The sequence below is a fragment of the Actinomadura rudentiformis genome, assembly GCF_008923185.1.
GTDB lineage: Bacteria > Actinomycetota > Actinomycetes > Streptosporangiales > Streptosporangiaceae > Spirillospora > Spirillospora rudentiformis.
Genome location: NZ_WBMT01000014.1, coordinates 1 through 115,343 on the forward strand (window position 1 = coordinate 1; position 115,343 = coordinate 115,343).

Below are 115,343 nucleotides of genomic sequence, written 5' to 3' on the forward strand. Positions count from 1 at the left end.
ACGTAGACCCGCAGGTCGGGAATCCCCGTGCCGATGATGCTGCCAGGCGCGGTCGCGGCATAGGCACGGTCGAGCGCGACGTACGACACGTGCACGGTCGTCTCAGTGATCCCGTACATGTTGACCAGAGTCGGCGCGTCATCCGCGTGGCGGCCGTACCAGTCTTCGAGACGGCCCAACTCCAGCGCCTCACCACCGAAGACGACGTAACGCAACGCCAAGTCGGCACCGGGATTGTCCCTATCGGCCACCATGAGCTGATAGAACGCCGACGGCGTCTGATTAAGGACCGTGACCCTCTCAGCCACGAGCAGCTTCAAGAAGTCGTCCGGCGAACGCGAAACCATGAAGGGAACGACGACCAAGCGGCCGCCATACAGCAGCGAGCCCCACAGCTCCCACACTGTGAAGTCGAACGCATACGAATGGAACAACGTCCACACATCATCCGGGCCAAAGTCGAACCACGGCTCGGTCGAACGCAGCAACCGCACCACGTTCTGATGCGGAACCACAACCCCCTTGGGCCGACCCGTGGAGCCCGACGTGTAGATGACGTACGCCGGATTGTCCGGTGAGACGGCCACACCCAGGTTGGAGTCGGCATACTCGCCCGGCACTTCGACCGAGTCGAGTGTCAGGACGGGTCGGGCGTCTTCAAGCATGTAGGCGATGCGGTCGGCCGGGTAGTCCGGATCGATCGGCACATACGCCGCACCCGACTTGAGCACCGCCAACACCGCGATCACCAGATCAGCCGAGCGCGGCAACTTCAACGCCACAAACTGCTCCGGCCCGACGCCCTGCGCCACCAGATGACGCGCCAAACGGTTGGCCCGCGCGTTCACCTCGCCATACGACAGCGTCACACCCTCGAACGACACCGCCGCAGCATCCGGCCGCAACGCCACCTGCGCCTCGAACAACTCCGGAATCGTCGTCCGCCCCACCGACCCCGCCGCGCCACCCGCCCACTTGCGCAGGATGGTTCGGCGTTCTGCCCGGTCGAGGATCTCGGCGGTGCTGATCGGCTCGTCGGGGGCGTCGAGCAGCTCTCGCACCAGCCGTTCGAAGCGGGCCGCGATCGACTCGGCGGTGGCCGGGTCGAAGAGGTCGAGCGCGTACTCCAGTCCGGCTTCGATACCGGCGGGAGCACCGTCGTCGCCGTGCCGTTCCTCCACGTAGAGGCACAAGTCGTACTTGGCTGCGCCTGACGGAAGCGGCTCGGTTCCGCCGCTCAGCCCTTCCAGTTCAAGCCTGGCCTCGGGGTTGTTCTGGAACGACAGCGCGACCTGGAACAGCGGGTGCCGGGACATCGACCGCGCCGGGTTGAGCACCTCGACGAGCCGCTCGAACGGCAGGTCCTGATGCGCGTACGCGGCGAGGTCGGTCTCCTTGACCCGCCCGATCAGTTCACGGAACGACGGGTCGCCGGACGTGTCGGTGCGCAGCACGAGCATGTTGACGAACATGCCGACCAGGTCGTCCAGCGCCTCGTCCGTACGGCCCGCGATCGGCGAGCCGATCGGCACGTCCGTCCCGGCACCGAGACGCGTCAGCAGCGCCGCGTACGCCGCCTGCATCACCATGAACAGGCTGGCGCCGCTCTCCCGAGCGACCTTCAGCAGCCGCGCGTGCAGGTCGGCGTCGAGCTCGAAGGCGAACGTGGCGCCCCGGTGGCTGGCCTCGGCCGGACGGGGCCGGTCGGCCGGAAGCTCCAGCTGGTCCGGGATCCCGGCAAGGGCCTGGGTCCAGTACGCGATCTGCCGTGAGATGAGGCTTTCCGGGTCGTCCTCCGACCCGAACAGCTCCTGCTGCCACAGCGTGTAGTCCGCATACTGCACCGGCAACGGCGCCCAGTCCGGCGCCTTGCCCTCCCTGCGCGCCGCGTACGCCACGATCACATCCCGGGCCAGCGGCGCCATCGACCAGCCGTCAGCCGCGATGTGGTGCAGGACCAGCATCAGAACGTGGACGTCGCCGCCGAGCGAGAACAGCCGGACGCGCAGCGGCGGCTCGATCGACAGGTCGAAGCCCTGCCCGACGACGGCGGCCAGCTCGGCGGACAGCCGCGCCTCGTCCGTCTCGGTCACGGTGAGCCGGGGCCGCGCAACGGCCGGGTCGAGCACGAGCTGCCGCGCGGTGCCGGAGCCGTCCGGGAAGATCGTGCGGAGCGACTCGTGCCGTGTCACCACGTCGCCGAGGGCGGCCTGCAGCGCCGCGTGGTCGATGTCCCCCACGAGCCGCAGAGCTGCGGGCATGTTGAACGTGGCCGAGCGCCCCTCGAAGCGGTTGAGGAACCACAACCGCTGCTGCGCGTACGACAGCGGGACGATGTCCGGGCGCCGTTCGGCACGGGCGAGCGCGGGCCTGACCTCGCCGGATGCCTCGGCGAGCCGCTCGGCAAGACCGGCCACCGTCGGCGCCTCGAAGAGGGCCCGGAGCGGCAGCTCCACACCGAGCGCCGACCGGATCCTGCCGACCAGGCGCGTCGCGATCAGCGAGTCGCCGCCGAGCGCGAAGAACCCGTCGTCCACGCCGACCCGCGCGACGCCGAGCACCTCGGCGAACAGCCCGGCGAGGATCTCCTCGCGCGGCGACCGCGGTGCCCGGCTGACCGAGGCCCCCGTGTCGGGAGCGGGCAGGGCCCGCCGGTCCAGCTTCCCGTGCACGGTCAGCGGCAGCGCCTCCAGCACGGTGAACGAGGGGACCATGTAGCCGGGGAGGTTCGCGGCGACATGCCGCCGCAGCGCCGCGACGTCCACCTCTCCGGCGACATAGGCGGCCAGGCGCTTGTCCCCCGGCGTGTCCTCGCGGACGACGACGGCGGCCTGCGTGACACCCGGGTACGCGCCGACGACGCTCTCGATCTCGCCGAGCTCGACCCGGTAGCCGCGGATCTTCACCTGGTCGTCGACCCGGCCGAGGTATTCGACGGTGCCCTCAGCCGTCCAGCGCGCAAGGTCACCGGTCCGGTACATCCGATCGCCCGGGTCTCCGAACGGGTCGGCGACGAACCGTTCGGCGGTCATGCCGGGACGGTCGAAATAACCGCGCGCCAGCTGGACACCGGCGAGGTAGAGCTCACCGGGGATGCCGGGCGGCACGGGCTGCAAGGCCGCGTCGAGCACGTACGAGCGGGTGTTGCGGTAGGGGCCGCCGACCGTGGGACGTTCGCTGAGGCCGACGACCTGGTTCATCGTGTCGATCGTCGACTCGGTCGGCCCGTAGAAGTTGCGGGTCGTCACGCCGGGCAGCGCACGCAGCTCGTCCCACAGCGCCGCGCTGATCGCCTCTCCACCGAGCAGCAGTTGAGACGGCCGGTGCCGCCCGTCATCGGCGAGCAGCCCGGCCTCCCGCAGCGACTGGAAGTGCGACGGCGTGGTGTTGACCAGGTCGATGCGCGCCTTGGCGACGTACGCCGTGTAGGCCTCCACGTCACGGCGTGTCTCGTCGTCGATGAGGTGCAGCTCGTGGCCGTACATCATCCACAGCAGGCCCATCCACGACGTGTCGAACGAGAACGACGACAGGTGCGCGAACCGCATCCGCCGGCCGCCGGCCGCCTCGATCGCCGGGTCGAAGAACGCGGCGCGGTGCGCCTCGAAGTAGTTGAGGACGCCCGCGTGCGGCACGACCACGCCCTTGGGGCGTCCGGTCGAGCCCGAGGTGTAGATGACATAGGCGCTGTTGCGCGCCGAAGCCCTGCGTTCAGGGTCATGCGAAGGACGACCCGTGACGTCGAGGTTCTCCCTGATCGTCAGCGCGGGCCGGCAGTCGTCGAGCATGTGGGCGATGCGGTCCGCCGGGTACTCGGGATCGATCGGCACGTACGCCGCGCCCGCCTTCAGCACCCCGAGGATCGACACGACGATCTCGGGGATGCGCGGCAGCACCAGCGCGACCCGGTCCTCGGGCCCCACCCCACGAGCGATCAGCTCGTGCGCGAGGCGGTTGGCCCGCGCGTTCAGCTCCGCATACGTGAGGGAAAGATCTCCCCACACCAGCGCGACATCGTCCGGCGTCCGCGCGGCCTGTGCTTCGAAGAGCTCCGGCAGCGTGCCCGGGCGCAGCTCCGCCGCCGTGTCGTTCCAGGCCGCGAGCCGTGCGCGCTCGTCCTCCCCCGCCAGCTCCACGGCCCCGATCGCCTGCCCGGAGTCGGCGGCGAACGCCTCCAGAAAACGCCGGATGCGGGCCAGCAGCGCCTCGACGACGTCCTTCTCGTAGACGTCCGGCCGGTAGTGCAGCCGCAGCGACAGTCCGGGGCCGGGCACGGCGACGAACGACAGCGGGAAATGCGTCGCGTCGTACGACTCGGCGCCGGAGATCCGCACACCGTTCAGGGATCCGTCCATCGAGGCCGGGTCGAACGGATAGTTCTCCAGCACGGTCATCGTGTCGAAGAGCTGGCCGTGGCCCGCCACCCGCTGGATGTCGGTGAGGCCGAGGTGGTGGTGCGGCAGCAGGTCGGCCTGCTCGTCCTGGAGGCGCTCCATGAGCGCGGAGAGGGGTTCGTCGGGCCGGTACCGCACGCGGACGGGCAGGGTGTTGATGAAGAGCCCGATCATCTGCTCGACGCCGGGGAGCTCCGCCGGCCGACCCGACACGGTGGAGCCGAAGACCACGTCGTTGGTTCCGAGCAGGCGTCCGAGCACCAGGCCCCACGCGCCCTGCAGCACGGTGCTGAGCGTGACGCCGTGCCGCCGGGCGGCACGCTGGAGCTTCTTGGTCAGCCGCTCGTCCAGCTCGGTGATGGTCCGTTCGGGCAGCACGGGCGGGCGGCCCGCCGCGTCGGGCGCCACAAGACTCGGCTCGGTCACGCCGTCGAGCGCGGCCTGCCAGGCCTTTTCGGCGGCGCCACGGTCCTGCTGGGAGAGCCAGGCCAGATAGTTCTTGTACGGGGTGACGCGCGGGAAGCCCGAGTCGTGGCCACCCTGCACGTACAACGTGAACAGCTCGGTCGCCAGGATCGGCGTGGACCAGCCGTCCAGCAGGATGTGGTGATTGGTGAACACCAGCCGGTGCCGTTCGGCGCCCAGCCTGACCAGGACGAACCGCAGCAGGGGCGGCGCGGTCACGTCGAAACGGCGCGTCCGTTCCCGCGCCACGACCGCGTCCGCCTCGGCCTCGTCCGCGACGTCGAGCTCCTCCCAGGGCAGCTCGACGCCGCGCGGAATGACCTGCACCGGCTTGGAGAGGTCCTCGTGCCAGAACGCGGCGCGCAGGTTGGAGTGGCGCCGCAGCAGCGTGTCCGCGGCGGTGCGCAGCGCGGCGGCGTCCAGCGGCCCGTCGAGATCGAGAACGATCTGCGCCGTGTAGACGTCCCTGCCACCCGAGCCGGTGTCCGCGTCGTACAGCGCATGGAAGAAGAATCCCTGCTGCAGCGGCGACAGCGGCAGGATGTCCTCAAGGTCACCACGGTTCAACGGCGCTTCCTCCAGGTGTCCTGCAGCTGGTCGATCTCGGACTGGTCGAGGTCCACCAGGAGGTCGGACGGGGTGAACCCGCCGGCCGCCTCGGTGCCGTCGCCGCTGACGTGCGCGACCAGACCGCGCAGCGCCTCGAACCAGCCTTCGGCGAGCTCTCGTACGTCGTCCTCGGCGAGCAGCCCGTCCGGCCACGTCCAGGTGGCGCTGAGCTCGGGCCCGCCCGCCAGCTCCCGGGTGATCGCGTTGATCTCCAGGACGTGCGCCATGGGCATCCGCGGGTCCTCGCCACCGGGCAGTTCCTCGGCGGCCAGGCTCCAGTCACCGTCGCCGCCCGGGTCCACCCGGCCGAGGTAGTTGAACGCGATCTGCGCGGGCGCGAGATCGGCCAGCTCCTCAGCCGCCTCGGCGTTGAGGTAACGGAGAAGTCCGTAGCCGACGCCGTCGTCGGGGATCTCGCGGAGCTGCTCCTTGATCTTCTTGATCGCGGTGCCGACGGTCTGGCCGCCGTCGCGTACCTCCGCCCAGTCGATCGTGCCCGCGTCCAGCCGGACCGGGTGGATCGAGGTGAACCAGCCCGCGGTGCGCGACAGGTCCACGCCCGGCACGACATCCGCGCGGCCGTGGCCTTCGAGGTCGATGAGCACGCCGGTGCCGCGGCCGCCGCGGTTCTTGCGCCAGTGCGCCACGGCGAGCGACAGCCCGGTGAGCAGCACGTCGTTGGCGCGGCCGTGGAACGCGGCGGGAACGTCGGTGAGCAGCGGCCCGGTCACGTCCGCGGGCAGGTCCAGCCGGACCGTCCGCGCACGGGCGGCGATGTCCACGCGCGGGTCGATGGCGCGGCTCGCAAGCCGCTGGTCGGGGCCGTCCACGATGTCGAGCCAGGTCTCCAGCTCGGCCTCGGCGCGGGCCGGATCGGTCGCGGCGGCGGTGAGCCGTTGCGCCCAGCGCCGGAACGAGGTGGGGACCGGCTGGAGCTCTCCGCCCGCCCACGCGGTGACCAGGTCGGGGAGGAGGATGCGCCAGGAGACGCCGTCCACGACGAGGTGGTGCAGGACCACCAGCAGGCGGCCCTGTGCCTGGCCTGCGTCGAACCACACGAGCTGCCCGGTGATTCCGGCGGCGGGATCGAGGCGGTCGCGCGCGGCGGCGGCGTGCTCGGCGACGACCTGGGCGAGCTTGTCGGCGTCCAGGGCGGCGGCGTCCACGCGGGTGACGAGGCCTTCCGCGTCGACGGTACCCGCCGGCCGGACCACGGGCTGCCAGTGGTCGCCGTCCACGTCGAGCCGCAGCCGGAGCACGTCATGGTGGTCGATGAGCGTCTGGAACGCGGCGGTGAGGCGGTCCATGCCGAGAGCCGGAGGCGTGCGGAGCAGCGTCGACTGGTGGAAGCCGCGGATCAGCTCGGCGTCGCCGCCGGCCCGCTCGCGCAGCCAGGCCACGACGGGCGTGATCGGCACGGGCCCGGTGCCGGTGCCGGGCGCCTCGACCTCGATCTCCTCGCCCTCGCCGACCGGGCGGGCGACCGCGGCGAGCTGTTCGACGGTCTGGTGCTGGAAGACATCACGGGGAGAGATGACCAGCCCGGACTGGCGGGCCCGCGACACCAACTGGATCGCGATGATCGAGTCACCGCCCAGATCGAAGAAGCCGTCATCGACGCCGACCCGCTCCAGGCCCAGCACCTCAGCAAAGAGCCCGGCAAGAGCCTCCTCGTCGGCCGTGCGAGGCGCGCGTGCGGAGACCTTGGCCGCGAAGTCGGGGACGGGCAGCGCGTCGCGGTCCAGCTTGCCGTTCACCGTGAGCGGCAGCGCGTCCAGGGCCACGACGGCCGACGGGACCATGTAGTCCGGCAAGTCCTGGGCGAGGAGGCGCCGAAGGGCGGCGGAGTCGATGTCCGCACCGACCACGTAGGCGACCAGACGGTCGTCTCGGACGATGACCGCCACGTCGGCCACGGAGGCATGCCTGGCCAGGGCCGATTCGATCTCGCCGAGCTCGATGCGGAAGCCGCGCAGCTGCACCTGCTGGTCGGACCGGCCGAGGTATTCGAGGCTGCCGTCGCCACGCCAGCGGCCCACGTCACCCGTGCGGTACATGCGCGTGCCCGGCTCGCCGTAGGGATCCGCGACGAAGCGCTCAGCGGTCAGGGCCTGGCGGTTGAGATAACCGCGCGCCAGACCGGCGCCCGCCACGTACAACTCACCTGCCACTCCAGGCGCGACCGGCTGGAGATGGTCGTCGAGAACGTAGACCCGCAGGTCGGGAATCCCCGTGCCGATGATGCTGCCAGGCGCGGTCGCGGCATAGGCACGGTCGAGCGCGACGTACGACACGTGCACGGTCGTCTCAGTGATCCCGTACATGTTGACCAGAGTCGGCGCGTCATCCGCGTGGCGGCCGTACCAGTCTTCGAGACGGCCCAACTCCAGCGCCTCACCACCGAAGACGACGTAACGCAACGCCAAGTCGGCACCGGGATTGTCCCTATCGGCCACCATGAGCTGATAGAACGCCGACGGCGTCTGATTAAGGACCGTGACCCTCTCAGCCACGAGCAGCTTCAAGAAGTCGTCCGGCGAACGCGAAACCATGAAGGGAACGACGACCAAGCGGCCGCCATACAGCAGCGAGCCCCACAGCTCCCACACTGTGAAGTCGAACGCATACGAATGGAACAACGTCCACACATCATCCGGGCCAAAGTCGAACCACGGCTCGGTCGAACGCAGCAACCGCACCACGTTCTGATGCGGAACCACAACCCCCTTGGGGCGCCCGGTCGACCCGGACGTGTAAATCACATACGCCGGATTGTCCGGCGACACCGCGACACCGAGATCGCTGTCGTCGTAGCCCTCGGGGATCTCGACGCTCTCCAGCGTCAGGGCAGGTTGGGCGTCCTCGAGCATGTAGGCGATGCGGTCGGCCGGGTAGTCCGGATCTATCGGCACATACGCCGCACCCGCCTTGAGCACAGCGAGCACCGCGATGACGAGATCCGCTGAGCGCGGCAACTTCAGCGCCACGAACTGCTCAGGCCCGACACCTTGGGCGACCAGATGACGCGCAAGGCGGTTGGCGCGGGCGTTCACCTCGCCGTACGTCAGCGTCGAGCTCCCGAACGTCACCGCCGCAGCATCCGGCCGCAACGCCGCCTGCGCCTCGAACAGCGCCGGGATCGTGGTCCGCTCCGCCGAGCCCGCCGAGCCCGCCGCGCCACCCGCCCATTCGGTGAGGATGGTCTCGCGCTCGGCCGGGTCGAGGACGTCGATGTCGCTGATCCGCGCCTCGGGGTCGGCGAGAAGCGCGGTCAGGTATCGCTCGAAGCGCTCGATGAGCCGCCGCGCCGTGGACGGGTCGTAGAGGTCGAGTGCGTACTCCAACTCGCCGTCGAGCCCGTCCTCGCGCTCGGTGAGAACCATGAGGATGTCGAAGCGGGCGACACCGGCGTGCAGCGGCTCGACCTCCGCGCTGAAACCGGGCAGCTCCAGCTTGGCCTCGGGGTTGTTCTGGAAGGTCAGGCCCACCTGGAAGAGCGGGTGACGGCCGAGGTGGCGCGGCGGGTTGAGGACCTCGACGAGCCGCTCGAACGGGACGTCCTGGTGGGCGTACGCGGCGAGGTCGGTCTCCCGCACCCGCGCGACGAGGTCCCGGAACGTCGGGTCGCCGGAGGTGTCGGTCCGGAAGACCAGCATGTTGACGAACATGCCGACCAGATCGTCCAGCGCCTCGTCCGTACGGCCCGCGATCGGCGAGCCGATCGGCACGTCCGTCCCGGCGCCGAGACGCGTCAGCAGCGCGGCGAAGGCCGCCTGCGCGACCATGAACGGGCTGGTGCCGGTCTCCCGTGTGACCTTCAGCAGCGCCGTGCGCACGTCGGGGCCCAGCCGGAAGCGCGCCGTGCCGCCCCGGTAGGACGCCTGGGCCGGGCGCGGCCGGTCCGCAGGCAGCTCCAGCTCTTCGGGAAGCCCGGCGAGGGCGTCCTTCCAGTAGGCGATCTGCCGTGAGATGAGGCTCTCCGGGTCGTCCTCCGACCCGAACAACTCCTGCTGCCACAGGGTGTAGTCCGCGTACTGCACCGGCAGCGGCGCCCAGTCCGGGGCCTGGCCGCCCGCCCGCGCCGCGTACGCCGAGATCAGATCCCTGGCGAGCGGCGCCAGGGACCAGCCGTCACCTGCGATGTGGTGCATGAGCAGCAGCGCGACGTGCTCGTCCGGCGCGACCTTGTAGAGATGGGCGCGCAGCGGCGGCTCGGCGGAGATGTCGAACGCGTAGCCGGCCGCCATCCCGAGCCGCGAGGGCAACTCGGCCGCCGTGGTCTCGGTGATCTGGAGCTCGGGGCGCGCCACAGCCGGATCCAGGACGAGCTGCCGTGGCACGCCGCCGCTGTCGGGCAGGATCGTCCGCAGCGTCTCGTGCCGCTCGACCAGGTCACCGAGGGCGGCCTGCAGCGCCTCGTGGTCGAGGGCGCCGCGGATGCGCAGCGCGGTCGGCACGTTGTAGGTGGCGGACGGTCCCTCGAACCGGTTGAGGAACCACAACCGCTGCTGCGCGTACGACAGCGGGACCGTCTCGGGCCGCTCGCGCCGTTCCAGCGCCGGGCGCCCGGCTTCGCCCGCCGTCAGCTCTTCCAGCCGCGCGGACAGCCGGGCGACGGTCGGCGCCTCGAACAGCGCGCGCACGGGCAGCTCGACGTCGAGCGCCCGGCGGACCCGGCTGACGACCCGCATCGCGATGAGCGAGTTGCCGCCCAGCTCGAAGAAGTCGTCGTCGATGCCGACCCGGGCGACGCCCAGCAGGTCGGCGACGACGGCGGCGATCGTCTCCTCGCGGGCGTCCCGCGGGGCACGGTAGGCGGTCGCGGTCCCGGCCACGGTGATGTCGGGCCGGGGAAGCGCCTTGGTGTCGACCTTGCCATTGGGGGTCAGCGGCAACTGATCCAGGACGACCACGGCGGAGGGCACCATCGACTCGGGCAAGTGACGGCGAACGTGGGCGCGCAGTTCTTCTGGGTCGAGGGTCTGTCCAGGAGCCGCGACGACGTACGCGACGAGGCGCTTGGCCGTGGGCTCATCGGTGGGCTGGTCCGCGACCGATGCCGCCCGGAGTTCGTCGGCGCCCGGCAGGTCCAGGCCGGAGACGGCGACGGACGCGTCGGCGACGACGGCTTCGAGCACCTGCCGGTACCAGGCCGCGAGCCGTTCGACGGTCGCGCGGTCGAACAGGTCCAGCGCGTACTCGATCGTCCCGACCATGCCCGCGCCCTCAGCGCCGGTGATCGGCTCTTCTATCAGGAACTCCAGGTCGAACTTGGCCACACCGGCGTCCACCGGTTCGACGCCCACGGTCAGCCCCGGCAGCTCGACCGACGGTGCCGGATTGTTCTGGAGGGTGAGCATGACCTGGAAGAGCGGGTGCCGGGACAGGGACCGCGCCGGGTTGAGGGTCTCGACGAGGCGCTCGAACGGCACGTCCTGGTGGGCGTACGCGGCGAGGTCGGTCTCCCGTACCCGGGCGAGCAGCTCGGCGAACGCCGGGTCGCCGGAGGTGTCGGTGCGCAGCACGAGCGTGTTGACGAAGACGCCGACCAGTTCGTCGAGCGCCTCGTCCGTACGGCCCGCGATCGGCGAGCCGATCGGGACGTCGGTCCCCGCGCCGAGCCGTGTAAGGAGCGCGGCGAGCGCTGCCTGCAGCACCATGAAGAGGCTGACCTGGTGGTCGCGGGCCAAAGCGGACAGGCCGTCCGACAACTCCTGCGGCACCTCGAACGTGACTTGCCCGCCGCGGTAGGACGCCCGCTCGGGCCGGGGCCTGTCGGTGGGGAGGGCCAGCTGGTCCGGGAGGCCCGCCAGGGCGCCCTTCCAGTAGTCGAGCTGGCGGGCGGCGAGGCTCCCGGGTCCGGTGCCGAGGAGCTCCCGCTGCCAGAGCGCGTAGTCCGCGTACTGCACCGGCAGCGGTTTCCAGTCCGGTGCGGAGCCGTCGCGGCGGGCGAGATAGGCGGTGATGACGTCCCTCGCCAGCGGCGCCAGGGACCAGCCGTCACCTGCGACGTGGTGCATGACGAGCAGCAGGACGTGCTCGTCGGCGGCGAGCCGGTAGAGGAAGGCGCGCAGCGGGAGCTCGCCGGCCAGGTCGAAGCCGCGCGTGGCGTCCATGAAGAGCCGCGCGTGCAGGTCTCCGGGCAGGTCTCCGTCCGGCACCTCGACGATGGTCAGCTCCGGCTCGGCCTCGTCCGGGTCGAGGATCCGCTGGTACGGCTCGCCGTCGGACTCGCCGAACAACGTTCGCAGCGACTCGTGCCGTGCGATCACGTCGCGCAGCGCGGCTCGCACGGCCGCGTGGTCGATCTCGCCCGTCAGACGCAGCGGGATCGGCATGTTGTAGGTGGCGGTCGGGCCTTCGAGCCGGTTCAGGAACCACAGGCGTTCCTGCGCGTACGAGACCGGCAGCGGGTCCGGGCGCGCCGCCGGGATGAGCGCCGGCCGCACCTCGCCTTCCGGACCGGCCGTCGCGGCGGCGATGTGGGCCGCGATCCCGGCGACGGTCGGCGACTCGAACAGCACCCGGATCGGCAGCTCGGTGTTCAGCGCCGCGCGGGCGCGCGAGACCACCCGGGTCGCCTTGAGCGAGTCCCCGCCGAGGTCGAAGAAGCCGTCGTCGATGCCGACGCCCGGCAGCCCGAGCACCTCGGCGAAGATCCCGCACAGGATCTCCTCGCGGGCGTCGCGCGGGCCCCGTCCGGTCACCGCCGCCGTGAAGTCGGGGGCCGGGAGGGCTGCACGGTCGAGCTTCCCGGCCGGGTTGAGCGGCAGCTCGGCGAGTTGCACGACGGCCGCCGGCAGCATGTACTCCGGCAGCGTGCGGGCCACGAACCCGCGCAGCGCCGCCGGGTCAAGCGGCATGCCGGGCTCGATCGGGACGACGTAGGCGACCAGCACGGTGTCGCCCACGTCGTCCGTGCGGGCGACGACGACGCTCTGCCGCACGCCGGGGTGGGCGACGAGGGCGGTCTCGATCTCGCCCAGCTCGATCCGGAAGCCGCGCACCTTGACCTGGTGGTCGGCGCGCCCCAGGTACTCGAGATTCCCGTCGGGCGCCCAGCGCGCCAGGTCGCCGGTGCGGTACATGCGTGCGCCGGGCTCGCCGAACGGGTCGGCCACGAACCGGTCGGCGGTCAGTCCCGGACGGCGCAGGTAACCGCGGACCACGCCCGGGCCGCCGAGGTAGAGCTCGCCCGGCACGCCCGGCGGGACGAGCCGCAGCGCCGCGTCCAGCACGTAGGCGCGCACGTTGGCCATGGGCCGGCCGATCGGCGCCCGCCCCTCAGGATTGCCGTCGTCGTACCAGCCGGTCACCACAACGGTCGCCTCGGTGGGCCCGTAGATGTTGGAGATCCGGGCGTCCGGCGCCTGCCGCCGGACCTCGCGGAGCATCGGCGGGGGCAGCGCCTCGCCGCCCAGCGTGATGTGGTCGGCCTCGATCCGCACGTCCTCGCGGCCGAGCACCGCCGAGGCCGCCGAGGGGACGCCGCCGATGAACGTGCCGGACCAGCCGCCGCGTTCGCCGACCTCCAGCAGGTCCCGCATGACCTCGATCTCGCCGCCGAGCGTCAGCGGCAGCAGCCACTCCTGGACCGACAGGTCGAAGTTGAGCGAGGTGGCGAACGCCACGCGCCGCAGGGCGTCGGCGCCGAAGAACTCGACCACGCGGGCGCGGAACGCGTTCATGTCGGCGTGGTTGACGGCGACGCCCTTGGGCCGGCCGGTCGAGCCCGAGGTGTAGATGACGTACGAGAGGTTGCCGGGCAGGAGCGGCCGGACCCGGTCGGCGTCCGTGACGTCGGTATCGGCGAGCTCCGCGTCCTCCTCCAGGAGGTCGAGCTCGATGCGGGTGACGCCGGCGGGCAGCGCGGCGTCGCTGGTGGTGATGACGCAGGCCGGAGCGGCGTCCGCCAGCATGTAGGCGATCCGGTCGGGCGGGTAGGCGAGGTCGATCGGCAGGTACGCGGCACCCGCCTTGAGCACGGCGGTCAGCGCCCCGACCATGGCGGCGTCGCGCGGCAGGGCGATGCCGACCAGGTCCTCGGGCCCGACGCCGAGCGCGATCAGCCGCCGGGCGAGGCGGTTGGCCCGGGAGTTGAGCTCCCGATAGGTGAACGTCCTGGCGCCGTGGCGGACGGCCGGGGCGTCGGGCGTCGCGGCCACCTGGCGTTCGAACAGCTCGGGCCACACCTGCGTGGGGCGCGGCACCACGGCCCCCCTGCTGGTCTCCAGGACCTGGCGCCGTTCGGTCTCGTCCAGGAACTCCACGTCGCGCAGCGGTGTGGACGGGACGACGTCGCCGAGCGCCGTCAGGAACCGCATGAAACGTTCCTGGTGGGCGGCGACCTCGGCCTCGGTGTACAGGTCGGGGTGCGCCTCGAAGTCGACCCGCAGGCCGTTGCCGTCGAAGTTGTCGTAGATGTTGATCGACAGGTCGTCGACCGGCCCGGTGGTGATGGCGTGCATGCGGCCGCGCGTCCCGGCGAAGTCGAGCCGGTAGTCGAAGGCCATGATGTTGACCGTCGGCCCGTAGAGCCTGCGCCGCTCCCCCAGCAGCTTCAGGTCGCGCACCAGGTCCTCGCGGCGGTAGCGCTGGTGGCGCAGCGCCCGCGCGGTGGCCCGGGTGACCGAGCGGACCAGTTCCTCGACCGACATGTCCGGCCGGACCTCCACCCGCAGCGGCAGGATGTTGGAGGTCATCGCGGCCGTCTCCTGCGCCAGCGGCGTGGTGCGGCCGGTGACGGCCAGGCCGATGATGACGTCCTCGGTACCGGTCATGCGCCCGACGTACGCGGCGGTCGCGGCGATCGCCAGCGCCTGGGTGGCGGTGCGGAGCCGCCGCGCACCGGCGGCGAGGTCGGCGGTGGTGTCCGGCGGCAGCGTGGTGATGCGGCTGATCGGCCACGGGGTCGGGGCGGCCATGTCGTCGGTCAGGCTGACGGCGACCGGCTTGTCGGCGAAGCGCTCGGTCCAGTAGGCGCGGTCGCGCTCGTACTTCTGCGAGGTGCGGTAGGCGGCGTCCTCGGCCAGCAGCCCGCGGTACGAGCCGTGCTCGACCTCCTCGTACTCGCCGCCGTTGGCCAGGGCCGTGTAGACCTCGGCGGCCCGGCGGCTGACCATCGAGCCGCTGAAGGCGTCCGCGACGATGTGGTGGCAGCGGATGAACCACCAGTGCAGCTCCGGCGCCAAGCGCAGCCAGCCGGTGACGTAAAGGCGCTCGCCGTCCAATGGCAGGGGCTCGGCCATGCGCTCGTGAATCCACGCGCGCGCGGCGGCCCGGGGATCCTTTTCGCCACTGAGGTCGATGAGCGGAACCGTCGCCGTCGCCGTGCGATCCAGGATCTGGAAAGGAATGCCGTCCCGCTCGACGATCCGGGCGTTCATTGCTTCGCCCTCGTGCGCCGCGATGTTCGCCACCCGGTCGAAAACGGCGTGATCTATCGGGCCCTCGATTTCGATGTACTGCGCAATATGAATCGGCGTTTCGGGTGCCAGTTGCTGCGCGTACCAGACACTCTGCTGAGCGGCAGAAAGAGGAACGTACTCAGTAGACGACATCAGGAGGCACTTTCCCGGTCTGAGGGGTTTTGTGTGACGCGAAGAGTGACGACGAAACTTCGGGCTGTACCCCGTCCCCTTTCCCCGAATCCCTGCCGGTCTCGCGTCGCTCACGCGCGACCCCATCGCGCCGAGCCAGCTCCCAACCAGTGCAGAGCGCCGCTGCTTTCCCGCCCCCCGGTCAGGGCAAGCCCTCGACCACGTCTGTACTGAGGAGTAGCGGTGCCACAGTTAACCAGCCTGTCACATGCCTCGCAATCCCCCCGTATGTAGAACTTAGCCGCAGGAATTGCTCACGACCGTGACAAAAAAGCCTGTTGGCGGCGCATGGGACGCTCGACAAGTGACAAGGGTTGACGACCGAACTCGGCCAATGTCATCACGGAGAGTGAACGACGCCCTCAGCGGTCCGCGACGGACGCTGGGCTGACCGGGGACGCCGGGCTGACCGGGGACGCCGGGCTGACCGGGGACGCCGGGCTGACCGGGGACGCTGGGTTGACCGGGTACTCGTGCACCACCACCGCGGCGGCCCCGACGCCCGGGTGCCGCTGCAGCACGGCCTCGATCTCGCCGAGTTCCATCCGGACGCCCGCGATCTTGACCTGGCGGTCGACGCGGCCCAGGTACTGCAGGGTGGGCACGCCCGCACCGGATGCCGAGGGTGACAGCAGCCGGACGGCGTCCCCGGTCCGGTAGAGACGGCCGGACGGCGTCCGCTCGAACGGGTCGGAGTAGAAGGCCTCGCGGGTGCGCTCGTGGTCGCCGAGATAGCCGCGCCCCACGCAGACGCCGCCGACGAAGAGCTCACCGGTCTCGCCGATGTCGCAGGCGCTCCAGGTGCCGTCGTCCTCGTTCCGCAGCACGTAGAGCTGGGTGTTGACGATGGGGGTGCCGATCGGCAGCCGAAGAAGCTCCAGGTCCTTGGCGGTCACCGTGTGGTGGGTGACGTCGTCGGAGCACTCCGTAGGGCCGTAGGCGTTGAGCAGCCGGGCGTGCGGCATGGCCTCCAGCCAGCGGCGCGACAGCTCGGCCGGCAGCTCCTCCCCGGTCGCGATCATCCACCGCAACCCGCCGAGAGAATGCGCGGGAGCCCCTGTGAGGTCATCGAGAAGGTGCCTGACCATGGTCGGGACCAGCTCGACGATGGTGATGCCCTGCTCGTCGACGGCCCGTGCGAAGGCCATCGGGTCGTGCCCGACGTCGTCGCCGATGACGTCCACCCGGCCGCCCAGGAGCAGCGGGCAGAGCATCTGCCAGACCGAGATGTCGAAGCCCAGCGGGGCGGTCTGGGCCAGCACGTCGGCGGGCGTCATCTCCAGGTCGACGATCTTGGCGTAGAGGTGGTTGATCATCCCTTGGTGCTCGACCACGGCGCCCTTGGGCGTGCCGGTCGAGCCCGAGGTGAAGAGCACGTACCGGGGCTGGTCGAGGGCGTGCAGGCGCGGCTCGCCCGGCCATGGCTCGCAGGTGTCCGCGCGTTCGGCCCGGATGATCTCGCAGCCCGCCTCGGCCGCGCCGGCCAGGAGCGCCGGTGCCGGCTCCCCCTGGTCGACGGTCACCAGCACGCGCGCGCCGGCCTGGGTGAGCACGTCCCGGACCCGCGCGGCCGGCCAGGTCTCGTCGGCGGGGACATAGAGCGCGCCGATCAGCTCGATGGCGAGGAACGCGGAGATCACGGTGGCACAGCGCGCGCCGCCCACGCCGACGACCGTGCCAGGCTCGACGCCCGCGCGTTCCAGCACAGTGGCCAGGCGGCGGGCCTCGGCGGCGAGCCCGGCATAGGAGAGCGAACGCGTCGCGTCGGTGACGGCGGGCCGATCGCCCTCGGCGGCGAAACGCTCGACCCGGGTGATGACCGGATCGGTGAGGTCGACCGGGTGCTCGCGGGTCATGCCGTGGCGGACGGCCAGCTCACGGGCCCGCGCGACCTCCGCCGGGGACACGTTCAGTGCGGGCAGCCCGGCCGGCGCGAGCAACCGTTCAGCGACCTGTCCGCGAGCATTCATCTTAACTCTCCGTGATGTAGGAATTCTCCACCGTCATCGGTAAATCATGTCGGCCCAACAGCTTATGACCGACCCCGGCCGAATCTGCACCAGAATCGACTCATAGGAGACTACCGGCGAGTAAGTAGGGGGTTGCGGGCACACAACCCCGAAGGTACGGTTATGCTCCGCCACGGTTCGGTCCAGAACCTCGTGGCGCGCTTCGGGGGGCAGATGGGGGACACCCGAAATTGCTTTTTGGGTATTCGATTCACGGGACGGCGCGGGATCACCAATCCAAGTCCCTCGGCAGGAAAGTAACAATTTCACCGGACCTGTTGATCGTCGTTTCCGCAAGGGTGGCAGCGTGCCCATCATCACCTCGCCGCAGGACTTCAATGTCGAGGATCTCTATGTGGATCTCCGGCCGGTCCTCGACTGTCCGCTCTATCTCAAATGCGAGGGATTCAATTTCGCCGGGTCGGTGAAGCTCAAGGCCGCCGCCGAGATGGTCGAGGCGGCCGAGCGGGACGGTGCCCTGACCCCCGAATCGATCATCGTCGAGTCGTCCTCGGGCAACCTCGGCATCGCGCTCAGCATCATCGCGGCGAGCAAGGGATACCGCTTCATCTGCGTCACCGACCCCCGCTGCAACCCGGCGTCGATGCGGCTCATGCGCGCCCTCGGCGCCGAGGTCCGGGTCATCTCGCGGCAGGACGCCAACGGGGGCTTCCTGGAGAGCCGGATCAAGTACGTGCGGGAACTCTGTGAGACCGAACGCGACGGCACCGAACGAAACGGCGGGGCGGAGTACGTCTGGCTCAACCAGTACGCCAACCACAACAACTGGCTGGCGCACTACCGCGGTACCGCACCGGCCATCGACCGGCACTTCCCCGAACTGGAGGTGCTCTTCGTCGGCGCCGGCACCACGGGGACGCTGATGGGCTGCGCGCGGTACTTCCGGGAGCGCCGCCGTCCGGTCACCATCGTCGCCGTCGACGCGGTCGGCTCGGTCACCTTCGGCGGCATCCCCGAGCGCCGGATGGTGCCCGGCCTCGGCACCAGCAGCCGCCCCGAGCTCGTCGACGAGTCGTTCATCGACGACGTCGTGCACGTGCCGGAGACCGACACCATCCGCACGGTGCACCGGCTGTCGTCGCGGGGCTTCCTCTTCGGCGGGTCGACCGGGACCGTCGTCAGCGGCGCGGAGCGCTGGCTCGCCGAGAAGTACCCCGGTGAGTCCCCCGTGGCCGTCGCGATAGCCCCCGACCTGGGCGAACGCTATCTCGACTCCATCTACGAGGAGAGCTGGCTCCGCGACAACTTCGGCCACATCCTCGCCGACCTGAACCTCCCCAACGCCGATATTCTCGGCATCTGATCGCCTTCCACCCGCCCTTTCACGTTCTCGGAGTTCGACGGACCATGACGCAGCCCCCCTCCTTCGCCGTGATCTCAGGCGCCCAGGTACACGAGGCGATCACCGGCCGGGAAGACCAGGTCACCCGGATGATCGAGGCCGCCTACCGGCTGCACGGCGAGGGCGCGACCGTCAACCCGGACTCCTACTTCCTGCGCTTCCCCGACCGCCCGTCGTCGCGGATCATCGCGCTGCCCGCCTCGGTCAAGGGCGACGTGGACGTGCACGGCATCAAGTGGATCTCCAGCTTCCCCGAGAACGTGCAGGCGGGGATCCCACGCGCGTCCGCCGTGCTGATCCTCAACGACACCGGGACGGGCTACCCGTTCGCCTGCCTGGAGAGCTCCATCATCAGCGCCGCCCGGACGGCCGCCTCCGCGGCGCTCGCCGCCGCCGAGCTCAGCTCCCGCCGGGGCGTGCGCCCGGGCAGGGTCGGGTTCTTCGGCGTCGGCCTGATCGCCCGCTACATCCACACCTATCTCGCGGGCAACGGCTTCACCTTCGACGAGCTGGGCGTCCATGACCTGTCACGCGAGCACGCGGAGGGCTTCAAGGGCTACCTCGAACGTTCGGAGAAGGGCACGATCACGATCCACGAGTCGGCCGAGGACCTCGTCCGGTCGTCCGATCTGATCGTCTTCGCCACCGTGGCCGGCGAGCCGCACGTCACCGACCCGGCCTGGTTCGGGCACAACCCGCTCGTGCTCCACGTCTCGCTGCGGGACCTCTCCCCCGAGATCATCCTGTCGTCCTACAACGTGGTGGACGACGTCGAGCACTGCATGAAGGCCAACACCTCCCCGCACCTGGCCGAGCAGCGGGTGGGCCACCGCGACTTCGTCGCCGGGACGCTCTACGACGTCCTCACCGGAGCGATCACGCCGCCGGCCGGCACGCCGGTGGTGTTCTCCCCGTTCGGCCTCGGCGTCCTCGACCTCGCCGTCGCCCGCTACGTCTACGACCAGGTCACCGCCGCCGGGGACCTGCAGACCGTGCCCGGCTTCTTCCACGAGCTCAAGCGCTACGGCTGAACGCGGCGCCCGGCGGATGGGCTGATGCCCGTGATGGACCGATGCCCGGCGGATGGACTCCCGTAGAAACGGGAAGGTGTCGGGCATGGAAGACAAACGGGCCGACGTTCAGGAGCTCTCCGACTTCGAGCTCTACGTCTACGAAACGGTCGCCGAGATCGACAAGGCCGGCGGCGCGGCCAACATCGAGACGCTGCGGAACCTCATCGACCGCCCGGAGGAGGACATCTGGGCGGCGTTGAGCCACCTGGTCTCCGCCAACCACGTGCACTCCACCGCCAAGGGCTTCACCCTCGGCCCGCACGACTGGGCACCCTGACGCTGGCCCCGGGCCACCCCGTACGGCACAATCAACCAAGCAAGCGTCAGGTTGGCTACAGGGGAGGCCTGGATGAGGCTCGTCGTCACCGAGGAGCAGGAGGAGCTGCGCGGCGCGCTGCGCAGGTTCTTCGCGGACAAGTCACCGGGCGCCGAGGTCCGCCGTCTCATGGAGAGCACCACGGGGTACGACCCGGCGGTCTGGGTGCAGATGGCCGAGCAGCTGGGCCTGCAGGGCCTGGCGATCCCCGAGGAGCACGGCGGGTCCGGGTTCGGCGTCCGTGAGCTCGTCATCGTCCTGGAGGAGATGGGCCGTGCGCTCGTGTGCGCGCCCTACTTCTCCACGGTCGTGCTGGCGGCGACCGCGCTCCAGGCGTCCGGCGACGAGAGCGCCCAGCGCGACCTCCTCCCGGGCATCGCCGACGGGGCCACCATCGCGACGCTCGCGTGGACCGAGAACGACCGCTGGGACCTGGAATCGATCACGATGACGGCCCGGCGATCCGGAGACGGCTGGATCCTGGACGGCACGAAGACCTACGTGCTCGACGGCCATATCGCCGGTCTCGTGCTCGTCGCGGCCCGTACCCCCCTCGGCCTGTCCCTCTTCGCCGTGGACGGTGATGCCCCCGGGCTCAGCCGCACACCGCTCCCCGTCCTCGACCAGACCCGCAAACTCGCCCGGCTGGACTTCGCCGCCGTGCCCGCCCGGCTCGCCGGCACCGAGGGCGGTGCGGAGGCGGTTCTCGCGCGCACCCTCGACATCGCGGCCGTGGGCCTGGCGGCCGAGCAGCTCGGCGGCGCGCAGGTCTCCCTCGACATGACCGTGGAGTACGCGAAGGTCCGGCACCAGTTCGGCCGTCCCATCGGGAGCTTCCAGGCGATCAAGCACCGCTGCGCGGACATGTTCGTCCAGGTCGAGTCGGCCCGTTCCGCGGTGCTCCAGGCCGCCGCCACCGCCGACGAGGACCCCGGCGAACTGCCGGTCGCGGCCGCCCTGGCGAAGGCGTTCTGCTCCGACGCGTACTTCCACACCGCGGGCGAGAGCATCCAGATCCACGGTGGCATCGGCTTCACCTGGGAGCACGACGCCCATCTGTACTTCAAGCGCGCCAAGTCGTCACAGGAGCTCTTCGGCCCGCCCGCCCATCACCGCAGCCGTCTCGCCGACCTCGTGGGTCTCTGACGCCCCGACGATCGGCGCTCCTACGATGGCGGGATGAAACGGGCGAGCGGAAGCATCTTCGGTCTGGCGTACGGCGACGCGCTCGGTGCCCCCACCGAGTTCCTGACCATGCGCCAGATCCATGAACGCCACGGCCTGGACGGCCCTCGCGATCTCCCCGGCAAGGCGTTGGTCACCGACGACACCCAGATGGCGCTGGCGGTGGCCAGCGGCATGCTGGACGCGCTCGACGACCCCCCGTTCACTCCCGACCAGATCACCCCGATCTGGCGGCGCCGCTTCATCGACTGGTTGCACGACCCCGACAACAATCGCGCGCCGGGCAACACGTGCCTCCGCGCGTGCCGGGGCATGGACGCCGGGCTTCCCTGGGTGGAGGCCACCCAGCACGAGTCCAAGGGTTGTGGCGCCAACATGCGCGTCACCCCGATCGGGCTCGTCCCGGGCTTCACCGACGAGACCCGTTCCGCTGTCGCACAGCTCCAGGCGGCGCTCACCCACGGCCACCCGACCGGCCTCGCCGCGAGCGAGCTGACCGCGTTCGCCACATGGTGGCTCCGTGAGGGCATGTCGCCCGCGGACCTGCCCGCGGCGCTCCGCGCGCACTGCCACGCACAGCGCGCCACGTACCACGAACGCTGGCTCGGTGACCTGTGGAAGCGTTCCAGCGCCTCCTCACCCGCCGAGTTCATCGCCCTCGGCTGGGACGAGTGCCTCCAGGCCCTGGACCGGCTCGACGCGGCCCTCCTGCGCGGCAGCCGCGACTCGGACCCCTGCGAGATCACCGGCGCGGGCTGGATCGCCGAAGAGGCCCTCGCGACCGCGCTCCTCTGCTTCCTGTTGTTCCCCGAAGACCCCGTCTCCGCCATCTCGCGCGGCGCCGCCAGCTCCGGCGACTCCGACTCCATCGCCTGCCTGGCCGGCGCCTTCGCGGGCGCTCACCTAGGCATGGACGCATGGCCCCGGGAATGGCAGAGCCGCATCGAGTACGCGGACCAGCTGACCCGTGTAGGCCAGGCTTGGGACTAGGAACGACCAGGTACGCCTAGGTCGTCTCGGGGGTGGCGGACCAGCCGGTCCAGCGGTCGATGACGACGGCGATGACGGGCCCTTCTGGGCGGTGCTCCCGGTACTGGGGGTAGCGGGCGGCCAGCAGGTCGATCGGCTCGGCCATCCGGGCGGCGTCATCGATGATGTGGGCGTGCCCGTCCACCCGGACCCACCAGAGGCGAGCCCAGTCGTCGTCGTAGTGGTCGGCGAGCAGGGCGACGTGCGGGTTGGCGCGGATGTTGGCCAGGCGCCTGAGGTCGCGGCCGCTCTTGGGCTTGTGGTCGACCGCGGTGTAGACCGTGCCGCGCTCGGCGGCGAAGGTGACCGGGACGAGGTGCGGCAGGCCGTTCTCGTCCACGGTCGCGAGGCGGACGACGGGGACCGTCATCAGCCGCCGCCGGGCGACGTCCTGAGCGAGGCTGGGCACAGCGGCAGCCTGCCACGAATCCTCCCCCGGCGTCAGGCTTGAACACGCGTCGGTCTTCGAACGTGCGTCGGTCTTCGAACGCGCGTCAGTCTTCGAACGCGCGTCAGTCTTTGAATTCCGGCGGGCGGTTCTCTTTCCGGGCCTGGATCGCCTCCTCGAAGTTGCGGGTCGTGAGGCGGACGAACAGCTGCGCGAGGCCCTCATGGTCCATGTGGGAGGTCAGGCTCGCCGCGTCCAGGCTCGACCACAACATCCGCTTCGTCAGCTCGACTCCCGGGCGGCTGAACGCGGCGATGCGTTCGGCCAGCTCATAGCACTCGTCCAGCAGCTTGTCGCCGGGCACGGCACGCGAGACCAGGCCGATCCGCTCGGCCTCCGCCGCGTCCACGTCCCGGCCCGACAACATGATCTCGAACGCGCGGGAGGAGCCGATCGCGCGCGGCAACAGGTAGCTCAACCCCAGCTCGCTCGCGGTCAGCCCGTTGTTGATCCCCGCCGCGCGGAAGTAGGCCCCCTCGGCGGCGATCCGGATGTCGGTGGCGAGGGCGAGGCAGAGCCCACCGCCGATCGCCGGCCCGTTGACCGCGCCGATCACCGGCTGGTGCATGCGCCGCATCGCCCGGATGACGTCGTCCAGCAACTCCATCGAACGCAGCGCGATGGCCGAGACCGTCAGCCCCTCGATGCCCGGGATGCGGCCCGGCGACTCCAGGTCCGCGCCGGAGCAGAAGCCGCGGCCCGCGCCGGTCACGACCACCACCCGGGTGCCGTTGTCGGCGCTGACCTTCTCCAGGGCCTCCTTGAACGGCACCATCACGTCGAACGCCATCGCGTTCATCCGTTCGGGCCGGTTGAGTGTGATCAGCGTGATGTGCGGGCGCGGCTTGTCGATCAGCACGAAGGACATCGGGCTCCCTCCCGGTAACCTAGCAAGCGCTAGGTTACCGTTCGTCCCGGCGCGGGTACACGGGCGGGGTGAGGCTGCGCTCGATGACCTGGACCAGCTCGTCCTCGGTGAGGATCCTGGGCTCGCCGACCGCCTTGGCGCGGACGTACACGCCGCAGAGCCATTCCAGCAGCCGGGCGTTCTCGTACGCGTCGTCCAGGTCCTTCCCGATGGCCACGCCGCCGTGGTTGGCCATCAGGGCCGCGCGCTTGCCCCCCTCCATCGCGGCCCGCACGCTGGCGGCCAGTTCCGGGGTGCCGTACGTGGCGTACTCGGCGACCTTGATCACCCCGCCGAGCAGCAGCGTGTTGTAGTGGATCGGCGGCAGCTCCGTCATCGTCGTGGCGACCACCGTGCCGTACGTCGAATGCGTGTGCACGATCGCGGCCGCGTCGGTGCAGCCATAGAGGGCCAGATGCATGGGAGTCTCCGAGGAGGGTGCCCGCTCCCCCTCGACCAGCCGGCCCTCGAGGTCGACGACCGGGCAGTCCTCGGGGGTCATGCGGTCGAGCATCACACCGCCCGGAGTGACCGCGACCAGGTCGCCGACCCGGACGCTGATGTTGCCCGACGCGCCGCTCACGAGTCCGGTCCCGGCCATCTTCCGGCCGATGTCGCACAGCGCCCGCCGCTCCTCGGCACATTTCATTTGCGAATCCCTCTCACGTTCAACCATGTTCAGGCCGTACGCTACGGCCCTGACGATCACAAGGGAGAACCGTCATGGCCGTCGTCACGCTCGGCGTGCACATCGTGGACGTCCTCGCCCGCCCGGTCGAGGCCATCCCGCCGGGACAGGGCACCGTCGTCGTCGACCAGGTCCGGCTGACCGCGGCCGGCTCGGCGGCCGGAACGGCCGTCGCCCTGGCCAAACTCGGCAACGACGTCGTCTCGGTGGGCGCCATCGGCGACGACGATCTGGGCGACATCCTGGTCACGATGATGACCCGCCACGGCGTGGACGTCACCGGCCTCGTACGCCGGACCGCCGACCAGACCAGCGCCTCGATCCTGCCCATCCGCCCGGACGGCGGCCGGCCCTCGTTCCACGTGCCGGGCGCCAACCTGACGCTGACCACGAGCGCGGTCGAGCCCGGCCTGCTGGCGGCGGCCGACGTGGTGCACCTCGGCGGGACGGACGTCACGTTCGGGCTGAACGACCCCGCCTTCTTCGAGATGCTGGCGGCGGCCCGGTCCGGCGGGACGATCGTCACCATGGACCTGCTGTCGAACATGCCCGACCTGATCACCGGCGCTGGTGCGTTCCTTCCGTACGTCGACTACTTCCTGCCGAACGAGGAGCAGGCGATGGCGATGGCCGGCAGCGACGACGTCGTGCGGGCGGCGCGCAAGCTGCTCGGTGAGGGCCCCCGCGCGGTGCTGGTCACGCTGGGCGAGCACGGCAGCCTCATCGCCTCGGCCGACGGTGTCGAACGCCTCCCGGCGCTGGAGGTCGACGTGGTGGACACGACCGGCTGCGGCGACGCGTACTGCGCCGGGTTCATCACCGCCCTCCAGCACGGCAAGGAGCTGCTGGAGGCCGCCCGCTGGGGCACGGCCGCGGCCGCCACGGTCGCGCAGGGACTGGGCTCCGACGCCTGCCTGACCGACCTCGACGGCGTCCTCGCCCTCCTGTGAACGTCAGATCCGCTGGCCGCGTCCCTGCCAATAGGGGTCGCGGAGCAGGCGCTTGTAGAGCTTGCCGGTCGGCGTCCGCGGCATCTCCTCGATGAAGTCGACCGTCCGGGGCGCCTTGTACCCGGCCAGCGAGGCACGGCAGTGCGCGATCAGCTCGGTGGCCAGGCCCTCGGACGGATTGACCTCCTCGGCCAGCTCGACCGCCGCCTTGACCTGCTCGCCGAACTCATCGTCCGGCACGCCGAAGACCGCCACGTCGCGGACCGCCGGATGGGTGATCAGCACGCCCTCGACCTCGGCGGGGTAGATGTTCACCCCGCCACTGATGATCATGTCGATGGCGCGGTCGGCGAGGAAGAGATACCCCTCCTCGTCGAAGTAGCCGATGTCGCCGGTGGTGAAGAGCCCGTCGGGCCGGTGCACGGACCTGGTCTTGGCCTCGTCGCCCCAGTACTCGACGTCGTCGCCGCTGGTGTAGCGGAACCAGATCTGGCCCGGCTCCCCCGGCTTGGCCGGCTCGCCGTCCTCGCGCAGGACATGCACCTCGGTGGTGGGCAGCGGGCGGCCGACACTGCCGGGCCGGGCCAGCCACTCGGACGCGGTGATGATCGTGTTGACCGAGGCCTCGGTGGAGCCGTAGTACTCGTGCACGATCGGGCCGAGCCACTCGATCATCTGCCGCTTGACCGTGGGCGAGCAGGGCGCGGCGCCGTGCCACACCGCGGCCAGGCTGGAGCCGTCGAACGCGGCTCGCACCTTCTCCTCCAGCCGCAGCAGGCGGACGAACTGCGTCGGCACGAGATGGATCTGGGTGATGGCGTGCTCGTCGATGAGCCGCAGCGTCTCGGCCGCGTCGAACGACCGGCGCATCACCACGGGCCGCCCGGTGAGCAGGAAGACCTGCGACCACAACCACTGCGCCGAGTGGTAGACGGGCCCGACCAGCAACGACCGGCCGCGTTCGGGGATCAGCAGGATCTCGGCGAAGGTGTCGCCGACGAGCTTGGCAACCTCGATCGGCGCGCCCGCCGCGAGCAGCTTGCGGTTGACGCCCTTCGGCCGCCCGGTGGTGCCCGAGGTATAGATCATCGGAATGCCCATGCTCTGCCCGGCCGGTTCGCCCTCCGGCCCGCTCGCCACGAACTCCTCGTACGGCGTGAAGCCCGGGATCGCCCCGCCGATCGCCACGCGGGCGCGCAGGTCCAGGCCGTCGGCGGCCGTGGCTGCGATCTCGGCGAAGTCCGCCTCGGAGAACAACGCCTTGGCTCCGGCGTCCTCCAGCACGTACCGCAGCTCGTCGGCCGTCCAGTGCCAGTTGACCAGGACATAGCGCAGCCCGATGTGCCCGGCCGCGCACATGAGCTCGAAGTGTTCGCGGCGGTTTCCGGAATGGATCGCGATCGCGTCTCCGACGTCCAGCCCGAGGCCGCGCAGGGCACCCGCAAGCCGGTCGGTCGTCGCGTTCAGCTCCCGCCAGGAGGAGGCGCCGCGTTCGTCGATGATCGCTGGCTCGTCGGGGTGGGCTTGGGCGAACGGACGGAGCAGTTCGGCCACGATGACCTCCAGAGGACCGGCACGAATCCTAGAATTGGACTCTAAGACTCGGGATGGCCGAAGGGACAGGTCAGAGCACCGATCAATATGGTCCCGGCGCGACCGCGCCGCCGCGCCGGGTGCCATGTCCGCCAAAGTAGACGCTTGAGGCGTCTCGCCGGTTTCGTCCCCGTTAAGAACTCTGTACCAGGTCCGCCGCGAGCTCGCCGTTCTCGGGCGGCCGCCGCACCCCCAGCACGGCCTCGGCGGCGCCGACGAGCTGCGCCAGCCGGAAGACCTCCGTCCGGTGGAACTGCGGCGCGCCCGTCCGGGCCACCAGCATCACCAGCTCGGCGCCCTCCGCGTCGACGATCGGGGTCAGCGCGTACTGGGTGCCGTCGTGCGCGGTGAACGCCCGGGGCCGGACCGGCTCCAGCTCCGGCAAGTCGACCATCGAGCCGTGGCCCAGGCTGGCGTGCACGAGCACGGGCCCCTCCGGGCCCTGCGCGACGAGGCCGGCCCAGTCGGCGCTCAGAATCGCCGGCACCGCGTCCACCAGGGTCACCGGACCCCGGCGCGGGTCGGCGGCGAGCTGGCCGATGAGCGCCGCGTCCGGAAACGCGCCCTGCGGCTCGGCGGTGGGCCAGATGCCGATGATGTCCACACCCGGGATCGACGCCAGCCCGTCACAGAGCCGGTCGATGCCGACCCCCGTGGCCCAGACGACCGTGAAGTCGTCGAGGGCGCGGCCGCTGTCACGTTCCAGGACCGCCATCTGCACCACGTCGGCCCCGGCGACGCCGAGAACCCGCGCCACCTTCCCCAGCGAGCCCGGCCGGTCCGGCAACCGGACGCGAATCCGCAGCATCTTCGCCACCTCCTGTGTTAGCCCGACTCCCCCAGACTGTTGGAGCAGCATTTCCATGGTGTTACCCAAGCGTGTCAGCGTCGAGAAGTCGCGCGAGGAACTGCTCGTCATGTCCTCGGAAGCCCAAACGGAAGGTCACGCGCGGGGGGCTATCCCGGCGGGTTGCATCCCGTTAAGGTAACTGCACGTGTCGACCGCTCGGGATGAGCCTGCCAGCCGGGACGCGGGGGAGGACGCCGGGGGTATCTCCGGCGGCGACCCCGCGCCGGATTTCCAGGCCGAGATCAGGGACGCCCTCGCCGGGCTGGCCGCCCGGTTCGACCGCGAACTCGCCCGCGAGCACGAGCGCGCCGCGCACCGGGAGGCGGTCATCGACCGGCTCCACGAAGAGAACCAGCGGCTGCGCCGGGGCGAGCTCCAGGCCACCCTCGAACCGCTGCGTTCCGCGCTCTACCGCCTGCACGACCTGGCCCGCGGCGGCTCTGAACGGTGGGCGGCGCCCGAGCCGCCCAAGCCCGCGGACGCCGCCTCGCTGCTGGCCGCCGTGGCCGACGAGGTCGCCGACGCCCTGGCGCGTACCGGCGTCGAACGTTTCACCGTCGAGCCGGGCGAGGCGTACGACGCCACCCGGCACCGCCCGGTCGCCGTCGAGCCCGTGACCGACCCCGCGCTGGCCGGCACGGTGGTCGCGGTCCGGACCGACGGCTTCGAGCAGGACGGCCGTGTGGTCCGCAAGGCCGAGGTGTCCGTCGGCAAAGCCGTCCCAGAGGGCCCTCCAGCCCCATCCCCACCCATCCGGACAAAGGCGAATTCTGCCGCCAAGCCCACGGTGGTGGAGACCGCCGCCAAACCCACGGTCGCGGAGGCCGCAGCCAGAGCGGCGGTCAAAGCCACGGCAAAATCCGCGGCGGATTCGGCGCCCGAATCCGCCAAGTCCGGCACGGCCGGACGTGGCGCTTGCGAACCGCTGCGCGAAACCGAGGTGGAGCGAGACGATGAGCGCGGGCCGGATGGACGTCCGCCCGCCGGTCACGGACCATGAACACCACGCCCCCGGTATCGATTGGTGAGAGGGACATGGCTGTCTACGGGATCGACCTGGGAACGACCTACTCCTGCATTGCCTCGATCGACGATGTGGGACGGCCCGCGGTCCTGCGCAATCTCGAGGGCACCGACACCACCCCGTCCGTCGTCTACTTCGAGAGCGGCGACAACGTGGTCGTCGGCGCCACCGCCAAGGACACCGCGGTGCTCGCGCCCGACAACGTGGTCAGCCTGATCAAGCGGGACATGGGCCGCGACGTGACGCGCAGGATCCACGGGTTCGACTACACGCCCGAGGAGCTGTCGGCGTTCATCCTGCTCAAGCTGGCCACCGACGCGCGCACCACCACGGGCGAGGAGGCGCGCGACGTGGTGGTCACGGTGCCCGCCTACTTCGGCGCGGCCGAGCGCGACGCCACCCGCAAGGCGGGCCGGATCGCCGGCCTCAACGTCATCGACATCGTGTCGGAGCCGATCGCCGCCGCGATCACCTACGGCGTGCTCAACCCCGAACAGGACCGGACGATCCTGGTGTACGACCTGGGCGGCGGCACGTTCGACACGACGGTCATCGCGCTGCGCTCCGGGCACATCGAGGTGGTCTGCACCGACGGCGACCACGAGCTGGGCGGCGCCGACTGGGACGCCCGGCTCGTGGAATACCTCGCCGAGCGGTTCCGCACCGAGCATCCCGAGGCCGGGGACCCGCTCGACGACAAGCAGACCGAGCAGCAGCTGCGCCGCGACGCCGAGGACGCCAAGAAGGCGCTCACCACCCGTACCGCGCACACCGTCCGGGTGATGCACGACGGCCGGGTCGCCACGATCGAGATCACCCGCGAGAAGCTGGAGGAGCTGACCAAGGATCTCCTCGACCGCACGATAGAGATCACCGGCCGTACCCTGTCCACCGCCGCCGACAAGGGCGTCGACGACTACGACGACCTGGTGCTGGTCGGCGGGTCCACGAAGATGCCGGTGGTGGCGGCGCGGCTGGAGACCGAGCTGGGGCTGGCGCCGCGGTTGCAGGACCCCGACCTCGCGGTGGCCAAGGGCGCCGCGCTGTACGCGTTCGAGGAGACCTACCGGCGGCTGCTGGCGGCGGGCGAGCAGGACCGCGCCGAGGAGATGGCGGGCCGCGCGGGGCTGTCGGCCGAGCAGCAGCGGCAGATCGCCGGGCGCCAGATCAAGACGGTCGCGTCGCACGCGTTCGGCATCGTCGTGGTCGACCGCGAGACCTCCGCCGAGAACGTCGCGCACCTCGTGCACGCCAATGACGAGCTCCCGGCCGCCAAGACCGAGGACTTCTTCACCGTCTACGACGACCAGACCTCGGCCGACATCCGGGTGATGGAGCAGGCGGGCAACGTCGAGTCCCCCGAGCTCATCGACAACACCGAGATCGCCACGGGCGTCGTCCGCATCCCGCAGGGCAAGAAGGCCGGCTGGCCGATCGAGGTGACCTTCACCCTCGACTCCTCCGGGTTGCTGCACGTCACCGCCGTGGAGAAGGAGACCGGCGAACGGCTGGAGCTCAAGATCGACGTCGGCGGGATGTCGGAGGAGGAGGTCGAGAAGTCCCGGACGGCGCTGTCGAGGGTGCGGGTCAGCTGAGGTCCCTTGGAATCTTTTTAGGGGGGTCGCGGTGACCTTCGACGACGACTACAAGCGGGCGGTCCTCGAACCCGCCCGTGCGGCCGGCGACCAGCCGCCCGAGGACCTGCGGATCCGCTACGCGCTGACCGAGCCGCTGGCGGCCGCCACCGTGGCGTCGCAGGTCAAGCTCGTCCGCCAGTGCTGGCGGCGAGCCCGCGGGCAGCTGAAGTACCGCAAGCTCATCGACCGGCTCGAGGCCGAGCACCGCGAGCTGGCGCCGATCTTCGCCGCCGCCGACCGCGGTGACCTGCGGCCGCTGGCCGAACGGCTGCGCGGCGGGCAGGAGCGGACGCGGCACCGGATGTCGCAGGCCCGCGCCCGGCTCGCTGACGCGGCGGGGATGTTGCGGATGGTCACCCCCGGCGAGGTCGAGGGCATCGCACGTGCCGGCGGGGTGAGGCGCGACGAGCTGGAGACGGTGGCCGCCACCGACCGGATCGAGATCCGCGAGCCCGACGTGCTGCCCGCCACGCCGCCGTACGCCGCGTACCGGAAGGTGCGCGAGTCGCTCGACGTGCTCGGCCGCCGCCACCTGCCCGACTTCCTGTTCGGGGCACGGCTGGCCGGTCCGATGCGGGTGCTGGACGGCTTCTCCGCACCGGTCTCGGAAGGCGGCCCGCTGCGCCTGGACGGCTCGGCCGTCACCGCGGTCGCCGCGCAGTGGGCACGCCGAAGCCGCGACAGCAGCCTCACCCACGCCGACACCGTCCTCGCTTCGCTGCGCTCAGATGTGGATCTGGCCGAGCTGACGCTTTACGACCTGGCCGAACGGCTCCGGGAACGGCTACGCCAGCGGGCGTCCGAGCGGGCGTTGCTGCGGTACGCGCTCGAAGATCTGGGCATCGAGCCGGGCGACGCGCGCCGGCTGGTGTTCGCCGTGCTGCGCGAGAGCGGACCGGGCGGCGGCCTGGCCGGGCGGCTGCGCGCCCTGCTCGACGCCGGCGAGGTCTACGCGGCCGCCGAAATGGCCGACGCGGCCGCCGAGGACGACGAGGAGGCCACCATGCTGGCGGCGGAGGCGCGGCACCGGGTCGCCACCGCCGTCCGCCTGCGCGAGGCCGCCGTGCACGAACGGGACCCCGACACGGCCTGGCGGCTCCTCGCGGACGCCCTCCGGCTCGTCGGCGACCTGCCGGGGGCGGCGGACCACCAGCGGCGCCTCCCTCCGCGCCAGGTGCCCGCGCTGAGCGCCGACGTGGACGGCGAGACCGGCGATGACATCCGCGTACGGCTGTCGTGGCCGGACTCCCCGTCCACCGCCGGAGAGGTGATCTACCACCTGGTGCGGCGCCGTGACCGGCCGCCGCGCAACGCCGCCGACGGCGAGGCGCTGCCCGGTCCGCACGACGACCGTCCGCCGGTCAACGTACCGCTCTACTACGGGGTGGTGGCGGTCCGGGGCGAGGCCGCCGCGGCGCCCGCCGTGGCCGGACCGGTGATCGTTCGGCCGGAGCCCCGCGACGTCGAGCTGATCTCTGGCGACGGCGTGGTGACCGGCCGGTGGCGGTGCCCTCCGGAAGCCGCGCGAGCCCTCGTCGTCCGGGACGGGAAGGCGATCGCGGCCGGGCGTGAGGGCTTCCAGGAGCGGGTGCCGAACGGCGTCACCCATCACTACCGGATCTCCGCCGTTTACCTGGACGCGGACGGCCGGGAGGCGGTGACGCCCGGCGTCCGGACGTCGGTCACGCCGAGCGCCCCGCCGGAGCCGGTGTACGAGCTCACCGCCGAGCCGGACCCGGCCGATCCGGAGTCGTTGCTGGTGCGCTTCGACCCGCCGCGGCACGGCACGGTCGAACTGGTGCTCACCACGGGACCGCCGCCGTGGCCGCGCAGCGCCCTGGTCCCGGTCGAGGAGGTACGGCAGGCCGGCCGCCGCGTACCGGGCACGCCGGTGAAGGGCGGGCTCGCGGTGCGGCCCGGCACGGGCGGCTGGCTGGTCGCGGTGAGCGTCGCCGAGGACATGGCCGCGATCGGCGCGTACCACCGGCACGTCAACCTGCCGCCGCCGCGCCGCGTGGTCACCGAGCGGCGCGGCGCGTTCGTGCACGTCGGATTCGACTGGCCGGCGGACGTCGCGGAGGTCGAGCTGACCTACCTGATCGGCGCAGATCGGGTCGGCGCAGAGCGGGTCGGCGCAGATCGGGTCGGCACCGCCCCCGAGCGCGAGATCGTCACGCGCGCCGCGTACGACACCCAGGGCGGCATCAGGCTGCCGGTGCCCGAGGACGAGCCGGTCGAGCTCCAGGTGGCGGCGACCGGCACGGTCGGCGGCTCCCGGGTCACCGGCCCGGCGGTGAGCGCCGAGGTCACCGCGCACACCGTCGTCGCCTACGACCTCGAACGCGGCGGCCCGCCATGGCGGCGCTCGCTCACGATCAGGCTGTCCGCCGGCCGTCCGTTGCGGGTCGCCCGGCTGGCGCTCGTCCTGCGCACCGGACGGGTCATGCCGCATCGCGCGGGTGACGGCGAGACCATCGGCGCGTGGGAAGAGATACCGGTTCCAGGGGAGGTGTCCCTTCCCCTGCCGCAGGTGTCCGGGCCATATTGGCTGCGCTGCTTCACCGATGATGATGTCATCGAACTCAGCGATCCCCCGGTCCGCCGCCTCCAGGTCACGAGGTGACGATGCTCGACAAGGCCCGCCTCCCCGGTGTGCACGCCAGGGACGACGTCACGTGCCCGTACTGCTTCGCCGTCGTGCCGTTGCAGCGGGTGCGGTTCCGCTGCCGGGGGCAGGCGGGACGCCGGCCCGGTTGTGCGCCCGTTCTGGACCAGCGGCTTGCCGACTACACGGGGTCGACGGCGGGCGCGTCGCTGCCGCCGGTCTTCTCCGCCTCCGGGCGCCGCAGCCGCGCCGCCTGCCCGGACTGCGGCCAGGAGACCGGGAGCCGCGTCTGCCCGGAGTGCCACAACCCGCTGCCGTCCGCATACTGCGACTCCCCCGGCCGGATCGTGGCCCTGGTCGGCGCCAAGAACGCGGGCAAGAGCACCTACATCGCGGTGCTCCTCCACGAGCTCATGAACCGCGTCGGCACCGAGCTCGACGCGTCCCTGGTGGCGTGCGACGACCGGACGATCGAACGCTACAAGCGCGACTTCGCCCGGCCCCTGCTGGAGGAGCGGCGGCTCCTGCCGACCACGACGAGCGCGGCGACCAGCCCGCGCGAGCCGCTGGTCTACCTGCTGACGCGGAGCCGCGGCGGCGGCCGGTTCGCGCGCAGCCGCAACGACTCGCTCGCGCTGGTGCTGTTCGACACCGCGGGCGAGGACCTGCGCAGCCGGGAGGTCCGGGACCTGCATCTGCGGTACCTGGAGGCGGCCGACGCGATCATCTTCCTGGTCGATCCGCTGGAGCTGCCCGGCGCGCGGGCCGAGGTCGCCGACGGGCTGCCGCCGCCCACGACGTCCGAGGACCCCGACAGCGAGCCCATCAACATCATCGCGCGGGTGACCGAGGCGCTGCGGGAACGGAACGGGACGAAGCCGGGCGACCGGCTGCGCGTGCCGGTCGCGGTCGCGCTGACGAAGATCGACGCGTTGCGGCCGGGGTTGCTGAAGCAGTCGGCGCTGCGACGGACGCGCGACGGCGTGGGCGTGCTGGACCTCGACGACCGGGAGGCGGTGGACGAGCAGGTCCGCGCGATGCTGCACGACTGGCAGGCGGGACGGCTCGACCTCTACCTGCGGCAGCAGTACGCGGAGTACGCGCTGTTCGGGCTGTCGGCGCTCGGCGGGATACCGCACGACGGCAAGGTCGGCGCGGGCGGCGTGCGTCCGTACCGGGCCGAGGATCCGCTGTTGTGGCTCCTCTACCGATTCGGGATGCTGGACGGCGCCCGTCCCGGCTCTGGGCGCTTCGGGCGCCGGGCCGCCGGGATGTGAGCACCCGTGGCCTGGCAGCTGCACTACACCTCGGCACGCAGTGGGCCGACCGGCCGGGCCGGATTCCAGTTCGTCGCCGAGACTCCGGGCCTGCCCGAGGGTCTGCGCGCCGCCGTCACCCCGCACCTGTCCTACCGGCCGCCGCCCAGCGCTCCGCTCAATCCGGACGACGGTGAGCTCGGCCGCTTTCCCGTCACGTTCCTGTACGACCGGGCAGGAGAACGGGCGCTGCTGCTGTGGTGCCGCTATCTGGGCCAGGACTACTCGGGGCGATACGGCAACTTCTTCGCCCACGCCGTGGTGGCCGATCCTGATGAGCTGGAGGGACTGCGGCCCGCCGAGCTGTGGCGCGCGCCGCTGTGGTCTCCGCACCCCGAGGACGCCGGAGAGCTGCCCGATCTCGACGAACTGATCCCGGGCGCCGCGTTCGAGCCGGAGATGCTCGCCGAATGGCTCGCCGAGGCCTGCCCTGGCGACGACAAGGACGCCCCGTACGGCCTCCTGGCCCGGCTGATGGACGCCGTGGTCGCGGTGCTGGGGCAGGGCCACGGCCGGGTCGTCCTGGTCGCGGACGACGTCGAGCAGGTCGCGCGCTGGATCGCAGTGGTGTCCTACTCGCTGCCAGTCGCGGCGGCGGCCCGGATGTCGTTCGTCACCTACAGCGCCGATCCCGGCGGCGCGGCCCAGCGCCTGGTGGGCACGACGCCGGATGTGTGGGCAAGCGCGCAGCACCACACCACAGCCCTGCTGTCGATCGACCTCCGCCACGCGGCCGGCGGGGCGGGGACGAGTGCGGAGGCGGGGGCGGGGCGGTTCGGGTGGACGGTGGCGCGGTGCTGGCAGGCACAGGACTTCGCGGGGCTGGACGCGCTGGGCGAGCTCGCCCTGCTGGAGCCGGACCGGGTCGATCCCGGCGTGCTCGACCAGGCGGCGGGGTTGCTCGCGCTGTGCCGGGGCGATGCGGCCATCTCGGCGGAGGAGGAGGCCGCTGTCGCGGGGATCCTGACCCGGCATGGCCGTGCGGTGCCCGAATGGGTCTGGCGTGATCTCGTACGCGGCGTACCGTCGATCGGGTTCGACCTCGCGCTGGCCATCCACGACTGGGCCAGGGACGCCGGGGCCCGCGATGTCGCCGGGCAGTGCGCGCTGCGGGCCACCGTGATCGCCCTGTCGGACCCGTCCGTACGGGATCGGTTGCCCGCGTACGCGCTCCCGGCCGGATCGCACGACGGCCTGGCCCCGCAGGTCTCCGCCGCGCTGGCGGCGGCACCCGATCTGACCGAGGCCGTGCGGGTGGTCGCGGTGGCGGCCGGGGCGGGAGCCGTGCCGTCCCCGGCCGAGGTGACGGCGGTCGCGGCCGAACGAGCCGAAACCGGGGCCGCGGATCTCCCGACCGCGCTGTCGGCCTGCCCGCCCGGGGCCCGGGAACCCCTGCTGACGGGGGTGCTGGCGGGCCTCGCCGCCGCCGATGAGAAGACGCGGCACGCGGTGCTCACGAACACGGCGTGCGATCTGCTGTTCGAGCAGGAGCCCGACCGGCTGGCCACGACCCCGGCCGTCGGGCTCACGGTGCTCGCCTCGGTCGGCCACCGGCGCCGGGATCGGCGCCTCGAGGTCACCGGGGAGCTCCTGCGGATCGGGCGTGGCGCCGGGGAGCTCGACCCGCCGTTGAGCCGGGTCTGGGCCAGGCCGCCGACCGTCGCCGAGTGCCTCGAACTGCTGGAGGCCCATTCCGGGGCGATGCTCGAACACCCGGCGTTGAGCGTGCTGCCGTCCCGCACGTTCGCCCGTTCGGCCACCTCCGGCGACGCGGCGGCGCTGGCTGAGGCGGCGACCCTGCGGCTGGCGGCGCGGACGCGCACGCTGCTGCCGGGGACGGGTGCCGAACGTGACGGCGCCGCGGTCCAGGCGTACGCCGACGCGGTGACCGCGGAACGGCCGGAGCGCGCGGCGGCCGCGTTCGGCTCGATGATCGGCGCGGGTGCCTCGCCTCGGCTGGCCGAGGCCGCGTTCGACGGAGCGGCGCGGCGGGTGGCCCGGCGGGATCCGCGGTTCCGGGCTGCGCTGCTGGCCGCCGCGTCCGGGACCGTGCGTGCCCGGCTGGCCGCCGCGTGGACGGCGGATCCGGTCTCCAGCCGCCGGGCCCTGGCGCGCCCCTCCTTGCGATCGGCGGAGAACGCGCGGCGCAACGAGCTGGTGGAGATCGTCCTGCGGCTGCGCATGCGCGGGATCACGGAGCCCTCTCTGGAAGCGTGGGCGCGTACGGCGCTGTCGCGCTTCCTGCCGTCCCGGCAGCTGGAGGCGCACTTCTCCGGTGACCGCGAGCTGCGCGGCGCGCTGAGGGACCTGATCGCCGAGACGCGCGGCGCCGGGCGGGGTGACTGACCGTGCAGATGATCGCCGTCCTGCTGCTCGCCGCCGTCTGGGTCGCGATCATGTACGTCGGGTTCGTGGTCGTGTTCCCGTACCTCTTCACGGTCACGCTGATCGGGGCCGCGATCGGCGCCCTCGGCTACTACTACGTGCACGCCTTCCAGACGCTCGCCCGCATCGCGGTGGACGGCCCGTCACCGGTCTCGGCACCGGAGGTGTCCTACCGGCACTATCTGCTGGCCCAGGTATGGCGGGACTGGTGGGCGATCGCCCGCAAGGTGGTCCCCGGGATCTGGAATCGTGCGCTCGGCGCCCTCACGCTGCTGACCCAGACCTTCCTGCTCGGGGGGTTGTGGGGGTTCTTCACGCTCCCGTTCTGGCTGGCGCTGTGCGCGGGGATCGTGGCGGCGGCCGTGCCGGCGGTGGTCCTGGGTGTCGCCCTGACCGTGCTGTACGGGGTGGTCGCCGCCATCGGGCTCGCGGGCTGGCTGGTGTGCGTCCTCGTCCTCGCGGCGGTCGAGCGGCTCTTCATGGCCTACGGGCGGATCCTGCAGACCTGCCCGCATCCCTTCTGCTACGAGAAGGTCGGGCTTCCGGTCTACGAGTGCCCGGGATGCGGCGCTCGCCATCCGAGGCTGACGCCGGGGTCCGGCGGGGCGTTCCGGCATGTGTGCCGGTGCGGGGCGCGGCTGCCGACGACCGTTCCGCTGGGGCGTTTCCGGCTCGCCGCGTACTGCCCCCACTGCGGCGGGAGGCTGCCCGAACGCATCGGTCGGGTGCGGGTCGAGCCCTTGCCGTTCGTGGGCGGGCCCGCGGCAGGGAAGACCACGTTCATGTTCCTGGGGATCAGGGCCTTGCACGCCCGTGCGAGCGCTGTCGACGGCAGGCTCGCGTTCGTCGAACAGCGGCACGCGCAGGCGTACGCGGGGGCCATCCGGGAGTTCCAGCGGGGCGGGCAACTGGCCAAAACAGGGCCCGAGCTGCCCCTGGCCACGATGGTGGACGTGGAGCTGCCTGGGCGCGCGCGCCGGATCCTTTACCTCTTCGACCCCGCGGGCGAGCACTACACCGGGGCGACCGAGGTCGAGTCGCTGCGCTATCTCGATCACGGCGAGGCCCTGCTCTTCGTCGTCGACCCGTTCGCGCTCCCGCAGGTCAGGCGGTCGCTGACCGACGACGAGCGGGGGGTCGTGGAGGGATCCGCCGCCTCGTCGGAGGAGGACCCCGCCGACACGTTGCAGCGCGTGCTCAACGAGCTGCGCTCCCGCCCCGACCGCGGCAGGCAGCGGCGGGTGGCGGTCGTCGTCACCAAGACCGACCTGCTGGAGCGCACCGAGATCGGACGGCCGCTGCTCAACGGCGCCGACCTGCGCGGGTGGCTCGGCGAGGTCGGGCTCGGCAACACCGTGCGCACGCTCGACCAGGTCGCCGGCCACGTGCGGTATCTCGGCTCCGGGCTGGCGACCGATCCGGCCGACGTCGCCGGTCTGCTGGGATGGGTGTCGGGCCTGCCGGTGAACGGGGCGTCCGCGGACCGTCCGGCCACGCCGGCGGCCGGCGAGGTGCCCGGGACGGCTCCGCTTCGTTCCCCCTGGCCGGTCCGGGGACGGGACGCCTCGCGGGTGCCGCTGGGATACCAGCTGGGCCGCTGGGCCGTGCTCGCCGGCCTCTCGGTGCTCATGATCGCTGCCCTGACGGCGTCGGTGGTCGTCGCGGCCGCGAAACTCCCGTGGGGATGACCGGCCCCCGAGGTTGATCGGCTCCTGAGGTTGATCGGCTTGGCCGGGTATATGCCTAAACGGGGGTGGGGCGAACTCCGGCCCGTGAGCGGGCGTCCCATCGAACAAGAGGGGGTTCAGACCCCGCCAGAGGATGGGGGCAGCATATGCCCGAGCAAAGGCCTGGCGGGCCGGCGCAGGCCCCGGACGTGCCCGTCGCCGGTTCCCGAGTGAGTCCCGCCGTCACGGCGGAGCCGCCACCGGACCACACCGAGCCCGAAATGTCGGTGCGTGCCATGGTCCTCATGGCCGGCATCATGAGCGTCGCCGTGGCGTGCGTCTTCGGGCTCACCCTTCTCCTGGGCGGCACGTCGCCGAGCGCCTCCAGGCCCCCGGCCGGTGGCCAGGCGCAGGCCACCCCGGGCGGGCAGGAGCCGCCCCCGAGCCCCGCCCCGACCGGCACCTCCACTGCCCCGCCGGTCACTCTCCCGGCCGTGACCGGCCTCAGCACCACCTCCGCCATCGGCCAGCTCGCGGCGCGCAAGATCCCGCTCGGCGCGGTCATCCGCGTGCCGTCCTCGCAGTCGGCGGGACTGGTCGTACGCAGCTACCCCGCAGGCGGAACCACCGTGCGGTCCGACGCCCCGGTCACCCTCTACGTCTCCGCGGGCCAGGGCGGCTCGATCACCGGCAAAGAGGTCGCCGTACCGTACTTCATCGGGGTGAGCGAGCAGCAGGCGCGCAGCACCGCGGCCATGCTGGGCTTCCAGATCACCCTGGCCAACACGGGCACCGTCGTGGCCGGCCAGCAACCACGTCCCGGCGCCGTCTACCTGCGCGGCTCCACCATCACGCTCACCATGCGATGAGGACCGTGGCGAGCGCTGTGACGCATCACACTTCCTGACGCGGCAGATAACTGTCGGTCACCTCGTTACCTCTCGTGGAAGCCGACCACGAAGAGGTGACGAGACACCATGACCCAGGTGGTGCACACGACCGCCCCGGCCCCCGCGGACCACCGCCGACTGCGTCTGATCGTCATCCTGGGCGCGCTCACCGCCATCGCGCCGCTGTCGATCGACATGTACCTCCCGGCGCTGCCCAGGATCGCCGCCGACCTGTCGACCGGCGCGGTCCAGGCACAGCTCACGCTGACGGCCTGCGTGGCCGGCCTCGCCGCCGGGCAGGCGATCGCGGGTCCGCTGAGCGACCGGTGGGGCCGCCGCCGCCCGCTCCTGATCGGCTTGCTCGCCTACGCGGCCGCCTCGCTGCTGTGCGTCGTGGCGCCCACCGTCGAGACGTTCATCGCGTTCCGCCTGATCCAGGGCGCGGCCGGCGCCGCCGGCATCGTGATCGCCCGTGCGATCGTCCGCGACCTGTACGACGGTGCGGAGGCGGCCAGGTTCTTCTCGATGCTGATGCTGGTGAACGGCCTCGCGCCGATCCTCGCACCGGTGCTCGGCGGCCAGATCCTCCGCGTGATGCCCTGGCCGGGCGTCTTCGCGGTCCTCTCGGGGATCGGCGTGGCGATGTTCCTGGCGGCGCTCCTCGGCATGCGCGAGACGCTGCCGCCCGACCGCCGCGCCACGGCCACCGCCACCCTCCCGGCGTTCCGGACGTTGCTGGCCGACCGCCCGTTCGTCGCGTACGCGGTGTCCGGCGGATTGGCCTTCGCGGCGATGTTCACCTACATCTCCGGCTCGCCGTTCGTCCTCCAGGACATCTACGGGATGTCGCCTCAGGCGTTCAGCGTCGTGTTCGGCGTCAACGCGCTCGGCATCGTCCTCGCCGGCCAGGTCAGCGGCCGCCTGGCAGGCCGGGTGTCACTCACCGGGCTCCTGGCCACCGGCCTCGCCGTCATCTCGATCGGCGGCGCGACCCTCCTGATCGCCGTCCTCACCGACCTTGGCCTGCCCGCCGTCCTCCCTGCGCTCTTCCTCGTGGTCTCCGGCCAGGGCCTCGTCCTGCCGAACGCCACCGCGCTGGCCCTCTCCGGCCGACCGGCCAATGTAGCGGGCAGCGCCTCCGCTCTCCTCGGGCTCGCCCAGTTCGGCATCGGCGGCGCCGCGGCTCCGCTGGCCGGGGTCCTCGGCCCGGGCACCGCGGTCCCCATGGCCGTCACGATCGCCGCGACCGCGCTGGCCGCCGCCCTCGCCGCAAGGGTTGCGTCACAGAACTAACCGAACGTACGGTCGGGATGTGATCGTCAGAATCGGCTACAACGCCCCCGCGACGACCGACCTCCGCGCCCTGGTCCTCGGCCTCGAACGCGAGGGCTTCGACTCCCTCTGGGTCTCCGAGCGCGCGACCGGCCCGTCCCCCGACCCCGTCGTCGCCCTCACCTACGCCGCCGCGCTCACCTCCCGCATCAAACTCGGCACCTCGGTGATGACGTTGCCCGGCCGGCAGCCCGCCCTGGTCGCCCAGGAGATGGCCTCGCTCGACAACCTCTCCGATGGCCGCCTGCTCCCCGCGTTCGGCCTGGGCCTGCGCAACGTGGGCGAGCAGCAGGCCTTCGGCGTCCGCCGCGAGGAACGAGCCGCCATCTTCGAGGAGGTGCTTCCCCTCCTCCGCCGCTTCTGGGCCGAGGACGAGGTCACCCACCACGGCACGCATTTCCACTACGAGAATCTCCGTGTCCTGCCCAAGCCCGTCAAACGGGGCTTCGACGTCTGGATGGGCGGCGCCTCCGACGCCGAGCTCCGCCGTACGGGCCGCCTCTCGGACGGCTGGCTCGCCGCGTTCACGACCCCCGCCGAAGGCGAACGAGGCCGCGTCCTCATCCAGCAGGCCGCCGCCGAGGCAGGCCGCGAGATCGAGGAAGAACACTTCGGCGCCGTCGTCCCGTACCGCCGGGGCCCCGTCGACCCGCAGGTCGAAGCCCGTTTCACCCGAGCCCGGGCCGTCCGGGGGCCCGCCCCGCTGGACGACGTGGTCCCCACCCTCGACAGCCTGGAGACCCACCTCAAACACCTGATCGAGGCAGGCCTCTCCAAGTTCGTCCTGGCGCCCCTGATCCCCCCGCCCGACTGGGACAGCGAACTGGCCGACGTCCGCGACGCCGCCCTCCCCCTCCAGACCCGCCGCTGACGGTCCCGTCGCCGACGGCCACGATCACGCCGAGCGACTCGCCGCCCTGTTGCGTCGACTCTGCCGGGCGCGGTGACCGGAATGCGCATACTGTACTGACCATGACGGACGAGAGCTCCCCCGAGCTGAGGGCGTCCCACGCGGATCGGGACCGGGTCGTCGAGCAGCTGAGGATCGCCGCCGGGGACGGCCGCCTGACGCTCGACGAGCTGGACGAACGCCTGGAGAAGGCACTCGCCGCCCGCACCGCGGGCGAGCTCGTCGAACTCGTCAATGACCTCCCCCTGAGCGGCCCGCCCGCCCCCAAGGACCTGGTCCAGATCGACGTCCAGGCTGCCACCTCCAGGCGTGAGGGCCGATGGGTCGTCCCACGCGTCCTGGAAGTCACGGTGGACAGCGGCAGCGTGGTGCTGGACCTGTCCACAGCCGTGATCACCAACCCGACGCTGCGAATCAAGGCGACCGTCACCAGCGGCAGCCTGAGACTCGTGACCAGGCCCGGCATCGAGGTGGACGCCGATCAGGTCAAGGTCCGGAGCGGCTCCGTCCAGGTGCGCACGCCCCCGGGCGGGGACCCGGCGACATTCCTCCGTGTCGAGGTGGCGGGATCCGTCGACAGCGGCAGCATCGTCGCCCGCCCGCCCCGCCGCAGCCTCCTGGCCTGGCTCCTCCGCCGCCCACCCGGCTACGGCACCATCGGGCCGGGGGTCTAGGGCTTCTAGCGAGGCTCTAGGGCTTCTAGCGGGGGTCCAGGGCGGCCAATACGAAGGCCGTCACCTCGTCGGCGAGTTCGGCGGCGGATTTGGGCCCGTCGGCGCGGAACCATGAGGGCATCTGGTTCACCATGCCGAGTGCGACGATGGTGACCGTGTCGGCCGAGGCCGCGGTCGAGAAGACCCCCTCCTTCTGCGCCGCGGCCACGATACGGCGGAACGTCACGTGGTAGCGGCGGCGGTCGGCGCGGAGCACGTGCATGTAGTCCTCGTCCAGCCGGTGCGACTCGCGGGAGAACACCTTCGCCTCGTCGATGTGCTCGGCGGTGCTCTGGATCAGCTCGGTGAGGATGGCGCGGATCGTCTCGCGCGGGGGACGCCCGGCCGCCACCACCCGGTCGAGATCGGCCAGCTGGCGGGCGATCAGCGTGTGGTAGATCTCGTAGAGGAGATCGTCCTTGGAGTCGAAGTAGTGGTAGAGCGCGCCCTTGGTGACGGCGGCCGCCATGACGATCTCCTGGACCGACGTCCCGTCGAAGCCGCGCTCGGCGAACAGCCGTACCGCCGCGTCCAGGATCCGCCGCTCCACCGGGCTGGACCGCGGGGTCGCCGCCCTCCGGCGATCTGGCATCGTGCGGCCCCTCCCCTCGGCGTGTGCCCATTGACGTGTGACCGGGCTGGTCATAGCTTGCCAGAAACCGACCAGTCGGTATGCAGCCGGAGGAGACCCCGATGCCCGCAGTCGAGACCGCCCGTGGCCCCGTCGACCTCACCGCGCTGGGCCGGACGTTCATGCACGAACACGTGTTCGTCCTGTCGACCGAGCATGTCCAGAACTACGGCACCGGAGCCTGGTGGGACGAGGAGGAACGGGTCACGGACGCGGTGACCAAGCTCCGCCAGCTCGTGGACCGCGGCATCACCACCATCGCCGACCCGACCGTGTGGGGGCTCGGCCGCTACATCCCGCGCATCAAGCGCATCGCCGAACTCGTGCCCGAGCTCAACATCATCGTCGCCACCGGCATCTACTCCTACGACGACGTGCCGTTCCAGTTCCACTACCGCGGCCCGGGGACGCTGCTGGGCGGGCCGGAGCCGATGATCGCCGACTTCACCCGGGACATCACCGAGGGCATCGCCGACACCGGGATCAAGGCCGCCTTCCTCAAGTGCGCGATCCACACGGCCGGGCTCACGCCGGGCGTCGAGCGCATCCTGCGCGCCGTCGCCGCGACCCATCGCGAGACGGGCGCGCCGATCACCGTGCACACCGACAGCTCGATCAACGCCGGCCGGATCGTGGTCGAGCTGCTCGGCAAGGAGGGCGTCGACCTGACCAAGGTCGTCATCGGGCACGCCGGTGACAGCAACGACCTCGACTACCTGATGGAGCTCGCCGACACGGGCGCGATCCTCGGCATGGACCGCTTCGGGCTGGACCTGCTCAATCCCACCGCCAACCGCGTCAGCACGATCGCCGCCCTGTGCGAACGCGGCTACGCCGACCGCATGGTGCTCAGCCACGACGCCAGCTGCTACATGGACTGGTTCGGACCCGACCCCGAGATGCTGCGCGGCATGGCGCCCAACTGGAACTACCGGCACATCAGCGACGACGTCCTGCCGTCCCTGCGCGCTCTGAACGTCTCCGAGGCCCAGATCGACCAGATGCTCGTCGAGAACCCCCAGCGCTACTTCAATCCGCGCTGACCGAGGTGACCGTTTCCGGACGGGACCGACCGGCAGGTGGGAGGATAAATTCTCCTGCCAGGAGGTGCCGTTGATGCCGGAGTTGTCAGTGGTCATGCGCGGCTACGACCGGCGGCAGGTGGACGAGCTCGTCGCCCGGGTCGAAGGCACGCTGGGCCGCGCGCCGCTCCCCGGCAAGCCGATCACCCTGAAGGAGTTCGGCTGGATCGAGTTCGACATCGCGGTCCGCGGCTACGACCGCTTCGAGGTCGACGGCATGATGCGCACCTACCGGCGGGAGCTGGCGGCCTTGGAGGGCGTCGAGCTGCCCGACGACCTCGACGAGCCCGACGCGGGACTCGGGCTCATCCTGGGCTCGGCGGACGAGGACACCCCCGACACCCCGCTGTTCAGCGAGATCCGCGGCGAGCACTCCTTCCCCGTCCGGTTCCGCGGCTATGACCGCGCTCAGGTCAACGCGCTCATCGCCCGCATCTGGGGCACGCTCGGCCGCGCCCCGCTCAACGGCCTCCCGGTGACCCGCGAGGAGCTCAACAACCCGCGGCTGGACGTCGTCCTGCGCGGTTATGACCGCCCCACCGTCGAGGAGGCGCTGGGCCGGTATCTTCGCGAGCTTCTCGAACGCCGCTGACTCTCCGCGCGTATATGGGTGTAGATCGCCCGTTTTCTGGGCAACGCTCGCCTGAGGAGGCACGTCTTGCACGAGAGTCGGAGCGGTCGCGGAGCCGGTACCGCGGGCGGTTGCGTCGTCGTCGCGGCCCTGGTCGTCGCGGCCGCCTTCGCGCTGGTCTCCGTCCTGCTCGGCCGTCCGATCCCCGGACTCCAGCAGCAGGGCGATACCGTGGCCGCGCCCCAGAGCACGGCCGAGGCCCCCCGCAGCACGAAGCCGAGCGGACGCAGGCCCGGCGTCGTCAACATCTTCACCGAGCAGGGCCTGCGCAACTCGGGCGCGGCCGGGACCGGCATCGTCATCGACCCCTCGGGCCTGGTGCTCACCAACAACCACGTGATCCAGGGCGCGACCGAGATCAGGGGCACCAACACCGACAACCGCCGCACCTACCGGGCCGAGGTGCTCGGCTACCAGAAGGCCGGTGACATCGCCCTGATCAGGCTGACCGGGGCCGCCGGCCTGAAGCCCGCCGTGTTCGACACCTCTGGCGACACCCGCCGGGGCGACGTCGTCACCGCGGTCGGCAACGCGGGCGGCAAGGGCGGCAACCCCGAGGTCGTCACCGGCACGATCACCGCGCTCGACCGGGAGATCACCGCGACCGACCAGTCCGACGGCAGTTCCGAGCGCCTGAGCGGGCTCATCGAGACCAACGCCCCGATCAAGCCAGGCGACTCCGGCGGCCCCCTGCTCAACACCAAGGGCCGGGTCATCGGCATGAACACGGCCGCCTCCGCCAACTACAGCATGAAGCTGGAGGGCGGTTCCCGGGGCTACGCCATCACCTCCCGCCAGGCAATGGCCATCGTCCGGCAGATCCAGCGCGGCGACACCTCCAACGGCGTGCACATCGGCCGCACGGCGCTTCTCGGCGTGCAGGTCCGCACTCCCACCACCGAGTCGGGCGGTCAGGGCAACGGCGCGTTCATCACCGGTCTGATCCCCGGCACCCCGGCCGAACGGGACGGGCTGCGCCGCTCGACGACCATCGTCGCCCTGGACGACGAGCCGGTCGACTCCCCCGGCGGCCTCACCGACCTCCTGCTCCAGCACCAGCCGGGCGACACCGTCCGGGTCATCTGGATGGACAGGGCAGGCAACCGCTTCGCCACCCCCGTGACCCTCGGCAACGGCCCCCCGCAGTAAAGCCGCCCTTCAGCACGCCATTCACGCGTGCGTGGCGGGCTTGGTGGCTTGTGCCGTCCAGTTGCGGAGGGCGTGTTCGGGGCGGTGGGCGGTGGTGCCCGAGTCGATCACGATGGTCTGGCCGGTGATGCAGCGCGCCTCGGAGGAGGCCAGGAAGGCTACGAGGGCTGCCACGTCCTCGGGCTCGGCCGGGTCCGGGAGGATGCGTTCGGCGGCCTTCTCGGCGAGGCGTTCGGGTGACATCACACGGCGGGCGGCCTCGGTCAGGACCAGGCCGGGTGCGACGGCGTTGCAGCGGATGCCGCGGTCGCCGTACATCGTGGCCACATAGCGGGTGAACGAGACGAGCGCGGCCTTCGCGGACCCGTAGGCGGCGTGGTCGGTGTCGCCGACGAGCGCCGAGACCGAGGACGTGTTGATGATCGCCGATCCCGGGGGCAGGTGCGGCACGGCGTGCTTCACGCACAACATCGGGCCCCGCAGGTTGACCGCGAGCGTACGGTCCCAGACGTCGACGTCCATCTCGGTGAGCCCGAGGTCGCGGCCATAGACCTCGCGCGACAGCACGGCGGCGTTGTTGTGCAGGACGTCGAGGCGGCCGTGGGCTTCGAGGACGGCGGCGATCATGGCGCGGACGTCGTCCTCGCTGCTCACGTCGGCGGTGAACGGGTAGGCGGTGCCCTCGTTCTTGGCGATCAGGCGGGCGGTCTCGGCGGCCGTGGAGGGGTTGATGTCGGCGACCGCGACACTGGCTCCTTCGGCGGCCAGGCGCATGGCGCAGGCACGGCCGATGCCGGAGCCCGCGCCGGTGACGAGGGCGACCCTGCCGGTGAATCTCACCGTTCGTCCCACTCGACCGGGAGTGCCGCCAGGCCGCGGCCGACCAGGCTTCTGCGGTAGGTGGGGTTGGCGCCTGGAGCGAGGCGGAGGGAGGGCATGCGGGTGGTCAGCTGCTCGAACGCGATCTGCATCTTGAGCCGGCTCAGCGCCGCCCCGACGCAGTGGTGGACGCCGTAGCCGAAGACAAGATGGTCGCGGGCGTTGGGACGCCGGATGTCGAAGCGTTCGGGGTCGGGGAAGACCGTCTCGTCGTGCCCCGCCGAGTCGGCGTGCAGCAGAACCTGGACGCCCTCGGGGATGGTCACGCCGTGCAGGCCCACCGGAGTGGTCGTGGTGCGGAAGCTGCCCAGGCTGGCGCCGTCGATGCGGAAGCTCTCCTCGATCATTCCCGGGATGAGCTCGGGCTCGGCGACCATCTCCTCCCAGTTCGCGCGTTCGCGCATCAGGCGATAGACGGCGTTGGAGAGGCCGTTCGGCACGGTGTCGTTGCCGCCGAGGAGCAGCGCGCTGATCGTCTCCACGACCTCGCGGTGCGACAGGCCCTCCGGGCCGGTGTCGATGAGCTCGGCCATGAGCGACACGAAGTCGGCGCGCGGCTCGGCACGGCGCTCGGTGACCAGGCGGTCCACGTAGTCGAGGTACTTGAGGAAGTCCTGGGCGAGCTCGTGCTGGCGTTCCTCCGGCTGGGGCGACAGGAAGAGCTGGAACCAGGAGTAGACCCAGTGCTTGACCTGCTCCTCGTCCTCCGGCGGCACCCCGATGAAGACCGCTGCCAGCCGCGCGGACGGCAGGTGCGCGATCTCAGCCACGAAGTCGGCCTGGCCGCGCGGGATCACCTGGTCCAGGACGGCGTCCACCTTCGTGCGGAAGTCGTCACCGAGGCGGGAGACGGCGCGCGGCGTGAAGGCCCGGGAGATCGCGCGGCGCATGCGGGTGTGCTTGGGCGGATCAACGTTGGCCGCGAAGTCGTCCAGGAACGAACGGTGCTCGCCGAGGGTCTCCTTCACGCGCTCGGTGAGCGTCCGGGAGATGGTGAGGGAGCCGACGCTGGAGAACGTCGTGTGGTCGCGATAGGCGCCCCGGACGTCGTCGTAGCGGGTCAGCACCCACATCTGGAGATGATCGCTCCAGAAGACCGGCTTCTCGTGCCGCAGATGGCGCAGGAACGGATAGGGATCGGCGACATGCCAGTCGGCACTGACGTCGAAGTCCGCGGGGATCATGGGCGGCGGCCTCCGGTGAGGATCGTGCGGGGGTTGTCGACGAGCATCTGCGTGATCTGCTCCTCGGTGACGCCGGCGGCGCGCAGCGCGGGCAGCACGTCGCGGGAGATGTGCAGCAGGTGGTAGTTGGGATGGCGCTCCCTGACCACCTCGGGCTCGAAGCGGTCGTTGAAGCAGTACGAGTCGTGCGACAGGACCATCCGGGAGGCGTGGCCGCGCTCGCACATCGCGACGACCGTGGCGACGCGGTCCTCGAACGAGGTGAACTCGATCCCGAACCGGTCCATCCCGAGGTACGACCCGTTCGCGACGAGCTCCTCCAGGTAGGCGAGGTCGGTGGAGTCACCCGCGTGCCCGATGACGACGCGGGAGAGGTCCACGCCCTCCTCGGCGAGAAGTTTCTGCTGGTCGAGGCCGTTGCGGGTTGACGACTCGCTGTGGGTGGTGATCGGTACGCCGGTCTCGCGGTGGGCCTGCGCGACCGCGCGGATGACCCGTTCCACCCCGGGTGTGATCCCCTGCCGGCCGGTGGCGCACTTGAGCATGCCCGCCTTGACCCCCGTACGGCCGATGCCCTCGGTGATGTCGCGCACGAAGAACTCGGCCAGCCGGTCCGGCCCGCCGAACAGCGAGCCCGGACCGCGGTTGCCGAAGTAGGGCGGCAGGGCGTCGTAGGTGTAGAGGCCGGTGGCCGCGACGATGTTGACGCCGGTGAGCTCGGCCACGCGCTGGACGGCGGGAACGTAGCGGCCGAGGCCGATCACCGTCAGGTCGACGACGGTGTCGATCCCGGCGGCCTTGAGGTCGTTCAGCTTGCCTGCCGCCTCCTGCGCGCGTTCCTCCAGGTCCCAGCCCTCGGGGATGTCCGGCCAGTTCCAGAGGATCTCGGGGCTCAGCCCGAAGATGTGCTCGTGCATGAGCGTCGCGCCCGGCTCGGCGACGGGGCCGCGAAAGGTCTCGACACTCGCGTCGGCTCCCTCGGTGCCCGTTCCCTCGGTGCTCATGGGCGCGGCACCACCGGGAACATGGGGTGGTCGAACGGCTTGTTGACCTCCAGGCCGAGGCCGTCGGTCTGCCCGTACGCGGCGCCGGTGTAGAGGGCGTTGGCGTCGAAGTAGGTCGCGGTGAACGACAGCCGCGGGCTGTCCCGCCGGTTGGCCGGTGCGCCGTGGATCACCAGGGAGCTGTGCATGGTCGCGTCGCCCGCCTCCAGGTCGATCGGCTCGGAGAGCTCCAGCGTCTCCAGCCACGGATGCTGGCTGAGCGCGTCGTCGTCCTCCCGGACGAAGCTGCGCCCGAGCGACCCGTACAGGTGCGAGCCGTTGTAGAAGCGCAGCGCGCCCATGTCGGCCGGGATGTCGGCCAGCGCCAGCCAGACGGTGAGCATCGCGGACCGGTCCATGGGCATCCACGGGAAGTCCTGGTGGAAGACGGTCGCGCCGTGGCCGTCGCCGTTGGCGGGTTCCTTGATCAGGAGGTTGGTCACCTGGAGCCGGACCGCGTCAACGCCGACCAGCAGCCGGGTGACGTTGTGGGCCAGCTGAGGTGAGAGTGCGAGCGCGGCGTACGCCTCGTCGTGCCGGGCGATGTCGCGGTCCTGCCCGAACGCCTGGTCCACGAAGCTGTTGCGGAACCGTTCGCGCCGTTCGGCGAGCCGTTCCAGCGCCCGTTCCTTGAGGTCCGCGACGAACTCCGGCGCCACCAGGCCGGGCAGCCGCGCCCAGCCGTTCGCACGGAAGTCGGCGATCTCCTGCTCCGTCACCTCGCGTACCGGAGCCCGCAGTACGGAAAGACCCATCGGCGCCGCCCTTCGCTACCGGCCGAGACTGTCCCTTCCCCCGCGACGTTAGCGCCGCATATGTTGGCGAGCAAGCGCTTGGTATATGGAGGTCCGATGTTCCGCTTCGCCGCAGTGATCCGGATGGCCGAGTCGGCCAAGGCCTGGGCGGAGAAGGCCCGCCGCCTGGAGGACTCCGGATTCGACGCGCTCCTCGTGCCCGACCACCTCGTCGGCCCGCGCTTCGCGCCCGTCGCCGCGATGACGGCGGCCGCCTGCGCGACGTCCCGGCTCACGGTCGGCACGCTCGTCTTCGCGAACGACTTCCGCCATCCCGCCGTGCTCGCCAAGGAGGCGGCGACGATCGACGTGCTCTCGGACGGACGGCTGGAGCTCGGGATCGGCACCGGCTGGATGGCCCACGACTACCACCGCGCGGGCCTGACCCTGGATCCGCCGGGAGAACGCGTCGACCGGCTCACCGAGGCCATCGACGTCCTCAAGGGACTGTGGCGCGGCGGGCCGTTCTCGTACGATGGCCGCCATTACCGGCTCGACGGCCTGGAACAGGAACCGGTCCCGATCCAGCGCCCCGGACCGCGGCTCATGCTCGGCGGCGGCGGGCCGCGCATGTTGCGGCTGGCGGCCCGCGAGGCCGACATCGTCAACCTGACCATGCGGGTCCGGGCGGACGGCGCCGGACCGGACACCACCGACGGCGGCCCCGACGCGTTCCGCCGCAAGATCGACGTCATCCGCGCCGAGGCGGGCGGGCGCGACATCGAGCTCGGCACCTCGATCCTGAGCATCGGCCGCGACGCCGGCCCGAACGGCACGGCCGCCTGGAGCGCCGCCGCCCCCGAAGCGCAGACCGACACGCCGCAGGTCCTCACCGGCGACACCGCGAAGATCTGCGACGACCTGCGCCGCTGGCGGGAGGAACTCGGGCTGACCTACTTCGTGCTCCACCACGAAGCCGACTTGGGAACGTTCACCCCCGTGGTCTCAGCACTCGCCGGGACCTGAGCGAACGAGCGAAACGACTAGGACCCGCGGACTCTGAGCTCCTGGAGGCCGTGGAAGGTGGTCGAGTCACGCCAGAGAGGTTCGCCGGACGCCAAGGCAAGGCCGGGATACCGGGCGAACAGCCGCGGCAGCGCCTCGGCCGCCTCCATCCGGGCCAGGCCCGCGCCCAGGCAGAAGTGGTGACCGGCCCCGAACGCCAGGTGCGGCCCCGGCTCGCGCGCGAGGTCGAGCCGGTCCGGGTCAGGGAACCGGCGCGGATCCCGGTGGGCCTCGTCGATGGCCACGACCACCTGGCGGCCCGCCTCGATCCGGTGCCCGCCCAGCTCGTGGTCGGTCAGGGCAAGCCGTACGGCCAGCTTGACCGGTGACACGGCGCGCAGCAGTTCCTCGACGGCGCGTGCCGGATCCGCGTGGAGGTACGGCACCTGGTCGGGATGCCGCAACAGCGCGAGGGTGCCGTTGCCGATGAGGTTGGCGGTCGTCTCGTGTCCCGCGGCGAGCAGCAGAACGCAGGTCCCCAGCACCTCGTCAAGGGTCAGCTCGCCTTCGGCGAGGAGCCCGCTGATGAAGTCGTCGCCGGGATGCCGCCGGCGCTCGGTGAGCACGGGCAGCAGGAACATCGCGAGCTCCTGCGAGGCGGCCAGGCTCCGTTCGAGATCATCGTCGCTCATGCCGATCTCCAGCATGCGGACCAGCGCCGGCGTCTCGGCCCGGAACACCTCGGCGCCCTCCACCCCCACGTCGAGCAGCTCCGCGATCACGGCCAGCGGGATCAGGTAGGCGGCCTCCGCCATCAGATCGATCTCGTCGCCCTCGTCGAAGAGCCCGTCCAGCACGGCGTCGATCACGGCGACGACCCGTGGCCGGAGCCGTTCCACCGCGCGCGGCGTGAACGCGGGCGCGACCAGGCGCCGCAGCCGCGTGTGGTCCGGCGGGTCCATGAAGAGCAGGATTCCGGGCGGAAGTGCCCTCAGGATGACCGGCGCGATCGGGTTGCGGTGGGGATCGTTGCTCCAGCCCTGCCCGCGCAGCACTTCCGACGCCTCGTTGAATCCGGCGACGACGAAGGATCCGAGCTCATCCGCCCACCGAACCGGCTCGGTGAAGGTTCCCGTTGGCACGATGCTCCTTCCAGAATTCCTGGTCCTGCTCGCCGAGCGGGGTGGCGGGCGGCCCCCCGCGGTCCCACTCCCGGCAGATGCCGTCCCAGTGGCCGGTGGCGCGCAGGTCGCCCAGGACGGCCGTCATGCCCATGTCGATGCGCATGAGGAACAGGTAGGCGGGCCCCGTGGTCAGCTGCCGGACCACCGAACGGTGGGGTCCGAACGGCGAGAACGCGTTCTGGACGATCTCCGCCGCCTCCTCGGGGCTGTAGGTGTAGGGCTGCGGCTCGATCATGGACCGCAGTGACGACCCGAACCAGCCCGTCAGCTCCTCGGGCGCGGGCGGATCGTCACTCGCCGGGTCAATGAAACCGATGGCCCTCACCGCGGCGGCCAGCGCGTCGGCGTCCCCGTCCACCGTGGCGGTGACGAAGTCGGCGATCCGGCGGACCTGCCCCGGCGTGAACCGGGTGACACAGCCGAAGTCGACGAAGGTCACCGTGCCGTCAGGGTTGAAGAGGTAGTTGCCGGGGTGGGGGTCGGCGTTGAAGAGCCCGAGCCTGCGCATGCTGCCGATCGTGAAGCGGTAGATCACCTCGCCCCAGCGGTCCTTCAGCTCCTGGTCCGCCTGGAGCGCCTCCTGCCAGCGCATCCCGTCCGCGAGGTCCTGGGTGAAGACGCGGCCGGTGCACAGCTCCGGCACGACCTCGGGGACGCGGATGAACGGGTGACCCCGGTAGGCATCGGCGAACTCGCTCTGGTTGGCGGCCTCGGCCCGGTAGTCGAGCTCACCGCCGATGCGTTCGGTCACCTCGCGGGCCAGCGCCTTGACGTCGAGCCGGGTCATGGTGCCGGTCAGCGGGCGGCCGAGCTGGAGGAACGTGGCCAGCAGCTCGGTGTTCTGCAGGTCGGAGCGCATCGCCTCCGCCACCCCCGGGTACTGGATCTTCATGGCCACCCGCCTGCCGTCGTGCAGCCGGGCGGCGTGCACCTGCCCGATCGACGCCGCCGCGAGCGGCCGGCGGTCGAACTCGGCGAACAGCTCCTCCGGAGGCGCGCCCAGCTCGGAGATGATCACGCCGCGCGCCACCTCGTACGGCATGGGCGGCGCGTCGTCCTGCAGCCGCTGGAGCGCCGCCCGGTAGATCCGCTGGTAGTCGCCGTCCACCGCCGGGGTGAAGTTGACGAACGAGAGGATCTGACCGGCCTTCATCAGCACGCCCTTGGACCGGCCGAGCCGCTGGGCGTAACGCTCTGCGGCCCGGGCGTGGAAGTCGGCTCCGTCGTCCTTGCCCGTCACCCGCTTGCGCAGGGACGCGACCACCGCCTCCCCGGCGGTGCGGCTCGCCGTGCCGAGCAGCGGAGCCGCGCGGACGACGCGGCCACGGCGGATGGCATGTGGTTCCTCAGCCATGAACACGTCCCCGTAAGTAGACACTGCCGTCGCCTAAGTGTTTACTTAGGACCGTGAGCCAGTCAACCCCGACCCGGGAGCGGATCATCGACGCCGCGATGCGGCTGTTCGGCGAGAACGGCTATCGCGGCACGAGCGTCGCCCAGATTGAGAAGGCCGCCGGGCTGACCCCCGGGGCGGGCGGGCTCTACCACCACTTCCGCACGAAGGAGGCGGTGCTGCGGGCGGGCATCGAGCGGCACCTGGCCCGGCTGGACGCGCTGCGCGACATCCGCCGCCTGCTGGGTGACCTCGGCGACCTGCGCGCCGAGCTCACGGTGTCGGCCCGCTACATCCTGGCCGAGCTGGACGGCGAGGAGGAGCTGCTGCGGATCCTGGTCTCCGAGGCCCGCAGCCGGCCCGAGCTCGTCGAGGTCGCGGTCGAGCAGCTGGTGAGCACCACCTACACCGAGTTCGCCGCCTGGTTGCGCGACCGCGCCGAACTCCCGGCCGGGCGCGCGACGGCCATGGCGGCCGTCGGCCTGGGCTCCCTGCTGTCCTCGCGGATGCTCCGCAGCGTGCTCGGTGTGACCTCGGTCGGGGTCGACGACGAGACGTTCGTCGCCACCTGGGTCGAGATGATGCACGCCATGCTGGCGGAATGAGCGGCTTCGCGACCCGCTGAACCGCCCGGATCACATGTGACAACTCTGTTTCACCCCTTGCGCCGCACAACTCGTCCGTGTTCGGATTAGTTGCGCCAGATCGTCCGTGTCCGGACTAACTGCGGAGGGGCCGATGGATCAGAACCTGCTGAACGAGATCTGCGTACGGCAGCTCACCCTGAGCGGGGTGCACGAGGGCGAGACCGTCGCCGTGCTCTCCCAGGGCGACGAGCGGCTCGACTACGCCGACGCGTTCCTGTACGCGGCGAGCCGCCTGGGCGCGAGCTCGTACCACCTGCGGCTGCCCAACTCCCTCGACCTCTCCGGGGCCTGGGCGGTGGGTGACTCCGGCCTGGGCGGCAACCCGGAGGCCGTCGAGGCGCTCAAGCGGGCCGACATGCTGGTCGACTTGAAGTTCCTGCTGTTCTCCAAGGAGCAGTTCGCGATCCAGGACGCGGGCACCCGCATCCTGACCTGCGTCGAGCCCGCTCCCCTGCTCGCCCGCCTGATGCCCACCCCCGAGCTGCGAGAACGCGTGGAGGTCGGCGCCGAGCTCCTCGCCAAGGCGAGCACCATGCGGATCACGAGCCCGGCCGGGACGGACGTCACGTACCGCCTGGGGGTCTACCCGACGATGAGCGAGTACGGCTACACCGACACCCCGGGCCGCTGGGACCACTGGCCCGCCGCGTTCGTCTTCACCGGCGGCGCCGACGACGGCGTGGACGGCACCATCGTGCTGTCCCCCGGCGACGTCCTGCTCCCGTTCAACACCTATGTGCAGACTCCGGTCACGCTCACCGTCGAGCAGGGCTTCATCACCGACATCCGGGGCGGGCTCGACGCCGACCTGCTCTCCTCCTACATCACGTCCTTCGACGACCCGCGCGGCTACGGGATGTCGCACGTCGGCTGGGGTCTCGACGAGCGCGCGCAGTGGCACGGCCTGACGCAGTTCCCCGGCGGCATGGGCATGGAGCTGCGGTCGTTCTACGGGAACGTCATGTTCTCGATCGGGCCCAACAACGAGCTCGGTGGCCCGAACGACACCCCATGCCACTTCGACATCCCCATGCGCGGTTGCAGCCTCTTCCTGGACGACGAGCCGATCGTCCGCGACGGCGACATCGTCGTCCCCGAGATGCGCCCGGCCACCCGGAGGACCCAGTGACCGACCACCACATCGGCCTGATCGTGCCGAGCTCCAACCTGACCATGGAGACCGAGCTCCCGCGCATGCTCCGGGCCCGCGAGGAGGCGGACCCCGCCGACCGCTTCGTCTTCCACAGCGCCCGCGCCCGGATGCAGCACGTGACGCCCGAGCAGCTGCGCGCCATGAACGCCCAGGCCGAACGTGCCGCAGCCGAGCTCGCGGACGCCCGCCCCGACGTCGTCACCACGGCCTGCCTGGTGGCGATCATGGCGCAGGGCCCGCGTTTCCACTGCACGGCCGAGGACTCCATCCGCGAGGCCCTCCGCGCCGAAGGCTCCCAGGCCCCCGTCGTGTCCAGCGCCGGAGCCCTCCTCACCGGCCTGGCCGCCCTCAAAGCACAACGCATAGCCGTCATCACCCCGTACATGAAGCCGCTCACCCAGAAGGTCGTGGACTACATCGAGAACGAGAACATCGAGGTGGTCGACGCCCTGAGCCTGGAAGTCCCCGACAACCTCGCCGTAGGCCGCCTGGACCCCGCCGACCTCCGCGACCACTGGCGCAAACTCTCCCTGGCCAACGCCGACGCGCTGGTCCTCTCAGCCTGCGTCCAGATGCCGTCCTCCCGTCCATCCAGGCCGTCCAGGACGAGGCGGGCCTCCCCGTCCTCTCCGCCGCGACCGCCACCACCTACAGCGTCCTGTCCACGCTCGGCCTCACCACCACGGTCCCGAACGCGGGCAGCCTCCTGGACGGCACGCGCTGAGCTAAGGGCGCAAGGCACCGGACACGGCCCGCTGATCAACGGCGTTGGCGCTGAACGGATTGCGGGGGCTGTGTTCGCCATCGCAGGTCGTGATGCCGTCGGGCGTCGTCTGCCAGGTCGATGGTTTCCACCGCGCGTGGTCGCCCACCAAGGCGGCCGCCAGGGCGTCGGCCCCGGGGCCCGCCCCGGCGCCCTGGAGTGCGGCGGTGACCATTTCGACGGCGTGGCCGGGCACATGGAGATCGCCCAGCATCGGGAGCGCGAGCAGCATCCGCTGGTCGGGGTCGAGGACGCCGAAGTCGGCCTCCGGCGCGCGGCGCAGGCCCTCCAGCTCCGGCCAGCTCAGCCCCGGCCCGCACGCGCATCCAGCGATCCAGGCGACCGCGGCCTGCCCGTCGATCACCAACACCCTGGAGTATTCGGGGATCTGGCCGGTGTCAAGCATGTTCTCGTAGATGACGAACGCGACGCCGCCGCCGTTCAACGGAACCTCGAAGTAGGGCCAGCGGGCGGGATCCGCCAGACGCGATCGCCCGGTGGCAGCCGGCAAGCCGAACGCCTCCTCGACGAGCCCGTCCTCCGTGGCCATCGACAGATGAGCCGCCCAGAACCACGGCCGATCAAGCAGCGGAGTCCCGTCGACCAGAGGGGCGGACTCGTCCAGCATGATCGACATCGTCGCACGAGTGATCCGGTAATATCGCTGTTCCGTGCACGCCCCGAGGAGGTGAGTCCCGTCAACGCCACTTCATGGCCGGGTGCTCACCCCCGCGACTAGAGAGCACCCTCCACACACCCGAGAGGCTCTCTTGTCGATCGTCACCAGGCTCCGCGCCGCAGGCTGCGTCTTCGCCGAGGACGAGGCCGAACTCCTCATCTCCACGGCCCGCAGCACCATCGAACTGGACGCCATGGTGGAACGCCGCGTCGCCGGCCTTCCCCTCGAACACGTCCTCGGCTGGGCGGAGTTCTACGGCCTGCGCATCCACGTCTCCCCCGGCGTCTTCGTCCCCCGCCGCCGCACCGAATTCCTCATCGACCAGGCGGTCGCCCTGACCGCTCCCCCGGCCACCGTGGTCGACCTCTGCTGCGGCACCGGCGCCCTGGGCGCCGCCCTCGCCGCCACGCTCCCCGGCATCGACGTGCACGCCGCCGACATCGACCCCGCCGCCGTGCGCTGCGCCCGCCGCAACCTCAGCCAGGTGTACGAAGGCGACCTCTTCGAGCCCCTCCCCGCCCACCTCAAAGGCCGGATCGACATCCTGCTCGCCAACACCCCCTACGTCCCCACGGACGAGGTTCCCCTGCTCCCCTCCGAGGCCCGCGACCACGAACCCAAGGTCGCCCTCGACGGCGGCTCGGACGGCCTGGACATCCTCCGCCGCGTCACCGCCGCCGCCCCCGAATGGCTGGCCCCCGGCGGCCACCTCTTCATCGAGACCAGCAAACGCCAAGCCGAAACCGCCCACGAGGCCTTCACCCAAGCAGGCCTCCACACCCGGACAGCCCACTCCGACGACCTCAACGCCACCGTCATCATCGGTCAGCGGGCTCCGTAGATCGCGATGACCACCCCGGTGGCGGTGGTCACCGAATCGACGAGCCGCAACGAGGCGGTCGTACTGTCCTCGAACAGCCGGCGCCCCGCCCCCAGCACGAGCGGGTGGATCTGGAGAACGAACTCGTCGACCAGATCCGCCCGCATCAGGGCTTGGACGAGCACACCACTCCCGAACACCACGAGATTCTCGTCGACCCCGCCCTTGAGCCCCTCGATCGCCGTCACCGGATCGCCCTTGAGCAACACGGAGTTGACCCACTCAAGAGGCTCTTCCAGCGTTGCCGACACCACGTACTTCTGGACACGGTTAAGCGCGTCGGTGAACGGATTGGGCTCCTGCTTCGGCCAGAACGACGCGAAGTCCACGTAGGTCCGCCGCCCGGCCAGCAACGCCCAGGACTCCCCCATGCGCTCGCCCATCGCGGCCGCCATGGCCGGGTCATTGCGCTCCTGCGCCCACCCACCGTGCTCGAAGCCGCCCCGCGTGTCCTCATCAGGCCGCCCCGGAGCCTGCATCACACCGTCGAGCGTCAGATGCTCGATCACCACGATCTTCCCCATCCCCACGCTCCCTCCTTCTGCCTTCACCCTCTACACGAACGGCCCCTCCCCAAATCGACACTCCGCTTCACACGCCCCTCGTTCACGCGGTTGGCTCCCCCACGCGTCCGCGATGGAGGCCACGAGATTCATCCCCGACCGTTCTCTAGGTCAACGCGGTCGGAAAGGCGCCGCCGCGTGCACGATCCACACCTCGACAAGCAAGCAGTGCCGCTCTCGAGTGAGCCTCAAAGGAAAGCCGGACGATGATCCCTCCGGCGTTCACGTGCAAGACCGCGTCCGTGATCAGCGCCGGGCCGTGATGGGCGAGCCACTCGAACATGGCCCGCAGCCGGGTCTGGCCGTTGCCGGGTCCATCGACGCCGCCAGGCCGGGTGACAACACCCTCAGATCATCAATGACAATGGCAATCAGTCACGCCCGGCCCGGCGACCGTGATCCCGTGCACCAGGGACGCGAAGAAGGAAACGGGCATGCCTGTAGGCCCGGTGCAGGAAGGCGCCGGGCCGCAGGGTCATGGGGTGATCAGGCCGCGAGGTGGTCGTCGTGCCAGGGATTGGCGGCCTGATCGATGGGCCTGTCGCGTCTGGATCTGGCGATCCCGTCGGGTGGCAGTGCCCGGTACCGGTAGCGCCCCTCATCGGTTTTGGTGATCTGTATTTGGTCGGGGTGGGTGTGTTTCCACCGGTTGTGCCAGCCGCAGCACAAGGCCAGCTTGTCGATGTCAGTGGGGCTGTTGCCCAAGGCCCAGCCGTCGACGTGGTCGACCTCGCACAACAACCCCGGCACTTCGCAGCCCTGCACCGCGCACGTGTCATACAACGTCTCCAGGACACGACGTTGCCCCGAGCTGGCGATCCGGACAGCGTGGCCGAGGTAGAGCGGCACGTGGTCGGGGCCCAGGATCAGCGGGGAGACACCGGCATTGAGCGCGATGCGGCGGACCTGCGCCGCGGGGATCGGGGTGCCGTCGCGCAGCCGGCCGGGTGTGTCTCCGCCGGTCAAGGTGTCCAGGTCGGCGATGACGGTGATGCGAGTGTCCTTGTGCCCGCCTGACAGCACGGTGGACAATGCGGCGGCGGTGCGTTCGGCCAGGTCGCGTCGGTCGTCGCTGCCGGCGGGCTTGGCCAGCGGCGCCAAGGTGCCGTCCAGGAGGGCGGTGTCTTCGGGGTTGAGCCAGCCTTTGACGTAGCAGCCGCCATCCAGCGACCGACTCACGGCCAGCCATGACCGCTGATAACCCCGCCGCACATCCTCGGGCGGCTTGTCATCCCCGTTCCGCTCAACGACCAGATCATGAATCTTGGCGCCGAGCCGCGCGACCTTCCCCGCCGACAACCCCTCACCCGCAGCCGCCAGAAAAATGTCTTCAGCCCTCGCACAATCCTCATCGCTCAGCCGGTGGACCGCGTCGGCGACGGTCGCGGCATACCCATACGACAAGTCCCCGGTAGCCATCTGCGCATTCACCCGGTGCAGCCGCGGGAGTTGGCGGGCCAGGGTGATGCGTTCTTTGGCGCGGCCTTCGCGCATGCCCATGCGGCACCGCAACCACGCCTGCGTGGACGACAAACCCCAATGCTTGGGTTCACCGCTCCGGTCCACCACCGCGATCAAACCCGCCAGCGCGTATTCGGCTTGGTCGATGGCGGTGGCCAATTCCTCGGCCAACTCCATGCACACCGACCCCGAATCAGGCGCGGCACGTTGCGCAAGGTGAGTGGCGATCACGGCTGCCGCTTCCACCAATTGCGCGGTGGAAGCGGCAGAAAGATCCGCGATCGAATTCATGCTGTTATTGTATCGTCACGTTCGGTCATATGGCAAGGTGTCGGGTGGCTATTGGCGACCGTATCTGGCCACCGATGCGCTGATGTCGATTTGGGGGGATTTGTGCATCGTTCTTGGTTGCTCAATGACGGGCGAATCGGAGGTCGAGCCGACATCATTACCCCCGGATCGGTGTGTCCGTCGTTATTGATGGGGTCGGTGGATTGTCATCCCCCGGCTTGTCGAGTGGCTATTTGCGACTGTTTCTGGTCATGGATTTTCTGGTGTCGATTTGGGGGTTTTATGTACTGGCCTTCGTGGCTGGACGACGGGTGAGTTAGAGGCCGAGTCGACATTGCCTTCCGTGATCAGCGTCTTGTTTGTGGCCGTCGTTGATGGGCGCTCGGCTGGGTGGCCATCCTCCGGTTGGCGCGTGGTTGGGGGCGAGTGAGTCGGAGGTTAAGTCGGCTGATCTAGGTGGGTGGTTGAGCGGTGCCGAAGTGACCGTTTGTGAGTCCGTGCGGCTTACTGCGTGTTGCTGTCACATTGGTTGCGATTGCGGAAGTCCAGCCAGGCGCCAAGAGGGAGGACGGGTGGCGGCCTGGGGTTGCGCTAAACCCGCGCTCCGCGCGGCTCAAGGTTGGAACATCAGCCACCACCAGACCCGCGCCATCCGAACACGCCTCGCCCGCCCACCTCCCTTCTTGTCGCTGCCGCTTTTTGGCCTCCGCCCCCATCCCTGCCGGTAGCCGGGCGGGATGCCGAGCCAAAGGGGAGACCGCCGCCGCCAACCGCGAAGCGGCACAGCAGTAACCCGCAGATGCGCAAACCAGCGAACGGGCGCAAAACTCAATACCCAGGAAATCTTCGTTCTTCGTCGCCGATATTTGAAGCTAAGCCGTGCTGATCCGCAACCGGGTGCCTGCACCAGCAAAGGGGACGAACGTAGCGCGACTGCCCAACCACACCTTGGAGCGCGTCTCTTCCGGCACGGCCTCCCGGGGACAAAGCAATCAAAGTCCTGCTGTTCCCCTCCGGGGCCGTGACCACGAACCGGAGAACACCCTCGACGGCGGCATGGGCAGTCGGACAGCCACCACCATCTCACCACTGGGGCGCGCCAATGGTTGGCCATTGGCGGCCCACCTCCTGATCGGGGCCAGCAAAGCGCCAATCCCGATCGGGTTGCTCCGGACCGTCAGGCGCGACGGTCGGCACGATGAGCTGAGTGTCTGGTCGTTGGCGGCCAGGAAGATGCTCCAGCCGTGGGCGCCTTCGTTTCCTGAGCGGGGGTTCGGCGACGGGAGGCGCGATGGTGCAGGCGGCGGAGCGGGAGTTGGGAGTATTCGTGCATCGCTTCGAGACCGACGACGACTCCCGGCGGGGCGCGGGTGGGTGTGATCTCCTTGCTCGTGGGTCTGGTGGCCGGATTGGTGTCGGTCCCCGTGCTGATGTTCGCCGACGAGCAAGTCCGCAGGGTCGCTGGGCTACCGCTCGCGGTCGCGCTCGCCGGGCTGTTTCGCGTCGTCCCCTGGGATCACATCAGCCGGATCTCTACTCGAAGCCAGAACCACTGGGTCGCCAGAAGCTTGGCTGGGACGTCTACGCCGTCGTCAAGATCAAGCGTGGCGGCGTCCGCAAGGGTGGACGCCTGCTCATCACGGGCTTCACCAGCGACGCGGTGAAGCTTGTCGGCACCGTCCGGCACGGCTTGGAGCACGGCGAGGTGCCGCCGAGAGCCTGAGGGAAATCATGTGGATTAGCTCGCTGCGTGCGTGCGAGCATCGCGGCGTGGACGTGGCAGTGCAATGGGTGCGGGTCTACTGGACTCGGCGAACGCGTGGCGGCTCTGGGGCGGCGAAGCGCAGTGCCCTTCCTGAAGCCTTCCCGCTGCCCAATGCCGAACCGCCGTTCGTCCACGAAGTCTGGATGTCCGAGGGCAGGGACTTCGAGCCCGTGTCGGAGCTCAGGGACGGGCCGCCCAGCGCTGACCAGGTGGAGCTGACCGAGTCGGACGGCAGGTTGTACGTCAGGCTCGTGCCGGAGATCTCAAGGTACAAGCTGCGCGGGCTTGAGCCGGGTTGGGCTCGGACGGGGGTGCCGCTCAAGCGGCGGCACACGTTGCGCTGGCAGATCAACTATCTGATCACCATGAACGAGCGGGGTTGGTACTACCGGCTCGACACACTCAATGTCGCCTACGGGGTCCACTCCGCCGAGGTTTTCGTTCATCCGCCCGTCCGGACGATCGATGGACGCACGCATCTCTATTGGCACTAGGCGCTGAGGAGCCAGAAGTTTCTCGGATGGTGGTCAGGGGCCGGCTTGTGAGTTGTCCCAGAAGACCATGTGGCCGGAGGCGGGGATCTTGACCAGGTGGGCTTCGGGCTCGACGGCCGGCACGATGAGCTCGGCTGACAGCGGGTGCGTGTCTGGCCGTTTACGGTCAGGGAGCGTGATCCGGTCGTGGGCGCCGTCGTTTGCGTGATCCTGAGCGAAGATGCGACGACGGGAGGCGCGATGGTGCGGGCGGCGGAGCAGGAGTTGGGGGCGTTCGTACGGCGCTTCGAGACCGACGACTCCCGGCGGGGCGCGGTGGGGGTGACCTCGTTGCTCGTGGGCCTGGTGGCCGGGGCGGCGTCGGTGCCCGTGCTGATCGCGATATTCGCCGACGGGCAGCGGGGCCAGCTGGTGGCCGGGCTGCTGCTCGGGGTCGCGCTGGTCGGGCTGTGGTGGGGCGGCTCATGCCTGCGGCGCTATTTCATGACGCCCGGCGAGGTGTTCAGGGTGCGGACCGGAGGTCTGGCGTACGAACACGCCACCCAGTTCCGGGTAGTCCCCTGGGATCACATCAGCCGGATCTCTAACCGGGGGCAGAACCACTGGGTGGGCCAGATGCTGGGCTGGGACGTCTACACCGTCGTCAAGATCAAGAGTGGCGACGGCCGCAAGGGTGGACGCCTGCTCATCACGGGCTTCACCAGCGACGCGGCAGCACTGGTCGGTGCCATCCGCCAGGGCCTCGAGCACGGCGAGGTGCCGCCGCGAGCCTGACGGAGATCGTGCGGCTTGGCCCGACAGGCGCAGGCCACTAGACGAGGGCGCGGAGGATCTCCCGGGTGGTCTTGAGGGCGGCCTGGGGATTGTCCCAGAAGACCATGTGACCTGCGGCGGGGACTTCGAGGAGTTGGGCGGCGGGGTTGGCGCGGGCGGCCTCGGCGGCGCCGGCGGCGGTGACCACGGGGCTCTCGGCGCCGTAGATCAGGGTCGTGGGGGCCGGGACGGCGGGCCAGATGTCGAAGAAGTCCTCGGTCTCGAAGCCCCGGTGGGTGGCGGCGATCGCGTCGGCGCCGCAGCTGGACAGCCAGCGGGCGCGGAGCTCCTGTTCGCGGCGGGGCCAGCGGGGCCAGGAGCGGGCGACCTCGTCGGCGGTGGTGCCGCGTTGTGCCTGGGAGAGCTGGTTCTGGAACGCGTCGAGGGTCGTCGGGTAGGTGCCTCGGCCAGGGCCGCTCATGGGAGGGTCGACAAGGATCGTGCCGCGAAGGGCTGTCTTGGTGGCGACCAGGGCGGCGATCCGGGCGCCCATGGAGTGGCCCAGGAGGATCGGGGCATCGAGGCCGGCGAGCTGTGCTTCGGTGTCGGCGGCGTAGTCCTGGAGGGTGTACGAGGGACCGTCGTCGGAGAAGCCCCGGCCTCGTACGTCGAGGACGATGGGGCGGACGAGGTCAGTGAGTTCGCGGGCCACGAAGTCCAGGGCGATCGCCGGGCTGGTGATGCCGGGGATGATGACCAGTGGCGTTCCGGGGCCTCCGTAGTCGAGGGCGTGGAGGCGGAGTCCGTTCGAGGTCGTCCAACGGCTCTGGGCCCGGATGTCGGCCAGGTCCGCCAGGGCGGATTGGGTGAGGGTGCGTTCAGGCATGGGCTCCCGCCAGGTAGTCGCAGGCGTCGGCGAGGCTGATCACGTCGCCGTACTTGGCCTGGATGTCGAAGAGGTTCGCGTCGTGCGGGCCGGTGGCGCGGTCGCCGACGCACTCGCGGGGCACCAGGACCGAGAAGCCGGACTGGACGGCGTCGACGGCGGTGGCGCGGACGCAGCCGCTGGTGGTGGCGCCGCAGACCAGGACGGTGTCGCAGCGCAGCGCGGTCAGGGTTGCGGCGAGGGTCGTGCCGAAGAACGCGGAGGCGCCCTTCTTAGTGATCAGGATGTCGCCAGGGCTGCGGGGCAGGCGAGGGTCGATCTCCACGGCCGGGGTGCCCTCGCGCATCGCCCGCATCCCGGGTGCCTTGTGCAGCCAGGTCACGGTGTCGAGTTCGGCCGGGGTGTACGCGATCGTGGTGAAGATGACCGGTGCGGGGCCGCTCTCGATCAGGGTGGAGGTGGCCTTGACGACGTCGGACAGGTCCGCACCGGAGGGGTACGCAGGGTCGGTGAAGCCGTTCGTGAGGTCAACGATGATCAGCGCTGGGCGTTCGCCGCGGCGGACTGGGTTGCCGAAGCCCGCAGTGGAATAGGTGTCGTCGGTCTCCTGGCCGTACATCCCGTCAGCCACGGCGCAGCTCCTTTAGCTGCTTGGACTGCGCGCTCAGCTTGCCCAGCAGCCAGCCCTGGAAGAGACCGACGGCGAACGCGGCGGCGATCGGCGCGTATTTGGCGGCGGATGGCGGGACCAGCGCCGATATCGTGGCGGGCTCCTGGGCAGCGGGCCTTGGGACAGCGGACTTCTGGGCGGGCACGCCGGTGCGGTCGGCCTCGATCAGGGCGGCGAGGTTCGTGGCGAACTGCTGAAGGAGGCGGTTCGAGACCGTGACGATCGCGCCCTTCCCGAACTGGACGAGCTTCCCGCGGATCAGCAGGTCCGTCTTGATGCGGAGGACCGAGCCTTCGGGGGCCTCATCGACGGTCAGGCTCACCTCGGCTTCGGCGTCGCCGCTGCCGTGCGTGTCGGCGCCCCGGCCCTGGAGGCGCAGGTGGCGGCGGGCCTCGTCCACCTCCAGGAACCTCACGGTCCCCGCGTACGCGGCGGTGATGGGGCCGACCTTGACCTTGACGCCGCCGCTGTAGGTGTCGCCGTCGCGGCCCTCGAGGGCGGCGCCGGGCAGGCACGTCACGACGCGTTCGACGTCGTTGATGAGAGTGAAGAGCTCGTCTGGGGCGGCCGCCACGGCGATCTCGTTCTCCAGGATCATCGGGACTCCTCCCGGGCGCGGGCGCAGTCCTCGATCGCGTCGACGATGGTCTGGTAGCCGGTGCACCGGCAGAGGTTGCTGGACACGACCTCGCGGATCTCCTCTCGGGTGGCGTCGGGGCGTTCGGCGAGGAACCCCTCGGCGAGCATCAGGAAACCGGGTGTGCAGAAGCCGCACTGCAGCCCGTGGTGGGCGGAGAACGCCCGCTGCAGGTCGTTCATCTCGCCGTCGGAGGCGAGCGACTCGACCGTGCGGACGTCACGGCCCTCGGCCTGGGCGGCGAAGACCAGGCAGGCGCGGACCGGGGCGCCGTCGAGCAGGACGGTGCAGGCACCGCAGACGCCGTGCTCGCAGCCGACGTGGGTGCCGGTGAGGCCGATCTGATGCCGCAGCACGTCCACGAGCGTGTGCCGCGACTCGATCACGAGGTCGTCGTGCGTGCGCCCGTTGACGGTCAGGCTGATCAGCAGTTTCTCGGTCATGGCGCCGCCTTGTCTGGACTGAGGAGGGAGGAACGACCGACGAGGGAAGACAAGGCGTCAAAGCGCCATGACCCGGAGCGGCGGAGCCGCGACCATGAACACGTCATGGCGCCGCCTTGTCTGAACTCGTCATGCGAACACTCCGATCGTGGCCAGCGCCCGTTGGACGGTCTCGGGACGGATGGGGGTGTCGTCGAGCTCGACCCCGGTGGGGCGCAGCGCGTCGTTCACGGCGTTGAGCACGGCGGCGGGGGCGCCGATCGTGCCGCCCTCGCCCGCGCCCTTGGCGCCGCTCTCGGTGAACGCGCAGGGCGTCTCCAGGTGGTGGACCGAGATGTCGGGGATCTCGCCCGCCGTCGGGACCTTGTAGTCGATGAAGCTGGCACAGGAGGGCTCGCCCTGCTCGTCGTAGGTGATCTCTTCGAAGAGGGCGCCCGCGATCCCCTGGGCGATGCCGCCGCGCGCCTGCCCCTCGACGACCTGCGGGTTGATCGCGACGCCGCAGTCCTCGACGCACACGTAGCGCAGGATCTCGATCTGGCCGGTGCCCGGGTGCAGCTCGACGACCGCTCCGTGGGCGGCGTTGCTGAACGTGCCGTCGCCGTGGACGTCGAACGTCGCGCTCGCGGTGAGCCCGGGCTCGGCGTCCTTCGGCAGCAGGTGGGCCTTCAGATAGGCGACGTCGGCCAGTTCCTCGAACGAGAGGGCACGGCCGTCGTCGCGGCGGCGGACCCGGCGGGCGTCCAGCTCGACGTTGTCGTACGTCGTTTCCAGGAGGTGCGCGCCCAGGGCCAGGAGTCGTTCGCCCAAGGCGGTCGCGGCGCGGGCCACGGCGCTGCCGCCGATGGTGGCGGATCTACTGGCGAACGTGCCGAATCCGTACGTGATGCGGTCGGTGTCGCCCTGATGGATTTTGACCTCGGCGATGTCGAGGCCGAGCCGGTCGGCGACGATCTGGGCGAGCGTCGTCTCGTGGCTCTGCCCATGGCTCATCGTCCCGGTGGTGACCGTGACGCCGCCGCTGAGGTCCATCCGGATCTCGGCCATGTCGAAGCCGGGCACCACAGCCATCTTGCGCTTGGCGAACGCCGCCGAGCCGTAGCCGGTCCGTTCGCTGAAGCAGGAGTAGCCGATCCCGATGAAACGGCCACTGGAACGGGCGGCGCCGCGCCGCTCGTACCAGCCCTCGTCCTTGAGCACCCGCTCGCACAGGTCGAGCGACTCCAGGTACGAGCCGGGGTCGTAGGTGACGTCGTTGATCCCGGTGTACGGGAACTCGGTGATCAGGTTGCGGCGGCGGATCTCCACGGGGTCCATGTCCAGCTCGCGGGCGGCCCGTTCGAAAAGCCGCTCCATCACCATGACGATCTGCGGGCGGCTCACTCCCCGGTACGGGGCGGTCGGCGCCTTGTTGGTCGTGACGGCACGGCCTCGGACCCGGTAGGCGGGCACCTTGTAGACGCCGGGCAGTTCGGCCGACGCCATCAGCGGCTCGATGCCGGCCGTGAACGGGTAGCAGGAGTACGCGCCCATGTCGCACACGATGTCGGCGTCCAGCGCGAGGAGGCGCCCGTCGCCGTCGAACGCGGCGCGCACGTCGTACCGCTGCTCACGAGCCAGGAACGAGGCGGTCAGTGCGTCCCGGCGATCCTCGATCCACTTCACCGGCCGCCCCGCCTTCAGGCAGGCCGCGCCGACCGCGATCTCCTCCCGGCCGACCACGCACTTCAGGCCGAAGCCGCCGCCCATGTCGGGCACCAGCACGCGCACCGATCGTTCGGCCAGGCCGAGGCAGCCGGCCATCACCGTACGGACCTGGTGGGGCACCTGCGTACAGGTCTGGACGAGCAGTTGCTCGTCCCGCGCGTCCCAACTCGCGACCACGCCCCTTGTCTCCAGCGGCAGCGCGTTCTGGCGCCCGGTCTTGGCACGGACGCGCACCACGCACGGCGCCTCGTCGATGATCCGGTCGATGCCCTCCGTCGCGAACATCGACACGTCCACGAGGACGTTCCCCGTCGCCGCCTCGTGGACGAGCGGCGCGCCGGGCGCCATCGCGACCTCGTCCGACACCACGGGGGCATCCGCGTCATAGGTCACGCGGGCCGCTTCGAGACCGTCCTCGACCGCGTAGGGATCTTCGGCGAGCACGATGGCGAGCGGCTCGCCCACGTACCGCACCCGATCCCGCGCCAGCACGGGCATGTCCGTCTGCACGAACTCCGAGGCCGGCCGGTCCAGGATGGCAGTGATGTCGCCCATGTCCAGATCGGCGGCCGTGTACGCGGCGACGACGCCCGGCACGGCCAGCGTCGCGGACAGGTCGATCGAGACCACGGTCCCCGCCGCGATCGTGCTGCGCACGAACTGGGCGTGCAGCATCTGCGGCAGGTGGATATCGTCCACGAACCGGCCCTGCCCGGTCAGCAGCCGCGGGTCCTCGCGGCGGCCCACCGACGAGCCGACCCACGTCCCTCGTCGCTCGGTCATGGCTGAGTGCCCTTCATGACTGGGCCTCCTCGCAGGCTCGGGCCACCAGGGTCCGGGTGAGGACCCTGCGGTATTCGGCGCTCCCGTTGGCGTCACCCGGCGGATCGATCGCCGCTGCGGCGGCCTCGGCGCAGTCGGCGAACGATCCGCCCGAGGCCAGCACGGCCTCGGCCTCGGGAACGCGGACGGGCGCGGGCGCGACACCGCCCAGCACCACGGCGGACGTCTCCAGGTCCACGGCGGCGACGACCGTGGCGAAGTCGCCGCGCCGTTCGGCGAACTCGGTGAGCGCGGCCCGGCGGCCGGAACGCGGGAAGACGATCTCGAGGATGATCTCCTCCGGCTCCAGCGTGGTGGTGAAGAAGCCGAGGAACAGCTCGGCCGCCGGGATCGTGCGGCGCCCCTCCGGTCCCTGCACGATGATCTCCGCGTCCAGGAGCAGCGCGAGCAGGCACCACTCGGCGGTGGCGTCGCCGTGGGCGAGGCTGCCGCCGGCCGTTCCCCGGGTACGGATGGGCAGGTGGCCGATCCACTCCATCGCCTCGCTGAGGAGCCCGAGGCCCGCCGTCTCGACCTCATGGTGCGTGGTGAGGGCGCCGATCCGGACGGAGTCGCCGTCCCGCCGTACATGGGCGAGCTCGCTCCACAGGCCGCCGAGGTCGACCAGGTGGGACGGCCGGGCCAGCCGGAAGTTCATCATCGCGACCAGGCTCTGGCCTCCGGCGATGTACTTCGCGTCCGGGCCCAGCTCGGCCACCAGGTCGATGGCCCCGGCGACGTCGCGGGCGCGATGGTAGGTGAAGGGCGCGGGCTTCATGTGCGCGTCACGCCCTCACGGGGACGGGGTCGGGCTCCTCGCCGGGCTTCGGCGCGGGCTCGGTGACGTGGTCGAGTTCCCGGCCCTTGGTCTCCGGCGCGCCGGCCGCCATCCACAGGACCACCACGACGGTCACGCCGCCCAGGACGGCGAACGTCCAGGTGAGGCCGAGCGCGGGCCAAAGCAGGGTGCCGAAGATGAACGGGATGAAGCCCGACACCACCCGGCTGGCCGACGACGCCCAGCCGAACCCGCTGGCCCGGATCTGGGTGGGGTAGAGCTCCGCCACGTACGCGTACAGCACCGGGATGGTGACCTGGATCATGAACCCGAAGACGCCGAGCCACACCAGCGCCGTGGTCTGCAGGTTGAGAGAGGCCGCGAAGGCGACCAGGGCCGCCGCCGACACCGGCGCCGAGACACCGATGACCCACTTGCGGCCGACGACCTCGACCAGCCAGGCCGACAGGAGCACGCCGACGATGCCGACGCCCGTCATCAGGGTGGTCTTGGCGAACGCGGCGGCGTCGGTGTAGCCCTCCTCCTTGAGGATCGTGGGCATCCAGCTCAGCGCGACGTAGTAGACGGTCATGACCGTGACGAACAGCGTCCACGCCACCGACGTTATGCGCGGGCTGAAGCTCCACACCAGGCGGAGCTGGTAAAGAGCGGCGCGCAGACCTCGCGGCCCGCCCGTCTCCTCGGGCGGTGCGGTGATGACGTAGGGCTCGGCGGGGGTGCCGGTCCGCGCCACCAGATCGTCGATGATCTCGCGTGCCTCGGCCTCGCGGCCCGCCTTGGCGAGGTACATCGGTGACTCGGGGATGCCGCGCCGCACCCAGAACAGCAGCAGCGCAGGCATGATCATCACGGCGAGCATCCAGCGCCAGTTGCCCTGGACGGGCTCCAGCAGGGTGGCTGCCACCCCGCAGAAGGTGGCGCCGATCGGCCACCAGACGTCCATCGCCGAGAGGATCTTGCCGCGCAGCCGACTCGGTGAGAACTCCCCGACCAGTGCGTAGTCGACCGGGATGCAGCCGCCCAGGCCGACGCCCGCCAGGAAGCGGAACAGGAGGAAGACCTCGTAGCTCGGCGACAGCGCGCCGAGGACCGAGAACAGCGCGAAGATCAGCAGTGTGAGGCTGAAGGCCTTCTTGCGGCCCATCCGGTCGGCGATCGTGCCCCAGGCGACGGCGCCGACCGCCATGCCGATGAGGTTCGCCGTGGCGATCAGGCCCTTCTCGCCGACCGACAGTTCGAAGTGCTTGGCGAGCAGGGGGGTGAGGAATCCGTTGAGCGCCACGTCCCAGGCGTCGAACATGTAGCCGAGACCGCCGATGATGAAGATCTTTCCTTGGACGCCCCACTTCCAGGGCAGTTCCTGGACGATCTGGTTTCCTGTCTTCATGGAGGCTCCCGCCAGGTGCGGTGAAAGGGTGCTGCGGTGAATGGTCGAGCCGGGAATGGTCGAGCCGTGGACGGTTCAGCCGCGGATGGCTCAGCCGTGGAACTGGTAGGCGAAGGACTCCTGGTCGGGGTCGTTGAGCGGCGTGCCGCTCCAGAGCCACTCGTAGGAGACATCGGACTCGCCACCGAAGTTCTTGAGCTTGGCGTCGCGTTCGCGCTGCTCAGGCCCGTCCGGCAGGTGGTAGAAACGCATGTTGCGCCAGGCCGCGTCCTGGACCATCCCGGCGTGTTTGGCGCGCCGCGCCACATAACGGGCGAGGGCCCCCGCCACGCCCGTCACCGGGACCGAGCCGAGCTCCTCGGCGAGCACGGCCGCGTCCTCCATCGCCTGTGACGCGCCCTGTGCCTGGTAGGGCAGCATCGCGTGGCAGGCGTCGCCGAGCAGGGCCACGTGCCCGTCCACCCATACCGGATCTCGGCGGCGGTGGTACATGGCCCAGGCGGAGATCTCGCCCTCCGCCTTGGAGAGCATCGCGGCCACCCGGTCGTCCCAGCCCGGAAAGGCCTCGACGAGCTCGTCCACGGTGGCCGAGACGGTCCACCGCTCCTCCACTTCGGGGGAGCAGGGGACGATCGCGACGACGTTGAGGTACTGGCCGCCGCGGATCATGTAGTGCACCAGATGCCGGTCGGGCCCGTACCAGATGGTGCTCTGGAACCGGTCCACCAGCCAGCGGGTCGCCGGATCGGCGGCGATCTTGTCTCCGGGGATGAGCACGCGGTAGGCCATCTCCCCGGAGAAGAGCAGTGTGTCGGGCATGCCGAGGGCGTCGCGGACGCCGGACCGGATGCCGTCGGCGCCGACCAGCACGTCGGACTCGTGCCGCTTTCCCGCCGCCGTCACGGCGACCGGCCGGGCGGGGTCGCCCTGGTCGATCGAGACCACCTTGCTGCCGGTGTGCACCTCGACCATGGGGCCGGGGGTGTCCGGCGACAGGCAGGCGTCCAGCAGCACCTTGTGCAGGTCGGCGCGGTGGTAGTGCCAGTACGGAGCGTTGTGCGTGCGCTTGCAGAAGTCACCGAGCGGGGTCACCGCGATGACGCTGCCGTCCTCCCACCGGCGCCGCACCTGGTCGAGCGGCTCGGTGTGGATGGCCTCCAGTTGCGAGCGGAGTCCGAGCGCCATCAGGACGCGGCTGGCGTTCGGCGCGGTCTGGATGCCCGCGCCGACCTCGCCGAGCTGCTCGGCCTGCTCCAGGACCGTGACGCGCAGCCCTCGCTGCCGGAGCGCGAGCGCGGCGGTCAGCCCGCCGAGGCCACCTCCGACGATCGTGACGCTGTACGACTGGCTCGCAGTCAAAGCTCCTCCTAGCGATCGGAAACGCGGCACAGACAACCGATCCACGAAGGATTCGAAGATGCTCCGTGTTCGGACTAACTAATCCGAACACGGACGATCTCAAAAAAGCAAGGCCTGAGCTCCGATATAACCGGGCCGAAACGAAGTGGAACGCGGACGTTACTCGGCGAGCAGGCTCTCCCAGTGGGCGGCGAGCGAGGTCATCTCCCGCAGCCAGCGGTCCCGGTCAGCGGCCGAGTGACCGCGCATCAGGTCCTCGTCGAGCCGCCTCGCCCGGCGGTTGACCTCGTCCAGCCGCCGCTCCCCCTCGTCGGTGAGGTAGAGCAGCTTGCGGCGCCCGTCGTGCGTCGCCGTGTGCCGGACGATCAGGCCGTTGTCCTCCAGCCGCCGCACGATGTCGGCCATCGTGGAACGGTCGAGCGCGACCGAGGCGGCCAGCGACCCCTGGTCGACGCCGGGGTACTTGTTCACCGCGGTCAGCACGGCGAACTGCGGGCCGGTGAGGACCGGGTCCACCAGGCGGGTCCAGAGCGCCACGTACGACTGGTAGAGGCGGCGGGCCACGTATCCGGGGGCGGCGAGCAGCTCGGGTGGGGTGGTGACCTCCGTGCCCCGATCCGCCTTCGCCATAGCCGATTTCGCCGTCTCGCCCGCCATACGACCACCTAATCACGATCAGCGTGTGACCGGGCACTGCCCCCCGGCATGCGACAGTGGGACTATATGAGCCAGGACCAGCGTCAATGAGCCAGGACCAGCATCGATGAGCCAGGATCGGCACCAATGAGCCAGGATCAGTCGCGATGAGCCGCAGAGCACCCGTTGAGGACACCGGTGACGAGGGCCTGACGGTCTCGGCGCCCAAGGACACAGCCGCCGGGATCCCCGGCGTGACGCACGCGCTGCGCCAGTCGTTCGACCAGATGGGCGCCAAGCGCACGGCGCTGACGCTGCTCCGGGTCAACCAGAAGCAGGGGTTCGACTGCCCTGGCTGCGCGTGGCCTGAGGGCGACAAGCGGCACGTCGCCGAGTTCTGCGAGAACGGCGCGAAGGCGGTCGCGGAGGAGGCCACGACGCGGCGCGTCACCCGCGAGTTCTTCGCCCGCCACACCGTGGCGGAGCTGGCGGAACGCTCCGATCACTGGCTGGGGCAGCAGGGCCGGCTGACCGAGCCGATGATCAAGCGGGCGGGCGCCGAGCACTACGAGCCGGTGTCGTGGGACGAGGCGTTCGGCCTGCTCGCCACCGAGCTGAACGCGCTGGACTCCCCCGACGAGGCGCTGTTCTACACCTCGGGCCGGACCAGCAACGAGGCGGCGTTCGCCTACCAGCTCTTCGCCCGCGCGTTCGGCACCAACAACCTCCCTGACTGCAGCAACATGTGCCACGAGTCGTCCGGCTCGGCGCTCAACGAGACGATCGGCATCGGCAAGGGCTCGGTGCTCCTGGAGGACATCCACCAGGCCGACCTGATCTTCGTCGTGGGGCAGAACCCGGGCACCAACCACCCGCGCATGTTGTCGGCGCTGGAGGAGGCGAAGCGGTCCGGGGCCCGGATCATCGCGGTCAACCCGCTGCCCGAGGCGGGGCTGATGAGGTTCAAGAACCCGCAGCGCCCGTCCGGCATCGCGGGGCGCGGGACCTCTCTCGCCGACCGGTTCCTGCAGATCCGGCTGAACGGTGACCTCGCGCTCTTCCAGGCCCTCAACCGGCTGCTTCTGGAGTCGGAGGCGCCCGACGCGATCGACCGGGAGTTCCTCACCGCCCACACCGCGGGGTTCGAGGCGTTCGAACGCCACGTTCGGGCGCTGGACTGGGACGACGTCCTGGAGGCCACGGGCCTGACCAGAGGGGAGATCGCGGCGACGCTCGGGGACGTGCTGGCCGCCGACCGGATCGTGGTCTGCTGGGCGATGGGCCTGACGCAGCACCGCAATGCGGTGCCGACCATCCGCGAGGTGGTCAACTTCCTGCTGCTGCGCGGCAACATCGGACGGCCGGGCGCGGGCGTGTGCCCTGTGCGCGGGCATTCCAACGTGCAGGGCGACCGGACGATGGGCATCTTCGAGCGGCCGCCCGCCGCGTTCCTCGACGCACTGGCCAAGGAATTCGGTTTCGAGCCGCCGCGCGAGCACGGCTTCGACACGGTGGACGCGATCCGCGCGATGCGGGACGGCAGGGCCAAGGTGTTCCTCGGGATGGGCGGCAACTTCGTGCGCGCCACCCCCGACTCGGCGGTCACGGAGGCGGCGATGCGCTCGTGCCGCCTGACCGCTCAGGTCTCGACCAAGCTCAACCGCTCGCACGCCGTGACCGGTGAGCAGGCACTGATCCTGCCGACGCTCGGCCGTACGGAACGCGACACTCAGGCGAGCGGAGAGCAGTTCGTCTCCGTCGAGGACTCGATGGGCATGGTCCACGCCTCGCGCGGCCGCCTGGCTCCCGCGTCACCGCAGCTCAAGTCCGAGGTCGCCATCGTGTGCGGGCTGGCCCGCGCCACCCTGCACGCCGCCCTGCCCGCCACGGAGATCGACTGGGACGCGATGGAGCGCGACTACGACGTGATCCGCGACCATGTCTCCCGCGTCGTGCCGGGCTTCGAGGCCTTCAACGACCGGGTCCGCGAGCCGGGCGGCTTCACCCTCCCGCACGGTCCGCGCGACGACCGCCGTTTCGCCACCGACACCGGCAAGGCCAACCTGACGGTCAACACCCTGGACGTGCTGCGCGTGCCGGAGGGACGGCTGCTGCTGCAGACCGTGCGGAGCCACGACCAGTACAACACCACGATCTACGGGCTGGACGACCGTTACCGCGGCGTCAAGGCGGGCCGGCGCGTGGTGTTCGTGCACGAGGACGACCTGGCCGAGCTCGGCTTCGCGGACGGCGCCATGGTCGACCTGGTCTCGGAGTGGTCCGACGGGGTGGAACGGCGCGCGCCCGGCTTCCGGATCGTGGCCTACCCGACGGCGCGGGGGTGCGCCGCCGCGTACTTCCCCGAGACCAACGTCCTGGTGCCGCTGGACAGCACGGCCGAAATCAGCAACACACCGACGTCCAAGTCCATCGTCATCCGCCTCGAACCGGCTTAGTCTCTGGGACATGAACCTCCCTGAGCGCTCCCCCGGCCCACCGGAGATGCGGGCGTCGGACGCCGATCGCGACCAGGTCGCGCAGATCCTGCGCGAAGCCGCGGGCGAAGGGCGGCTGGGCCTGGACGAGCTGGATGATCGGCTCACCGCGGTCTACGCCGCCAAGACCTACGCCGAACTGGAGCCGATCACCAGGGATCTCCCGGTCACCGGCTCCGCGCCGCATCCGTCCGGCCCACCGGTCTTCGGCGCGCCGATCATCGACGCCCCCTCGTGGCGGAGGGGCTTCGCGTTCTGCAGCGAGTTCAAGCGCCAGGGCGTGTGGAACGTCCCGGCCAAGTTCACCGGGTTCGCCTTCTGGGGCGGCGGCAAGGTCGACCTGCGCGAGGCCCGGTTCGTTCCCGGCCAGGAGGTGCGCATCCGGGCGTTCGCCATCATGGGCGGCATCGACGTCATCGCGCCCGATGACCTCACCGTGCACGTCAAGGGCATCGGGATCATGGGCGGGTTCGACCACTCGGCGAGCGGCCCGGGCGTTCCGGGCGCGCCGCGCGTCGTCGTCAGCGGGCTGGCGTTCTGGGGCGCGGTCGACGTCAAGCGCAAGGCCCGCAAGGAGGAGCGGCGGCGGCGCAAGGAGCTGACGGATTAGTTCCGTTAATCCCGGGGGGCCAGCTTGCTGCCGGGATAGGGGCTGAGCAGGTTCTCCCGCCACGGCCCGGACAGGAACTCGCGGGCCCGTTTGCGCCAGGAGACGAGCCGGTGGTCGGCCTCGACCTCGTCGTCCATGCCCAGCGCGGCGTCACGGGCACGCTGCAGGCCCAGGTGCGCGTCGATGTCGGTCCCCCAGAGGGTGACCACCTCGGTGTCGCAGAACTGGACCTCGTACAAGCCGACCAGCCGGTGCCCGTGGTCGGCCAGCATCGGGGCACGCTCCTCGCGCACGGCCTCCAGGTAGTCGAGCGCGGCGCCCGGCCGGACCTCGGCGCTCTCGAAGAGGTAGAGCGGCGCGGCGTATCCCTCGGCCAGCACGTCCGCCAGCGCGGGGCTGCCGGGCGCCGCCCCGAGCGGCCGGGAGAACGCGGAGAACCGCAGGTCGTCGATGTCGGAGAGGAACAGGTTCTCCTTGACGTCGTCGTAGATCTCCAGCATCTGCCGCCAGCCGCCGTCCCAGCCGCCGTGGCAGTCCCAGAGGGTCACCACCTTGAACTGCGGGTGCCCGGTGATGCCGACGGCGTAGAACGCGCCGACGAGGTCGATCTCACGGGAACGGATCGACATGCCCTCGGTGAGCTCGTGCGCGCCCTCGGCGAGCCGGTCGTCCTCCCGCTTGTAGTCGGTCAGCCAGCGCAGGTACTCCAGCGGCCGGCGGGAGTTCATCGGGTGGAACTCGACCTCTTCGAGCAGGTGGACACCGCGGCGCATGGAACCTCCTGAAACCGAGCATGTGCTTGCTTGGGACACTAGCGCCTCCAGCGCCCCGCGACCATAGCCACCCGGCGACCATGGGAACCCACCGTCCATGGCCACCCGCGGTCCATGGCTAACCGGCGAGCCGGTCCAGCCACTCGCGGAGCAGGCCGGCCTCGGCGGCGCTGAGCGGCGCGGCACCGCCGGCGTCAAGCGCGGCACGCAGGGCGATGGCGCGGACAGCCACCCCTCCTTCGAGGCCCGTGGCCCCGTCGGCATCCGCAACCCCCTCGGCATCCGCGGCATCCGCGGCCGTGGCGGCACCCGCGGGCGTGGCTATCGCGGCCAGCACGGCCTCGCGGGTGCGGGCGGACAGATCACCGGCGCCGGGGTCGGCGATCAGCGTCAACGTGACGCCGGCGCCGGCGGCATGGACCATGCGCGCCGCCGTCTCGACCGGCACCCGCAGGCGCCCGGCGTGCGCCACCCGTTCCAGCAGGCCGAGCAGGATGGCCTGGGCCTCCTTGGCGGCGGCGGGCGTGCGGGTGCCGCCGTACATCAGGACGTAGATCGCCGGATGGGTGACGCCGAACTCCACGTGCAGGTCCCAGCCGCGCCGCAGGTCGTCCACCGGGTCGCCCGTGCTCGGCTGCGCGCGCTTCTCCGCCAGGTACTCCTCGAAGCCACGGCTCGCCACGGCGTCGAAGAGGCCTTCCTTGTCCCCGAAGTGGTGATACAGGGTCGGCGCCCCCACCCCCGCCGCGGCGCAGACGGCGCGGGTGGACACGGGCTCGCCGTTCGCCTCGGCGAGCAGCTGCGACGCGGCCCGCAGGATGCGTTCCCTGGCGTCGTCCTGAGTACTCATGACATCAATGCTACAAAACTTTGCCAACCACCGCTACATTGATATACCGTCGATAAGCAGCACCGTATATCGTCGCTACATCGGAGGAAGTCCCATGCACAGCGCCGTCCTCAACGCCCCACACAAGCCGCTTGAGCTGGTCGAACGTGACGTGCCCGAGCCCGGTCCCGGCGAGATCCTGGTGAAGGTGACCGCCTGCGGCATGTGCTACTCGGAGGTCAACCAGTTCCACGGCCACTACCCGTTCGGTCACTTCCCGGTCGTCCCCGGCCACGAGATCAGCGGTGTCGTCGCCGCGCTGGGCCAGGGCGTCGACTGGCCGGACGTCGGCACCCCCGTCGGGGCGCAGTTCCTGTACACCTCCTGCGGCCGCTGCGACTACTGCGTGCGTGGCGACCAGATGCTCTGCGCCGGCCCCAAGCACGTCACCGGCGTCAACCACGACGGCGGCTACGCCGAGTACTTCATCGCCCGCGCGGGCTTCGTGACTCCTCTGCCCAAGAGCCTGGACCCGGTCGCGGCCGCGCCGCTGATGTGCGCCGGGATCACCGCGTTCAACGGCCTGCGCCAGGGCGGCGCGGTCGCCGGGTCGAAGGTCGCCGTGCTCGGCACCGGCGGCGTGGGCACGATGGCCGTGCGCTTCGCCGTCGCCATGGGCGCCCGGGTCGCCGTGGTCTCCCGCTCGCGCCGCACCGAGAACGAGATGCGCGAGCTCGGCGCCGAGCTCTTCGTCGCCACGGAGGAGCAGGACCCGGCCGAGGCCCTGCTCGCCTGGGACGGTGGCGCGGACGGCGGTGCGGACCTGGCCATGAACACCGCGCCCGACACCGCCACCGGCCTGGCCGCGTTCGGCGGCCTGCGCCCGGACGGCACCCTGCTCTACCTCGGATACGGCCCAGAGCCGATCACGCTCGCCCCGATCGGCCTCGTGCTGGGCCGCCGCCGCGTGATGGGCTCGCCGTCGGGGTCCCCGAAGGACATGCGCGACACCCTCGACTTCGCCGCCGCGCACGACATCGTCCCGGAGGTCGCCCAGGTCCAGCTGGAAGACGCACCGGGCATCCTGGCCGCGATGGCCGAGGGCACCGCCACGGGCCGCTCCGTCATCACCTTCGACTGACCATCACGCTCAGGTGATGTCGATGGTGGGCCGATGGGCGTGCCAGGGGTTTGCCCGTTCGTACGCCGCGCAGGTGCTGAGCACCAGGGCGTCGGCATGGCGGGGACCGACCACCTGCAGGCCGACCGGGAGGCCGGCGGCGGTGAATCCGCAGGGGACGCTCGCCGCCGGCTGCTGGGTCATGTTGAACGGGTAGGTGAACGGCGTCCAGCCGGTCCAGCGGGCACGGGCGCCCTGCGGCGCCTCACGTCCGGCCTCGAAGGCGGTGATCGGGAGGGTCGGGGTGAGCAGGAGGTCGTACTCCTCGTGGAAGGTTCCCATGATCCGGCCAAGCCGCACCCGGGTGGCGGTGGCCTCCAGGTAGTCGAGCGCCGACAGCCGCGCCCCCTCCTCAACGACCTCGCGCAGCCCGGGATCGAGCTCGGCGCGGCGGGCCGGGGAGAGACTCTCGACGACCTTGGCGGCGCCCGCGAACCAGAGGGCCTCGAAGTCGCGCACCGGGTCGTCGAAGCCGGGATCGACCTGCTCCACCTTGGCGCCCAGCTCGGCGAACACGCCGACGGCGGCCGTGACCAGCGCCGCGACCTCCGGCTCGACCGAGGCGTAGCCGAGGGTCGGGCTGTAGGCCACGCGCAGCCCGCCGAGGTCGTCCGGGGGCCGGGCCTCCGCGAACGGCGTGACGGGCGGCGGGAGCGCCGACCAGTCGCGGCCGTCGGGTCCGGTGATGACGTCGAGCATGAGCGCCGCGTCGGCCACGGTCCAGGTGATCGGGCCGACGTGGGCGAGGGTGCCGAACGGGCTCGCCGGATGGTGCGGGACGCGGCCGTAGGTGGGCTTGAGGGTGAACGTGCCGGTGAACGCCGCCGGGATGCGGACCGAGCCGCCGCCGTCAGTGCCCACGGCGAGCGGCGCGAGGCCTGCCGCCACAGCGGCGGCCGCGCCACCGCTGGAACCGCCGGGGGTGAGGGAGAGGTCCCAGGGGTTCCGGCTGACCCCGGTGAGCGGGCTGTCGGTGACGCCCTTCCACCCGAACTCCGGCGTCGTCGTCTTGCCGACCATCACCGCGCCGTGCTCGCGCAGCCGGGCCGTGGCCGGCGAGTCCTCGGGCCACGGGCCGTCCGGGGAGACCGTCCGGGAGCCGCGGCGGGTCGGGTGGCCGCGGGTCAGGAGGATGTCCTTGATCGAGACCGGTACGCCGTCGAGGAGGCCGCACGGTTCGCCCCGCCGCCACCGGTCCTGCGACTCGCGGGCCCGTGTGAGGGCCTCGTCTGCGGTGACCAGGCAGAAGGCGTTGAGCCGGGGATCGAGCTCCGCGATGCGCGCCAGCACGGCCTCGGTGGCCTCGACCGGCGAGATCGTCCCGTCGCGGTAGCCCGCCAGCAGCTCGGTCGCGGTCAGCGCGGTCAGCGCGGTCGGGCTCATCGGGCCCTCCCTTTCTGCTGGGTCGGAACGTAGCCGAGCCGCTTGTCGACCACGTTGCGGAGCGGGCGGCCGGCGGCGCGCCGTCCGAGGTTGTCGGCGAACAGGTCGACGAGCTCCTGGCGCCAGCCGATCGTGTCGCCGGACATGTGCGGGGACACGATGACGTTCGGCAGGCCCCACAGGGGTGAGGTCTCGTCGAGCGGCTCGGTCTCGAAGACGTCCAGCGCCGCGCCGGCGATCCGGCCTTCACGCAAGGCGTCGATCAGGTCGTCCTCGACCACCAGCTGGCCGCGCGCCACGTTGATGAGCCGGGCGGTGGGACGCATCGCCGTGAGGGCCGCCTTGTCGATCATGCCCCGGGTGAGCTCGGTGAGCGGCGCGGCGAGCACCACGTAGTCGGCCTGCCCGAGCGTCTCGTCCAACCGGTCCATCGAACGGATCTCGCCGAGATCGGGATCGCCGGGATCCGCGGTCCGGCCGATGCCGCTGACCCGCAGCCCTGCGGCGGTGAGCTTGCGGCCGATCGCCCGGCCGATGGGACCGGTGCCGACGACGACCGCGTGGGCGCCGCCGATCCGTTCGGTCTCCCGGTGCCGCCACCGCGCCTGCGCCTGCAGGCCGAGCGTCGTGTGCAGGCCCTTGGCGAAGCAGAGCACGAGGCCCAGCACGTACTCGGCGATCGGCTCGTCGAAGACGCCCCGCGAGTTGGTCACGACGACGTCCCCGGCCACCAGCCGGGGGAAGAGGAGCCGGTCGACGCCCGCGCTCGCGATGTGCACCCAGTCCGGCCCTCCCCGCTCCGGCCAGGCCGCGGCCAGGGCGTCCGACCAGAAGTCCCACATGAACAGGACATCGGCGCCCGGAAGGGCCTCCGCGAGCTCCGGTTCCCGTACGTAACGGACGTCGGCCAGGCGTTCGACCTCGGCCATGCCGGGCGGCGCGTCGTCGCCCCGCAGCACCACCACTGAGTCCACGTGACGCTCCGCCTTCCCACCATGACAGCAGAAGCTTCGCTCGACGCTATTTACGCTGGTCAGGAGTTAACGAGAATGCAACTGATCGAGGCATTGACACGCTATGAACGCTTCGTAGGATTGTCAACAATCAGCGCGACTACTCAGGCCAGGGTGGGAATGCCAAGGAAGATCAGCATCACGCTGGAGCGCCGCGGCGTCTCCTGCGTCGCGGAACTGCTCGACAAGGACGCACCTCGGACGTGCGAGGCGGTGTGGCAGGCGCTCCCGCTGGGCGGCGACGCCTACCACGCGAAGTACGCCCGCAACGAGGTCTACACGATGGTGGAGCGGTTCGGCGAGGAGATAGGCCTCGAGAACCCGACCGTGACACCGATCCCGGGTGACGTCGTCTACTTCTCGTTCGCCGGCGGCATGCTCGACCGGGCGTTCAAGGAGGAGAAGGGCATCGCGGCGCTGCCCGGCGTGATCGATCTCGCCATCTTCTACGGGCGCAACAACCTGCTGCTCAACGGCGATGTCGGCTGGGTGCCGGGCAACGTCTACGCGACCATCACCGAGGGTCTCGATCGCATGGCCGAGGCGTGCAACGACGTCTGGAGGTCGGGAGCCGTCGGCGAACGCCTGGTTTACCAGCGGCACGGGCAATAGCGGTCCCGGCGATGGCACTCGACCCCGCCCTCGTCGTCACCCCGGCGCTTCTCGCACAGCAGGGGATCGGAGTCGTCGCGCCGTTCGACTTCGCCCTCGACCGCGAGCTGTGGCGCTGGATGCCTGACGACGTCTCGCTCTACATGACGCGGCTGCCGTACGTCCCGGTCCCGGTGACCGTGGAGATGGCGTCCGCGCTCTCCGACCACTCGATCGTCCGGCAGGCGACCCGCGACGTGCTGACACCCGAACCGCGGGTGGTCGCCTACGCGTGCGCCTCGGGCAGCTTCGTCCGCGGCGCCACCGGCGAGAGCCGGCTCACCGAGACGATGCTGTCGGCGGGCGCGCCGGCGGCGGTGACGACGTCCGGCGGCCTCGCCGAGTCGCTGCGCCTGCTGGACGCGCGCCGGATCGCGGTGGTCACCCCGTACATCGACAGCGTGACCGACCGGCTCGTGCACTTCCTGCGGGCGCATGACGTCCAGGTGGTGTCCCGGGTCGGGCTCGGCCTGCTGAGCCATATCTGGAAGGTGGGGTACGGGGAGATCGTCGAGGCGGTCGCCCGGGTGGACCGGCCGGAGGCGGAGGCGGTGTTCATCAGCTGCACGAACGTGCCGACGTACGACATCATCGCGCCGCTGGAACGCATGCTGGGCAAGCCGGTGCTCACCGCCAACCAGGTGACGATGTGCTCGGCGCTGCGCGCGATGGGCTGGACCGCGGCGGGTGAGGGCCAGTCGCTCGTACGGCTCAGCGGCACGACCGCCGTCTGAACCGTCGCGCCGGACGATCGGCCGGAACACCCGTACCACCCGATGGTAATATTGTCGACAATCTACGGCCACGGAGCCGGACGGAGGATCGATGGGCAACGGTGTCGGACGTGCCGGTGTCGGTTTCCTCTATCCGGGTTTCAGCGCCGAGGACGACTATCCGGCGATCGAGCGGATGCTGGGCGAGGTCCGCCTGCCGGTCGTGCACACGACCATGCGGGAGGACGCCCACCGGGTCGACGCGCTCCTCGACATCGGCGGCCCCGACGTGCTCGCCGAAGGCGCCCGTGAGCTGCGTGCGCTGGGCGTCGAGGCGGCGGTCTGGGCCTGCACGAGCGGCAGCTTCGTGTTCGGCTGGGACGGCGCCGCCGCGCAGGTGGCGGGCGTCCAGGAGGCCGCCGGGGTGCCCGCGTCCAGCACCTCCTTCGCGTTCGTGAACGCGGCGCGCCGGCTGAGCCTTCAGCGGGTCGCGGTCGCGGCCACCTATCCCGCGGACGTGGCCGAACGGTTCGTCGCGTTCCTGGCGCACGCCGGGATCGAGGTCGTCGCGCTGTCATGCCGGGGCATCGTCACGGCCGCCGAGGTCGGCACGCTGGGCCGCGCCGAGGTGCTGGACTTCGTCGCCGCCAACGACCACCCTGCCGCAGAGGCGGTGCTGGTGCCCGACACCGCCCTGCACACCGTGTCCTGGCTCGGCGAGCTGGAGGACAGGGTCGGCAAACCCGTGCTCACCGCCAACCAGGTGAGCGTCTGGGAAGGGCTGCGCCTGGCCGGCCGCACGCCCTCGCATCCCGGGCTGGGCACACTCTTCACCACGAAGGAGGGCCCTCAGCATGGGCCGATTGGGTGAGCTGGAACCGGTCCCCCGCAAGTCCACGGTCGAGATCGTCTACGACGAGCTGCGATCCGCGATCCTCTACGGCTCGCTGGCGCCCGGCGACCAGCTCGGTGAGGCGGAGCTCGCCGCCCGGCTCGGCATCAGCCGCGGACCGCTGCGCGAGGCCATGCAGCGCCTGGTCCAGGAGGGGCTGCTGCACAGCGAACCCCACCGCGGGCTGTTCGTGATCACGTTGGACGAGAACGACGTCGAGGACGTCTACATGGCCCGTCTGGCCATCGAGCGCGCCGCCTGCGTCCTGCTCATGCAGCGCAACCGCGGCGAGGCCGTCGTGCAGCTGAACGAGGCGCTCCAGCAGCTCGTGGAGGCCGCGCGGGAACGCGACCCGGTCAAGATGAGCGATGCCGACCAGGCGTTCCACGAGGCGCTGGTGCGCGCGTCCGGCAGCCCCCGGCTGGAGCGGATGGCGCAGACGCTGCTGGTCGAGACCCGGATGTGCCTGAACGCGTTGCAGTCCACGTATCCCGAGCCCGAGGAGCTCGTCGAGGAGCACCGCCGCCTCGTCGACGCGATCGCCGACGGTGAGGAGGAGCGCCTGCTCCGCCTCATCGAGGAGCACATGGTCGACTCGATCGCCCGGCTGTGCGGCTGAACGGCTGTGCGACTGAACGGCTGTGCGGCTGAACGGCGGGCTGGACGCCAGGGTCAGGAGCAGAGCGAGGTGACCTTGAAAGGCGCCGGCGAGGTGGCCGGCCCGGAGTCGGGGAGGCGCGCGGAGGGCAGCGCCGAGTTGCCCGGCCGCCTGAACGTCCCGTACAGCCGGACCTCGCTGTGCTGGACGGCGGCGGTCTCGAACGCGACCCACCTCAGCACCGCCCGGTTGCCGAAGCGGTCGGTGACGCGCACCCGGTAGGGACCGTCTCCGGGGGCGGAGATCACCCAGTGGTTGTCCACGCCGCGCCGCATGGCCCGCCAGTCCCGGCCCGCCGCGCGCAACTCGACGCGGCTGATCGGATTGCCGTGTCCGAGGACGAGCAGGGCGAGCCAGATCCGTGTGGAGCCGGGCTTGACCCGGACGGCCAGGCGAGGCACGGGCCGGGGATCGTGGACCAGGCGGTAGCGGACCTGGACGACGCCCTCGCGCCGGTCGCCGATGCGGCTGAACGCGCGTTCGCTGAGGTCGAGGCGTCCGGGCGCGCAGGCGCGGCACCGGTCGACGACCTGGACGCGCACGACGCCCTCGGGGCCGGCGACCTCCAGATACGAGCCGCACAGGGACGCCCGGCCGAACTCCTCCTCCGAGAGCGAGACGTAGTAGCCGCTGGGCGACAGGTCGCCCAGCGAGCACAACACCTCTGACCAGTCGCGGTGATAGGCGGCGGTGCCCCAACGGGCCGACAGCGGCGCCGGGCCCGTGTCCGGTGCCGGCGGCGCGGCGACTGCGGCGCAGGCGGTCTCCTGCAGCCTGATGACGCCGACGGTTAATGAGAACACCACGATCCCCACCAGGGGTGCCCAGATCCAGCGGAACCCAGGTCTGCGCGGCGGTCTCGCGTGCATCGCCTTCCCCCAAAGGTGTGCGGCGACCCTCTGACTCCATTAGGTAATCAGACGAACACAGAGAGTGCCATAGGAAAGCATGCTTTTGGTGAAGCCACCCACGCCTGGCTACACGCGCGAGGCGGAGGTCGAGCGCCTCTAGGCCTCTGACCTGGCGGTCCACCAGGCGTCCAGGCGTTCGATCGCCTGCGGCGCGAACGCGGAGACCCCCATGGCCGCCCCGGCCGAGACGATCACCTGGGACCAGGCGATCGGCCCCAGCGGGACGCAGCCGAAGAACCGGCTGACCCCCGGTGTCTCGATCACGGCGGCGAGCACCAGGACCGAGGCGGCACAGGTGGCCAGGACGGCCGGGCTCCGCCACCCCGTCTGCAGGGTCTGCGCGAGCTGGGTCATGACGAGCGCGGCCAGGCCCATCGTCCCGGCCCGGGCGCGGCGTCCGGTGAACCTGCCGCCCTGCCACGCCAGGATGGCGCCCACGGCGGTCACGACGCCGCGTACGGCGATCGCCTCGTTCATCGGGTCGCCGAGCGGGCCGCCGCGCGCCGGGCGTTCGCCGTAGCCGTCGCCGTTGGGCGGCGCGAGCGCCACAGCGAGCGCGGGCATCATGTCGGTGAGCGTGTTGACGAGCAGCAGCTGCCGGGTGGTGAGCGGAGCCCTGCCGCCGAGCGCGGTGCCGTAGACGGTGAACGCGATCTCGCCCGCGTTCCCGCCGACGAGGATGGACACGGCGTTGCGCACGCTCTCCCAGAGCGTGCGGCCCTCCATCAGCGCGGCGACGATGCCGGGCAGGTCCCCGCCGCGCAGGATCAGGTCGGCGGCCGACTGGGCCGCCCGGGAGTCCCCGGCGGTGAGGCCGATGCCGACGTCGGCGAGCCGGATCGCGGCGGCGTCGTTGGCGCCGTCACCGGTCATCGCCACGGTCCGCCCGGCCTTCTGGAGCGCCTGGACGATCCGCACCTTGTGCTCGGGACTGACCCGGGCGAAGACGGCGGTCTCCGTGATCCGCGCGGAACGTTCACGGTCGCTGAGCCGGTCCAGCTCGGCACCGGTCAGCACGTTGCCGGGGTCGGGGATGCCGAGGTCGGCCGCCACCGCCTGGGCGGTGTCGGGATGGTCACCGGTGATCATCGCGACCCGGATGCCCGCCTCGCTGAGGGTGCTGATCGCCTCGCCCGCGTCCGCGCGTGGGGTGTCGGCGATGCCGAGGAAGCCGACCAGGACCAGATCGAAGGTCTCCCCCAGCTTCTCGCCGTCCGCCAGCTCGTCCTCGGAAGGCCTGGCCTCGGCGACGGCGAGGACGCGCAACCCGCGCGAGGCGAGCCGGCGTTCGACGGCATGTGCCTGGTCCCGGCGCTCGCCGGTCATGGAACGCACGGTGTTGCCGGACAAGATCTGGTCGCAGCGCGGCAGGACGACCTCCGGGGCGCCCTTGACCGCGACGTACGGCTTGCCCTTGGCACGCCCTGTGGCGGCGGCGTAACCCCGGCTCGGCTCGAACGGGGTCTCATGGAGGAGCTCCCACTGGGAGTCCTCACCCAGTTTCGATTCGGCCGCTTCGAGAACGGCTCGGTCCGTGGCGTGCCGTACGTCTCCGTTCTCCGGCTGCGGGCAGGCCCGGAGTGCGGCGGTGAGCAGGCGGCGCGCGAGCCGGTCGCCCGCCTCGTCCGCCGAGGTCGCGCTGCTGATCCGGGTGACGCGGAGGCGTCCCTCGGTGAGCGTGCCGGTCTTGTCGAAGCACAGCGTGTCGACACGGCCCATCGTGCCGAGCGTGCGGGAGCTGCGTACCAGGACGTTGCGGCGGGTCAGGCGGCGCGCCGCGGCGAGCTGGGCGACCGTCGCCACGAGCGGCAGCCCCTCGGGCACGGCGGCGACCGCGACGGCCACGCCGGACTCGACCGCCTGCCGCACGGGCACGCCGCGCAGCAGCGACAAGGCGCTGACCAGGGCCCCGCTGATCCCGGTGACGGGCAGGGACACGCGGGTCAGCTCGTTCAGCTGCGCCTGGACACCGGACGGCGCGGCACCGCGACCGGCCAGCGCGGCGGCACGGCCCGCCTGGGTGGCGGCTCCGGTGGCGACCACGACGGCGTACGCGCGGCCGGCGAGGACGGTGGTGTCCTCGTACAACATGCAGGAACGTTCGGCCAGGTCGGCGCCCGGCACCGCCTCCAGCGTCTTGGTGACCGGCTGCGACTCGCCGGTGAGCGTCGCCTCGTCCACCTCCAGGTCGTCGACCGCGAGGAGGCGGGCGTCTGCCGGCACGACGTCGGACGGCCCGATCGCGATGACATCTCCCAAACGCAGCTCGGCGGCCGGGATGGAGTCGTACGGCGCCCATCCCTGCTGCGCCTGCAACTCCGGTGCGGTGCCCTCCTCGCCCTCGCCGCGCCGTACGCGGCGGGCGGGGGCGCGCTGGCCGAGCAGGAGCCCGCGGAGGACGTGCTCCGCGCGGGCCCGCTGCACACCGCTGATCAACGCGTTCCCCGTCATGACACCGCCGACGAGCGCGGCGTCCACGCCGGAGCCGACGACGGCGGACGCGGCGGCGCCCAGCACCAGGACCGGGGTGAGCGGATCGCGCAGCTCATGCCCGACGGCCTGCGCCACCTCGGTGACCGCCCGTACCGGCCGGGACGGGTGGCGAGTCCGCTTGCGCGGCACGGCGTCCTCGTCCGGACGGAGCCGGAACGCGCGTTCGGCGGCCTGCTCGGGATCGAGTGCGTGCCACGGGACGCGCGGCAGCGGATCGGGCGGTCTGCGGGCCGCGAGCCGGCGCGCCGAGACCACGCCGCCGACCATCGCCATCACGGCGGCGCTGTGCACCGGCGCCAGGTCGAGGGGCGAGGTGGCCCGGCGGCCGGTCACCACCAGGAGCGTGCCGAGGGACGAGCCGCCCACGGCGAGGCGGACCGAACGCCTGCTCGCCTCGTGCGCGGCGCCGACCGCGCTGAGCAGGCGCCAGACCTGGTCGAGCCCGCCGGTGCAGATCAGATCGGCGCCCCAGCAGGCCCGTTCACCGGGCCGTCGCACCCCGATGCCGACGTCGGCGGCGAGGGCCGCGTCATCATCGCAGGTGGTCACCACGAGGACGCCGTGGCCGTCGTCGCGCTGCAGCTCGCGTACGTGCTCGGACAGCGGAACCCCCGCGCCGAGCACGTCGTCGACCAGCGGGGCGAACTCGGCCGTCGATGCGTGCTCGGTCAGCAGGACCCGGGCGCCGCTGTCGCGCACGGCGGACGGAAGCGCCTCGGCGAGCGGATCGAGCCCGGGTCCGACGAGCACCTCGCCCAGCGCCGTCCCGTCCTCCTCGACGACCCGGAGCCTGGTGCCGCCCGGCGGTGTTCTGCCCTTGCCCTTGACCCGTTTGAACCGCCGGCCGTCGGCATCGGGCTCCCCGGTCAAGCCGGGGTCCGAGCCGAGCAGCCGGGTCGCCGCCCGCCACACCTCGGGCCCGTCCGCCTCCAGGATCTCCAGGGAGTCCTGGCACAACACCGGCGAGTCGATGATCACCGCGCTCACCCGGTCCAGTCGCCGGTAGCCGGAGCCGTCGAGGGCGACCACCCCCCTGCGGCTGAACTCCCGGTCGAGCGTCGCCGCGAACCCGGCCCGGCCCAGCCGGGCGGCGCGCGGCACCATCGCGAGGGCGACGTCGGCGGCCGTGGCGGGGACACGGGTCAGGGCGAGCACCGCGCCCGCCCCTGCCAGAGCCCCCATCGCGGCGCGATCACCGCAGGTCTCGATCGGCCCGTCCGGAAGCGGGCACGGCCGTTCCTGCCGCTGGGGCGCCTCCACCGGCAGGCCGGCCGAGCACAGTTCCTCCTCGAAGTCGCACCACGTCGCGCGGCGCGTGGTCAGCTCGGACAGCTGGATCACCCGGTTCACGGCGTCCACGGCCAGCGCGGCGGGCTCCTGGGTGAGGCCGTGCATGGCGGCGTTGCCGGCGGCGAGCACCAGGTCGGTGCCGTGCGGGCCGATCCGCGTCTCCAGTTGCTCCCGCAGGCGCGGCTGGTTGTCCATCCAGGTCAGCGCGAGGCGCGCCCCTCTGGGCAGCTTGGGCAGCCGGACGAACTTGCCGGTGGTGGCCAGTGCGAACGCGGCGCAGTCGGAGGCCAGCGCGATCGCCTCGGCCGTGATCGGCGCCTGGTCGGCCGGATGGGCGTCCATGGGGAACGTCTCGTCCGGGATGTCGTGGGCCTCCTCGACCGACTCGATCGTGTCGATGAGGCGCTCGATCGTGACCCCGCCCTCGTCGAAGGCGCACAGGAGCTCGCCGGTCACCGCGTTCACCTCGGCCCACCGCACGCCCTTCAGGTGCCGGACGGCGGAGGCCAGTGCTCGGCGCAGCTCGTCGGTGTGCTGGCTGCGGCCGCGCAGCTCGATGTACGCACGCCCGTTCCGCGACCACACCCGGCGCCGTGTCCTGGGGCCGAGAAGGTTGCCCAGGTCGGCGCGGACGGGGAGATCCGCCAGGTGGGGAACGCCGGGAAGCCTCGGAACGCCGGGGATCTTGGGCACGCCGGGGATCTTGTGCGGAAGGGGTGGGCGGGGCAGGGAAGGGCGTGGCAGCGGAGGGCGGGGAACCTTGCGCGCCGCTGACCGGAGCAGTCCCATATGGCGGGTCACCTTCGAACAAGTGGACGGTGGTGACTCTGAGTACCCCTGACGTCAGGCTCGACACCGACGCGCGGGCGAATTCCCCCAAATTACCGAGAAAGCGCAGGTAAAGCCGGGGATCGTAGTCAGCGGTAGGCGGCGAGCAGCCCGTCGACGAACGCCCGCAGGCCCTCGGTGTAGGTGTCCCGGGCGGAGATCTCCGTCCAGCGGCCGGCCAGCGACGAGAGCCTCGGCAGCTCCTCGGCGTCCAGGTCGGCGAACACCTGCTCCCGGAAGGTCGGCCGGCCGTCCTCGGCACGGCGGCGCGCCGCGGCGGCCCGGATGATCAGCTCGCCCGCCGTGTAGTACCAGATGCTGCGGTAGGCGTAGACGGCGTTCTCGATGGTGAGCCCGCAGGCCATGGCCGCGTCGATGACGGTCTCGTTGTACCAGAGGGCCGTGGGCGAGAAGAGGTCGTCGGCGGTGATCACCTGCACCACCCACGGCACCCGCGCCAGCGTGTCGTGCATCGCCTGCGCGGTGACGATGATGCGTTCGCGCGGGTCGTCGGGCAGTTCGGGGCGGAGCATGCCGCTCGCGATGTCGTCGAGCACGAGGAGCAGCAGCTCCTCCTTGTCGCGCACGTGGTGGTAGACGGCCATCGGGGTGCTGCCGAGGTCCTGCGCGAGCCGCCGCATCGTCAGCTTCTCCACGCCGTCGGCGTCGATGATCCGCCGCGCCGCCGCGATGATGTCCGGCCGCGAGATCTTCGGTGGCCGTCCGGTCCGTGTGCCCACCTGCCCATCTTGGCCCATCCCGGTCCGGGGCTCGACAATCCCGAGCCGTCCGGGCTACTTTTTATACATGTATAAAAATTCAAGGCCGGGGCTCGTCCTGGCGGCGGTGTCCCTGGCGCAGTTCATGGTCGCCCTGGACATGGCGGTGGTGAACGTCGCGCTGCCCGCGATCCGCACCTCGCTCGGTTTCGATCCGGTCGATCTCTCCTGGGTCGTGCACATGTACGCGCTGACGTTCGGCGGCTTCCTGCTGCTGGGCGGCCGGGCCGGCGACCTGTACGGCCGGCGCCGGCTCTTCCTGCTGGGCCTGGCCGCGTTCGGCCTGTCCTCCCTGCTCGGCGGGCTCGCGCAGGCCCCCTGGCAGCTGATCACCGCCCGCGCCCTGCAGGGGGTCGCGGCCGCCGCCGTCGCCCCGGCGGCGCTGGCGATGCTCACCACGACGTTCACCGAGGGCGCCGCGCGCGTCCGGGCGCTCGGCGTCTGGAGCGCGGTCAACGCGGCCGGCGGCGCGCTGGGGGTGCTGGCGGGCGGCCTGCTGACCGAGTACGCGGGCTGGCGCTGGGTGATGCTGGTCAACCTCCCGATCGTGCTCGGCGCGCTGGGTCTCGGCGTCGCGGGCCTGCCCGCCGGCGCGCCGGGATCGCGGGACCGCCTGGACGTGCTGGGCGCGGTGTTCGCGACCTCGGGTACCGGCCTGCTGGTGCTGGGCGTGGTCCGTACCGACCAGCACGGCTGGGGCTCCGCCACCACTCTCGGCACGCTGGCCTTGGCGGTCGTGCTCCTGGCGGCGTTCGTGCTGGTGGAGCGGCGAACGGAGGCTCCGCTGGTCCGGCTCGGACTCTTCCGGAGCCGCTGGGTGAGCGGAGCGAACATCTTCGTGTTCCTCGCCGCCGCCGGGCAGTTCGCCGCGTTCTACTTCGTCTCCCTCTACATGCAGCAGGTGCTGGGCATGAGCGCCGCCGCGACGGGCGCCGCGTTCCTGCCGTTCTCCCTCGGGGTCATCGTCGGAACGGTCGTCGCCGTCAGGCTCGGGCGGAACCGGTCACCCCGTGCGTCGCTCATCTCCGGCGCCCTGCTCGCGGCAGCGGGCATGGCCTGGTTCAGCCGCATCAGCCCGGACGGCGGCTTCCTCGCCGACGTGCTCGGCCCGTCCATCGTCACGAGCATCGGGCTGGGCCTGTGCCTGGCGCCGGTGGCCGCAGCCGCGACGACCGGCGTGGCGCCCGGCGAAGCCGGAACGGCCTCGGGCGTCCTCAACAGCGCCCGCCAGCTCGGCGGCGCGATCGGGCTCGCGTCCCTGGCCACCGTCGCCGCCCACAACACGGGCAGCGTGAACGACGGTTACGCGAGCGCGCTCGTCGCCGCCGCCGGCCTGTACGTGGTCGCTGCCGTGGTGGCCGCCGCCGTACTGCCTCGCACGAAGCACGTCCCGGCCCAGTCGGCGGCCGATCTCGTCCCGGTTGCCGAAACGCGCTGATGGAGCTGATGGAACGGAGGCAGGTCAGGCCTGGGCCACCGCGCCGGAGGAGAGCAGGCCCTCGACGTCGTCGAAGCCCAGGTCGGTGAGGATGTCGCGGCTGTTGACGCCGGGACGGACCGGAAGCCCCTCGACCTCGGCGGGAGTACGGGAGAAGCGGGGCGCGGGGGCGGGCTGGAGGTGGCCGCCCTGGGCGACGAAGACGCCCCGTTCGGTGTTGTACGGGTGCTCGGTGGCCTCCTTGAGCGAGAGGACGGGAGCCACGCAGGCGTCGCTGGGCAGGAAGACCTCGGCCCATTCGTCGCGGGTCCTGGCCTTGAACGCGGCGGCGAACCGTTCGCGCAGCTCGGGCCAGCCGTCCCGGTCGTGCTGGGCGGGGAGATCCTCGTTCTGGAGGCCGAGGAGCCGGACGAACTCGGCATAGAACTGCGGCTCGATCGCGCCGACCGCCATGTGCTTGCCGTCGGCGGTCTCGTAGACGTCGTACCAGGGCGCACCGGTGTCGAGCATGTTCACACCGCGCTCGTCCCGCCACATCCCGCCGGCGAGGAAAGCGTGGATGAACGTCGAGAGGTGGGCCGTGCCGTCGACGATCGCGGCGTCCACGACCTGCCCGCGGCCGCTCACCTTGGCCTCCAGCAGGGCGGCGAGGACCCCGACGATCAAGTACATGCTGCCGCCGGCGAAGTCGCCGAGGAGGTTCATCGGCACCTGCGGCGGGCCGCCCGCGCGGCCGATGGCGTGCAGGGCGCCGGTGATCGCGATGTAACCCACATCGTGACCGGCGCTCTGCGAGAGCGGACCCTCCTGGCCCCACCCGGTCATCCGGCCGTAGACGAGCATGGGGTTGCGGGCCAGGCACTCGTCAGGGCCGATGCCGAGCCGTTCGGTCACCCCGGGCCGGAAACCCTCCAGCAGCACATCGGACCGCTCGGCCAGCCGGAGCACGACCTCCTTGCCCTGCTCGCTCTTGAGGTCGACGGCGATCGAGCGCTTGCCCCGGTTGGTGAAGTCGGTGGCGGCGAACCCGCCGCCCTTGGACGCGGCGGCGGCCCGGTCAACGCGGATCACCTCGGCCCCCAGGTCGGCCAGCAGCATGGCGGCGAACGGACCCGGCCCGATCCCGGCCAGCTCGATCACCCGCACTCCGGAGAGCGGACCCTTGCCCATGCGCGACCCCTTTCGCCCAACCGCCTGAACCTCGTTCGGTGCACCCCTAGTGTGCCCGATCGCGGTAAGTGCGCGCTGACCGCCCCGCCGCAAGACCGCCGGGCCCGGCCGGGCGGATCACTCCGGCCGGGTGGTCAGCGTGACGGGGCTCTCGGGCCGCTGCTTGGCCTGCGGAGCCGAGCCGACCAGAAGCCTCTTGGTCACCTTGGGCTTGCTCACCGGGCCCTCCGCATGCGGCACGAGATCGCGCGCGGCGGCGGCCAGGTAGTACCAGCGGTCCGACGGCGCCTTCCACCAGGTGCCGCTGACAGGTTGCCGCCCATCGCACCGGCCGGTGGCGAGCTCTTCCTTCTCCGCCACGAGCGCCGCCTGTGCGGAGTCGCCGCCGCCGGCGAAGGCCATGCGGGTGCACACCCACTGGGCACGCCCGCCGCCGTGCGGCAGCGAGCCGGCCCAGAAGTCCCAGGCCAACGCCTCGATCACCGGCCGAGCCGGCTGTGGCAGCAGGCAGCTGAGCCGATCCCACAGCCTCACGTTCGCCGCCTTGAGCCGCGTGGATTTCACAGGCACAGGCTTCACAGGAGCCGTCTTCACGGGCGCGGTGGCGGACTTGGCCGGTGTCTTGGCGGTGTTGGCGGGCGAAGTGCGCGGCTTGGCCGACGCGGTGGAGGACTTGGCGGGCGACGTGGCGGGCTTGGCGGCCGGGGATGTGGCGGGCAGTGCCGACGGGCTGACAGACGGGCTCGTGGGGAGCGGGGCGGTGGATGTGGGTGAACGGTAGGTCAAGGTCACAGGGCGGATGCCGCCGAACTCACCCACGGTGCGGGACCCGTCATCCCCGCTGAGGTCGAGCAGCGGCCCGCGCCGGCAGCGGGTCCGGACGGTCACGGCGTCGGTCACGCCGCCCGTCACGGTCACCTTCCGGCCGGACGGGGTCATGGCGCCGGTGTCCCATGGGGCGAGGAGGTAGCGCCCCCCGCCGAGGGCGATGGGGTTGGACGCGTCGGTCCCGGCGGCGGTGACCTCCAGGCCCTCGGGTGATCCGGTGTAGCGGGCGATCCTGTCACGGTGGCGCAGCAGGGCGATCGGGACACCGCTGACCCGGCCGGCGAAGAGCAGCTGGGCCTTGCCGGAGAGCCGCGCCTTCCTGGACCAGGCGTCCACGGCCCGGGCTGTGAACGCCCGGTCGTTCACCAGGTCGCCTCGGGCGGGCCATACGTCCAGCGTGTGCGTATGGCGCGTCCAGGCGTCCGGTGCGGCCGAACTGAGACGCACTTTACGGGCCTCGGCGGAAAGGGCGCCGCCGAGCAGCGAGCCGCCGCTGCCGCTCGCGATCAGTGCGCCGATCAGCAACGTGACCAGGGTCGCGGCGGCGATCGGGAGCACGGGGCGGCGGCCGAGGCGGACCGGGGTCGGCTCGAACGGTTCGGGCCGCGCCGCGGGACGGTCGGTGGCGTCGGCGGCGTCGATGATCGGCCACACCTCGCGGAACCGCAGCTCCACGAGCTGGTCGCGGACCGCGTACCTCGGCAGGCCTTCGATGTGCCGCAGCACGTACGCCACGCGGACCCGCGGCTCCATCCCCGCGAGCGCCTTGGTGAGCGCCGGGTCGGGCAGCTTGGCGGGCAGCGCGCGCAACCACGGGCCGAGGCCGATCCGGAGCCGCCAGGACGGGCGCATGGCCATCCGCAGCACCTTGGTCCGCTGCTTGGCGGGGGTGCGGCGGCGCAGGCCGAGAAATCCCCCGCCGGCCAGGACTCCGTCGACGATCCGCTGGGCGATCGCCAGCCGGTAGAATCGCTTTCCGTTTCCAGGAAGCACGAAATACGCCAGGCGAACAAGGTCGCGATAATGCGACTCCGCCTCGGTACGCGCCATGGCATCTTCCGGCATCGAGCCAACTCCCTCTTGACCTGCTGAGCGATATCGCCCCAGAGGCTAGGGAGGGCGGGTGACGCGGCGGACCGGAATTGACGGAACCCTTAACCGGCCAGGGTGACTTATCCCGCTATTTCCCCGCGACGCGTTCGGTGAACGAGCCGTGGAAGCCCATCGGAAGGTGATGGCGCAGCCACGCCACGGCCAGCGGCTCGGCCGGCACGTCCCGCGCGTCGAGGATCAGCAGCCGGGAACGATGCTCGTCCGGGTCGTACGCGAGCGTCAGCAGCCAGCCGTCACCCTCGTCGGCGTCGCGGCCGCGCGGCACGAAGACCGGTTCGCCGAAGCCGTGGCCCGGCGGCAGCTCGTGGACAGAGCGCTCGCCGGTCACGTGGTCGTAGGCGTGGATGCCGACGGCGGACGGGCTCGTCCGGCCGGCGAAGTAGGTGAAGCGGTGCTCGCGCCCTGCCCGCCGTACGTCGGCGTGCGGCAGCTCCATCGGCAGCGCGCAGAGCTCCTGGCCCTCGACCCGCCCGGCGGGGGTGATGCGGTAACGCATGAGCGCACAACCCCAGGGGAAATCGCTGGTACGGAATTCACGGAATGCCGTGGAAACCTGATCCCAGTCCGCGAAACGCACGAATTCGACGACGATATCCGAACCGTCCTCAAAGGCGTTGACGAAATGGAAGCCCAGCAGCGCCTCATGCTCGATGATCCGGGCCTTGCCGCCATGGCGCGGCACGATCGTGAAGCAGGTCGGCCGGTGCGGCTCGTACCGCAGCCCGCCGGCGATCGAGCCGGTGCCGAGCAGGATCGGCACGGCCTTCGGTATCACCGGGTTGATCACGAACACCAGATGACGGCGGGTGAGCGCGAAGTCGTGGTTCCACGGGCTGTACGGGAGCGAGATCCGCGGCAGGTGATGCAGCCGCCCGCGGGTGTCGACGCGGTAGCAGCGGAGCCCGCGCCTGCGCGTGAAGTCCATCCCGAAGTTGAACAACTCGCCCGTGCCGGGGCAGCGGGACGGGTGGGCGGAGAACGCGGCGGCCATCCTCAGCCGGCCGCCGAACGAGTGCTCGCCGAGCGTCTCCAGGTCGTCGGGGTCGAGGCGGAACGGGCGGCCGCCCTCCCAGAGGGCGAGGAGCTGCCCGCCGTGCAGGATCACGCCGGTGTTGGCGACGTTGGCGGGCGGGCGGAACATGTTGGCGAGCATCCCGCCGGGCCGCTGCGTGCCCAGGCCACGCAGCCCGACCCGCCCCGTGCGCTGCCCGTACCGGTAGTGGCGCGTCCGGACGTACCGGTTGCGGTAGCGGATCCGGCCGTCGGCGAACGAGAACATCGACACCATGCCGTCGCCGTCGAAGATGTGGTCGAGCAGGCTCTCCCCGACCTGCCATCGCCCGGGGCCGTTGCGGTAGAGGGTGCCAGTCAGGCCGTCGGGGAGCCTGCCCTCGATCTCGTCGATCACGTAGTCGTGCTCGTCGTTCAGCGCCTCGTACACCTGGGCAGCGTGACATGCGAGAGATGCGTAGTTCAATAGCTAACGACTAATGCGTACGTGGCCGCCACCGGCCCATCGAGCCGTACAGCCTCGTCCGTTTCGTCCAGGTACTAATCTGGTCCTTCTCCGGGGGAACACCCTCGGGCCGCCCTCCACCGAAGGAACCTGCCCATCTCATGACCGAGGACGTTCCCGGCTATCGGGTGCTGGAGCAGGTCGGCGAGGGCGGATTCAGCGTCGTCTACCGGGCCCACCAGGAACGCCTGGACCGGACGGTGGCGCTCAAGGTCCTGTCGATCAGCGCGGTCGACGACGCGGCCATGCGCCGGTTCCAGCGCGAATGCAAGATCACCGGTCGGCTTTCGGGGCACCCCAACATCGTCACGGTCCTCGACACCGGAACGAGCCGGTTCGGCCGCCCGTACATCGCGATGGAGTACTTCGAACGCGGCGCGCTGATCGACCGGCTCGAACGCGAAGGGCCGCTGCCCGTCGGCGAGGCGCTGCGCATCGGCGTGAAAATGGCGGGCGCGCTGGCCGCCACACACGAGACCGACGTGCTCCACCGCGACGTCAAGCCGCAGAACATCCTCGTCTCGAAATACGGCGAACCGGCCCTCGCCGACTTCGGCATCGCCCGGCTGACGGACTCGTTCGACCACAGCCACACGCAGGCGTTCACCCCGCACCACGCTGCGCCCGAGGTGCTCGAGGGCAGGACGCCCGGCGTCGGGTCCGACATCTACTCGCTCGGCTCCACGCTCTACCAGCTGCTGGCGGGGCAGCCCGCGTTCAAGGGACCGCGCGGCGAGGGCATCGCGCCGCTGATGCTGCGCATCATGAACGACCCGCCGCCCGCGTTCCAGCGGAGCGACGTACCGGGCCAGGTCTTCGAGGTCATCAGCCAGGCGATGGCCAAGGCACCGGAACATCGTTTCGGCAGCGCCGTCGAGTTCGCGCAGCGGCTGCAGCAGCTCCAGGCGGAGCTGGGCCTGCCCATCACCGACCTCGCGCACAGCGGCAGCGGCGACGCGCCCGTCATTCCCCCGCAGTTCCCGGCGCACCCGCGTCCTCCGGCGGTCCCCGAATGGGCACCGACGACGCCGCGTTCCACCACCACACCGGCATCCGCGGCCCCACCGGCCGCGACGCCGGACGGTGTGACCGAGCAGGTGTCCCCGTCCGGCCCGCTCTCCCCCTGGCACCCGAACGCTCCCGCTTCCCAGTCCGCACCGCCGACGGGCTACCCCACCACCCCTCACCCCGTGCCGTCCGCGCAGCCCGGCCTGCCAGGCGGCCCGGCGGTGGCCGCCACACCCGCGGCTGACCAGGCACCGGCTCCGACTTGGCCCCCGCAGCAAGTGCAGCATCCACACGCGTCCCAGCCCGGCTCGGACGGCCCGCGGCGCGGACTGATCGTCGCCGTCTCGGTCGCGCTCGCGGGCGGGCTCGCCGTCGGCCTGGGCGCACTCGCGCTTTCCGGCGGGGGCGGCGGGCCGAAGGACCCGGCGACCCAGGGTTCCAGCCCGCTCACACCGCAGAACGGCGGCACCCAGGCTCCTCTCGGCAACGCCCCCGTCACCGGCAAGCAGCTCGCCGCCGCCCGCCCCTACGGCCTGGCGGCGAAGCCGTACGGCACGTCGGTCAGCCTCGCCTGGCGGCTGCCCCCGGTCGCCCGGCAGATGCCGATCCTCGTCCAGCAGGCCCCGTTCGGAACGAGCGCGGTCGTGCCCGTGAGCAACGGCGCCGTCACCACGACCATCTCGAAGCTCAACCCCAAGCTGGGCTACTGCTTCCGCGTGGGCTCCGTCCCCGGCCTCGGCGCGGACAACTCTCCCAAGGTGTCGTGGTCACGCCCCAAGTGCATCCGCGGCGCCCGCGTCGCAGGCTGACCACGTCCCGTTCACCGTCACTCGCAGCGCCAGAGCGGGAGGCCGAGGAACGTCTTCCAGCCACTGCCGGCGCTGTTGGGAGTCTTGGCGAGATACCCGATCATGTAGCCGTCGCCTTTAGGCGTTCGGACCTTGTTGTAGAGGTTTCCGGCGAAGTCAGGGTTGTTGTTCGGGTGCGTGTAGTTCGCCCCCTTGACCTGACAGAGCACGGTCAGCGTGTGCCCGTTGTCCTTGTAGGTGAAGACCTGGGCACTCTCCTTGTCAGGCTTGGCCCTCACATATGCGGTCGAGCCGCTGCCGTTGTGCTGGATCGGGTACCTCTGGGCCGGACCGGTCAGGGTGACGTTGATGCTGGTGCCCTCGTTGCCGCCCGCGCCGTTGGACGACCCCACGTGGAATGAGTACTGCCCGTTCGTGAAGACGTCGGACAGCACGATGCTGGTGCCCTTGATGTCGAGCGTGCTGGTGGTCTCCGAGCTGACCTGGTAGCGGGTGGAGGGATCGTCCGTTCCCGCGCCCGGCTCCCATGAGATCTTCGCGCCCTGGGCCGTGGCCTCGGCTTTGACGTTGCGAGGCGAGAGCGGAGCCGTGCAGGGACGGACCGGCGGACTGGGATCGGAGGCGAGTTCCGACGCCCTCCCCTGGGCGTCCCGGTATTGGACGGCGACGCGGAAGCGGTATTCCTTATCGCAGTCACCGCCAGCGACACTGAACTCCAACGCGCCCACGTTGACCGGTATCGACCGGGGACTGGCGGTGAGCCCCTGCGGGACGTCCTTGATGACGTATCCGGTCGGCGTCCCGCCGCGCGACGGCTTGAACCCGATCCGCATGGCGCCGCCCTCGAACCTCGTGGTCAGCTGCGTGGGAGGCGTCGGCGCGCCCGGCGGGCGTGGTGGGGAGGACGGTAGATCAGGCGAAGGACCGGGAGGCGGAGTCCGGCCGTCACCACTGCCACCGGACGGCAAGGGCTGGCGCTTGTCCCCACCCGGGATCTTCGTCTCGTACTTCCCGAACGCGCTCGCCGCGCCGTTGCCGTCCACGACGACCGCCTTGGGCTGGCCCGGATCGTGGGCCCAGAGCATGCCTTCCTTGACGAAGACCTCCAGGCTGGAGTTACGGCCCGCCACGGGAATCGCCTTTTCGCTGCTGCCCGTCGCGGTGTTGTAGACGTGCAACTGCCCCAGGGACTCATCAGGGACATAGATCCTGGGACCCAGGATCTGGGGCGGCTGGTAGCGGTGTTTGGGCAGCTTGAGCGCGACTCCCTGATGCCGGCCGGTGCCGCTGTCCAGCAATGTCAGCGCCCCGGTGCTCTGCACGAGCAGAGGGATGACCGTCCCCTCCGTCCGGGCGGGGACCAGCGTCTCAGCGTTCGCCGCCCGCACGGTCGACGGGAGCCTGACGTAGAGGCGGACGCCCGAGCTTCCGAACACGGTCGCGTTGGCCGCCGTGGAGTTCACCACGACGGGCTCGCCCGCGGCCATCACGAGCGACAGCCGGTCCCCGGCCTTCCCGACCTTGGTCGTCGGCAGGAGCCGGCCGTCCCGGAACGGCGTGACCTCTCCCAGTTGCGGCACCGGCACCCACAGGGTGCCCCGCACGTCGACTCCGGCCTCCTCCAACGGCGGTGACAGCACCGCGGACGGTCCGACCGGCGTCAGGCTGACCGGATCGATCTGCTGGACCGCGCCCTTGACCGGATCGACGGTGTACGCCTTGCCCGCCTCGGCGAGCACCTGAAGGTTGAGCCCGCCGAGCGCCTTGCTCTGCGTCACCTTCAACTGCGACGGATCGATCCGGCTGACGACTCCGGTGTCGAGGTCGACGAGCAGCACGGTGTTGCCGTCCTGCACGACCTTGATCCGGTGGTTGCGCATCTGCGGGAGGAGCGCGGCCTTGCCGTCGACCTTGGCCGCCGGTCCGTTCACGTGGACGAGCACGCCCTTGCTCTTGGCGGTCAACCAGGCGCCCACATCGGCGAGCCTGTACTTGGCGCTGGCGATGCCCACCCCGTACACCACCGCGGTCACCAGCAGCAGGCCGACCAGGCCGAGCGCCACCTGGCCCGTCACCCGATCCCTGCTGAACGCCGCGCGCATCGCCCCGCGGAAGCCCGATCGCCCCACTCGTCACCTGTCCCTCGCCGACGCGCAGGACACACTAGCCCGCAGCCGCCTCCTTCACCCCGAGATTGGACGGACCGACCGAACTCGGTCAGGGAAGGCCGGCACGGTGAGCTTCAGATCAGAGCCTCGCTGTACGTCGGGATGGTGATGTTGCGGCCGGAGAGCACCACGACCAGCCGGCCCGACACCTCGACCTTGCCGGCCAGCACCGCCGCGACCCCGCACGCGCCCGCCCCCTCGACCACCAGGCCGTGCTCAGCGAACAGCCAGCGCATGGCACCCCGGATCTCGGCCTCGGTCGCCGACGTCAGCTCGGCGTGCCGGAGAACGTCAGGCGTCACGGACCCGGGTTCGAGGTTGCCCGCGAGCCCGTCGGCGATCGTCTCCCCGACCTCGACCTCCACGACATTCCCCGCACCCACCGCCGCGGAGACGGCCTGCGACCGGGCGGCCTCCACTCCCACCACCCGCACATCACCACGCTGCCGCGCCCACAAGGTCAGTCCGGCGGCGAGCCCTCCCCCGCCGACCGGCGCGACCACCGTCATCGGCCCGTGCACCTGAGCGTCGAGCTCGCACCCGAGCGTGCCCTGCCCAGCGATCACGTGCGGATCGTTGTAGGGCGACACATAACGGCCCGGCAGGTTCAGAGCGTGGGCCTCGGCCTGGTCGTAGTCGTCACCGTGTTCCACCAGCCGCACCGGATACGACCGGATCTTGGCGACCTTCGCCGCCGAGGCCCGCCTCGACACGACCACGGTCAGCTCCGCACCCACCCGCGACGCCGCGTACGCCATGGCCAGCCCATGATTACCGGCGCTGGCGGTGACGGCGGGCTCCTCCGGCGTCAGCGCAGCGATCGCACCCCGGACCTTGAACGACCCGGTCGGCTGGAACGTCTCCAGTTTGAGCAACCCGATCCCGCTCGGCACGACAGGAGTGGGCTGCAAGACCCCGCTCACATCACGCCAAGCCCGTTCCAGATCCTCAACCCCCGGCACCCGAACGACCCGCATGCCCACCTCCCAGACTCACATCCTTCACCAACGCCCCCCTGCCCATGCCCGCCGCCGGACCACCTCGGCAGGACTTCGCCGCGCGCATAGTGCCCGTTCGTTCATGTCCGCCTCGCTATGAGGACAAATTAAGTTGAGCCCACGACGAGCGATGTGGTCCTCTTAGAGAGGCAAAGCAACGACCTCCCGGTGCGAAGGCCACGGGTTACTTCTTTCACCATAAGAAAACCGATCCTGCGGCCGTCTTTGATCTCGGGAGGCCACAACTCCAGAACGTTTCATCACTGAACACGCACCTCCCGGTGCGCAGGTGAACGGGTACTTCGAGGTTCGATTCCCCGCAGCCGCTCTCGTGCGGCTGTCGCCCAATTGGCAGGGCACCCCGTGCGCCGACCTGATCTCGGGAGGAGCACGAACTTCGTGGGATGCCCGGTGCGAAGGCAACGGATACTTCCTTTGGGATCCGCGGGTCGTGGGTTCGAGTCCCACCGCCGCCTCACGGTGGCGTAGCTCAGATGGGTAGAGCAGCGGAATTTTCGGACCGTCGCCGAATTCTGACCTCGGGCATTCCACGAAGCGTGCTCCTCCCTGCATGGAAGGGGCCTTTCAATGGCGAAGTTCAACCGGAGCCGTATGCGGACCGCCACGTCGAGTCCGGTGACCGCGGAAGCGGTCGCGTCCGGCCGTACCCATGAAGGCGCCCCCGGTCATGTCCGCGATACCAAGAGCGAACTTTTTCTGCTCGCAGTGACCAACATGGTCGGCGAAGGCACGTTCTACGAGAAGGCCGGCGACCGCGACGACCGCTACCGTGCCCTCGTCCACCAGGCCGCCGTCACCGACGGAGACTGGCTGGCGGGCTTCCTCCCCTGGCTGCGCACCCAGGCCGGCATGCGCTCGGCTCCGATCGTCGGCGCCCTCGAAGCGGTCCGGGCGCGCCTGGACGCCGGTCTGCACGGCGGCAACCGGCAGCTGGTGTCCAGCGTGCTCGCGCGCGCCGATGAGCCGGGCGAAGCACTCGCGTACTGGACCGCCACCTACGGCCGTGCGATTCCCAAGCCGGTCAAGCGTGGCATCGGCGATGCCGTTCTGCGGCTCGGCACCGAGTTCAACTACGTCAAGTGGGGCAGCTCGGAGGCGCGCGGCTTCACGTTCGCCGACATCCTCAACCTCACCCACCCGGGCGACCGCAAGGGCAGCTCGCAGGGCAACCGTTTCCAGGGACCGTGGCAGCACGACCTGTTCGGGTACGTGGTGAAGCGCCCCTACCAGGCCGACGCCCCGATCCCCGAGTCACTGGGGACGCTGACGCGCCGTAGCGCGCTGCTGTCCATGCCGGTCGACGAGCGCCGCCGTGTGCTGGAGGACCCGCAGGTGCTGCGCCGCGCGGGCATCACCTGGGAAGCGCTGGCGGGCTGGCTCCAGGGCCCGATGGACGCCGCCGCATGGGAGGCGATGATCCCGTCGATGGGGGTGTTCGCCCTCGTGCGCAACCTGCGCAACTTCGACCAGGCGGGCGTCAGTGACGAGGTCGCCGCACAGGTCGCCGCAAAGATCTCCAACCCCGAGGTGGTCGCGCGCTCGCGGATGTTCCCGTTCCGCTTCCTTGCGGCCTACAAGGCCGCGCCGTCGCTGCGGTGGTCGTACGCGCTGGAGAAGGCGCTCAACCACTCGCTGGCCAACGTGCCCGCCCTGCGCGGCCGGTCGCTGATCCTGGTCGACCGGTCCGGCTCGATGTTCGGCCGGATCTCCGACAAGTCGGGGCTCAACCGCGCCGACTCGGCCGCCATCTTCGGCGCCGCGCTCGCCATGCGCGCCCAGGACGCCGATCTGGTCGAGTTCGGCACCGGCCACCGCCGGGTCAGGGTGCGCCGCGGCGAGTCGCTGCTGACCGTGCTCAAGCGGTTCACCTCGATGGGCGGCACCGAGACGGCCGAGGCGGTACGGGCGAACTTCCGCGCCCACGACCGTGTGGTGATCGTGACCGACGAGCAGGCGTGGGGCGGCTACCACGGCGGCGACCCCACGGCTCAGGTCCCACCGGACGTTCCCGTCTACACCTGGAATCTCGCCGGATACAAGCACGGCCATGGCCCCTCCGGGACCGGCAACCGGCACACCTTCGGCGGGCTGAACGACGCCGCGTTCGGCCTCATCCCGCTCCTGGAAGCCCGACAGTCCGCGACCTGGCCCTGGCTGACGGCCTGAGAGTCCCGTCCGTCCACCGTGGCCGATCATGGTGGACGGGCGGAACGGCGCGTCAGAGCTTGACGATCTTGGGGGCCACTTCGGTGGAGTCGGCGAACTCCTCGTAGGTGCCGTTGCGGAGGAGGGTCGCCACGGCGCGGTGGGTGGCGGCGTAGGTGGAGAGATGGAGGGCGGCGCCCAGGCTGATGCGGCGGACGCCCGCGTCGGCGAGCTGGCGGACGCCCGGGCCGTTGGGGTCTGCCATCACGTTGATCGGGAGCGGGGACTCGGCGGTGAGGGCGCTCAGCTCGTCCAGGTCGAGCAGGCCGGGGACGAACAGGCAGTCGGCGCCGGCCTCGGCGTAGATCTTGGCGCGGGCGCGTACTTCGGCCGGACGGGTGTCGCGCTCGACCGCGCGGGAGAAATAGACGTCCGTACGAGCGTTGACGACCAGGTCGGGCCCGCCGGCGTCACGGGCGGCACGGAGGCGGGCGGCCTGCTCCTCGGGGGTGTGCAGGGGCGCCGTGTAGGAGCGGGAGTCTTCCAGGTTGATGCCGACGGCGCCCGTGGCGACGACCCGGCGGACGGTCTCGGCCACGTCCGCGGGGCTCTCGCCGTAGCCGTTCTCGATGTCGGCGCTGACCGGGATGTCGACGGCGGCGACGATGCGGCTGACGACTTCGACCATCTCGTCACGGGTGAGCCGGTGACCGTCCGGGCGGCCCAGCGACCAGGCGATCCCGGCGCTGGTGGTCCCGAGGGCGGGCGCACCCGCCTGGGCGATCGCGGCGGCGCTCGCCACGTCCCAGGCGTTCGGCAGGATGAGAAGGTCGTCGTGGAGCGAACGCAACTGCTGGGCCTTGGACACGGCTCCCCCTGATCGGCGACGATGGATCCGCCCGGACCTTATCCAGGGTGTCGGACATTCCCGGTGGCGTCCCGGAGGGCCTCGAAGACACGGGCGGCATGGTCCATGAAGACCTGGTCCATGGCGGACATCTGCAGGAGATACCAGCCCTCGTCGCTCCTGAGGTCCGCCGCCACCTCGGAGCCGTCGACGGCGATCTTGACGCGCATCGGGAACCGTTTGCGTCCCGGCGGCAGGAAGACGCCCCAGATGCGGAGCGCCAGCCGCGACCCGAAGCGGGCCTCGATGGTGCCGTCTCCGCGGCTGATCTCTCGCCAGCCGTGCGCCTTGAGGGCCTGGTCGATCGCGTCCAGGACGCCGTCGTCCTTACCGGCGGCGGTCCATCTCTTGGTGGCCTCCATCACCCGAAACTACGCCTGGGCGTGTGCCCACGCCAGGAACCGGGGACCGGCGCGTGTCCGTGCCCGGTGGAAGGGGCACGCGCCCGGTGGAAGGGTCATCTGCCTCGTTTCAGTGAACGGGGGTGGAGGCGGCGGTAGAGGCGCTTCGGCCTGCCGGCCTTGGCGGTCACCAGGCGGCCGACTTGGTCGCTGTGCTCCCAGGCGGCGTCGGCGGCACGCGGGTCCGGGGTGCTGCCGGAGAACCGGCTGCGGTTGACGAGGTCGGCCAGGGGGCGGAGGTGGGCGAGGGCGGTCTCGCCCAGGTGCTTGGCGCCGAAGCGGGCGACCTCGTGTGCGGTGAGGGTGCGCGCGGTGGCCAGCCCGACGTCGTTGAGGTGCTCCAGCGCTTGATGCCAGGCGCCCGCGATCTGGGCGGCCGGGGGGCCTGAGCGGCGCCGGCGCTTGCGAAGGGCGGGCGCGATCATGACGGCCAGCAGATAGGCGAGAAGGAGCAGGGCGATGCCGATGATCGGGAGTGTCCAGAGTGGGATCCCCGAGTCCTCGGCGGCTCCTGGCTTTACGGGAGGCGCCGAAGGGACCTTGCCCGGGCCTGAGCCGCGGTTTTGGTTGATGGCGTTCTGCTGGGCTTGGGCCAACCCCTTTTGCGTCTCTCCTGCGGCCACCGTGTTGCCCTTGGAACGTCTGGCTTGTTCCGGGATCGGGTCGAACGGCACCCAGCCGTAGTCCTCGAGCTTCACCTCGGGCCACACCATTACGTCACCGGACCGGATCACTCGTTCGTCGCCGGTGAGAGTGCCGCCGCGGAAACCGACCTTGACGCGGGTGGGGAGGCCGAGCGTTCTGCCCAGCAGCGCGTAGGCGGTGGCGAAGTGCTCGGGCGTGCCCCTCCTGGCTTCGCCAAGGAAGTAGTCGAGTTGCCGGTAGCTGTGCCCTGGTGGCGCGCTGATGTCGTACTTGGCGTACTGCTTAAGGAACTGGGAGAGCATGACCGCTTGCAGGCCCGACGTGGTCGCACCGGCCGTGGCGCGTTGGGCGAGGGCACGGAACTCTGCGATCTGGACGGGCGGCTTTGACGCACCCGGCCCGTTGGGGAGTTGCCGCGCGGCCTGCGCTTCAGCGTCCTGCGCGGCGCTCGCGCCACCGAAGTCGGCGCCCTTCCAGGTCCGTACTCGGGCGTCGATCCGGTAGGTCTGGCCTGGCCTGAGTGGCTGCGCCGCCGCCATGGTCCCGCTGTCAGGATCGACGACGACGCCTAGGCCATCCTGGGGTTTCACCTGGCGGGGACGGTCAGCGGCAGGAAGCCAGATGCCGGGCATGTCACGGATGGTGATCTGCTGGGTCACCGAGCGACGCTCCCCTGGCTCCGGGTCAGAGGGGACCCGGCTCCCCGTGGGGGTGAACTTGGCCGTGGACGACCAGGTCACCCCGTCGAACCTGTCCAGGACCGCCAGCCGGAGGTCTTCGGTCTTGTCACCTCGAACGGTGAAGAGGAACTGGTTGCCGTTGTGCAGCCAGCCGCCGACGCGGTCGAGCGGGCTCACGCTGTCGCGCTGCTGCGGCGGCGGCGCGGCCACCTGCTCGCGCGGGTTGTACGGCTCGGCGCTGACCGGGACGTACGGGCCGGACAGGAAGGCCAATCCGCCGAGGGCTCCGGCGACGGGCAGGCCGAGCAGGATCGGCCGCCAGTTCGCGCCCTCGCCGGAACGGACGAGGATCAGCACGGCGATCAGGACCACGGTCGCGGCGACGAGCCCGAGGTTGGAGCCGGGGCCGTCCACGCCCAGCAACAGCGCGATGCCGAAGACACCGAACGCGGGCAGGCACGGCGCGGCCCGCAGTGACGTCCGCAGCGCCAACTCGGCGGACGCGAACGCGGCCAGCCACACCACCACGTGCACGAGAACGAGGAACTCGGGCTTGGCCGGGGCAGGCAGCAGCGTCGTCAGGATCGACTTCCACGAGCTGAGGACGCCCGATCGAAGTGTCTGCGGAAGACTTCCGTCGCCGAGAGCGGGCCGGAGCGCCGTGACGGTGACCGTGCCGACTGAGGCGAGAACGGTGAGGACCAGCGAAATCCACAGCGGCCAGGGGCGATCGGACTTCGGGCCCGCCAGCAGGGCGGACAGGACCGTCGGGACCACCGCGGCGACCACGACGACCGAGACGATCGGCCCGAATCCGAAGATCCGGTGGAACGCCAGCCCGGCGACGGCCGTCAGGCAGGCGGTCACGATGAGCGACAGGTAGCGCCGGAGCTTCATCGGCCCCTCCCCAGCCGCTGCCACCCGTTCGCCAGCCCCTCCAGATCACCGAAGTCGATGAGCTGGACGCCGGGGGCCGCGAGTGCGGACTCCGCCGGCCGCACCCGCAGTACGACGATCCGGTCGAACCGGCTCCGCACCGCCGCGATCCGGCTGAGGTCGGCCGAACCCGAGGTCACCACCACGAGGGAACCGCCGGGCCGTACGCGGCGTACGACGTCGAGCACCGGCTGCGCGCCGTCCGCAGGCATCACCTTGGTGAGCTGGTCCAGCACCACCTCGGCGTCGTCCGGCCCGCCCCGGGTGTCGGCGACCGGACCGCCGCCCGCGAGGATCCGTACCGGGAAGTTGGCCTGGCACGCGCCCACGGCCACCGACGCGGCGGCGTCGACCGCCAGCTCGAAGTCGTCCGGGTCCGCCCATGCCTCCGGCCGCCCCTCGATGACGAGCGTCGTCGTCGGCAGGCTGGCGTCCACGAGTTGCCGGACCATGAGCGTTCCCGTACGCGCGGACGACTTCCAGTGGATGTGCCGCATCTCGTCGCCGATCACGTACTCGCGCAGGGCGTGGAACGTCGTCGTACCCGCGGGCGACTTGTCACTCGTCGGCCCTTCAAGGTGGTAGGCCCGACCAGACGGAAGCAACCCCAGCTGAACGGTCCTGGGCCGTACGAGCAAAGTCTGCGGCGCCCCGTATTCACGTACCCGCCGGGCCAGGTTCAAGGGGTCGGCCCGCACCAGGCGCAACGGACCGACGGCGATCTCGCCGCGCCGCTCCGTCGGCAGCCGGTAGGTGACGGTGCGCGTCCCCTTCGACCGCAGCCGCGGTATGTCCACGACCACCTCGGTGGAGCCGGCCGTGTCCAGGCCCGTCAGCCCGCTACGGATGCCCCGCCCGGCATTGGTCACGTGCAGGACGCCCACGGCGGGCTCGCCCCGTCCCACCTTCAGCGGCGCGATCTCACGCCGGACCTCCAGCTTGGGCTGTGGCAGTGTCCAGACCACCGCGCCGCCCACCGCGAGCAGACCGGCCAGGGCCAGCATCGCCGGCTCGGGATAGCCCAGCCACCAGCCCGCCGCGTACAACACGATCGAGGCCGCCGCGGTCCCCCAACCCAGCGGAGTCAACATCAGACGGCCGCGGCCTGCGGTGTCGGCACGTTGGCGAGCACCTCGCCCACGACGTCGGCGCCGGTACGCCCGCGCAGCTCCGCCTCAGGCGTCACGATCAGGCGGTGCGCGATCACCGGGACGGCCAGCGCCTTCACGTCCTCAGGCACGATGAACGACCGTCCCGCAGCCGCCGCCCGCACCCGCGCCGCCCGCAGCAGCGCCAGGCTCGCCCGCGGGCTCGCGCCCAGCCGCAGCTCCGGGTGCTCCCGCGTCGAGGCCACGACCCGGACCACGTAGTCATAGAGCGGCGCCGCGACATGCAGCCGCGTCGCGAACTCGATCATCCGCCCGACGTCCTCGCGGCCCGCGATCGGCGGCATCGTGTCGAGCATCGCCCCCGTCGGCGCGCCGGCGAGCACCGCCACCTCGGACTGGTGGTCGGGGTAGCCCATGGTGACGCGCATCAGGAACCGGTCGAGCTGCGCCTCCGGCAGCGGGTACGTGCCGTCCATGTCCACGGGGTTCTGCGTCGCGATGACCATGAACGGCCGCGGCACCGGATGCGGCGTGCCCTCCACCGTCACCCGGCGCTCCTCCATGACCTCCAGCAGCGCCGACTGGGTCTTCGGCGACCCCCGGTTGATCTCGTCCGCGACCACCAGGTTCGCGAAGATCGGCCCCGGATGGAACTCGAACGTGTTCTTGCCCTGGTTGAAGATCGACACCCCGGTGATGTCGCTCGGCAGCAGGTCGGGGGTGAACTGGATGCGAGTCCACCGCGCCTCCACCGAGGCCGAGATCGCCCGCGCCAGCGTGGTCTTGCCCACGCCCGGCACATCCTCCAGCAGCAGGTGCCCCTCCGACAACAGGCAGATCAGTGCCAGCTCCACCTTGTCGCGCTTGCCCCGGATGACCCGCTCGATGTTCCCCGCCAACGCCGCGAACATCTGCGCGAACCGCCCCGCCAGCGCCTCCCCGTCAACCACACCGTTCTGCCCCTCGGTCACCGGTCCCGCCCCCTACCGTTCACTTCCGCCCAGCCGGTCGGGATGCCCATCACGCACATTCGAACATCGTCCCGCCCGGCTCACGCGGCCCTTCCATGAGCGTCACGCTCAGGTAGCCGATCCCGCCGTTCCACTCGATCCGGTTCCACCAAGAGCTCGTCTCGCCGGTCTCCGATTCAGTGACGCTCTCACCACGGACCTGGCAGATCACGGTGATCGATATGTACCTGCCCCGCTCGATCCTGCCGATCTCACCGGATCGTGAAGGCCCAGGGCGGATGAGCGTGTTGGTCTGGTTGTTGGCCTTGTTCTGGTGGGCCTGCCGCTGATAGCTGAGGTCGGCAACGGCATTGAGCGGCTCACTCTCGCCCGCGCCGTTCACCGCCTTGAGCGTGTACGTGTGCTGCTGGTTGTTCGGCAGGTTGCCGATGGTCGCTGACGTCCCAGCGACCTGCCCAGGCGCATTGGGGCCTTCTACGACGTACTTGAAGTCGTGACCGCTCGCAGCGCCCCAGGACAGGTTCGCCCCATGGTTGACTCCGCTGGCACTGAAGTTGGACGGTTTACCGGGTGGATTGCATGGGCGTGCCGAGACGAGGTTCTCCGACTGGGCAGTCTTCGGTGTTCCGTTCTGCACATACCGGGCCGCCACGTGGAAGCTGTACTGCTGGGCGCAATCCAAGCCCTTGGGCCTGAACTCAAACGGTCCGCTCCGTCCCAGTGGCTGCACGTTCTGGACCGGATTACCCAGGCTGTCGGTCAGGATGTACTCCTTGACGGCCGCCGGGTTGTCGCCCTCCTGGAAGGTCACAGTGATGGAGCCGTCGTTGTTGCCGTTCGCCACCAGCCCCTTGGGGGCAGCGGGCTCCTTGCAAGCCGAGGTGGAGTCCTGCCCGGGTCGGCCAGTGCGGACCCGTTGCGTTCTCGGGTCCTTGTACTGCGCCGCGACCCGGAAGACGTAGGGGCGGCCGCATTCGAGGCCGGAGACGGTGAACGTGCCGCCGTTCGGGCTGTCGGGCGCCTTGGGCGGGGCGGCCTTCGGCCAGGTCTGGTTCTTCTCGTTCAGCAGGACGTAGCCGGTGGGGACGATCCGGTTGCGCCACGACGGGCCGAAGTTGACCGTGACGGTCTGGTTGTCGCCGGTGGCTTCCACGGTCGGCGGGCCCGGTGGGTCATTGGGCTTGGGCCTGCTGGGCGGGGTGGGGCGGCCGGGGCGGTTGCCGCCTCGGTCGCCGTTGCCGCCGGGGTTGCCGCCTCGGTCACCGCCCGCGCCTTGGGAGGGGATGGGGCGGCGGACGCCACCGGGCACCTTGTCGGTGTACTTCTGGATGTTGCGGCGCTGGCCGTTCTGGTCGACGGACACGGCCTTGTCGCCGTACGGGTCGTTCGCCCAGAGCATGCCGTCCTTGACGAAGACGTCGATGGGGCCGGGCTTGCCGGACACCCGGATGGTCTGCTCGAAGCGGCCGGTGGCGGAGTTGTAGACGATGAGGGCCCCGGCGGTCTCGTCCGGGATGAAGATTCTGGATCCGAGGACCTGGGGTTCACCGAAGGTGTGGCGTTGCGGCAGGCGGAGGCCCGCTGAGGTGAGGCGTCCCGTTCCGGTGTCCAGGAGGACGAGGGCGCCGCCGCGGCCGAGGATCGGCAGGGTCTGGCCTTCGACCTTGACCGGGATCTTGGGGCGGTCGCGGACGGCGGAGAGCAGCGCGACCTTGCGGACGCCGTCGGGGCCGGCGATCGCGGCCTGGCCGGCGGTCGTGTCGATCACGGTCGGGACGCCCGCGACCATCGACAGCTGGAGCTGGGCGCCCGGCTGGGCCACCTGCACCGGCTTGCCCTGGACACCGTTCTGGAACGGGATCAGCTGGCCGGTCTGCTCGGTGGGGACCCAGAACGTGCCTCTGTCGTCCAGCCCGCCGGGCCGGATCGGCGGGGTGAGGACGGTGGCCCGGCCGATCGGGGCCAGGGTGACCGGGTTGATCTGCTGGACGACGCCCTTGACCGGGTCGAGGGTGTAGGCGACGCCCTCGGCGGCGATGATCTGGAGCCCGATGCCGAAGCGCTGGCTCTGGGTGACCTTGAGCTGGGAGGGGTCGATCCGGCTGACCACGCCCGTCGTCTCGTTCACCAGCAGGACGGTGTTACCATCCTGAATGATCTTGATCCGGTGGTTGGGGGCCGCCTGGATCTGGGTTTTGCCGTCGACCTTGCCGAGCAGGCCGTTGGCATGGACGATCATGCCCTTGCCGGTGGCGGTCAGCCAGGCGCCGACGTCGGACAGCTTGTAGCGCGAACTGGCCATGCCGACGCCGTACACGAGCGCCGAAACGACCAGTACGCCCACAAGGCCGATCGCCACCTGACCGGTCACCCGGTCACGTCGCAGTAGTCCCCCAAGGACCGTCGATCGACCGGGGGATCTCACCCCGCTCAAACCCCGTCACCCTCCTGTCGCGCCGAGCGCATTCCGTTCTGACCTGGACGAAGCGTCACTTTCAGCGCGAAGCGCACCTTAGTGCGTGCGGACATCACAACATAATGGGACCCGGCCCGATTCGCCCCGCGAACCGTAAGAGTGGCCGGACCAGGTATCCGTTCCAGTGACTCAGCTCACATCGGCGAACAGCCCTGATCACAGCACGTGAACGGGCGTGCGGGCACGGCGTTCACCCGAGCCGGGGACCCGCAGTTGGACAGAGCCTGGACAGTGATCGTCGAGCGTTACCGAACGGAACCGAACGCGGCACTTATCCGGAACGTCCTAACCTTGGGACGCCGAACGACAACCCGGGGTGGACGTGGAACAGGTAAGCATCTCTGAGCTGTGGGATCGCGTGACGAGCACACAGCAGACACCGCCATGGTGGCTGGTCATCCTGGTGGGCCTCATCGCTCTCGCCGCCGTGGCCCACGGCCCCACCTGGCGCGTCGCGCGCAACGTGGTGACCATCGCGCACGAGGGCGGGCACGCGCTGATCGCCCTGGTCACGGGCCGCAAGCTGGACGGCATCAAGCTCCACTCCGACACCTCGGGCGTCACCGTCTCGCGCGGGAAGCCGCACGGCCCCGGAATGGTCTTCACGGCCATGGCGGGCTATCTCACGCCGCCGCTGCTCGGCCTGCTCTTCGCGGCGCTGCTCGCCGGCGGCCGGATCACCCTGATGTTGTGGTTCTCGCTGGCGCTGCTCCTCGCCATGCTCGTGATGATCCGCAACGTCTACGGGGTGTTCTCCATTCTCGCCGTCGGTGCGATCATCTTCGGCGTCTCGTGGCTGGGGGGCGACAGGACCCAGGCCGGGTTCGCCTACCTGGCCGCGTGGTTCCTGCTCTTCGCCGCCGCCCGTCCCGTCATCGAGCTCCAGCGCATGCGCGCGCGGCGCATGGCGCCCACCTCCGACGCCGACCAGCTGGCCCACCTGACCGGCGTCCCCGGCCTGGCCTGGGTCAGCCTCTTCGGCATCGTGGCGCTCGTGGCCCTCGGCACCGGCGGCGTCCTCCTGGCGCCCGACACCGCCTCGCTCCCCCAGGCGCCTGGCTTCTAGGTCCGGAGGGGCCGGAAGCGGTCATGGCTCTGGGCTCTTCCGGAGATCGAGCACACGATGGCTCATGGCCCAGAAGAAGCTTGATCGCGCCAAGTATCACCGCAAGCGCAAGGCCCGGCTGCGCAAGCACCACAAGCGTTCCCGCCCCACCGTGGGCAAGGGCCGCGGCCGTTAGGACACTCCCTCTGCGAGGACGTCGAGCATGCCGGTGACGGTGGCGTCCCAGGGGTAACGCTCGGCGCGGGCTCTGGCGGCCTTACGGCGGTGGTCGGCGGGCAGGCGCAGAAGCTCCTGCGCGCCGTCTGCGAAGGCCTCCGGGGCCGGTGGCACCGCCACCCCCGCGCCGGGGACGAGCAGTTCGTGCGCTGCTCCTCGATCAGCCGCGACCACGGGCGTGCCGCAGGCGAGCGCCTCCAGCACCGCCAGGCCGAACGACTCGACCGGGCAGGGGGCGAGAGCCACGTCCGCGTTGGCGAGCAGCCGGGCGATGTCCGCGCGTCCGGGCACGTGACCATGGAAGCGGACCGGTAGATCGCCGCGCTGTGCGATCTCCCGCAGCGTGCCGGAGAGCGGACCGTCTCCGACCACGTCCAGGTGCACGTTGACACCGCGCCGGTGGAGCTCCGCCGCCGCTTTGAGTGCGAGATCCGGCCGCTTCTCTGTCGAGAGCCGCCCCAGATGTACGAGGCGTACGGGGCGTTCGGCGGCCGACAGTGAAGTCGGCGCGGGGTGGAAGGTGTCCAGGTCCACGCCAAGGGGGACGCGATGGAGGGCAGGCGCATCTACCCGGGCGAATTCGGCGGCGGCGAACGCAGACGTGACCACAACCGCGTCGAAGGCCGCTGCCAGGCGGCGGTTCCAGCGATCCGCGACTGCCTCTAGCGGCACCCAGTCAGGCGTACGCGCCGCAAGGATGGCGTCCAGGCGTTCATGGGAGAACAGCACCGTGCGCACGCCACGGCGGCGCCCCCAGCGTGCGGCCACAGTGAGGGTCGCCTTGTCGGATACCTCGATGACGTCAGGCCGCAACCGCCCTAGGACGCGCAGCACCGGGCGAGGATCGAGGACGAAGCGGTAGCCGGGTGCCACCGATGGGCCCGGGACGGTGATGATGAGACCGGCCTCGGTCCGCCTGCACGAGTACCTAGGTCCCGGAATGACGAGAGCACGCCTGTGGCCGGCCTCCACGTACCCCCTGCCGAGCCGATCCACGGCCGTACGGAGCCCGCCGGAGACAGGGCTGTAGAGGTTCGCCAGCTGTACGACTCTCACCCAGTCACCAATCTCGCTCTGTCACCAACGTCTCGTACGTCACAGGTCTGCCGCCTGCGGCCACTGTCTGGTCGATTGCGGCGAATGCGGCACGGCGCAGTCCCGGCCTGGCGAGGTCGGCCGGGTGCAGGGCGATGCGGAACGGCATACGCGTACGCGAGAAAGTCCGGGACGCCTCGACCATCAAGTGAGCGCCCGTACGTTCGCCGAACCCGCCTGGCCGGTGCGAGAGCGCCGGCATACGGACGATCGGCCCGTCCGGGAGGCGGTGCACTGCCAGATGGCTCGTCCAGTAGGCGAATCCAAGGGCTGCCAGGGCACGCCGGGTCCCTGGAGAGGCCAGCCAGCCCGGAGGGGTGAACCCCACGACCCCGATGTCCGCGTCCGCGAGCATCTCCAGACCTGCACGAAGCCGTTCACGCGCCTGATCTTCGGTCAGGGACCAGAACTCTCCGGCGCCACGCGCCACCAGCTGGTTCACGTGGTGACGCCAGCGCGGGCCGCCGGGCACGCCCTCGTGCAGGAAGCCGTGCAACGCGAGCTCGTGCCCCCTGCCGACGGCCTTGTGAAGGAACGACACCAGATCGGGCGCATCCGCCAGCCCAGGCCCGCCGCCGAACGGTCCGGGGATGAGGAGCAAGGTCGCCGGGACGCCCCGTTCGTCCAGATCGGACAGCCACTGGGCCACCGGCTCGGCGGTGCTCGCGGCCACATCGTGCACCGACACCACGAAGCGGAACTCGGCGCGCCCGCTCACGCGGCACTCTCCTCTCGCGCATGATCGGCGGCGTTCCGACGTTCGGTCATCGAGCCCGTGAGCTCCCGGTAGTGCTCGATCAGCTCGTCGCACACGGCCGCCCAGCCGCGCCCCTGGACCGATTCCACGGCCCGGACCGCCATACGGCGGCGCAGGACGGGGTCGGCCACGAGCGTGTTCACGGCGGCCCGCATCTCGGTGGCGTCGTCCGGCGCGTACAGCAGCCCGTTGAAACCAGGCCGGACGAGGTCCAGCGGACCTCCCGCCGCGGGCGCCACCACTGGCACGCCGGAGGCCAAGGCCTCCTGGATGGCCTGGCAGAACGTCTCATCCGCGCCGGTGTGAACGAAGACGTCGAGCGATGCGATGAGCTCCGACAGTTCGGTGCCGGTGCGGAAGCCCGTGAAGACGGCCTCGGGCAACTGCCGTCTCAGCCGTTCCTCCTCGGGGCCGTCCCCGACGATCACGAGACGCGCTCCGGGGATGCCGACCAGGCGGGTGAGCATTCGGGGGCGCTTCTCAGCCGCGAGCCTCCCCACGTACCCCACGAGGACCTCACCAGTGGGCGCCAGGCGCGCGCGCAGGTCGGCCGAACGATGGTCAGGGTGGAACCGGCGACGATCGACCCCGCGTCCCCAGAGCGCCAGCCTGGGCACACCTCGTTGTTCGAGCTCTGCCAGTACGGGTGTGGATGGGGCGAGAGTGCGGTCAGTACGCCGGTGCAGGCGGCGCAGCCACCACCAGATGACCGAGCCGGTGCCGCGGAACCCGTACCGCCGCGCGAAACCGGCGATATCGGTCTGGAACACGGCCACGGACGGCACATCGAGCCTGCGGGCAGCGGCGGCACCTGACGTGCCCAATACCAACGGCGAGGCCAGATGCACGACATCCGGCTCGAACTCCGCAAGCGCCGACATCACCCGGCGCGTAGGCAGCCCTAGGACGAACGATGGATAGAACGGCAGGGCGACGCCACGGACGTACCGCACCGGAGCCCCGGCATAGCAGTCCGGACCCTGCCGAGTCGCACCCGCGCTCCGGGGCCCCCGGCCGGGCGCGATGACGAGGGCCTCATGGCCCAGGGCCTCAAGGCGTTCGAGAACACGGCAGACCGAGTTGGTGACCCCGTTGACCTGGGGCAGGAACGACTCGGTCACGATGGCGACCTTCACGGCCGAGAGAGTGTCCATGCCGGCCGAAGTTCCGGTCGCGTTCGGACGCCGATTGGGGAAACTCCGCGCGAACGGAAGCCGTGTGGAGTCCGGATCATGTGGGCACGCAAAAGCGGACAGCTCCCGTCAATCCGGCATTCATCAACACCACCGGCGAACGTTCAGGACCCGCCCTAATCTCGGCGCAGCATCACCCTCCGCACAACATCGGCAACTGATCGTCCTCCTCACCCCCCTGACAGGAGACCTCGATGGAACGCCGTCACTTCCTCCGCGCCTCGGTTCTCGGCACCGGCGCCGTCGCCTTCTCCGGGACGTTGTGGCAGAACGCCGCGCTCGCCGCCCCAGCACAGAACGCGCCCAGCCCCTACGGTCCGCTCCAGGCGGCCGACGCCCGCGGCATCCAGCTTCCAGCGGGCTTCACAAGCCAGATCGTCGCGCGTTCGCGGCAGACGGTCGCCGGCACCTCCTACACCTGGCATGACGCGCCTGACGGCGGCGCCTGCTTCGCGGACGGCACCGGCTGGATCTACGTCTCCAACGCCGAGGTCAGCAGCAGCGCGGGCGGG

85 protein-coding genes (1 of these 85 running past the window's edge) are annotated in these 115,343 nt (G+C 70.9%); 38 read left to right on the forward strand and 47 right to left on the reverse strand.

What is annotated here, in order from left to right; all coding sequences use genetic code 11:
- The 3 genes from F8566_RS27655 to F8566_RS27665 all read right to left on the reverse strand — a co-directional run.
- Positions 1 to 5,426: non-ribosomal peptide synthetase (locus tag F8566_RS27655; RefSeq protein WP_151564773.1), on the reverse strand; the 5,426-nt coding region annotated here is incomplete at its 3' end.
- Entirely contained in the window at positions 5,423 to 15,028 is a 9,606-nt protein-coding gene (locus tag F8566_RS27660) for a non-ribosomal peptide synthetase (RefSeq protein ID WP_151564774.1), read from the reverse strand. The genes F8566_RS27660 and F8566_RS27655, both read right to left, overlap by 4 nt.
- Positions 15,029 to 15,429: 401 nt before the next feature.
- Positions 15,430 to 17,037, reverse strand: a complete 1,608-nt coding sequence (locus F8566_RS27665; protein ID WP_151564775.1) for an amino acid adenylation domain-containing protein — start codon at positions 17,035 to 17,037, stop codon at positions 15,430 to 15,432.
- A gap of 346 nt (positions 17,038 to 17,383) precedes the next feature.
- Here F8566_RS27665 and sbnA point away from each other — a divergent pair, with 346 nt between their 5' ends.
- The 5 genes from sbnA to F8566_RS27690 all read left to right on the forward strand — a co-directional run bounded on the left by sbnA (position 17,384) and on the right by F8566_RS27690 (position 22,003).
- Positions 17,384 to 18,400, forward strand: coding sequence for a 2,3-diaminopropionate biosynthesis protein SbnA (gene sbnA, locus F8566_RS27670; protein WP_151564776.1), 1,017 nt, complete (start codon positions 17,384 to 17,386; stop codon positions 18,398 to 18,400).
- Between the two features lie 44 nt (positions 18,401 to 18,444).
- On the forward strand, positions 18,445 to 19,470 hold the full coding sequence (gene sbnB, locus F8566_RS27675; protein ID WP_151564777.1) for a 2,3-diaminopropionate biosynthesis protein SbnB: 1,026 nt from the start codon (positions 18,445 to 18,447) through the stop codon (positions 19,468 to 19,470).
- Positions 19,471 to 19,555: 85 nt separating this feature from the next.
- Entirely contained in the window at positions 19,556 to 19,789 is a 234-nt protein-coding gene (locus F8566_RS27680) for a hypothetical protein (RefSeq protein ID WP_151564778.1), read from the forward strand.
- A gap of 72 nt (positions 19,790 to 19,861) precedes the next feature.
- Entirely contained in the window at positions 19,862 to 20,974 is a 1,113-nt protein-coding gene (locus F8566_RS27685; RefSeq protein ID WP_151564779.1) for an acyl-CoA dehydrogenase family protein, read from the forward strand.
- A gap of 33 nt (positions 20,975 to 21,007) precedes the next feature.
- The gene (locus F8566_RS27690; RefSeq protein WP_151564780.1) at positions 21,008 to 22,003 is read left to right on the forward strand and encodes an ADP-ribosylglycohydrolase family protein; all 996 of its coding nucleotides are present in this window, start codon (positions 21,008 to 21,010) and stop codon (positions 22,001 to 22,003) included.
- A 16-nt stretch (positions 22,004 to 22,019) separates the two neighbouring features.
- On the opposite strand, the gene F8566_RS27695 is transcribed toward F8566_RS27690, so the two are convergent.
- The 3 genes from F8566_RS27695 to F8566_RS27705 all read right to left on the reverse strand — a co-directional run bounded on the left by F8566_RS27695 (position 22,020) and on the right by F8566_RS27705 (position 24,046).
- Positions 22,020 to 22,451: a TIGR03668 family PPOX class F420-dependent oxidoreductase gene (locus F8566_RS27695; protein WP_225993587.1), complete on the reverse strand. Its 432-nt coding sequence runs from the start codon at positions 22,449 to 22,451 to the stop codon at positions 22,020 to 22,022.
- 103 nt (positions 22,452 to 22,554) lie between these two features.
- A complete protein-coding gene (locus F8566_RS27700) occupies positions 22,555 to 23,358 on the reverse strand; it encodes an enoyl-CoA hydratase (RefSeq protein WP_151564782.1) in 804 nt (267 codons plus the stop codon).
- Between the two features lie 34 nt (positions 23,359 to 23,392).
- A complete protein-coding gene (locus F8566_RS27705; RefSeq protein WP_151564783.1) occupies positions 23,393 to 24,046 on the reverse strand; it encodes a class II aldolase/adducin family protein in 654 nt (217 codons plus the stop codon).
- 74 nt (positions 24,047 to 24,120) lie between these two features.
- Between F8566_RS27705 and F8566_RS27710 the strand changes: the two genes are divergently transcribed.
- Positions 24,121 to 25,035, forward strand: a complete 915-nt coding sequence (locus F8566_RS27710) for a carbohydrate kinase family protein (RefSeq protein WP_151564784.1) — start codon at positions 24,121 to 24,123, stop codon at positions 25,033 to 25,035.
- A gap of 3 nt (positions 25,036 to 25,038) precedes the next feature.
- On the opposite strand, the gene F8566_RS27715 is transcribed toward F8566_RS27710, so the two are convergent.
- Both F8566_RS27715 and F8566_RS27720 read right to left on the reverse strand, forming a co-directional pair.
- Positions 25,039 to 26,589 carry an AMP-binding protein gene (locus tag F8566_RS27715; protein WP_192809887.1) on the reverse strand — a complete coding sequence of 517 codons (1,551 nt, stop codon included), beginning with the start codon at positions 26,587 to 26,589 and terminating at the stop codon, positions 25,039 to 25,041.
- Positions 26,590 to 26,761: 172 nt separating this feature from the next.
- Complete coding sequence (locus F8566_RS27720; RefSeq protein WP_151564786.1) at positions 26,762 to 27,436, reverse strand: ACT domain-containing protein; 675 nt, start codon at positions 27,434 to 27,436, stop codon at positions 26,762 to 26,764.
- 187 nt (positions 27,437 to 27,623) lie between these two features.
- Between F8566_RS27720 and grpE the strand changes: the two genes are divergently transcribed.
- The 10 genes from grpE to F8566_RS27770 all read left to right on the forward strand — a co-directional run bounded on the left by grpE (position 27,624) and on the right by F8566_RS27770 (position 41,918).
- The gene (grpE, locus tag F8566_RS27725; RefSeq protein ID WP_151564787.1) at positions 27,624 to 28,478 is read left to right on the forward strand and encodes a nucleotide exchange factor GrpE; all 855 of its coding nucleotides are present in this window, start codon (positions 27,624 to 27,626) and stop codon (positions 28,476 to 28,478) included.
- Positions 28,479 to 28,513: 35 nt separating this feature from the next.
- Entirely contained in the window at positions 28,514 to 30,097 is a 1,584-nt protein-coding gene (locus tag F8566_RS27730) for an Hsp70 family protein (protein WP_151564788.1), read from the forward strand.
- A 31-nt stretch (positions 30,098 to 30,128) separates the two neighbouring features.
- Positions 30,129 to 32,762: a hypothetical protein gene (locus tag F8566_RS27735; protein WP_151564789.1), complete on the forward strand. Its 2,634-nt coding sequence runs from the start codon at positions 30,129 to 30,131 to the stop codon at positions 32,760 to 32,762.
- A 2-nt stretch (positions 32,763 to 32,764) separates the two neighbouring features.
- Positions 32,765 to 34,021, forward strand: a complete 1,257-nt coding sequence (locus tag F8566_RS27740) for a TRAFAC clade GTPase domain-containing protein (protein ID WP_151565002.1) — start codon at positions 32,765 to 32,767, stop codon at positions 34,019 to 34,021.
- Between the two features lie 6 nt (positions 34,022 to 34,027).
- Positions 34,028 to 36,406 (forward strand): GAP1-N2 domain-containing protein, encoded by a 2,379-nt coding sequence (locus F8566_RS27745; RefSeq protein ID WP_151564790.1) that lies wholly within the window; start codon positions 34,028 to 34,030, stop codon positions 36,404 to 36,406.
- 8 nt (positions 36,407 to 36,414) lie between these two features.
- Positions 36,415 to 38,133, forward strand: a complete 1,719-nt coding sequence (locus F8566_RS27750) for a TRAFAC clade GTPase domain-containing protein (RefSeq protein WP_225993618.1) — start codon at positions 36,415 to 36,417, stop codon at positions 38,131 to 38,133.
- A gap of 146 nt (positions 38,134 to 38,279) precedes the next feature.
- Positions 38,280 to 38,981 carry a PASTA domain-containing protein gene (locus F8566_RS27755; RefSeq protein ID WP_151564792.1) on the forward strand — a complete coding sequence of 234 codons (702 nt, stop codon included), beginning with the start codon at positions 38,280 to 38,282 and terminating at the stop codon, positions 38,979 to 38,981.
- 108 nt (positions 38,982 to 39,089) lie between these two features.
- Complete coding sequence (locus F8566_RS27760; protein ID WP_151564793.1) at positions 39,090 to 40,295, forward strand: multidrug effflux MFS transporter; 1,206 nt, start codon at positions 39,090 to 39,092, stop codon at positions 40,293 to 40,295.
- A 19-nt stretch (positions 40,296 to 40,314) separates the two neighbouring features.
- Positions 40,315 to 41,205, forward strand: coding sequence for an LLM class flavin-dependent oxidoreductase (locus tag F8566_RS27765; protein WP_192809888.1), 891 nt, complete (start codon positions 40,315 to 40,317; stop codon positions 41,203 to 41,205).
- 101 nt (positions 41,206 to 41,306) lie between these two features.
- Positions 41,307 to 41,918 carry a DUF1707 SHOCT-like domain-containing protein gene (locus F8566_RS27770; protein WP_151564795.1) on the forward strand — a complete coding sequence of 204 codons (612 nt, stop codon included), beginning with the start codon at positions 41,307 to 41,309 and terminating at the stop codon, positions 41,916 to 41,918.
- A 25-nt stretch (positions 41,919 to 41,943) separates the two neighbouring features.
- On the opposite strand, the gene F8566_RS27775 is transcribed toward F8566_RS27770, so the two are convergent.
- Complete coding sequence (locus tag F8566_RS27775; protein ID WP_151564796.1) at positions 41,944 to 42,549, reverse strand: TetR/AcrR family transcriptional regulator; 606 nt, start codon at positions 42,547 to 42,549, stop codon at positions 41,944 to 41,946.
- A gap of 101 nt (positions 42,550 to 42,650) precedes the next feature.
- On the opposite strand from F8566_RS27775, the gene F8566_RS27780 reads away from it, so the two are divergent.
- The 3 genes from F8566_RS27780 to F8566_RS27790 all read left to right on the forward strand — a co-directional run bounded on the left by F8566_RS27780 (position 42,651) and on the right by F8566_RS27790 (position 45,450).
- Positions 42,651 to 43,631 (forward strand): phosphotriesterase family protein, encoded by a 981-nt coding sequence (locus F8566_RS27780; protein WP_151564797.1) that lies wholly within the window; start codon positions 42,651 to 42,653, stop codon positions 43,629 to 43,631.
- 73 nt (positions 43,632 to 43,704) lie between these two features.
- On the forward strand, positions 43,705 to 44,262 hold the full coding sequence (locus tag F8566_RS50150) for a DivIVA domain-containing protein (RefSeq protein ID WP_192809889.1): 558 nt from the start codon (positions 43,705 to 43,707) through the stop codon (positions 44,260 to 44,262).
- 66 nt (positions 44,263 to 44,328) lie between these two features.
- On the forward strand, positions 44,329 to 45,450 hold the full coding sequence (locus F8566_RS27790) for a S1C family serine protease (protein WP_151564798.1): 1,122 nt from the start codon (positions 44,329 to 44,331) through the stop codon (positions 45,448 to 45,450).
- Positions 45,451 to 45,471: 21 nt separating this feature from the next.
- Here F8566_RS27790 and F8566_RS27795 read toward each other — a convergent pair whose 3' ends face one another.
- The 4 genes from F8566_RS27795 to F8566_RS27810 are packed head-to-tail and all read right to left on the reverse strand — an operon-like array spanning position 45,472 to position 49,311.
- Complete coding sequence (locus F8566_RS27795) at positions 45,472 to 46,290, reverse strand: SDR family NAD(P)-dependent oxidoreductase (RefSeq protein WP_192809890.1); 819 nt, start codon at positions 46,288 to 46,290, stop codon at positions 45,472 to 45,474.
- A complete protein-coding gene (locus F8566_RS27800; RefSeq protein WP_151564800.1) occupies positions 46,287 to 47,513 on the reverse strand; it encodes a cytochrome P450 in 1,227 nt (408 codons plus the stop codon). The genes F8566_RS27795 and F8566_RS27800 overlap by 4 nt, the downstream gene beginning before the upstream one ends.
- A complete protein-coding gene (locus tag F8566_RS27805; protein WP_151564801.1) occupies positions 47,510 to 48,517 on the reverse strand; it encodes a phosphotriesterase family protein in 1,008 nt (335 codons plus the stop codon). The genes F8566_RS27800 and F8566_RS27805 overlap by 4 nt, the downstream gene beginning before the upstream one ends.
- On the reverse strand, positions 48,514 to 49,311 hold the full coding sequence (locus F8566_RS27810) for a phytanoyl-CoA dioxygenase family protein (RefSeq protein ID WP_151564802.1): 798 nt from the start codon (positions 49,309 to 49,311) through the stop codon (positions 48,514 to 48,516). The genes F8566_RS27805 and F8566_RS27810 overlap by 4 nt, the downstream gene beginning before the upstream one ends.
- A gap of 96 nt (positions 49,312 to 49,407) precedes the next feature.
- On the opposite strand from F8566_RS27810, the gene F8566_RS27815 reads away from it, so the two are divergent.
- On the forward strand, positions 49,408 to 50,316 hold the full coding sequence (locus F8566_RS27815; protein ID WP_151564803.1) for a TIGR03621 family F420-dependent LLM class oxidoreductase: 909 nt from the start codon (positions 49,408 to 49,410) through the stop codon (positions 50,314 to 50,316).
- Positions 50,317 to 50,333: 17 nt separating this feature from the next.
- Here F8566_RS27815 and F8566_RS27820 read toward each other — a convergent pair whose 3' ends face one another.
- Together F8566_RS27820 and F8566_RS27825 are read right to left on the reverse strand one after the other, a co-directional pair.
- Complete coding sequence (locus tag F8566_RS27820; RefSeq protein ID WP_151564804.1) at positions 50,334 to 51,437, reverse strand: cytochrome P450; 1,104 nt, start codon at positions 51,435 to 51,437, stop codon at positions 50,334 to 50,336.
- Positions 51,394 to 52,833, reverse strand: coding sequence for an ABC1 kinase family protein (locus F8566_RS27825; protein WP_151564805.1), 1,440 nt, complete (start codon positions 52,831 to 52,833; stop codon positions 51,394 to 51,396). The genes F8566_RS27820 and F8566_RS27825 overlap by 44 nt, the downstream gene beginning before the upstream one ends.
- A gap of 53 nt (positions 52,834 to 52,886) precedes the next feature.
- Here F8566_RS27825 and F8566_RS27830 point away from each other — a divergent pair, with 53 nt between their 5' ends.
- The 4 genes from F8566_RS27830 to F8566_RS27850 all read left to right on the forward strand — a co-directional run bounded on the left by F8566_RS27830 (position 52,887) and on the right by F8566_RS27850 (position 56,955).
- Positions 52,887 to 53,477, forward strand: a complete 591-nt coding sequence (locus F8566_RS27830; RefSeq protein ID WP_225993588.1) for a TetR/AcrR family transcriptional regulator — start codon at positions 52,887 to 52,889, stop codon at positions 53,475 to 53,477.
- A gap of 133 nt (positions 53,478 to 53,610) precedes the next feature.
- Positions 53,611 to 54,648, forward strand: a complete 1,038-nt coding sequence (locus tag F8566_RS27835) for a M29 family metallopeptidase (RefSeq protein ID WP_151564806.1) — start codon at positions 53,611 to 53,613, stop codon at positions 54,646 to 54,648.
- Positions 54,645 to 56,174, forward strand: coding sequence for a maleate cis-trans isomerase family protein (locus tag F8566_RS52690; protein ID WP_225993589.1), 1,530 nt, complete (start codon positions 54,645 to 54,647; stop codon positions 56,172 to 56,174). The genes F8566_RS27835 and F8566_RS52690 overlap by 4 nt, the downstream gene beginning before the upstream one ends.
- A complete protein-coding gene (locus F8566_RS27850) occupies positions 56,155 to 56,955 on the forward strand; it encodes a putative protein N(5)-glutamine methyltransferase (RefSeq protein ID WP_151564808.1) in 801 nt (266 codons plus the stop codon). Before F8566_RS52690 ends, F8566_RS27850 begins: the two co-directional genes overlap by 20 nt.
- Here F8566_RS27850 and F8566_RS27855 read toward each other — a convergent pair.
- Both F8566_RS27855 and F8566_RS27860 read right to left on the reverse strand, forming a co-directional pair.
- The gene (locus F8566_RS27855; protein WP_151564809.1) at positions 56,940 to 57,518 is read right to left on the reverse strand and encodes a dihydrofolate reductase family protein; all 579 of its coding nucleotides are present in this window, start codon (positions 57,516 to 57,518) and stop codon (positions 56,940 to 56,942) included. The genes F8566_RS27850 and F8566_RS27855 overlap by 16 nt on opposite strands.
- Positions 57,519 to 58,043: 525 nt before the next feature.
- Positions 58,044 to 59,309, reverse strand: a complete 1,266-nt coding sequence (locus F8566_RS27860; RefSeq protein ID WP_151564810.1) for an HNH endonuclease signature motif containing protein — start codon at positions 59,307 to 59,309, stop codon at positions 58,044 to 58,046.
- A gap of 1,770 nt (positions 59,310 to 61,079) precedes the next feature.
- Between F8566_RS27860 and F8566_RS27865 the strand changes: the two genes are divergently transcribed.
- Positions 61,080 to 61,568 (forward strand): hypothetical protein, encoded by a 489-nt coding sequence (locus F8566_RS27865; RefSeq protein WP_151564811.1) that lies wholly within the window; start codon positions 61,080 to 61,082, stop codon positions 61,566 to 61,568.
- A 186-nt stretch (positions 61,569 to 61,754) separates the two neighbouring features.
- Positions 61,755 to 62,342 (forward strand): hypothetical protein, encoded by a 588-nt coding sequence (locus F8566_RS27870; protein WP_151564812.1) that lies wholly within the window; start codon positions 61,755 to 61,757, stop codon positions 62,340 to 62,342.
- A 37-nt stretch (positions 62,343 to 62,379) separates the two neighbouring features.
- Here the strand turns inward: F8566_RS27870 and F8566_RS27875 are convergent, their stop codons facing one another.
- From F8566_RS27875 to F8566_RS27915, 9 genes are all read right to left on the reverse strand, one after another.
- Positions 62,380 to 63,207, reverse strand: coding sequence for an alpha/beta fold hydrolase (locus F8566_RS27875; RefSeq protein WP_151564813.1), 828 nt, complete (start codon positions 63,205 to 63,207; stop codon positions 62,380 to 62,382).
- Complete coding sequence (locus tag F8566_RS27880; RefSeq protein WP_318836445.1) at positions 63,200 to 63,838, reverse strand: isochorismatase family protein; 639 nt, start codon at positions 63,836 to 63,838, stop codon at positions 63,200 to 63,202. The genes F8566_RS27875 and F8566_RS27880 overlap by 8 nt, the downstream gene beginning before the upstream one ends.
- Positions 63,831 to 64,475, reverse strand: a complete 645-nt coding sequence (locus F8566_RS27885) for an SRPBCC family protein (protein WP_151564814.1) — start codon at positions 64,473 to 64,475, stop codon at positions 63,831 to 63,833. The genes F8566_RS27880 and F8566_RS27885 overlap by 8 nt, the downstream gene beginning before the upstream one ends.
- Positions 64,472 to 64,957 carry a (2Fe-2S)-binding protein gene (locus F8566_RS27890; protein ID WP_151564815.1) on the reverse strand — a complete coding sequence of 162 codons (486 nt, stop codon included), beginning with the start codon at positions 64,955 to 64,957 and terminating at the stop codon, positions 64,472 to 64,474. Before F8566_RS27890 ends, F8566_RS27885 begins: the two co-directional genes overlap by 4 nt.
- A 129-nt stretch (positions 64,958 to 65,086) precedes the next feature.
- Positions 65,087 to 67,447 (reverse strand): xanthine dehydrogenase family protein molybdopterin-binding subunit, encoded by a 2,361-nt coding sequence (locus tag F8566_RS27895; RefSeq protein ID WP_151564816.1) that lies wholly within the window; start codon positions 67,445 to 67,447, stop codon positions 65,087 to 65,089.
- Positions 67,448 to 67,460: 13 nt separating this feature from the next.
- Positions 67,461 to 68,264 carry an FAD binding domain-containing protein gene (locus F8566_RS27900; RefSeq protein WP_151564817.1) on the reverse strand — a complete coding sequence of 268 codons (804 nt, stop codon included), beginning with the start codon at positions 68,262 to 68,264 and terminating at the stop codon, positions 67,461 to 67,463.
- Between the two features lie 7 nt (positions 68,265 to 68,271).
- Positions 68,272 to 69,672 (reverse strand): MFS transporter, encoded by a 1,401-nt coding sequence (locus F8566_RS27905; RefSeq protein WP_151564818.1) that lies wholly within the window; start codon positions 69,670 to 69,672, stop codon positions 68,272 to 68,274.
- A gap of 90 nt (positions 69,673 to 69,762) precedes the next feature.
- Positions 69,763 to 71,031: an FAD-dependent monooxygenase gene (locus F8566_RS27910; protein ID WP_151564819.1), complete on the reverse strand. Its 1,269-nt coding sequence runs from the start codon at positions 71,029 to 71,031 to the stop codon at positions 69,763 to 69,765.
- 159 nt (positions 71,032 to 71,190) lie between these two features.
- The gene (locus tag F8566_RS27915; RefSeq protein WP_225993591.1) at positions 71,191 to 71,661 is read right to left on the reverse strand and encodes a MarR family winged helix-turn-helix transcriptional regulator; all 471 of its coding nucleotides are present in this window, start codon (positions 71,659 to 71,661) and stop codon (positions 71,191 to 71,193) included.
- Between the two features lie 173 nt (positions 71,662 to 71,834).
- Here F8566_RS27915 and F8566_RS27920 point away from each other — a divergent pair, with 173 nt between their 5' ends.
- Positions 71,835 to 74,123 (forward strand): FdhF/YdeP family oxidoreductase, encoded by a 2,289-nt coding sequence (locus F8566_RS27920; protein WP_151564821.1) that lies wholly within the window; start codon positions 71,835 to 71,837, stop codon positions 74,121 to 74,123.
- A gap of 10 nt (positions 74,124 to 74,133) precedes the next feature.
- Positions 74,134 to 74,772 (forward strand): DUF1707 SHOCT-like domain-containing protein, encoded by a 639-nt coding sequence (locus F8566_RS27925; RefSeq protein WP_225993592.1) that lies wholly within the window; start codon positions 74,134 to 74,136, stop codon positions 74,770 to 74,772.
- A 5-nt stretch (positions 74,773 to 74,777) separates the two neighbouring features.
- On the opposite strand, the gene F8566_RS27930 is transcribed toward F8566_RS27925, so the two are convergent.
- Together F8566_RS27930 and F8566_RS27935 are read right to left on the reverse strand one after the other, a co-directional pair.
- Positions 74,778 to 75,545: a hypothetical protein gene (locus tag F8566_RS27930; protein ID WP_151564822.1), complete on the reverse strand. Its 768-nt coding sequence runs from the start codon at positions 75,543 to 75,545 to the stop codon at positions 74,778 to 74,780.
- 118 nt (positions 75,546 to 75,663) lie between these two features.
- Positions 75,664 to 76,395 (reverse strand): TetR/AcrR family transcriptional regulator, encoded by a 732-nt coding sequence (locus tag F8566_RS27935; RefSeq protein WP_151564823.1) that lies wholly within the window; start codon positions 76,393 to 76,395, stop codon positions 75,664 to 75,666.
- 94 nt (positions 76,396 to 76,489) lie between these two features.
- Between F8566_RS27935 and F8566_RS27940 the strand changes: the two genes are divergently transcribed.
- The gene (locus tag F8566_RS27940) at positions 76,490 to 77,515 is read left to right on the forward strand and encodes an alcohol dehydrogenase catalytic domain-containing protein (RefSeq protein ID WP_151564824.1); all 1,026 of its coding nucleotides are present in this window, start codon (positions 76,490 to 76,492) and stop codon (positions 77,513 to 77,515) included.
- A 9-nt stretch (positions 77,516 to 77,524) separates the two neighbouring features.
- Here F8566_RS27940 and F8566_RS27945 read toward each other — a convergent pair whose 3' ends face one another.
- Together F8566_RS27945 and F8566_RS27950 are read right to left on the reverse strand one after the other, a co-directional pair.
- Entirely contained in the window at positions 77,525 to 78,937 is a 1,413-nt protein-coding gene (locus F8566_RS27945) for an amidase (RefSeq protein WP_151564825.1), read from the reverse strand.
- Positions 78,934 to 79,866 carry a D-2-hydroxyacid dehydrogenase gene (locus F8566_RS27950; protein WP_151565006.1) on the reverse strand — a complete coding sequence of 311 codons (933 nt, stop codon included), beginning with the start codon at positions 79,864 to 79,866 and terminating at the stop codon, positions 78,934 to 78,936. Before F8566_RS27950 ends, F8566_RS27945 begins: the two co-directional genes overlap by 4 nt.
- Before the next feature lie 204 nt (positions 79,867 to 80,070).
- Between F8566_RS27950 and F8566_RS27955 the strand changes: the two genes are divergently transcribed.
- From F8566_RS27955 to F8566_RS27970, 4 genes are all read left to right on the forward strand, one after another.
- A complete protein-coding gene (locus tag F8566_RS27955; protein WP_151564826.1) occupies positions 80,071 to 80,562 on the forward strand; it encodes a DUF3830 family protein in 492 nt (163 codons plus the stop codon).
- A gap of 11 nt (positions 80,563 to 80,573) precedes the next feature.
- Positions 80,574 to 81,335, forward strand: a complete 762-nt coding sequence (locus F8566_RS27960; protein ID WP_151564827.1) for a maleate cis-trans isomerase family protein — start codon at positions 80,574 to 80,576, stop codon at positions 81,333 to 81,335.
- 91 nt (positions 81,336 to 81,426) lie between these two features.
- On the forward strand, positions 81,427 to 82,185 hold the full coding sequence (locus F8566_RS27965; RefSeq protein WP_151564828.1) for a maleate cis-trans isomerase family protein: 759 nt from the start codon (positions 81,427 to 81,429) through the stop codon (positions 82,183 to 82,185).
- On the forward strand, positions 82,169 to 82,825 hold the full coding sequence (locus F8566_RS27970) for a GntR family transcriptional regulator (protein WP_151564829.1): 657 nt from the start codon (positions 82,169 to 82,171) through the stop codon (positions 82,823 to 82,825). The genes F8566_RS27965 and F8566_RS27970 overlap by 17 nt, the downstream gene beginning before the upstream one ends.
- A 53-nt stretch (positions 82,826 to 82,878) precedes the next feature.
- Here the strand turns inward: F8566_RS27970 and F8566_RS27975 are convergent, their stop codons facing one another.
- The 3 genes from F8566_RS27975 to F8566_RS27985 all read right to left on the reverse strand — a co-directional run bounded on the left by F8566_RS27975 (position 82,879) and on the right by F8566_RS27985 (position 89,126).
- The gene (locus F8566_RS27975; RefSeq protein WP_151564830.1) at positions 82,879 to 83,733 is read right to left on the reverse strand and encodes an expansin EXLX1 family cellulose-binding protein; all 855 of its coding nucleotides are present in this window, start codon (positions 83,731 to 83,733) and stop codon (positions 82,879 to 82,881) included.
- 138 nt (positions 83,734 to 83,871) lie between these two features.
- Positions 83,872 to 88,251, reverse strand: coding sequence for a cation-translocating P-type ATPase (locus tag F8566_RS27980; RefSeq protein WP_192809891.1), 4,380 nt, complete (start codon positions 88,249 to 88,251; stop codon positions 83,872 to 83,874).
- Between the two features lie 224 nt (positions 88,252 to 88,475).
- Complete coding sequence (locus F8566_RS27985) at positions 88,476 to 89,126, reverse strand: TetR/AcrR family transcriptional regulator (protein ID WP_225993593.1); 651 nt, start codon at positions 89,124 to 89,126, stop codon at positions 88,476 to 88,478.
- 67 nt (positions 89,127 to 89,193) lie between these two features.
- On the opposite strand from F8566_RS27985, the gene F8566_RS27990 reads away from it, so the two are divergent.
- Positions 89,194 to 90,603 (forward strand): MFS transporter, encoded by a 1,410-nt coding sequence (locus tag F8566_RS27990; protein ID WP_151564833.1) that lies wholly within the window; start codon positions 89,194 to 89,196, stop codon positions 90,601 to 90,603.
- A 24-nt stretch (positions 90,604 to 90,627) separates the two neighbouring features.
- Here the strand turns inward: F8566_RS27990 and F8566_RS27995 are convergent, their stop codons facing one another.
- From F8566_RS27995 to F8566_RS28005, 3 genes are all read right to left on the reverse strand, one after another.
- The gene (locus F8566_RS27995; RefSeq protein ID WP_151564834.1) at positions 90,628 to 91,773 is read right to left on the reverse strand and encodes a CaiB/BaiF CoA transferase family protein; all 1,146 of its coding nucleotides are present in this window, start codon (positions 91,771 to 91,773) and stop codon (positions 90,628 to 90,630) included.
- A gap of 117 nt (positions 91,774 to 91,890) precedes the next feature.
- Positions 91,891 to 93,666, reverse strand: coding sequence for a hypothetical protein (locus F8566_RS28000; RefSeq protein WP_151564835.1), 1,776 nt, complete (start codon positions 93,664 to 93,666; stop codon positions 91,891 to 91,893).
- 115 nt (positions 93,667 to 93,781) lie between these two features.
- On the reverse strand, positions 93,782 to 95,155 hold the full coding sequence (locus tag F8566_RS28005; RefSeq protein WP_192809892.1) for a carotenoid oxygenase family protein: 1,374 nt from the start codon (positions 95,153 to 95,155) through the stop codon (positions 93,782 to 93,784).
- A gap of 176 nt (positions 95,156 to 95,331) precedes the next feature.
- On the opposite strand from F8566_RS28005, the gene F8566_RS28010 reads away from it, so the two are divergent.
- Complete coding sequence (locus F8566_RS28010; protein WP_151564837.1) at positions 95,332 to 97,047, forward strand: serine/threonine-protein kinase; 1,716 nt, start codon at positions 95,332 to 95,334, stop codon at positions 97,045 to 97,047.
- Between the two features lie 17 nt (positions 97,048 to 97,064).
- Here the strand turns inward: F8566_RS28010 and F8566_RS28015 are convergent, their stop codons facing one another.
- On the reverse strand, positions 97,065 to 99,176 hold the full coding sequence (locus tag F8566_RS28015; RefSeq protein WP_151564838.1) for a fibronectin type III domain-containing protein: 2,112 nt from the start codon (positions 99,174 to 99,176) through the stop codon (positions 97,065 to 97,067).
- 113 nt (positions 99,177 to 99,289) lie between these two features.
- Positions 99,290 to 100,192 (reverse strand): threonine ammonia-lyase, encoded by a 903-nt coding sequence (locus tag F8566_RS28020; protein ID WP_151564839.1) that lies wholly within the window; start codon positions 100,190 to 100,192, stop codon positions 99,290 to 99,292.
- 609 nt (positions 100,193 to 100,801) lie between these two features.
- On the opposite strand from F8566_RS28020, the gene F8566_RS28025 reads away from it, so the two are divergent.
- Positions 100,802 to 102,400 (forward strand): TROVE domain-containing protein, encoded by a 1,599-nt coding sequence (locus F8566_RS28025; RefSeq protein ID WP_151564840.1) that lies wholly within the window; start codon positions 100,802 to 100,804, stop codon positions 102,398 to 102,400.
- Positions 102,401 to 102,452: 52 nt separating this feature from the next.
- Here the strand turns inward: F8566_RS28025 and F8566_RS28030 are convergent, their stop codons facing one another.
- The 6 genes from F8566_RS28030 to F8566_RS28055 all read right to left on the reverse strand — a co-directional run bounded on the left by F8566_RS28030 (position 102,453) and on the right by F8566_RS28055 (position 110,399).
- On the reverse strand, positions 102,453 to 103,247 hold the full coding sequence (locus F8566_RS28030) for an isocitrate lyase/PEP mutase family protein (RefSeq protein ID WP_151564841.1): 795 nt from the start codon (positions 103,245 to 103,247) through the stop codon (positions 102,453 to 102,455).
- A gap of 38 nt (positions 103,248 to 103,285) precedes the next feature.
- Entirely contained in the window at positions 103,286 to 103,648 is a 363-nt protein-coding gene (locus F8566_RS28035; RefSeq protein ID WP_151564842.1) for a hypothetical protein, read from the reverse strand.
- Between the two features lie 95 nt (positions 103,649 to 103,743).
- Positions 103,744 to 105,909, reverse strand: a complete 2,166-nt coding sequence (locus F8566_RS28040; RefSeq protein ID WP_151564843.1) for a DUF3488 and transglutaminase-like domain-containing protein — start codon at positions 105,907 to 105,909, stop codon at positions 103,744 to 103,746.
- Complete coding sequence (locus F8566_RS28045) at positions 105,906 to 107,039, reverse strand: DUF58 domain-containing protein (protein WP_151564844.1); 1,134 nt, start codon at positions 107,037 to 107,039, stop codon at positions 105,906 to 105,908. The genes F8566_RS28040 and F8566_RS28045 overlap by 4 nt, the downstream gene beginning before the upstream one ends.
- A complete protein-coding gene (locus F8566_RS28050; RefSeq protein ID WP_225993594.1) occupies positions 107,039 to 108,028 on the reverse strand; it encodes an AAA family ATPase in 990 nt (329 codons plus the stop codon). Before F8566_RS28050 ends, F8566_RS28045 begins: the two co-directional genes overlap by 1 nt.
- 49 nt (positions 108,029 to 108,077) lie before the next feature.
- Complete coding sequence (locus F8566_RS28055) at positions 108,078 to 110,399, reverse strand: fibronectin type III domain-containing protein (RefSeq protein WP_151564845.1); 2,322 nt, start codon at positions 110,397 to 110,399, stop codon at positions 108,078 to 108,080.
- 463 nt (positions 110,400 to 110,862) lie between these two features.
- Here F8566_RS28055 and F8566_RS28060 point away from each other — a divergent pair, with 463 nt between their 5' ends.
- Positions 110,863 to 111,570 (forward strand): M50 family metallopeptidase, encoded by a 708-nt coding sequence (locus tag F8566_RS28060; RefSeq protein WP_225993595.1) that lies wholly within the window; start codon positions 110,863 to 110,865, stop codon positions 111,568 to 111,570.
- Between the two features lie 171 nt (positions 111,571 to 111,741).
- On the opposite strand, the gene F8566_RS28065 is transcribed toward F8566_RS28060, so the two are convergent.
- The 3 genes from F8566_RS28065 to F8566_RS28075 are packed head-to-tail and all read right to left on the reverse strand — an operon-like array spanning position 111,742 to position 114,792.
- Positions 111,742 to 112,842 (reverse strand): glycosyltransferase, encoded by a 1,101-nt coding sequence (locus tag F8566_RS28065; RefSeq protein ID WP_151564847.1) that lies wholly within the window; start codon positions 112,840 to 112,842, stop codon positions 111,742 to 111,744.
- Positions 112,843 to 112,846: 4 nt separating this feature from the next.
- Positions 112,847 to 113,599 (reverse strand): DUF2334 domain-containing protein, encoded by a 753-nt coding sequence (locus tag F8566_RS28070; protein WP_192809893.1) that lies wholly within the window; start codon positions 113,597 to 113,599, stop codon positions 112,847 to 112,849.
- Positions 113,596 to 114,792, reverse strand: coding sequence for a glycosyltransferase family 4 protein (locus F8566_RS28075; protein WP_151564849.1), 1,197 nt, complete (start codon positions 114,790 to 114,792; stop codon positions 113,596 to 113,598). The genes F8566_RS28070 and F8566_RS28075 overlap by 4 nt, the downstream gene beginning before the upstream one ends.
- Positions 114,793 to 115,025: 233 nt before the next feature.
- On the opposite strand from F8566_RS28075, the gene F8566_RS28080 reads away from it, so the two are divergent.
- On the forward strand, positions 115,026 to 115,343 hold the 5' end (the start) of the coding sequence (locus F8566_RS28080; RefSeq protein ID WP_151564850.1) for an alkaline phosphatase PhoX. It continues 846 nt past the right edge of the window; the window shows 318 of its 1,164 coding nt (coding positions 1-318); its start codon is at positions 115,026 to 115,028; its stop codon lies off the right edge, out of view.

Excerpts from the sequence above, each read along its gene's own strand:
- F8566_RS27660 (WP_151564774.1), bottom strand. The coding sequence starts at position 15,028 with ATGTCGTCTACTGAGTACGTTCCTCTTTCTGCCGCTCAGCAGAGTGTC.
- F8566_RS27665 (WP_151564775.1), bottom strand. The coding sequence starts at position 17,037 with ATGAATGCTCGCGGACAGGTCGCTGAACGGTTGCTCGCGCCGGCCGGG.
- sbnB (WP_151564777.1), top strand. The coding sequence starts at position 18,445 with ATGACGCAGCCCCCCTCCTTCGCCGTGATCTCAGGCGCCCAGGTACAC.
- F8566_RS27680 (WP_151564778.1), top strand. The coding sequence starts at position 19,556 with ATGGAAGACAAACGGGCCGACGTTCAGGAGCTCTCCGACTTCGAGCTC.
- F8566_RS27685 (WP_151564779.1), top strand. The coding sequence starts at position 19,862 with ATGAGGCTCGTCGTCACCGAGGAGCAGGAGGAGCTGCGCGGCGCGCTG.
- F8566_RS27690 (WP_151564780.1), top strand. The coding sequence starts at position 21,008 with ATGAAACGGGCGAGCGGAAGCATCTTCGGTCTGGCGTACGGCGACGCG.
- F8566_RS27700 (WP_151564782.1), bottom strand. The coding sequence starts at position 23,358 with ATGTCCTTCGTGCTGATCGACAAGCCGCGCCCGCACATCACGCTGATC.
- F8566_RS27705 (WP_151564783.1), bottom strand. The coding sequence starts at position 24,046 with ATGAAATGTGCCGAGGAGCGGCGGGCGCTGTGCGACATCGGCCGGAAG.
- F8566_RS27710 (WP_151564784.1), top strand. The coding sequence starts at position 24,121 with ATGGCCGTCGTCACGCTCGGCGTGCACATCGTGGACGTCCTCGCCCGC.
- F8566_RS27720 (WP_151564786.1), bottom strand. The coding sequence starts at position 27,436 with ATGCTGCGGATTCGCGTCCGGTTGCCGGACCGGCCGGGCTCGCTGGGG.
- F8566_RS27730 (WP_151564788.1), top strand. The coding sequence starts at position 28,514 with ATGGCTGTCTACGGGATCGACCTGGGAACGACCTACTCCTGCATTGCC.
- F8566_RS27740 (WP_151565002.1), top strand. The coding sequence starts at position 32,765 with ATGCTCGACAAGGCCCGCCTCCCCGGTGTGCACGCCAGGGACGACGTC.
- F8566_RS27750 (WP_225993618.1), top strand. The coding sequence starts at position 36,415 with ATGATCGCCGTCCTGCTGCTCGCCGCCGTCTGGGTCGCGATCATGTAC.
- F8566_RS27755 (WP_151564792.1), top strand. The coding sequence starts at position 38,280 with ATGCCCGAGCAAAGGCCTGGCGGGCCGGCGCAGGCCCCGGACGTGCCC.
- F8566_RS27760 (WP_151564793.1), top strand. The coding sequence starts at position 39,090 with ATGACCCAGGTGGTGCACACGACCGCCCCGGCCCCCGCGGACCACCGC.
- F8566_RS27770 (WP_151564795.1), top strand. The coding sequence starts at position 41,307 with ATGACGGACGAGAGCTCCCCCGAGCTGAGGGCGTCCCACGCGGATCGG.
- F8566_RS27775 (WP_151564796.1), bottom strand. The coding sequence starts at position 42,549 with ATGCCAGATCGCCGGAGGGCGGCGACCCCGCGGTCCAGCCCGGTGGAG.
- F8566_RS27780 (WP_151564797.1), top strand. The coding sequence starts at position 42,651 with ATGCCCGCAGTCGAGACCGCCCGTGGCCCCGTCGACCTCACCGCGCTG.
- F8566_RS50150 (WP_192809889.1), top strand. The coding sequence starts at position 43,705 with ATGCCGGAGTTGTCAGTGGTCATGCGCGGCTACGACCGGCGGCAGGTG.
- F8566_RS27800 (WP_151564800.1), bottom strand. The coding sequence starts at position 47,513 with ATGATCCCCGCGGACTTCGACGTCAGTGCCGACTGGCATGTCGCCGAT.
- F8566_RS27805 (WP_151564801.1), bottom strand. The coding sequence starts at position 48,517 with ATGAGCACCGAGGGAACGGGCACCGAGGGAGCCGACGCGAGTGTCGAG.
- F8566_RS27810 (WP_151564802.1), bottom strand. The coding sequence starts at position 49,311 with ATGGGTCTTTCCGTACTGCGGGCTCCGGTACGCGAGGTGACGGAGCAG.
- F8566_RS27815 (WP_151564803.1), top strand. The coding sequence starts at position 49,408 with ATGTTCCGCTTCGCCGCAGTGATCCGGATGGCCGAGTCGGCCAAGGCC.
- F8566_RS27825 (WP_151564805.1), bottom strand. The coding sequence starts at position 52,833 with ATGGCTGAGGAACCACATGCCATCCGCCGTGGCCGCGTCGTCCGCGCG.
- F8566_RS27835 (WP_151564806.1), top strand. The coding sequence starts at position 53,611 with ATGGATCAGAACCTGCTGAACGAGATCTGCGTACGGCAGCTCACCCTG.
- F8566_RS27855 (WP_151564809.1), bottom strand. The coding sequence starts at position 57,518 with ATGGGGAAGATCGTGGTGATCGAGCATCTGACGCTCGACGGTGTGATG.
- F8566_RS27860 (WP_151564810.1), bottom strand. The coding sequence starts at position 59,309 with ATGAATTCGATCGCGGATCTTTCTGCCGCTTCCACCGCGCAATTGGTG.
- F8566_RS27875 (WP_151564813.1), bottom strand. The coding sequence starts at position 63,207 with ATGCCTGAACGCACCCTCACCCAATCCGCCCTGGCGGACCTGGCCGAC.
- F8566_RS27885 (WP_151564814.1), bottom strand. The coding sequence starts at position 64,475 with ATGATCCTGGAGAACGAGATCGCCGTGGCGGCCGCCCCAGACGAGCTC.
- F8566_RS27890 (WP_151564815.1), bottom strand. The coding sequence starts at position 64,957 with ATGACCGAGAAACTGCTGATCAGCCTGACCGTCAACGGGCGCACGCAC.
- F8566_RS27895 (WP_151564816.1), bottom strand. The coding sequence starts at position 67,447 with ATGACCGAGCGACGAGGGACGTGGGTCGGCTCGTCGGTGGGCCGCCGC.
- F8566_RS27900 (WP_151564817.1), bottom strand. The coding sequence starts at position 68,264 with ATGAAGCCCGCGCCCTTCACCTACCATCGCGCCCGCGACGTCGCCGGG.
- F8566_RS27905 (WP_151564818.1), bottom strand. The coding sequence starts at position 69,672 with ATGAAGACAGGAAACCAGATCGTCCAGGAACTGCCCTGGAAGTGGGGC.
- F8566_RS27915 (WP_225993591.1), bottom strand. The coding sequence starts at position 71,661 with ATGGCGAAGGCGGATCGGGGCACGGAGGTCACCACCCCACCCGAGCTG.
- F8566_RS27920 (WP_151564821.1), top strand. The coding sequence starts at position 71,835 with ATGAGCCGCAGAGCACCCGTTGAGGACACCGGTGACGAGGGCCTGACG.
- F8566_RS27925 (WP_225993592.1), top strand. The coding sequence starts at position 74,134 with ATGAACCTCCCTGAGCGCTCCCCCGGCCCACCGGAGATGCGGGCGTCG.
- F8566_RS27930 (WP_151564822.1), bottom strand. The coding sequence starts at position 75,545 with ATGCGCCGCGGTGTCCACCTGCTCGAAGAGGTCGAGTTCCACCCGATG.
- F8566_RS27935 (WP_151564823.1), bottom strand. The coding sequence starts at position 76,395 with ATGAGTACTCAGGACGACGCCAGGGAACGCATCCTGCGGGCCGCGTCG.
- F8566_RS27940 (WP_151564824.1), top strand. The coding sequence starts at position 76,490 with ATGCACAGCGCCGTCCTCAACGCCCCACACAAGCCGCTTGAGCTGGTC.
- F8566_RS27945 (WP_151564825.1), bottom strand. The coding sequence starts at position 78,937 with ATGAGCCCGACCGCGCTGACCGCGCTGACCGCGACCGAGCTGCTGGCG.
- F8566_RS27950 (WP_151565006.1), bottom strand. The coding sequence starts at position 79,866 with ATGGCCGAGGTCGAACGCCTGGCCGACGTCCGTTACGTACGGGAACCG.
- F8566_RS27955 (WP_151564826.1), top strand. The coding sequence starts at position 80,071 with ATGCCAAGGAAGATCAGCATCACGCTGGAGCGCCGCGGCGTCTCCTGC.
- F8566_RS27960 (WP_151564827.1), top strand. The coding sequence starts at position 80,574 with ATGGCACTCGACCCCGCCCTCGTCGTCACCCCGGCGCTTCTCGCACAG.
- F8566_RS27965 (WP_151564828.1), top strand. The coding sequence starts at position 81,427 with ATGGGCAACGGTGTCGGACGTGCCGGTGTCGGTTTCCTCTATCCGGGT.
- F8566_RS27970 (WP_151564829.1), top strand. The coding sequence starts at position 82,169 with ATGGGCCGATTGGGTGAGCTGGAACCGGTCCCCCGCAAGTCCACGGTC.
- F8566_RS27975 (WP_151564830.1), bottom strand. The coding sequence starts at position 83,733 with ATGCACGCGAGACCGCCGCGCAGACCTGGGTTCCGCTGGATCTGGGCA.
- F8566_RS27990 (WP_151564833.1), top strand. The coding sequence starts at position 89,194 with ATGTATAAAAATTCAAGGCCGGGGCTCGTCCTGGCGGCGGTGTCCCTG.
- F8566_RS27995 (WP_151564834.1), bottom strand. The coding sequence starts at position 91,773 with ATGGGCAAGGGTCCGCTCTCCGGAGTGCGGGTGATCGAGCTGGCCGGG.
- F8566_RS28000 (WP_151564835.1), bottom strand. The coding sequence starts at position 93,666 with ATGCCGGAAGATGCCATGGCGCGTACCGAGGCGGAGTCGCATTATCGC.
- F8566_RS28010 (WP_151564837.1), top strand. The coding sequence starts at position 95,332 with ATGACCGAGGACGTTCCCGGCTATCGGGTGCTGGAGCAGGTCGGCGAG.
- F8566_RS28020 (WP_151564839.1), bottom strand. The coding sequence starts at position 100,192 with ATGCGGGTCGTTCGGGTGCCGGGGGTTGAGGATCTGGAACGGGCTTGG.
- F8566_RS28025 (WP_151564840.1), top strand. The coding sequence starts at position 100,802 with ATGGCGAAGTTCAACCGGAGCCGTATGCGGACCGCCACGTCGAGTCCG.
- F8566_RS28035 (WP_151564842.1), bottom strand. The coding sequence starts at position 103,648 with ATGGAGGCCACCAAGAGATGGACCGCCGCCGGTAAGGACGACGGCGTC.
- F8566_RS28040 (WP_151564843.1), bottom strand. The coding sequence starts at position 105,909 with ATGAAGCTCCGGCGCTACCTGTCGCTCATCGTGACCGCCTGCCTGACG.
- F8566_RS28045 (WP_151564844.1), bottom strand. The coding sequence starts at position 107,039 with ATGTTGACTCCGCTGGGTTGGGGGACCGCGGCGGCCTCGATCGTGTTG.
- F8566_RS28075 (WP_151564849.1), bottom strand. The coding sequence starts at position 114,792 with ATGGACACTCTCTCGGCCGTGAAGGTCGCCATCGTGACCGAGTCGTTC.